The 113,745-nt window shown below is 62.9% G+C and carries 106 protein-coding genes, 1 other RNA gene and 1 pseudogene (2 of these 108 cut by a window edge); 66 read left to right on the forward strand and 42 right to left on the reverse strand.

Features of this window, described 5'->3' with window-relative positions:
- The 31 genes from fliF to ACIOAU_RS03220 all read left to right on the forward strand — a co-directional run.
- On the forward strand, positions 1–874 hold the final stretch of the coding sequence (gene fliF, locus ACIOAU_RS03070; protein ID WP_101317842.1) for a flagellar basal-body MS-ring/collar protein FliF. Its footprint begins 905 nt before the window's first position; the window shows 874 of its 1,779 coding nt (coding positions 906–1,779); its start codon lies off the left edge, out of view; it ends in the stop codon at positions 872–874.
- Positions 867–1,886 carry a flagellar motor switch protein FliG gene (gene fliG, locus ACIOAU_RS03075; RefSeq protein ID WP_101317844.1) on the forward strand — a complete coding sequence of 340 codons (1,020 nt, stop codon included), beginning with the start codon at positions 867–869 and terminating at the stop codon, positions 1,884–1,886. Before fliF ends, fliG begins: the two co-directional genes overlap by 8 nt.
- A 127-nt stretch (positions 1,887–2,013) precedes the next feature.
- The gene (gene fliH, locus ACIOAU_RS03080) at positions 2,014–2,775 is read left to right on the forward strand and encodes a flagellar assembly protein FliH (protein ID WP_101317846.1); all 762 of its coding nucleotides are present in this window, start codon (positions 2,014–2,016) and stop codon (positions 2,773–2,775) included.
- Positions 2,765–4,126 (forward strand): flagellar protein export ATPase FliI, encoded by a 1,362-nt coding sequence (fliI, locus tag ACIOAU_RS03085; protein ID WP_101317848.1) that lies wholly within the window; start codon positions 2,765–2,767, stop codon positions 4,124–4,126. Before fliH ends, fliI begins: the two co-directional genes overlap by 11 nt.
- A gap of 3 nt (positions 4,127–4,129) precedes the next feature.
- Positions 4,130–4,582 (forward strand): flagellar export protein FliJ, encoded by a 453-nt coding sequence (fliJ, locus tag ACIOAU_RS03090; RefSeq protein ID WP_401179869.1) that lies wholly within the window; start codon positions 4,130–4,132, stop codon positions 4,580–4,582.
- 99 nt (positions 4,583–4,681) lie between these two features.
- On the forward strand, positions 4,682–4,987 hold the full coding sequence (locus ACIOAU_RS03095; protein ID WP_101317852.1) for an STAS domain-containing protein: 306 nt from the start codon (positions 4,682–4,684) through the stop codon (positions 4,985–4,987).
- A gap of 8 nt (positions 4,988–4,995) precedes the next feature.
- Positions 4,996–6,687: a SpoIIE family protein phosphatase gene (locus ACIOAU_RS03100; RefSeq protein WP_401179872.1), complete on the forward strand. Its 1,692-nt coding sequence runs from the start codon at positions 4,996–4,998 to the stop codon at positions 6,685–6,687.
- Between the two features lie 41 nt (positions 6,688–6,728).
- Positions 6,729–7,076 carry an Hpt domain-containing protein gene (locus tag ACIOAU_RS03105; protein ID WP_101317857.1) on the forward strand — a complete coding sequence of 116 codons (348 nt, stop codon included), beginning with the start codon at positions 6,729–6,731 and terminating at the stop codon, positions 7,074–7,076.
- Between the two features lie 70 nt (positions 7,077–7,146).
- Positions 7,147–8,448: a flagellar hook-length control protein FliK gene (locus ACIOAU_RS03110; RefSeq protein WP_401179876.1), complete on the forward strand. Its 1,302-nt coding sequence runs from the start codon at positions 7,147–7,149 to the stop codon at positions 8,446–8,448.
- A gap of 161 nt (positions 8,449–8,609) precedes the next feature.
- Entirely contained in the window at positions 8,610–9,107 is a 498-nt protein-coding gene (gene fliL / locus ACIOAU_RS03115; protein ID WP_101317860.1) for a flagellar basal body-associated protein FliL, read from the forward strand.
- Between the two features lie 9 nt (positions 9,108–9,116).
- Positions 9,117–10,085: a flagellar motor switch protein FliM gene (gene fliM, locus ACIOAU_RS03120; protein ID WP_101317862.1), complete on the forward strand. Its 969-nt coding sequence runs from the start codon at positions 9,117–9,119 to the stop codon at positions 10,083–10,085.
- Between the two features lie 46 nt (positions 10,086–10,131).
- Positions 10,132–10,590, forward strand: a complete 459-nt coding sequence (fliN, locus tag ACIOAU_RS03125; RefSeq protein ID WP_101317864.1) for a flagellar motor switch protein FliN — start codon at positions 10,132–10,134, stop codon at positions 10,588–10,590.
- A complete protein-coding gene (fliO, locus tag ACIOAU_RS03130) occupies positions 10,591–11,046 on the forward strand; it encodes a flagellar biosynthetic protein FliO (protein WP_101317866.1) in 456 nt (151 codons plus the stop codon).
- Complete coding sequence (fliP, locus tag ACIOAU_RS03135; protein WP_178080752.1) at positions 11,046–11,801, forward strand: flagellar type III secretion system pore protein FliP; 756 nt, start codon at positions 11,046–11,048, stop codon at positions 11,799–11,801. The genes fliO and fliP overlap by 1 nt, the downstream gene beginning before the upstream one ends.
- 21 nt (positions 11,802–11,822) lie before the next feature.
- Positions 11,823–12,092: a flagellar biosynthesis protein FliQ gene (gene fliQ, locus ACIOAU_RS03140; protein WP_101317868.1), complete on the forward strand. Its 270-nt coding sequence runs from the start codon at positions 11,823–11,825 to the stop codon at positions 12,090–12,092.
- A gap of 6 nt (positions 12,093–12,098) precedes the next feature.
- Complete coding sequence (fliR, locus tag ACIOAU_RS03145) at positions 12,099–12,875, forward strand: flagellar biosynthetic protein FliR (RefSeq protein WP_101317871.1); 777 nt, start codon at positions 12,099–12,101, stop codon at positions 12,873–12,875.
- 2 nt (positions 12,876–12,877) lie between these two features.
- Positions 12,878–14,020 carry a flagellar biosynthesis protein FlhB gene (gene flhB / locus ACIOAU_RS03150; protein WP_401179883.1) on the forward strand — a complete coding sequence of 381 codons (1,143 nt, stop codon included), beginning with the start codon at positions 12,878–12,880 and terminating at the stop codon, positions 14,018–14,020.
- A 93-nt stretch (positions 14,021–14,113) separates the two neighbouring features.
- The gene (gene flhA, locus ACIOAU_RS03155; RefSeq protein WP_101317879.1) at positions 14,114–16,243 is read left to right on the forward strand and encodes a flagellar biosynthesis protein FlhA; all 2,130 of its coding nucleotides are present in this window, start codon (positions 14,114–14,116) and stop codon (positions 16,241–16,243) included.
- A gap of 11 nt (positions 16,244–16,254) precedes the next feature.
- Positions 16,255–17,565: a flagellar biosynthesis protein FlhF gene (flhF, locus tag ACIOAU_RS03160; protein WP_101317881.1), complete on the forward strand. Its 1,311-nt coding sequence runs from the start codon at positions 16,255–16,257 to the stop codon at positions 17,563–17,565.
- A gap of 92 nt (positions 17,566–17,657) precedes the next feature.
- Complete coding sequence (gene fleN / locus ACIOAU_RS03165; RefSeq protein WP_101317883.1) at positions 17,658–18,491, forward strand: flagellar synthesis regulator FleN; 834 nt, start codon at positions 17,658–17,660, stop codon at positions 18,489–18,491.
- Positions 18,488–19,228 (forward strand): RNA polymerase sigma factor FliA, encoded by a 741-nt coding sequence (fliA, locus tag ACIOAU_RS03170; protein ID WP_101317885.1) that lies wholly within the window; start codon positions 18,488–18,490, stop codon positions 19,226–19,228. Before fleN ends, fliA begins: the two co-directional genes overlap by 4 nt.
- Positions 19,229–19,332: 104 nt before the next feature.
- A complete protein-coding gene (locus tag ACIOAU_RS03175) occupies positions 19,333–19,707 on the forward strand; it encodes a chemotaxis response regulator CheY (protein WP_178080754.1) in 375 nt (124 codons plus the stop codon).
- 18 nt (positions 19,708–19,725) lie between these two features.
- On the forward strand, positions 19,726–20,514 hold the full coding sequence (locus tag ACIOAU_RS03180) for a protein phosphatase CheZ (protein ID WP_401179890.1): 789 nt from the start codon (positions 19,726–19,728) through the stop codon (positions 20,512–20,514).
- A gap of 12 nt (positions 20,515–20,526) precedes the next feature.
- Positions 20,527–22,731 carry a chemotaxis protein CheA gene (locus tag ACIOAU_RS03185; RefSeq protein ID WP_101317891.1) on the forward strand — a complete coding sequence of 735 codons (2,205 nt, stop codon included), beginning with the start codon at positions 20,527–20,529 and terminating at the stop codon, positions 22,729–22,731.
- A 46-nt stretch (positions 22,732–22,777) separates the two neighbouring features.
- Entirely contained in the window at positions 22,778–23,902 is a 1,125-nt protein-coding gene (locus ACIOAU_RS03190) for a chemotaxis response regulator protein-glutamate methylesterase (RefSeq protein ID WP_188035628.1), read from the forward strand.
- Positions 23,902–24,642 (forward strand): flagellar motor protein, encoded by a 741-nt coding sequence (locus ACIOAU_RS03195; protein WP_101317895.1) that lies wholly within the window; start codon positions 23,902–23,904, stop codon positions 24,640–24,642. The genes ACIOAU_RS03190 and ACIOAU_RS03195 overlap by 1 nt, the downstream gene beginning before the upstream one ends.
- Positions 24,643–24,645: 3 nt before the next feature.
- On the forward strand, positions 24,646–25,503 hold the full coding sequence (gene motD / locus ACIOAU_RS03200; protein ID WP_101317897.1) for a flagellar motor protein MotD: 858 nt from the start codon (positions 24,646–24,648) through the stop codon (positions 25,501–25,503).
- Positions 25,504–25,581: 78 nt separating this feature from the next.
- Positions 25,582–26,370, forward strand: a complete 789-nt coding sequence (locus tag ACIOAU_RS03205; RefSeq protein WP_101317899.1) for a ParA family protein — start codon at positions 25,582–25,584, stop codon at positions 26,368–26,370.
- Positions 26,370–27,275 carry a CheW domain-containing protein gene (locus ACIOAU_RS03210; RefSeq protein ID WP_181107604.1) on the forward strand — a complete coding sequence of 302 codons (906 nt, stop codon included), beginning with the start codon at positions 26,370–26,372 and terminating at the stop codon, positions 27,273–27,275. Before ACIOAU_RS03205 ends, ACIOAU_RS03210 begins: the two co-directional genes overlap by 1 nt.
- A gap of 57 nt (positions 27,276–27,332) precedes the next feature.
- Positions 27,333–27,812: a chemotaxis protein CheW gene (locus ACIOAU_RS03215; protein WP_101317903.1), complete on the forward strand. Its 480-nt coding sequence runs from the start codon at positions 27,333–27,335 to the stop codon at positions 27,810–27,812.
- A 1-nt stretch (position 27,813) separates the two neighbouring features.
- On the forward strand, positions 27,814–28,209 hold the full coding sequence (locus tag ACIOAU_RS03220; protein WP_150569762.1) for a DUF2802 domain-containing protein: 396 nt from the start codon (positions 27,814–27,816) through the stop codon (positions 28,207–28,209).
- 63 nt (positions 28,210–28,272) lie between these two features.
- On the opposite strand, the gene ACIOAU_RS03225 is transcribed toward ACIOAU_RS03220, so the two are convergent.
- The 3 genes from ACIOAU_RS03225 to ACIOAU_RS03235 form a co-directional block, all read right to left on the reverse strand.
- Entirely contained in the window at positions 28,273–31,020 is a 2,748-nt protein-coding gene (locus tag ACIOAU_RS03225) for a dermonecrotic toxin domain-containing protein (RefSeq protein WP_188035629.1), read from the reverse strand.
- Between the two features lie 94 nt (positions 31,021–31,114).
- Complete coding sequence (locus tag ACIOAU_RS03230; protein WP_150569760.1) at positions 31,115–31,459, reverse strand: EscU/YscU/HrcU family type III secretion system export apparatus switch protein; 345 nt, start codon at positions 31,457–31,459, stop codon at positions 31,115–31,117.
- Entirely contained in the window at positions 31,456–33,021 is a 1,566-nt protein-coding gene (locus ACIOAU_RS03235) for a flagellar hook-length control protein FliK (protein WP_188035630.1), read from the reverse strand. The genes ACIOAU_RS03230 and ACIOAU_RS03235 overlap by 4 nt, the downstream gene beginning before the upstream one ends.
- Before the next feature lie 145 nt (positions 33,022–33,166).
- Here ACIOAU_RS03235 and ccmA point away from each other — a divergent pair, with 145 nt between their 5' ends.
- The 14 genes from ccmA (at position 33,167) to ACIOAU_RS03305 (ending at position 43,599) form a co-directional block, all read left to right on the forward strand.
- Positions 33,167–33,799, forward strand: a complete 633-nt coding sequence (ccmA, locus tag ACIOAU_RS03240; RefSeq protein WP_259077414.1) for a cytochrome c biogenesis heme-transporting ATPase CcmA — start codon at positions 33,167–33,169, stop codon at positions 33,797–33,799.
- Positions 33,796–34,464 carry a heme exporter protein CcmB gene (gene ccmB, locus ACIOAU_RS03245; protein WP_188035631.1) on the forward strand — a complete coding sequence of 223 codons (669 nt, stop codon included), beginning with the start codon at positions 33,796–33,798 and terminating at the stop codon, positions 34,462–34,464. The genes ccmA and ccmB overlap by 4 nt, the downstream gene beginning before the upstream one ends.
- Positions 34,465–34,520: 56 nt before the next feature.
- Positions 34,521–35,288 (forward strand): heme ABC transporter permease, encoded by a 768-nt coding sequence (locus tag ACIOAU_RS03250; protein ID WP_101317917.1) that lies wholly within the window; start codon positions 34,521–34,523, stop codon positions 35,286–35,288.
- Entirely contained in the window at positions 35,285–35,461 is a 177-nt protein-coding gene (gene ccmD, locus ACIOAU_RS03255; RefSeq protein ID WP_101317919.1) for a heme exporter protein CcmD, read from the forward strand. Before ACIOAU_RS03250 ends, ccmD begins: the two co-directional genes overlap by 4 nt.
- Positions 35,458–35,913 carry a cytochrome c maturation protein CcmE gene (gene ccmE, locus ACIOAU_RS03260; RefSeq protein WP_103436670.1) on the forward strand — a complete coding sequence of 152 codons (456 nt, stop codon included), beginning with the start codon at positions 35,458–35,460 and terminating at the stop codon, positions 35,911–35,913. The genes ccmD and ccmE overlap by 4 nt, the downstream gene beginning before the upstream one ends.
- Positions 35,914–35,924: 11 nt before the next feature.
- Positions 35,925–37,898, forward strand: coding sequence for a heme lyase CcmF/NrfE family subunit (locus tag ACIOAU_RS03265; protein ID WP_178080824.1), 1,974 nt, complete (start codon positions 35,925–35,927; stop codon positions 37,896–37,898).
- Complete coding sequence (locus ACIOAU_RS03270; RefSeq protein WP_150569757.1) at positions 37,895–38,431, forward strand: DsbE family thiol:disulfide interchange protein; 537 nt, start codon at positions 37,895–37,897, stop codon at positions 38,429–38,431. Before ACIOAU_RS03265 ends, ACIOAU_RS03270 begins: the two co-directional genes overlap by 4 nt.
- Positions 38,428–38,904, forward strand: a complete 477-nt coding sequence (locus ACIOAU_RS03275; RefSeq protein ID WP_101317928.1) for a cytochrome c-type biogenesis protein — start codon at positions 38,428–38,430, stop codon at positions 38,902–38,904. The genes ACIOAU_RS03270 and ACIOAU_RS03275 overlap by 4 nt, the downstream gene beginning before the upstream one ends.
- A complete protein-coding gene (gene ccmI, locus ACIOAU_RS03280; protein WP_259077409.1) occupies positions 38,897–40,093 on the forward strand; it encodes a c-type cytochrome biogenesis protein CcmI in 1,197 nt (398 codons plus the stop codon). Before ACIOAU_RS03275 ends, ccmI begins: the two co-directional genes overlap by 8 nt.
- Before the next feature lie 11 nt (positions 40,094–40,104).
- A complete protein-coding gene (locus tag ACIOAU_RS03285) occupies positions 40,105–40,524 on the forward strand; it encodes a hypothetical protein (RefSeq protein ID WP_181088107.1) in 420 nt (139 codons plus the stop codon).
- A 117-nt stretch (positions 40,525–40,641) separates the two neighbouring features.
- The gene (locus ACIOAU_RS03290) at positions 40,642–41,580 is read left to right on the forward strand and encodes a 2-hydroxyacid dehydrogenase (RefSeq protein WP_101317934.1); all 939 of its coding nucleotides are present in this window, start codon (positions 40,642–40,644) and stop codon (positions 41,578–41,580) included.
- Between the two features lie 39 nt (positions 41,581–41,619).
- Positions 41,620–42,408, forward strand: coding sequence for a PhzF family phenazine biosynthesis protein (locus ACIOAU_RS03295; RefSeq protein ID WP_181088105.1), 789 nt, complete (start codon positions 41,620–41,622; stop codon positions 42,406–42,408).
- Positions 42,409–42,436: 28 nt separating this feature from the next.
- The gene (locus tag ACIOAU_RS03300) at positions 42,437–42,775 is read left to right on the forward strand and encodes an FKBP-type peptidyl-prolyl cis-trans isomerase (protein ID WP_101317938.1); all 339 of its coding nucleotides are present in this window, start codon (positions 42,437–42,439) and stop codon (positions 42,773–42,775) included.
- A 164-nt stretch (positions 42,776–42,939) separates the two neighbouring features.
- A complete protein-coding gene (locus ACIOAU_RS03305; RefSeq protein WP_150572706.1) occupies positions 42,940–43,599 on the forward strand; it encodes a histidine phosphatase family protein in 660 nt (219 codons plus the stop codon).
- A gap of 15 nt (positions 43,600–43,614) precedes the next feature.
- On the opposite strand, the gene ACIOAU_RS03310 is transcribed toward ACIOAU_RS03305, so the two are convergent.
- From ACIOAU_RS03310 to ACIOAU_RS03320, 3 genes are all read right to left on the reverse strand, one after another.
- Positions 43,615–44,343, reverse strand: coding sequence for an aspartate/glutamate racemase family protein (locus ACIOAU_RS03310; RefSeq protein ID WP_101317942.1), 729 nt, complete (start codon positions 44,341–44,343; stop codon positions 43,615–43,617).
- A gap of 16 nt (positions 44,344–44,359) precedes the next feature.
- On the reverse strand, positions 44,360–45,892 hold the full coding sequence (locus tag ACIOAU_RS03315; protein ID WP_101317944.1) for an NCS1 family nucleobase:cation symporter-1: 1,533 nt from the start codon (positions 45,890–45,892) through the stop codon (positions 44,360–44,362).
- Positions 45,893–46,362: 470 nt separating this feature from the next.
- Positions 46,363–46,803, reverse strand: a complete 441-nt coding sequence (locus ACIOAU_RS03320; protein WP_401179910.1) for an Lrp/AsnC family transcriptional regulator — start codon at positions 46,801–46,803, stop codon at positions 46,363–46,365.
- A 132-nt stretch (positions 46,804–46,935) separates the two neighbouring features.
- On the opposite strand from ACIOAU_RS03320, the gene ACIOAU_RS03325 reads away from it, so the two are divergent.
- Together ACIOAU_RS03325 and ACIOAU_RS03330 are read left to right on the forward strand one after the other, a co-directional pair.
- The gene (locus tag ACIOAU_RS03325) at positions 46,936–47,841 is read left to right on the forward strand and encodes a DMT family transporter (RefSeq protein WP_401179913.1); all 906 of its coding nucleotides are present in this window, start codon (positions 46,936–46,938) and stop codon (positions 47,839–47,841) included.
- 51 nt (positions 47,842–47,892) lie between these two features.
- Positions 47,893–48,819: a class I SAM-dependent methyltransferase gene (locus ACIOAU_RS03330; RefSeq protein WP_101322972.1), complete on the forward strand. Its 927-nt coding sequence runs from the start codon at positions 47,893–47,895 to the stop codon at positions 48,817–48,819.
- 42 nt (positions 48,820–48,861) lie between these two features.
- On the opposite strand, the gene ACIOAU_RS03335 is transcribed toward ACIOAU_RS03330, so the two are convergent.
- The 9 genes from ACIOAU_RS03335 to gcl form a co-directional block, all read right to left on the reverse strand.
- Positions 48,862–50,892 carry a mechanosensitive ion channel family protein gene (locus ACIOAU_RS03335; RefSeq protein ID WP_181088102.1) on the reverse strand — a complete coding sequence of 677 codons (2,031 nt, stop codon included), beginning with the start codon at positions 50,890–50,892 and terminating at the stop codon, positions 48,862–48,864.
- Positions 50,893–51,018: 126 nt separating this feature from the next.
- The gene (locus tag ACIOAU_RS03340) at positions 51,019–52,017 is read right to left on the reverse strand and encodes a sulfate ABC transporter substrate-binding protein (RefSeq protein ID WP_150569750.1); all 999 of its coding nucleotides are present in this window, start codon (positions 52,015–52,017) and stop codon (positions 51,019–51,021) included.
- A 93-nt stretch (positions 52,018–52,110) separates the two neighbouring features.
- Positions 52,111–52,935, reverse strand: coding sequence for an ion transporter (locus ACIOAU_RS03345; RefSeq protein WP_150569749.1), 825 nt, complete (start codon positions 52,933–52,935; stop codon positions 52,111–52,113).
- 45 nt (positions 52,936–52,980) lie between these two features.
- A complete protein-coding gene (locus tag ACIOAU_RS03350; protein ID WP_150572700.1) occupies positions 52,981–53,859 on the reverse strand; it encodes an urea transporter in 879 nt (292 codons plus the stop codon).
- A 162-nt stretch (positions 53,860–54,021) separates the two neighbouring features.
- Positions 54,022–55,437: a pyruvate kinase gene (gene pyk, locus ACIOAU_RS03355; RefSeq protein WP_101317960.1), complete on the reverse strand. Its 1,416-nt coding sequence runs from the start codon at positions 55,435–55,437 to the stop codon at positions 54,022–54,024.
- The gene (locus ACIOAU_RS03360; protein WP_401179919.1) at positions 55,434–56,708 is read right to left on the reverse strand and encodes a glycerate kinase; all 1,275 of its coding nucleotides are present in this window, start codon (positions 56,706–56,708) and stop codon (positions 55,434–55,436) included. Before ACIOAU_RS03360 ends, pyk begins: the two co-directional genes overlap by 4 nt.
- A 154-nt stretch (positions 56,709–56,862) precedes the next feature.
- Positions 56,863–57,756: a 2-hydroxy-3-oxopropionate reductase gene (locus ACIOAU_RS03365; protein WP_101317964.1), complete on the reverse strand. Its 894-nt coding sequence runs from the start codon at positions 57,754–57,756 to the stop codon at positions 56,863–56,865.
- 54 nt (positions 57,757–57,810) lie between these two features.
- Positions 57,811–58,593, reverse strand: a complete 783-nt coding sequence (gene hyi / locus ACIOAU_RS03370) for a hydroxypyruvate isomerase (protein ID WP_401179923.1) — start codon at positions 58,591–58,593, stop codon at positions 57,811–57,813.
- Between the two features lie 57 nt (positions 58,594–58,650).
- Positions 58,651–60,426 (reverse strand): glyoxylate carboligase, encoded by a 1,776-nt coding sequence (gene gcl, locus ACIOAU_RS03375; RefSeq protein WP_101317968.1) that lies wholly within the window; start codon positions 60,424–60,426, stop codon positions 58,651–58,653.
- A gap of 257 nt (positions 60,427–60,683) precedes the next feature.
- On the opposite strand from gcl, the gene ACIOAU_RS03380 reads away from it, so the two are divergent.
- Positions 60,684–61,124 carry a heme-binding protein gene (locus ACIOAU_RS03380; RefSeq protein WP_101317970.1) on the forward strand — a complete coding sequence of 147 codons (441 nt, stop codon included), beginning with the start codon at positions 60,684–60,686 and terminating at the stop codon, positions 61,122–61,124.
- 42 nt (positions 61,125–61,166) lie between these two features.
- Here the strand turns inward: ACIOAU_RS03380 and ACIOAU_RS03385 are convergent, their stop codons facing one another.
- From ACIOAU_RS03385 to ACIOAU_RS03400, 4 genes are all read right to left on the reverse strand, one after another.
- Entirely contained in the window at positions 61,167–61,778 is a 612-nt protein-coding gene (locus ACIOAU_RS03385; protein WP_101317973.1) for a TetR/AcrR family transcriptional regulator, read from the reverse strand.
- Positions 61,779–61,966: 188 nt separating this feature from the next.
- Positions 61,967–62,605, reverse strand: a complete 639-nt coding sequence (locus ACIOAU_RS03390) for an RraA family protein (protein WP_101317975.1) — start codon at positions 62,603–62,605, stop codon at positions 61,967–61,969.
- A 25-nt stretch (positions 62,606–62,630) separates the two neighbouring features.
- Positions 62,631–63,605, reverse strand: a complete 975-nt coding sequence (locus ACIOAU_RS03395) for a hydroxyacid dehydrogenase (RefSeq protein WP_259077392.1) — start codon at positions 63,603–63,605, stop codon at positions 62,631–62,633.
- Between the two features lie 9 nt (positions 63,606–63,614).
- Complete coding sequence (locus tag ACIOAU_RS03400) at positions 63,615–64,955, reverse strand: MFS transporter (RefSeq protein WP_401179929.1); 1,341 nt, start codon at positions 64,953–64,955, stop codon at positions 63,615–63,617.
- Positions 64,956–65,126: 171 nt separating this feature from the next.
- Here ACIOAU_RS03400 and ACIOAU_RS03405 point away from each other — a divergent pair, with 171 nt between their 5' ends.
- Positions 65,127–66,656 carry an IclR family transcriptional regulator C-terminal domain-containing protein gene (locus tag ACIOAU_RS03405; protein WP_259077390.1) on the forward strand — a complete coding sequence of 510 codons (1,530 nt, stop codon included), beginning with the start codon at positions 65,127–65,129 and terminating at the stop codon, positions 66,654–66,656.
- 19 nt (positions 66,657–66,675) lie between these two features.
- Here the strand turns inward: ACIOAU_RS03405 and ACIOAU_RS03410 are convergent, their stop codons facing one another.
- Positions 66,676–67,983, reverse strand: coding sequence for a putative bifunctional diguanylate cyclase/phosphodiesterase (locus ACIOAU_RS03410; RefSeq protein ID WP_401179933.1), 1,308 nt, complete (start codon positions 67,981–67,983; stop codon positions 66,676–66,678).
- A 410-nt stretch (positions 67,984–68,393) separates the two neighbouring features.
- Here ACIOAU_RS03410 and ACIOAU_RS03415 point away from each other — a divergent pair, with 410 nt between their 5' ends.
- Both ACIOAU_RS03415 and ACIOAU_RS03420 read left to right on the forward strand, forming a co-directional pair.
- Positions 68,394–69,320, forward strand: a complete 927-nt coding sequence (locus ACIOAU_RS03415) for an AEC family transporter (RefSeq protein WP_401179936.1) — start codon at positions 68,394–68,396, stop codon at positions 69,318–69,320.
- A 131-nt stretch (positions 69,321–69,451) separates the two neighbouring features.
- On the forward strand, positions 69,452–70,372 hold the full coding sequence (locus ACIOAU_RS03420; RefSeq protein WP_150572692.1) for a DUF808 domain-containing protein: 921 nt from the start codon (positions 69,452–69,454) through the stop codon (positions 70,370–70,372).
- Between the two features lie 68 nt (positions 70,373–70,440).
- Here ACIOAU_RS03420 and ACIOAU_RS03425 read toward each other — a convergent pair whose 3' ends face one another.
- From ACIOAU_RS03425 to puuE, 7 genes are all read right to left on the reverse strand, one after another.
- Positions 70,441–71,223 carry an outer membrane protein OmpK gene (locus tag ACIOAU_RS03425; protein WP_150569738.1) on the reverse strand — a complete coding sequence of 261 codons (783 nt, stop codon included), beginning with the start codon at positions 71,221–71,223 and terminating at the stop codon, positions 70,441–70,443.
- 356 nt (positions 71,224–71,579) lie between these two features.
- Positions 71,580–72,365: an outer membrane protein OmpK gene (locus ACIOAU_RS03430; RefSeq protein WP_101317991.1), complete on the reverse strand. Its 786-nt coding sequence runs from the start codon at positions 72,363–72,365 to the stop codon at positions 71,580–71,582.
- Positions 72,366–72,518: 153 nt separating this feature from the next.
- Complete coding sequence (locus tag ACIOAU_RS03435) at positions 72,519–73,874, reverse strand: nucleobase:cation symporter-2 family protein (protein ID WP_101317993.1); 1,356 nt, start codon at positions 73,872–73,874, stop codon at positions 72,519–72,521.
- Positions 73,875–74,066: 192 nt separating this feature from the next.
- The gene (locus tag ACIOAU_RS03440; protein WP_101317995.1) at positions 74,067–75,392 is read right to left on the reverse strand and encodes a urate hydroxylase PuuD; all 1,326 of its coding nucleotides are present in this window, start codon (positions 75,390–75,392) and stop codon (positions 74,067–74,069) included.
- 131 nt (positions 75,393–75,523) lie between these two features.
- Positions 75,524–76,027: an ureidoglycolate lyase gene (locus ACIOAU_RS03445; protein WP_101317997.1), complete on the reverse strand. Its 504-nt coding sequence runs from the start codon at positions 76,025–76,027 to the stop codon at positions 75,524–75,526.
- A gap of 104 nt (positions 76,028–76,131) precedes the next feature.
- On the reverse strand, positions 76,132–76,647 hold the full coding sequence (gene uraD / locus ACIOAU_RS03450; RefSeq protein ID WP_101317999.1) for a 2-oxo-4-hydroxy-4-carboxy-5-ureidoimidazoline decarboxylase: 516 nt from the start codon (positions 76,645–76,647) through the stop codon (positions 76,132–76,134).
- Complete coding sequence (puuE, locus tag ACIOAU_RS03455; RefSeq protein WP_101318001.1) at positions 76,647–77,573, reverse strand: allantoinase PuuE; 927 nt, start codon at positions 77,571–77,573, stop codon at positions 76,647–76,649. Before puuE ends, uraD begins: the two co-directional genes overlap by 1 nt.
- Before the next feature lie 388 nt (positions 77,574–77,961).
- On the opposite strand from puuE, the gene uraH reads away from it, so the two are divergent.
- Positions 77,962–78,315, forward strand: a complete 354-nt coding sequence (gene uraH / locus ACIOAU_RS03460; protein ID WP_101318003.1) for a hydroxyisourate hydrolase — start codon at positions 77,962–77,964, stop codon at positions 78,313–78,315.
- A gap of 111 nt (positions 78,316–78,426) precedes the next feature.
- Here the strand turns inward: uraH and ACIOAU_RS03465 are convergent, their stop codons facing one another.
- Entirely contained in the window at positions 78,427–79,374 is a 948-nt protein-coding gene (locus ACIOAU_RS03465) for an RHS repeat-associated core domain-containing protein (RefSeq protein WP_401179945.1), read from the reverse strand.
- A gap of 94 nt (positions 79,375–79,468) precedes the next feature.
- A complete protein-coding gene (locus tag ACIOAU_RS03470; protein ID WP_101318007.1) occupies positions 79,469–80,818 on the reverse strand; it encodes an NCS2 family permease in 1,350 nt (449 codons plus the stop codon).
- Positions 80,819–81,171: 353 nt separating this feature from the next.
- On the opposite strand from ACIOAU_RS03470, the gene ACIOAU_RS03475 reads away from it, so the two are divergent.
- Positions 81,172–81,936, forward strand: a complete 765-nt coding sequence (locus ACIOAU_RS03475; RefSeq protein ID WP_150569734.1) for a GntR family transcriptional regulator — start codon at positions 81,172–81,174, stop codon at positions 81,934–81,936.
- A gap of 366 nt (positions 81,937–82,302) precedes the next feature.
- Here the strand turns inward: ACIOAU_RS03475 and guaD are convergent, their stop codons facing one another.
- From guaD to xdhA, 4 genes are all read right to left on the reverse strand, one after another.
- Positions 82,303–83,607 carry a guanine deaminase gene (gene guaD, locus ACIOAU_RS03480; RefSeq protein WP_150569733.1) on the reverse strand — a complete coding sequence of 435 codons (1,305 nt, stop codon included), beginning with the start codon at positions 83,605–83,607 and terminating at the stop codon, positions 82,303–82,305.
- 10 nt (positions 83,608–83,617) lie between these two features.
- Positions 83,618–84,463: a xanthine dehydrogenase accessory protein XdhC gene (gene xdhC, locus ACIOAU_RS03485; protein ID WP_101318014.1), complete on the reverse strand. Its 846-nt coding sequence runs from the start codon at positions 84,461–84,463 to the stop codon at positions 83,618–83,620.
- Between the two features lie 67 nt (positions 84,464–84,530).
- On the reverse strand, positions 84,531–86,930 hold the full coding sequence (gene xdhB, locus ACIOAU_RS03490) for a xanthine dehydrogenase molybdopterin binding subunit (protein ID WP_401179951.1): 2,400 nt from the start codon (positions 86,928–86,930) through the stop codon (positions 84,531–84,533).
- Positions 86,923–88,368 carry a xanthine dehydrogenase small subunit gene (gene xdhA, locus ACIOAU_RS03495; RefSeq protein WP_101318018.1) on the reverse strand — a complete coding sequence of 482 codons (1,446 nt, stop codon included), beginning with the start codon at positions 88,366–88,368 and terminating at the stop codon, positions 86,923–86,925. The genes xdhB and xdhA overlap by 8 nt, the downstream gene beginning before the upstream one ends.
- Before the next feature lie 266 nt (positions 88,369–88,634).
- On the opposite strand from xdhA, the gene ACIOAU_RS03500 reads away from it, so the two are divergent.
- The 5 genes from ACIOAU_RS03500 to ffs all read left to right on the forward strand — a co-directional run bounded on the left by ACIOAU_RS03500 (position 88,635) and on the right by ffs (position 96,737).
- Positions 88,635–89,294: a GntR family transcriptional regulator gene (locus ACIOAU_RS03500; RefSeq protein ID WP_101318020.1), complete on the forward strand. Its 660-nt coding sequence runs from the start codon at positions 88,635–88,637 to the stop codon at positions 89,292–89,294.
- Between the two features lie 3 nt (positions 89,295–89,297).
- Complete coding sequence (gene smc / locus ACIOAU_RS03505) at positions 89,298–92,786, forward strand: chromosome segregation protein SMC (protein WP_401179956.1); 3,489 nt, start codon at positions 89,298–89,300, stop codon at positions 92,784–92,786.
- Between the two features lie 205 nt (positions 92,787–92,991).
- The gene (zipA, locus tag ACIOAU_RS03510) at positions 92,992–93,879 is read left to right on the forward strand and encodes a cell division protein ZipA (protein WP_188035651.1); all 888 of its coding nucleotides are present in this window, start codon (positions 92,992–92,994) and stop codon (positions 93,877–93,879) included.
- 309 nt (positions 93,880–94,188) lie between these two features.
- A complete protein-coding gene (gene ligA, locus ACIOAU_RS03515; protein ID WP_401179960.1) occupies positions 94,189–96,519 on the forward strand; it encodes an NAD-dependent DNA ligase LigA in 2,331 nt (776 codons plus the stop codon).
- A gap of 121 nt (positions 96,520–96,640) precedes the next feature.
- Positions 96,641–96,737, forward strand: an RNA gene (ffs, locus tag ACIOAU_RS03520) — signal recognition particle sRNA small type.
- A gap of 113 nt (positions 96,738–96,850) precedes the next feature.
- On the opposite strand, the pseudogene ACIOAU_RS03525 reads toward ffs, so the two are convergent.
- Positions 96,851–96,976: pseudogene (locus ACIOAU_RS03525) on the reverse strand (MerR family DNA-binding transcriptional regulator); the annotation flags it as partial.
- A gap of 155 nt (positions 96,977–97,131) precedes the next feature.
- Entirely contained in the window at positions 97,132–97,902 is a 771-nt protein-coding gene (locus ACIOAU_RS03530; protein WP_401179963.1) for a substrate-binding periplasmic protein, read from the reverse strand.
- A 128-nt stretch (positions 97,903–98,030) separates the two neighbouring features.
- Here ACIOAU_RS03530 and dnaX point away from each other — a divergent pair, with 128 nt between their 5' ends.
- The 3 genes from dnaX (at position 98,031) to recR (ending at position 101,279) form a co-directional block, all read left to right on the forward strand.
- Positions 98,031–100,064, forward strand: coding sequence for a DNA polymerase III subunit gamma/tau (dnaX, locus tag ACIOAU_RS03535; RefSeq protein ID WP_401179966.1), 2,034 nt, complete (start codon positions 98,031–98,033; stop codon positions 100,062–100,064).
- Between the two features lie 65 nt (positions 100,065–100,129).
- Positions 100,130–100,456: a YbaB/EbfC family nucleoid-associated protein gene (locus ACIOAU_RS03540; RefSeq protein WP_101318032.1), complete on the forward strand. Its 327-nt coding sequence runs from the start codon at positions 100,130–100,132 to the stop codon at positions 100,454–100,456.
- 220 nt (positions 100,457–100,676) lie between these two features.
- Positions 100,677–101,279, forward strand: a complete 603-nt coding sequence (gene recR / locus ACIOAU_RS03545) for a recombination mediator RecR (protein ID WP_401179971.1) — start codon at positions 100,677–100,679, stop codon at positions 101,277–101,279.
- Positions 101,280–101,297: 18 nt separating this feature from the next.
- Here the strand turns inward: recR and ACIOAU_RS03550 are convergent, their stop codons facing one another.
- Positions 101,298–103,151, reverse strand: coding sequence for a sigma-54-dependent Fis family transcriptional regulator (locus ACIOAU_RS03550; protein WP_259077346.1), 1,854 nt, complete (start codon positions 103,149–103,151; stop codon positions 101,298–101,300).
- 279 nt (positions 103,152–103,430) lie between these two features.
- On the opposite strand from ACIOAU_RS03550, the gene ACIOAU_RS03555 reads away from it, so the two are divergent.
- From ACIOAU_RS03555 to ACIOAU_RS03575, 5 genes are read left to right on the forward strand one after another with little or no spacing between them, the layout of a single operon-like run.
- Positions 103,431–104,486, forward strand: a complete 1,056-nt coding sequence (locus tag ACIOAU_RS03555; RefSeq protein ID WP_101318039.1) for an ATP-NAD kinase family protein — start codon at positions 103,431–103,433, stop codon at positions 104,484–104,486.
- A 22-nt stretch (positions 104,487–104,508) separates the two neighbouring features.
- On the forward strand, positions 104,509–105,486 hold the full coding sequence (locus ACIOAU_RS03560; RefSeq protein WP_101318041.1) for a thiamine pyrophosphate-dependent dehydrogenase E1 component subunit alpha: 978 nt from the start codon (positions 104,509–104,511) through the stop codon (positions 105,484–105,486).
- A 33-nt stretch (positions 105,487–105,519) separates the two neighbouring features.
- Positions 105,520–106,542, forward strand: a complete 1,023-nt coding sequence (locus ACIOAU_RS03565; RefSeq protein WP_150569719.1) for an alpha-ketoacid dehydrogenase subunit beta — start codon at positions 105,520–105,522, stop codon at positions 106,540–106,542.
- Positions 106,539–107,645, forward strand: coding sequence for an acetoin dehydrogenase dihydrolipoyllysine-residue acetyltransferase subunit (locus ACIOAU_RS03570; RefSeq protein ID WP_150569718.1), 1,107 nt, complete (start codon positions 106,539–106,541; stop codon positions 107,643–107,645). Before ACIOAU_RS03565 ends, ACIOAU_RS03570 begins: the two co-directional genes overlap by 4 nt.
- Positions 107,646–107,694: 49 nt before the next feature.
- On the forward strand, positions 107,695–108,759 hold the full coding sequence (locus ACIOAU_RS03575; RefSeq protein WP_401180168.1) for a 2,3-butanediol dehydrogenase: 1,065 nt from the start codon (positions 107,695–107,697) through the stop codon (positions 108,757–108,759).
- Positions 108,760–108,826: 67 nt separating this feature from the next.
- On the opposite strand, the gene ACIOAU_RS03580 is transcribed toward ACIOAU_RS03575, so the two are convergent.
- From ACIOAU_RS03580 to ACIOAU_RS03605, 6 genes are all read right to left on the reverse strand, one after another.
- Positions 108,827–109,375, reverse strand: coding sequence for an adenine phosphoribosyltransferase (locus ACIOAU_RS03580; RefSeq protein ID WP_101318049.1), 549 nt, complete (start codon positions 109,373–109,375; stop codon positions 108,827–108,829).
- Positions 109,376–109,423: 48 nt separating this feature from the next.
- On the reverse strand, positions 109,424–110,158 hold the full coding sequence (gene fnrA, locus ACIOAU_RS03585) for a Crp/Fnr family transcriptional regulator FnrA (protein ID WP_101318051.1): 735 nt from the start codon (positions 110,156–110,158) through the stop codon (positions 109,424–109,426).
- Between the two features lie 180 nt (positions 110,159–110,338).
- The gene (gene hemN / locus ACIOAU_RS03590; RefSeq protein ID WP_401179978.1) at positions 110,339–111,721 is read right to left on the reverse strand and encodes an oxygen-independent coproporphyrinogen III oxidase; all 1,383 of its coding nucleotides are present in this window, start codon (positions 111,719–111,721) and stop codon (positions 110,339–110,341) included.
- A 97-nt stretch (positions 111,722–111,818) separates the two neighbouring features.
- Positions 111,819–112,502 (reverse strand): sulfite exporter TauE/SafE family protein, encoded by a 684-nt coding sequence (locus ACIOAU_RS03595; protein ID WP_401179981.1) that lies wholly within the window; start codon positions 112,500–112,502, stop codon positions 111,819–111,821.
- A complete protein-coding gene (gene ccoS / locus ACIOAU_RS03600; RefSeq protein WP_401179984.1) occupies positions 112,495–112,704 on the reverse strand; it encodes a cbb3-type cytochrome oxidase assembly protein CcoS in 210 nt (69 codons plus the stop codon). The genes ACIOAU_RS03595 and ccoS overlap by 8 nt, the downstream gene beginning before the upstream one ends.
- Before the next feature lie 11 nt (positions 112,705–112,715).
- Positions 112,716–113,745, reverse strand: the 3' portion of a protein-coding gene (locus ACIOAU_RS03605) for a heavy metal translocating P-type ATPase (protein ID WP_401179987.1). 1,433 nt of this gene lie beyond the right edge of the window; the window shows 1,030 of its 2,463 coding nt (coding positions 1,434–2,463); the start codon falls outside the window, past its right edge; its stop codon occupies positions 112,716–112,718.

The raw sequence follows: 113,745 nt of genomic DNA on the forward strand, positions 1-113,745 counted from the left end.
TCAGCCAGCCCTGCGCAGCGAACAGTCGGTCGACGAGCAGCGCACCAGCAGCCAGGGGCCGCAAGGCGTGCCGGGTGCTCTGAGCAACCAGCCGCCAGCTGCCGCTGCCGCACCGCAAAACGCCACCGCCGCGGCAACCCCAGCGGGTGCCATTCAGCCTGGCCAGCCATTGCTGGATGCCAATGGCGCGCAGATCATGGACCCGGCCACCGGCCAGCCTATGCTCGCACCGTACCCGGCCGACAAGCGCAAGCAGTCGACCAAGAACTTCGAGCTGGACCGCTCGATCAGCCATACCCGTCAGCAACAGGGCCGCCTCAGCCGCCTGTCGGTGGCAGTGGTGGTGGATGATCAGGCCAAGCTCGATGCTGCGACTGGCGAAACCACCCGTGCACCGTGGGGCGCCGAAGATCTGGCGCGCTTCACCCGCCTGGTTCAGGACGCGGTGGGCTTCGATGCGAGCCGTGGCGACAGCGTGACCGTGATCAATGTACCGTTCGCCGCTGATCGCAGCCCGGAAATCGCCGATATCCCGTTCTACTCGCAGCCCTGGTTCTGGGACATCATGAAGCAGATGATGGGTGTGCTGTTCATTCTGGTGTTGGTATTCGGCGTATTGCGTCCGGTGCTCAACAACATCACCGGCGGTGGCAAGCAGTCTGCTGCCGACGGCGACATGGAGCTGGGTGGGATGATTGGTCTGGATGGCGATCTGGCCAACGACCGTGTCAGCCTGGGTGGCCCGCAAAGCATTCTGTTGCCAAGCCCGAGTGAGGGATATGAGGCGCAGTTGAACGCAATCAAAGGCCTGGTGGCCGAAGACCCGGGCCGTGTCGCCCAGGTCGTGAAAGAGTGGATCAACGCCGATGAGTGATAACCGAGCCGTTACCGCCAAACTGAGCCGCACCGACAAGGCCGCGATCCTGCTGCTGTCGCTGGGCGAAACCGATGCCGCGCAGGTCCTGCGCCATATGGGCCCCAAGGAAGTGCAGCGAGTCGGTGTGGCCATGGCGCAGGTGGGCAATATCCACCGCGACCAGGTCCAGCAGGTGATGAGCGAGTTCGTCGAAATCGTCGGCGAGCAGACCAGCCTTGGCGTCGGCTCCGACGGCTACATCCGCAAGATGCTCAACCAAGCCCTTGGCGAGGACAAGGCCAACGGCCTGATCGACCGCATTCTGCTCGGTGGCAACACCAGCGGCCTGGACAGCCTGAAGTGGATGGAGCCACGCGCCGTGGCTGACGTGATCCGCTTCGAGCACCCGCAGATCCAGGCCATCGTGGTGGCCTACCTGGACCCTGACCAGGCCGGTGAGGTGCTGGGTAACTTCGACCACAAGGTGCGCCTTGACATCATCCTGCGCGTATCGTCGTTGAATACGGTACAGCCAGCGGCGCTCAAGGAACTCAACCAGATCCTCGAGAAGCAGTTCTCCGGCAACTCCAATGCCGCGCGGACCACGCTGGGTGGTATCAAGCGGGCTGCCGATATCATGAACTTCCTCGACAGTTCGGTCGAAGGTCAGCTGATGGATTCGATCCGCGAGATCGATGGCGACCTGTCCGAACAGATCGAAGACTTGATGTTCGTCTTCAACAACCTCGCCGACGTCGACGACCGTGGCATTCAGGCGCTGTTGCGCGAAGTGGCCTCGGACGTGCTGGTGGTGTCGCTCAAGGGCGCCGACGAGCGGGTCAAGGACAAGATCTTCAAGAACATGTCCAAACGTGCTTCCGAGCTGCTGCGTGACGACCTCGAAGCCAAGGGCCCGGTGCGGGTCAGCGACGTCGAGACCGCGCAGAAGGAAATCCTCACCATCGCGCGGCGAATGGCCGATGCCGGCGAGATCGTGCTGGGCGGCAAGGGCGCCGAAGAAATGATCTAAGCCTTGTTCAGGCTGGCGCTGAAAGGTTCGACCTCAGGCGCCAGCGCTGGCACGCTGGATTTTTCCACCGACGCGCGCGCGAGCAGGGCGTACGTTGGCCGAACATGGTTTTTGAGAGCCCCACAGCATGTCCACCACCGAACACCCCAGCGACCTGATCCGTGCCCGCGACCTTGAAGGCGTCGATGTCTGGGCGCTGCCCAGCTTTGACCCGGCGCCTGCGCCAGCACCGGAGCCTGAGCCTGAAGTCATCGAGCCGGAAATCGAAGAGGTGCCCCTCGACGAGGTCCAGCCGCTGACCCTCGAAGAGCTCGAAGCGATTCGCCAGGAAGCCTACAACGAAGGCTTTGCCACCGGTGAGCGCGAGGGTTTTCACAGCACCCAGCTCAAGGTCCGCCAGGAAGCCGAGGAAGCCCTCGCCGCCAAGCTGGGTGAGCTTGAGCAGTTGCTGGCGCATCTGCTGGAGCCGATTGCCGAGCAGGACACCCAGATCGAGCGCTCGCTGGTGCACCTGGTGGCGCACATGACGCGGCAGGTCATCGGTCGTGAGCTACGCACTGATTCGAGCCAGATCACCCAGGTGCTGCGCAGCGCGCTGAAGCTGCTGCCGATGGGCGCCGACAATATCCGCATCCACCTCAATCCGCAGGACTTCGAACTGGCCAAGGCCCTGCGCGAACGCCACGAAGAGAGTTGGAAAATCCTTGAAGACGAAACGTTGTTGCCCGGCGGGTGCCGTATCGAAACCGCCCACAGCCGAATCGACGCCAGCATGGAAACCCGCATCGAGAAGGCCGTAGCGCAGCTGTTCGACCAGTTGCACGATCAGGCCCTGCATCCGGCGCCTGCCGATATCAGCCTGGACCTGGGCAGCACCGATGCGCCTTGACCGCACCAGCTTCGGCAAGCGCCTGGGCGGCTACGCCGAGGCGATCAGCCTGCCTGAGCAGCCGGTGGTCGAGGGTCGCCTGTTGCGCATGGTCGGCCTGACGCTTGAGGCCGAAGGCCTGCGCGGCGCAGTCGGCAGTCGCTGCCTGGTGATCAACGACGACAGCTACCACCCGGTGCAGGTCGAGGCCGAGGTGATGGGCTTTGCCGGGACCAAGGTGTTCCTCATGCCGGTTGGCAGCATTGCCGGGATCGCGCCGGGCGCGCGGGTGGTGCCGCTGGATGACAGCGGGCGCCTGCCGATGGGCATGAGCATGCTTGGCCGGGTGCTCGATGGTGCTGGCCGGGCGCTGGATGGCAAAGGAGGGATGAAGGCCGAAGATTGGGTGCCGATCGACGGGCCGATCATCAACCCGCTGAACCGTGACCCGATCAGCCAACCACTGGATGTCGGCATCCGCAGCATCAACGGTCTGCTTACCGTCGGCCGCGGCCAGCGCCTGGGTCTGTTCGCTGGTACCGGCGTCGGTAAGTCGGTGTTGCTGGGCATGATGACGCGCTTCACCGAAGCCGAAATCATCGTGGTCGGCCTGATCGGCGAGCGGGGGCGGGAGGTCAAGGAGTTCATCGAACATATCCTTGGTGAAGAAGGCCTGAAGCGTTCGGTCGTAGTCGCCTCGCCGGCCGACGATGCGCCGCTGATGCGCCTGCGCGCTGCGATGTACTGCACGCGCATCGCGGAATACTTTCGCGACAAGGGCAAGAATGTCCTGTTGCTGATGGACTCGCTGACCCGGTTTGCCCAGGCCCAGCGCGAAATCGCCCTGGCCATCGGTGAGCCGCCAGCGACCCGCGGTTACCCGCCGTCGGTATTCGCCAAGCTGCCCAAGCTGGTCGAGCGCGCCGGTAACGGCGAGGCCGGCGGGGGCTCGATCACAGCGTTCTATACCGTGCTGTCCGAAGGTGATGACCAGCAAGACCCGATCGCCGATGCGGCGCGGGGTGTGCTCGACGGTCACTTTGTGCTGTCGCGGCGGTTGGCCGAAGAAGGTCATTACCCTGCGATCGACATCGAAGCCTCGATTAGCCGGGTCATGCCGCAGGTAGTAGACGCCGATCACTTGCGCCAAGCGCAGAAATTCAAGCAGTTGTGGTCGCGCCTGTCGCAGAGCCGCGACTTGATCAGCGTGGGCGCTTACGTTGCGGGCGGCGATCCCGAGACCGACCTGGCGATTGCCTTGCAGGCACGCCTGGTCGGCTTCCTGCGTCAGGGCCTGGACGAAAACGTCAGCGGCACGCAGAGCCGTGAGCAGTTGGCCGGCGTGTTTGCCACGCCCACAGGCGGTGGCTAAGCCATGAGCACGCCCAGCCGTGCCGCGCGCCTGGCGCCGGTGGTGAACATTGCCGAAGAGGCTGAGCGCAAGGCGGTCCAGCGCCTTGGTCACTTCCAGCAGCAGGTAGCCCAGGCCCAGGCCAAGCTGGCCGAGCTCGAGCGCTTTCGCGAAGACTACCAGCTGCAGTGGATCAACCGCGGTGGGCAGGGCGTCAATGGCAGCTGGCTGCTCAACTATCAGCGCTTTCTGGCCCAGCTGGAAACGGCTATGACCCAGCAGCGGCAGAGCCTGGCCTGGCACCAGAGCAACCTCAACAATGCCCGTGCCACCTGGCAGCAGGCTTACGCCCGGGTTGAGGGCTTGCGCAAGCTGGTACAGCGCTACATGGATGAGGCGCGCCGGCTCGAAGACAAGCGCGAGCAAAAGCTGCTGGACGAGCTGTCCCAGCGCCTGCCGCGATCCGGCGCTTACTAGGGCATTGGTCGAGTTTGTTGGCGCTGTCGCTTGCAACTTGTCGGCGCGTCTTCTAAACCTTCTGAAGCTGCATCCGCCATCATCGAAGGAATCGCTAGCATGGCAGTGGAACCTACGCTTTCCCCCGACGGCAAGAAGCTGACGATTGCGATCAAGGGCCGTTTCGATTTCGCCAAGCATCAGGCGTTTCGCGATGCTTACGAGCGGCAGAACGGCCGGCCCGAGCAGGTTGTGGTCGACCTGAGTGAGGCAACCTACCTGGACAGTTCTGCGCTGGGCATGCTGTTGCTGTTGCGCGACCATGTTGGCGGTGACGACTCCGACGTGCGCGTGGTGCACGCCACAGCCGATGTGCGCAAGATCCTGGCGATCTCCAACTTCGAAAAACTGTTCGACATCAGTTGACCGCGCTCATGCCGGCTGAAGCCACTTTGCAGGTGCTGATTGCCGAGGATGGCGCTGCCGATCGTCTGTTGCTGGCGCAGATCGTACGCCGCCAGGGTCATCAGGTGTTGACCGCGGAAAACGGCGCCGAGGCGGTGGCGCTGTTTTGCCAGCACCGGCCGCAACTGGTGCTGCTCGACGCCTTGATGCCGATCATGGATGGCTTCGAGGCCGCGCGGCAGATCAAGGCGCTGGCCGGCGAGACCTTGGTGCCGATCATCTTTCTCACGTCATTGAGCGAGGAACAGGCGCTGGTGCGCTGCCTTGAAGCCGGTGGCGACGACTTCATCGCCAAACCCTACAGTGCGGTGATTCTGGCGGCGAAGATCGGCGCCATGGAGCGCCTGCACAGGTTGCAGGCCAAGGTCCTCGAGCAGCGCGATGAAATAGCCCTGCACCACCAGCATCTGCTCAACGAGCAGCGCGTGGCCAAGGCGGTATTCGACAAGGTCGCCCATACCGGCTGCCTGCAGGCGCCGAATATCCGCTATTTGCAGTCGCCTTTTGCACTGTTCAATGGCGACCTGCTGCTGGCGGCCTACACGCCCTCGGGTGACATGCATGTGCTGCTGGGTGACTTTACCGGGCATGGCCTGCCCGCAGCGGTCGGCGCCATGCCGCTGGCAGAGGCGTTTTATGGCATGACCGGCAAGGGCTATGGTCTGGCGCAGACGCTGCGCGAAATGAACGCCAAGCTCAAGCGCATCCTGCCGGTAGACATGTTTTGCTGTGCGTTGCTGCTGAACATCAGCTACCAGCGCGGCACCGTGGAGTTCTGGGGTGGCGGGATGCCCGATGGCTATCATCTGGCGGCCAGCGGCGAAGTGCTGGCGACCTTGCCGTCTACCCAGCTACCGCTGGGTGTACTGGCCCCGGAACGCTTCGATGAGCGTACCCAGGTGATGCCACTGGCGCCGGGTGAGCGGCTGTTGCTGCTGTCCGATGGTGTAATCGAGACCAGCAACGCCGGCGGGCAACTGTTTGGGGTCGAGCGCCTGCAGCAGGTAATCGCCCTGAACCGCACCCCCGCACTGTTGTTCGAGGAACTGCTGCAAGCCTTGCAGGCGTTTGGCGGACGCGCTCGGGATGATGTCAGCCTGTGTGATATCCGCATGCTCGAGCCAGCCGCGGATTTACCCGCCAATGCCGGCCATGCCGACAGGGGGCGCAGCAGCCCGCTCGATTGGTCGCTAGCCTTCGAGCTGCGCGGCGAGACGTTGCGGTGGGTCAATCCAGTTCCGCAACTGCTGCAGCTGCTGCAGGAAATCCATGGCCTGCGACCGCTTGCCGGACAGTTGCACAGCGTCTTTGCCGAGCTCTATACCAATGCCCTGGAACACGGCGTGCTCGGCCTTGATTCAGCGCTAAAGGGCGATGCGGCAGGGTTTGCGGAGTTTTACCGGTTGCGCGGTGAGCGACTTGCGCAGCAGGTAGATGGTTACATTCGGATAGATCTCAAGGTTGAACCCTGGGAGCGAGGAGGGCGTCTGATCATCGAAATCCGTGACAGCGGTGTCGGCTTCGATGTCGAGCAGGTGCTGGCACGGCTGCCACGCCAGGATGCCTTCAGTGGGCGCGGAATACATCTGGTGCGGCGCCTGAGTCAGGATGCACAATGGATCGAGGGCGGTCGATGCGCCAAGGTAGAGGTGCTCTGGTGAGCACGCTGCCAGGCCTAGCCGCCTCAACAGGGAGTGAACAGATGATGGACGTGCACATCGATGAGCGGGTCCTGCGTGACTTGCAGGACATCATGGAGGGTGGCTATCAGCAACTGCTGGAGATTTTTCTGGAAGACTCCGAGCGGCGCCTGAGCCAATTGCATGGCGCGAGAAATGCCAGTGAGTTGGGCATGGCCGCGCACAGCTTCAAGGGCAGCAGCAGCAACATGGGTGCGGTCGGTTTGGCCGCCCTTTGCCAGCAGCTCGAAGAGCGGGTCAAGCAGTCGCCGGCCTATGGCGTTGAAGACCTGGTCAACCGTATCGACTCCGAATACCGCCAGGTGAAGTGCTTCTACCTACTCGAATGTGAGCGTGTCTCCGGCAGTTGAGCAAAACTGGCGCGAGTTTTGCCTGTCTCTGTGCAGACGATTTTGCCGCAAGCCGGCGCGGAGACCCTCGATGCCTGTCGCACCCAACCCACTGATCCAAGCCAGCGCTCCCGCCAAGCAGACCCGGATGGGCGCCGACAAGCCGCCTGCGGCCGCTGTTGCGCAGGATAAAGGCTTTGATCAAGTGATGGCAAAGCAGGCCCGCGACAGTGTCGGCCAACGTGACGACAAAGTGGCCCCGGCCAAACCGAAGGACAAGCCCGACGCCGCCTCGGCCGGCAAGGCCCAGACCGCCGACAAGCCTGAGGTTGCCGCTGACGGCAATAATTTGCCAGGCAGCGACCCGGCGCAGCAGGCCGACGCCAGCACTGACGGCGATAACAAGGCTTCTGTGGATGCCAGCCTGGTTGCCGGCCAGGTCACTGACGCCCCAGCCGGTGCCCAACTGATCCAGGCTCAGGCGCAGGCGGTTGCTCCCGTCTTGCAGGCGGGTGTGCCGGCAACTGCAGCGCCGCAAACCGGCGAGCCGGCCGAGGCTGCGTTCGACCCCGAAGCTGACGCCTTGGCAGGCCTGCCAAGCCTGCGCTTTGCACTTGAGCACAGTGCTCAGGCCAAAGGCACGACCTCGGCGCATGCGGCCAATCAGTCAGAAACTGGCAAGGCACCCGCAGACGGCAACCAGGCTGCCGTCAATACCTTGGCGAACGTGGTCGAGAAAGGCGAGCACGAAGGTGACAAGTCCGAGTCAGGCCACAAAGCTTTCGGCAGCCTGATCGAGGACGGCCTGAAAGACATCAAGAGCGCCAGCAGTGATACCCGCGTCGACAACTTCGCTGACCGCCTGGCCACGCTGACCCAGGCCGCCACCGCCAAGACCGCCAACGCCGTGCCGGTCAACCCCAGCCCGCTGCAACAGCCGTTGGCAATGAACCAGGGCGCCTGGACCGAAGGCCTGGTCAACCGGGTCATGTACCTGTCGAGCCAGAACCTCAAGTCGGCGGATATCCAGCTTGAACCGGCCGAACTGGGTCGGTTGGACATCCGCGTCAATATTGCCACCGACCAGGCCGCGCAGATTACCTTCGTCAGTGGTCACGCCGGTGTGCGTGACAGCCTCGACAGCCAGCTGCACCGTTTGCGTGAGTTATTCGCGCAGCAGGGCCTGGCCCAGCCTGACGTCAACGTTGCCGATCAGTCCCGCGGTCAGCAACAGCAGGCGCAGCAAGAGGCATCGCAGTTGTCCGGTGTGGCGGCACGGCGCGGCGCCGCCGCTGCGGCTGAGCAAGGTGAACAAGGCGAGCTGAGCGAGGCTTCACGCGCGGCCGAGCAGCAAGTAGTGATCGGCGACAGCGCAGTCGATTACTACGCCTGAACCAGCATTTGCTGATCCAGGACGCCGGGCCAGTCTGCCGTCACTCTGTTGGGTGACGACGGGCGGGCCCGGCGTTTTGTCTACGTTGCAATATCTGGCATAACACTTGCTCAAGCCACGTCATCCACCTACGAACCCCTGATGGACGACGGATTATTGGCATGGCGAAGAGCGAAGCAGTGAAAGACCCCGCCGCAAAAGGCAAACTCAAGTTGATCCTGCTGATGGTAGTGGCACTGCTGCTGGCGGTTGGCCTGTCGGTGGGCGCTACCTGGTTCATCATGCACAAGGGCGAAGCGGCGCCAGCCACCGACCCGGCCCTGGCCAACGTCAAGCCGGCAGCGATCTACGAGCCGCTGGCGCCGGCCTTTGTGGTCAATTTCAACCAGAATGGCCGCCAGCGCTATATGCAGGTGAGCATCACCCTGCAAGGCCGTAACCAGGCTGACATCGACGCACTCAAGGTGCACATGCCGGTGATCCGCAACAACCTGGTGATGATGTTCTCGGGGCAAGGCTTCGACACCCTGGCCAGCAGTTCGGTGGGCCAGGAGATGCTGCGCCAGAAGGCCACTGCGGTGGTCCAGGAAGTGGCGCAGAAAGAAGTCGGCAAGCCGGTCATCGACCAGTTGCTGTTCACCAACTTCGTGTTGCAGTAGGAGTTCGTAATGGCCGTACAGGACCTGCTGTCCCAGGATGAGATCGACGCGCTGCTGCATGGCGTCGACGATGGCCTGGTACAGACCGAAAGTGCTGCCGACCCCGGCAGCATCAAGAGCTACGACCTGACCAGTCAGGATCGGATCGTGCGCGGGCGCATGCCGACCCTGGAAATGATCAACGAGCGTTTTGCCCGCTATACGCGGATCAGCATGTTCAACCTGCTGCGCCGCTCCGCCGATGTGGCGGTCGGTGGTGTGCAGGTGATGAAGTTCGGCGAGTACATCCATTCGCTGTACGTGCCCACCAGCCTCAACCTGGTCAAGATCAAGCCGTTGCGCGGCACCTCGTTGTTCATTCTCGACGCCAAGCTGGTGTTCAAGCTGGTCGACAACTTCTTTGGCGGTGACGGGCGTCACGCCAAGATCGAGGGGCGCGAGTTCACCCCGACCGAGCTGCGTGTGGTGCGCATGGTTCTGGATCAGTGCTTCGTTGACCTCAAGGAAGCCTGGCAGGCGATCATGCCGGTCAACTTCGAGTACATAAACTCCGAGGTCAACCCGGCCATGGCCAATATCGTTGGCCCCAGTGAAGCGGTAGTGGTGTCGACCTTCCACATCGAGCTCGATGGCGGCGGCGGCGACCTGCACGTGACCATGCCCTACTCGATGATCGAGCCGGTGCGCGAGATGCTCGACGCGGGCTTCCAGTCCGACCTCGACGATCAGGACGAGCGCTGGGTCAAGGCCCTGCGCGAGGACGTGCTCGATGTCAGTGTGCCGGTCACCGCCACGGTTGCCCGCCGCCAGCTGAAACTGCGCGACATCCTGCACATGCAGCCGGGCGATGTGATCCCGGTTGAGCTGCCCGAGCACCTTGTGCTGCGCGCCAATGGCGTGCCGTCGTTCAAGGCGCGGCTGGGCTCGCACAAGGGCAATCTGGCCCTGCAGATCATCGATCCGATCGAGCGCCGCTGACGGCGTGCCGGTCGCAACCCCGAATTGAATGCTTGTCGAGGACACTATGGCTAACGAAAACGAAATCACCTCTGCCGAGGACCAGGCCCTGGCCGATGAATGGGCTGCCGCGTTGGAAGAAACCGGTGATGCCGGCCAGTCCGACATCGATGCACTGCTGGCCGCCGACAGTGGCGGCGCCGGGCGCCTGCCGATGGAAGAGTTCGCCAGCTCGCCCAAGCCCAATGAAAACGTCAGCCTCGAAGGGCCGAACCTGGATGTGATCCTCGACATCCCGGTGAGCATTTCGATGGAAGTCGGCAGCACCGACATCAACATCCGCAACCTGCTGCAGCTCAACCAGGGTTCGGTGATCGAGCTCGACCGCCTCGCCGGTGAGCCGCTGGATGTGCTGGTCAACGGCACCCTGATCGCCCATGGCGAAGTGGTTGTGGTCAACGAGAAGTTCGGCATCCGCCTGACCGACGTGATCAGTCCTAGCGAACGCATCAAGAAGCTGCGCTGAGTGAAGCCGGTGATACGCGCTGTGGCCGCTGTCGCCACGCTGCTGGTCAGCGAAGTGGTGGTTGCCTCGCAAGCGCCTGCTGCTGCCCCGGTCACCGCCGCGACGCCGCCAGGTGGCCTGGGCGGGCAACTGGCGCAGATGGTCTTTGGCTTGTTGCTGGTGGTCGGCCTGATCTTCGCGCTGGCCTGGCTGCTGCGGCGCATGCAGGGCGCCGCGCCGCGCGGTGGCCAGGTGATCGAGATCATCGGCAGCCGCACCATCGGCCCGCGTGACCGGCTGTTGCTGGTGCAGGTCGGCAAGGAACAGATCCTGCTCGGGCACAGCCCGGGCAGCATCAAGGCCTTGCATGTGCTGGCCGAGCCGGTCGAGGTGCCTGCCAGTGCCCGCCCCGCGACTCCAGAGTTCGCCCAGCGGCTGTTGGAGCTGATGGGCAAGGATCAGAAGGACACCAAGTGATGATCGGCGCCGTGCGCATGCTGTTGACCCTGGCGCTGCTGCTGGCCGCGCCGCTGGCCCTGGCCGCCGACCCGCTGTCGATCCCCGCCATTACCTTGTCCAGTGGCGCCGACGGCCAGCAGGAGTATTCGGTCAGCCTGCAGATCCTGATGATCATGACTGCGCTGAGTTTCATTCCAGCGTTCGTCATCCTCATGACCAGCTTCACCCGCATCATCATCGTCTTTTCGATCCTGCGCCAGGCCCTTGGCCTGCAGCAGACGCCATCCAACCAGGTGCTCACCGGCATGGCCTTGTTCCTGACCCTGTTCATCATGGCGCCGGTGTTCGACAAGGTGAACAAGGATGCCCTGCAGCCGTACCTGAGCGAGCAGATGACGGCTCAGCAGGCCATCGACAAGGCCCAGGGGCCGCTCAAGGACTTCATGTTGGCGCAGACTCGGCAGAGCGACCTGGACATGTTCGTGCGCCTGTCCAAGCGCACCGACATTGCCAGCCCCGAGCAGGCACCGCTGACCATTCTGGTGCCGGCGTTCGTCACCTCGGAGCTGAAGACCGCATTCCAGATCGGTTTCATGATTTTTATCCCGTTTCTGATCATCGACATGGTGGTCGCCAGCGTGCTGATGGCGATGGGTATGATGATGCTGTCGCCGCTGATCATCTCGCTGCCGTTCAAGATCATGCTGTTTGTGCTGGTCGATGGCTGGGCACTGATCATGGGCACCCTGGCCGGTAGTTTCGGTGGCCTCTGACACCGTCAAGGAGAGCGTGGCATGACCCCTGAAGTTGCCGTTGACCTGTTCCGTGATGCGCTCTGGCTGACCGCCCTGATGGTCGCCGTGCTGGTAGTGCCGAGCCTGCTGGTCGGTCTGGTGGTAGCGATGTTCCAGGCTGCGACCCAGATCAACGAACAGACCCTGAGCTTTCTGCCGCGTCTGCTGGTGATGCTGGTGACGCTGATCGTGGTCGGGCCTTGGCTGGTGACCAAGTTCATGGAATACATGCTTGGTCTGTACACCAGCATCCCGCAGTTGATCGGTTAGCCGGCGATGCTGGAGCTTACCGACGCGCAGATCGGCACTTGGGTAGCGACTTTCATGCTGCCCTTGTTCCGCGTGACTGCGGTGCTGATGACCATGCCCATTTTCGGCACCAAGATGCTGCCGGCGCGGGTGCGCCTGTATGCCGCGCTGGCGATTACCGTGGCCATCGTGCCGGGGCTGCCGCCAATGCCGGAGTTCGACCCGCTGAGCCTGCGCGGGCTGATGCTGTGCGGTGAGCAGATCCTGGTGGGCGCGCTGTTCGGTTTCTCGTTGCAGATGCTGTTCCAGGCGTTTGTCATCGCCGGGCAAATTGTCGCGATCCAGATGGGTATGGCATTCGCCTCTATGGTCGACCCGGTCAACGGCGTCAACGTGGCGGTGGTCAGCCAGTTCATGACCATGCTGGTGAGCATCCTGTTTCTGCTGATGAACGGCCACTTGGTGGTGTTCGAGGTGCTCAGCGAAAGCTTTACCACCTTGCCGGTCGGCAATGCCCTGGTGGTCCAGCACTTCTGGGAAATAGCCGGGCGCCTGAGTTGGGTATTTGGCGCTGGGGTGCTGTTGATTCTGCCGGTGGTCACCGCACTGCTGGTGGTCAACGTATCGTTTGGTGTAATGACCCGTGCGGCGCCGCAGTTGAACATCTTTTCGATCGGTTTTCCGCTGACCCTGGTACTCGGCCTTGGCCTGTTCTGGGTCGGCCTGGCCGACATCCTCTCGCATTACCAGGCACTGGCCAGCGAAGCGCTGCAGTGGCTGCGTGATCTGGCACGGGCGCGCTGAGCATGGCAGAAAGCGAGAGCGGCCAGGACAAGACGGAAGACCCCACCGACAAGCGCAAGCGTGACTCGCGTAAGAAAGGTGAGATCGCCCGTTCCAAAGAGCTAAATACTGTGGCGGTGACCCTCGCCGGCGCCGGCGGCCTGCTGGTGTTCGGCGGCCATCTGGCTGACACCCTGATGGACCTGATGCGGATCAACTTCTCGGTGTCACGCGAGGTCCTGATCGACGAGCGCTCGATGGGTCTTTTTCTGCTGGCATCAGGCCAGAAGGCGCTGTGGGCGGCGCAGCCATTGTTGATCATGCTGTTCGTGATTGCCTTTGTAGCGCCGATCATTCTGGGTGGCTTCATCTTCTCCGGCAGCCTGCTGCAACCCAAATTCAGCCGGATGAATCCTCTGGCCGGGATCAAGCGGATGTTCTCGCTGAACGCGCTGACCGAGCTGCTCAAAGCGATGGCCAAGTTCGTATTGATCCTGTTTGTGGGCTGGCTGGTGCTGCTCAATGACCGTATAGCGCTGTTGTCCATTGCCAACGAGTCGCTGGAGCAAGCGATCATTCACAGCGCGGTAGTGGTCGGTTGGAGTGCGGTGTGGGTGTCGGCGGGGCTGCTGCTGATCGCTGCGGCTGACGTGCCGTTCCAGCTCTGGCAGACGCAGAAAAAACTCAAGATGACCAAGCAGGAAGTGCGCGACGAGCACAAGGACTCCGACGGTAAGCCCGAGGTCAAGCAGCGCATCCGGCAATTGCAGCGCGAGGTCTCGCAGCGGCGCATGATGGCGGCAATCCCTGATGCCGACGTGATCATCACCAACCCGACCCACTATGCCGTAGCCCTGCAATACGACCCGGAGAAGGGCGGGGCCGCGCCGTTGCTGCTGGCCAAAGGCAGCGACTTCATCGCCCTCAAGATCCGCGAGATCGGCGCCGCGCACAACGTGCAGATTCTCGAGTCGCCGGAGCTGGCGCGGGCGATCTACTACTCCACCGAGATCGAGCAGGAAATCCCTGCCGGCCTGTACCTGGCGGTAGCCCAGGTGCTGGCGTTCGTCTTCCAGGTCCGCCAGCACCGCGCCGGCAAGGGCAAGCGCCCTGATCCGCTGAACAAAGACCTGCCGATTCCGGACGATCTGCGCCGCGACAGCTGATCGCAGGCATCCGTTGGCAAAGTTGGACAGCTTCTTGCAGAGGCAGCGCAGGCGCTCTACAGGCGTCAAAGTTTTGCTTGAAGAGGAATCGCGGTGGATCGCAGTCAGTTAATCAGCAACGCGCGCAGCAACCTGAGCGGACTCGGTCGGGGCAACCTGGGTGTGCCGTTGTTGCTGTTGGTGATGTTGGCAATGATGATGTTGCCGATCCCGCCGTTCCTGCTCGACGTGTTCTTCACCTTCAACATCGCCCTGTCGCTGGTGGTGCTGCTGGTCTGCGTATATGCCCTGCGGCCACTGGACTTCGCCGCCTTCCCGACCATTCTGCTGGTAGCGACGCTGTTGCGCCTGGCGCTCAACGTCGCCTCGACGCGGGTGGTGCTGCTGCACGGCCACGAGGGCCATGGCTCGGCGGGCAAGGTCATCCAGGCCTTTGGTGAGGTGGTGATCGGCGGCAACTACGTGGTCGGTGCCGTGGTGTTCGCCATCCTCATGATCATCAACTTCGTGGTGGTGACCAAGGGCGCCGGGCGTATCTCTGAAGTCAGCGCGCGCTTCACCCTCGATGCCATGCCCGGCAAACAGATGGCGATCGACGCCGACCTCAACGCAGGCCTGATCGATCAGGCCCAGGCCAAGGCGCGCCGCGCCGAAGTCGCCCAGGAAGCCGAGTTCTACGGCTCTATGGACGGTGCCAGCAAGTTCGTTCGCGGCGACGCCATTGCCGGCCTGCTGATCCTGTTCATCAACCTCATCGGCGGCGTGCTGATCGGTATCCTCTCGCACGGCATGTCGGGTGGGGAGGCCGGTAAGGTCTATGCGTTGCTGACCATTGGTGACGGTTTGGTGGCGCAGTTGCCATCCTTGCTGTTGTCCACCGCCGCCGCAATCATGGTGACGCGCGCCTCGGGCTCCGAGGACATGGGCAAGCTGATCAACCGGCAGATGTTCGACTCGCCAAAAGCCTTGGGCGTGTCGGCCGGCATCATGATTGTCATGGGCCTGGTCCCGGGGATGCCGCATGTGGCCTTCCTCAGCCTCGGTGTAATGGCCGCCGGTGGTGCCTATCTGGTCTGGCGCAAACAGCAGGTCAAGGCGGTCAAGGCGCTGGAAGAAGTGCAGCGCCAGCAGGATCTGCTGCCATCCCCGCAGCGGGCAATGGACACCAAGGAGCTGGGCTGGGACGACGTCACGCCGATTGACATGATCGGCCTGGAAGTAGGCTACCGGCTGATCCCGCTGGTCGACCGCAACCAGGGCGGCCAGTTGCTGGCGCGGATCAAGGGCGTGCGCAAGAAGCTCTCGCAGGATCTGGGCTTCCTCATGCCGACCGTGCACATCCGCGACAACCTCGACCTGCAGCCAAGTGCCTATCGTCTGACCCTGATGGGGGTAATCCTCGCGGAAGCCGAGATCTACCCGGACCGCGAGCTTGCAATCAACCCAGGCCAGGTGTTCGGTACCCTCAACGGTATCGCCGCGCGTGACCCGGCGTTCGGCCTGGAGGCGGTTTGGATCGACATCGGCCAGCGCGCGCAGGCGCAGTCGCTGGGCTACACCGTGGTCGATGCCAGCACCGTAGTGGCGACCCACCTGAACCAGATTCTGCAAAAGCACTGCCACGAACTGATCGGTCACGAGGAAGTCCAACAACTGTTGCAAGTACTGGCCAAGGCCTCGCCGAAGCTTGCCGAAGAGCTGGTGCCGGGTGTCATTTCCTTGTCGGGGCTGCTCAAGGTCCTGCAAGCTCTGCTCTCCGAGCAAGTGCCGGTGCGCGATATCCGCAGCATTGCCGAAGCTATCGCCAACAACGCTGGCAAGAGTCAAGATAATGCCGCGCTGGTCGCCGCAGTGCGCGTCGGATTGTGTCGCGCCATCGTGCAAAGCATTGTCGGCGTTGAGTCCGAGCTGCCTGTTATCACCTTGGAGCCAAGGTTGGAACAGATTTTGCTCAATAGTCTGCAAAGGGCCGGGCAAGGTCAGGAAGATGGTGTTCTTCTTGAACCGAGCATGGCCGAAAAGCTACAGCGTTCGCTTATCGAAGCGGCCCAGCGTCAGGAGATGCAAGGTCAGCCAGCTATCCTTCTGGTAGCCGGGCCGATCCGGGCGATGCTGTCGCGCTTCGGCCGCCTGGCTGTACCGAATTTGCATGTTTTGGCGTATCAGGAAATACCTGACAACAAGCAAGTCACCATCGTTGCCACCGTGGGCCCGAACGGCTGAGGTAGTGGAGTATGCAAGTTAAGCGTTTTTTCGCCGCAGATATGCGTCAGGCCATGAAGCTGGTCCGCGATGAGCTTGGCTCCGATGCCGCTATCATCGGTAACCGGCGCATCGCCGGCGGCGTTGAGCTGACCGCTGCACTGGACTACAAGCTGTCGGCGCTGGCGCCGCGGGTGCCCAACCCTGAGCTTGAAGACGAGCTGCGCAAGACCCAGTCGCGCATCGCTACCGCCCAGGCCGAACTGAGCAGCCGCAGCGATGCCGATGACGGCAACCGTCAGTTGTTTGCCGGCCTCTCGCTGACCGCTTCCGAGCCCTTGGTCGAGCCGCACGTCGAGCAGCCCGCCGCCCCGGCTGCACCGGCAGTGGCGCCGGTTGATCCGCGCCTGTTCGATGCCATGCGCTCGGAGCTGTCCGGCCTGCGTGAACTGCTCGAAGTACAGCTGGGCTCGCTTGCCTGGAGCCAGTTGCAGGGCAGCAAACCGCTGCAGGCCAACCTCTGGCGGCGCCTGCAGCGTGTTGGCCTGACCGGTGCGCTGGCCCGTGAACTGCTCGACCTGACCGGCGAAATCGACGAGCCGCGGCAAGCCTGGCGGATGATCCTCGCACACCTGGCGCGAATGATCGATGTACCCGAGATCGAACCGATCGAGGAGGGCGGGGTAATTGCCATGGTTGGCCCGGCCGGCATGGGCAAGACCACCACCCTGGCCAAGCTGGCAGCGCGTTATGTGCTCAAGTACGGCGCGCAGAACCTGGCGCTGGTGAGCATGGACAGCTTCCGTATCGGCGCTCAGGAGCAACTCAAGACCCTGGGCCGCATCCTCAACGTGTCGGTGACCTACGTCGACCCGGGCGAGTCCCTCGCCCAGGCCCTGGAGCCGCTGCTGCGCAAGCGTGTGGTGCTGATCGATACCGCCGGCCTGCAGGCCAGTGATCCGGCCCTGCGCATGCAGCTGGAGACGCTCGCCGGGCGCGGTATCGCTTCGAAGAATTATCTGGTCCTGGCAACCACCAGCCAGAAACAGGTGCTGACTGCCGCCTATCACAGCTACAAGCGCTGCGGCCTGGCTGGCTGCATCCTGACCAAGCTTGATGAAACCGCTTGTCTCGGTGAAGTACTGAGCCTGGCGATCAGTCATGAACTGCCCGTGGCCTATCTTACCGACGGTCCGCGTATTCCTGACGACCTGCACCTGCCGCGCAAGCACCAACTGGTCAGCCGCGCCGTCAGCGTGCAAATGCAGGAAGACCCCAGCGAAGAGGCCATGGCCGATATGTTCGCTGATCTGTACCACAACTCCGGCAAACGCGTGGGTTGAAGATGAACACAATGCAAAGTACCTACAGCAAGGGCTTTAATCACAGCCCTCCATGTGGCCTCGGTTCAAGCGCGACAAGGTAAAGAACAAATATGGGTAGCATGCATCCCGTACAGGTTATCGCCGTGACCGGTGGCAAAGGTGGCGTCGGCAAGACCAACGTTTCAGTCAACCTGTCCCTGGCGTTGGCCGAACTCGGCCGCCGGGTCATGTTGCTGGACGCCGATCTGGGTCTGGCCAACGTCGACGTGCTGCTGGGGCTGACGCCCAAGCACACCCTGGCCGACGTCATCGAAGGCCGCTGCGAGTTGCGCGACGTGCTCTTGCAGGGGCCTGGCGGGGTACGCATCGTGCCGGCCGCCTCGGGCACCCAGAGCATGGTCCATCTGCAGCCGGCGCAACACGCCGGGCTGATCCAGGCCTTCAGCGAGATTGGCGACAACCTCGACGTGCTGGTCATCGACACCGCTGCCGGTATCGGCGATTCGGTGGTGAGCTTTGTCCGCGCCGCGCAGGAAGTGCTGCTGGTGGTGTGCGACGAGCCGACCTCGATCACCGACGCCTACGCGCTGATCAAACTGCTCAATCGCGACTATGGCATGAACCGTTTCCGCGTCCTTGCCAACATGGCCCAGAGCCCGCAGGAAGGGCGCAACCTGTTCGCCAAGTTGACCAAGGTCACGGACCGCTTCCTTGACGTCGCCCTACAATACGTCGGCGCCGTGCCGTACGACGAATGCGTGCGCAAGGCGGTGCAGAAGCAGCGTGCAGTTTACGAAGCCTTCCCTCGCTCCAAGTGTGCGCTGGCGTTCAAGGCCATCGCGCAGAAGGTCGATAGCTGGCCGCTGCCTGCCAACCCTCGTGGGCATCTGGAGTTCTTCGTCGAGCGCCTGGTGCAGCCCACCAGTGCGGGACCAGTGCTATGAGTGCAAGCGGTTTTCAGATGTACAGCAAGGCTTCCAAGGACGCCCAGTACGAGTTGGTCGAGCGTTACGCGCCGCTGGTCAAGCGCATCGCATACCACCTGCTGGCGCGCTTGCCGGCCAACGTGCAGGTCGAGGACCTGATCCAGGCCGGCATGATCGGCCTGCTCGAAGTGTCCAACAAATACGATGCCAGCAAGGGCGCCAGCTTTGAAACCTACGCCGGTATCCGCATCCGTGGCGCCATGCTCGACGAGGTCCGCAAGGGTGACTGGGCGCCACGTTCGGTGCACCGCAATACCCGTATGGTCAGCGACGCGATGCGCGCTGTTGAAGCAAGAACCGGTCGCGACGCTAAAGATCACGAGGTTGCTGCCGAACTCCAATTAGGTCTCGATGATTATTACGGGATTCTGAACGATACCCTGGGCAGCCGACTGTTCAGTTTTGACGACCTGTTGCAGGACGGCGAACATGAAGGTCTGCACGAGGATGGCGCCAGTGCGCAGGTCGAACCGTCGCGTGATCTGGAAGAAGAACGCTTCCAGACGGCGTTGACCGATGCGATCGCCAACCTGCCGGAACGCGAGCGGTTGGTGCTGGCGCTGTACTACGACGAAGAGCTCAACCTCAAAGAAATCGGTGAGGTGCTGGGGGTCAGCGAGTCGCGTGTCAGCCAGCTGCACAGCCAATGCGCGGCACGTCTGCGCAGCCGGCTGGGTGAATGGCGAGCGCGTTGAAACCGGGGTCGCTGCAGTCGTTTTGACGGTGTACCGAATTGATTGAATGCGCGCTCGGGGCCGAGCGCGTTTAAGACTGCTTGGAGGTCTAATTGAACAAAGACATGAAAATCCTCATCGTTGACGACTTTTCGACGATGCGGCGGATCATCAAGAACCTCTTGCGTGATCTGGGCTTCACCAATACCCAGGAAGCCGACGATGGCCTGACCGCCATGCCGATGCTCGAAAGCGGCCACTTTGACTTCCTCGTCACCGACTGGAACATGCCCGGCATGTCCGGCATCGACCTGCTGCGCAAAGTGCGTGCCGATGAGCGTCTCAAGCATCTGCCGGTGCTGATGGTAACTGCCGAAGCCAAGCGTGATCAGATCATCGAAGCGGCCCAGGCCGGCGTCAATGGTTACGTGGTCAAGCCGTTCACCGCCCAGGTGCTCAAAGAGAAGATCGAAAAGATCTTCGAACGCGTGAATAGCTAAATCACGCCAGGGGGCGCCATGGACTCTAACAACAACTCTTTGGGTGAGTTTGAAAACACCCTGAAGAAGCACGCTCAGGAACTGGTCGAGAGCCTTGAGCGCGGCCGGTTTGGCGATGCGGTGCAGCTGATTCATCAGCTCAACCAGACACGCGACCGTGGCCTGTACCAGGAAGTCGGCAAACTGACCCGCGAGCTGCACAGTGCGATCGTCAGTTTCCAGATCGACCCGGCAATGCCGCAGGCCGAGGAAGTCTCGCAGATCACCGATGCCACCGAGCGTTTGTCCTACGTGGTCAAGCTGACCGAGGGTGCCGCCAACCGCACCATGGACCTGGTCGAAGCGAGCACCCCGGTACTCAACGACCTGGCCGGTGAGGCCCAGGCGCTGAGCACTGACTGGCAGCGCTTCATGCGCCGTGAAGTGGCCGCGCCGGAGTTTCGCGATCTGGTCAAACGAGTCGACACTTTCCTGACGCACAGTGCCGAGGGCAACCGCAAGGTGTCCGGGCACCTCAATGACATCTTGCTGGCTCAGGACTATCAGGACCTGACCGGCCAGGTGATCAAACGCGTCACCGCGTTGGTCACCGAAGTAGAAAGCAATCTGCTCAAGCTGGTGCTGATGGCCAGTCAAGTCGACCGCTTTGCCGGTATCGAACATGACCACGATCAGTTGCGTGCTGAAAAAGATCAAGAAAAACATCCGACTCGGGGTGAAGGTCCGCAGATTCATGCCGATAAGCGTGAAGACGTTGTGTCCGGTCAGGACGATGTCGACGATCTGCTGTCCAGCCTTGGTTTTTAGGGAGCACGTTTAATGAGCTTCGGCGCCGATGAAGAAATCCTTCAGGATTTCCTGGTAGAAGCCGGGGAAATTCTTGAGTTGTTGTCCGAGCAATTGGTCGAGCTGGAAAGCCGACCGGATGATGCCGACCTGCTCAATGCGATTTTCCGCGGTTTTCACACTGTAAAAGGGGGCGCCGGCTTCCTCCAGCTCAATGAGCTGGTGGAGTGCTGCCACATTGCCGAGAACGTCTTCGACATCCTGCGCAAAGGTGAGCGCAGGGTCGACGCCGAGCTGATGGACGTGGTTCTGGAAGCGCTGGATTCGGTCAACAGCATGTTCGGCCAGGTGCGCGAACGCACCGAGGTGACCCCGGCTTCCCGCGAGTTGCTGGCAGCGCTGTCGCGTCTGGCCGAGCCGGGTGCGGCGCCCGCGCCTGCCGCGGTGGTCGAGCCTGAGCCAGCGGTGGTCGAGGAAGACATCACCGACACCGAGTTCGAACAACTGCTCGACTCGCTCGATGCGGTCAAGGCCGAGGCCGAGGCTGCTGAACAGCCGCAGCCAGGTGCAGCCAGCGCCGAGTCGGATGAAATCACCGACGCCGAATTCGAATCTCTGCTCGATCAACTGCACGGCAAGGGCCAGTTCTCGGTCGAGGCGGCCACGGTCGCTCCCGAGGCTGTCGTGCCAGCGCCGGCCGGTGACGAGATTACCGACGACGAATTCGAAGCATTGCTCGACCAGTTGCATGGCAAGGGCACCTTCGCTGCCGATGCGCTGCCGACTGCTGCGGTTGCCGAGGCTGCAGCCAGCCCCGCGCCGGCTGCCAGCGGCGACGAAATCAGCGAGCACGAGTTCGAAGCGCTGCTCGATGAGCTGCACGGCAAAGGCAAGTTCTCGACTGACGCTGCCGAAGCGGCTGCTGTGGCCGTTGCACCGGCAGCAGCCAAGGCTGAGGTGAAAGCTGCGCCCAAGCCTGCTGCACCCGCAGCTGCTGCCAAGCCTGCGCCAGCGGCCCCGGCACGTGCGCCAGCGCCAGCAGCGCCCGCAGAAAAGCACGCCAGCGAAGCCGAGACGACCGTACGCGTCGACACCGCGCGGCTGGATGAGATCATGAACATGGTAGGCGAGCTGGTGCTGGTGCGTAACCGGCTGGTGCGCCTGGGCCTGAACAGCGGCGACGAAGCCATGTCCAAGGCTGTGTCCAACCTCGATGTGGTCACGGCCGACCTGCAGACTGCGGTGATGAAGACCCGCATGCAGCCGATCAAGAAAGTCTTCGGGCGGTTCCCGCGACTGGTTCGCGACCTTGCCCGCCAGCTCAAGAAGGAAATCAACCTGGAGCTGGTCGGCGAAGAAACCGACCTCGACAAGAACCTCGTCGAGGCTCTGGCCGACCCGTTGGTCCACTTGGTGCGCAACGCGGTCGACCACGGCATCGAAATGCCCGACGAGCGCGACGCCTCAGGCAAGGCTCGCACCGGCAAGGTGGTGCTGTCGGCCGAACAGGAAGGCGACCATATCCTGCTGTCGATCTCGGACGACGGCAAAGGCATGGACCCCAACGTGCTGCGTGCCAAGGCCGTGGAAAAAGGCCTGATGGACAAGGACGCCGCCGAGCGCCTGAGCGAATCGGACTGCTACAACCTGATCTTTGCCCCGGGCTTCTCGACCAAGACCGAGATTTCCGACGTGTCCGGCCGCGGCGTCGGCATGGACGTGGTGAAAACCAAGATTTCCCAGCTCAACGGCTCGATCAACATCTACTCGGCCAAGGGCCAGGGTTCGAAGATCGTCATCAAGGTGCCGCTGACCCTGGCGATCATGCCGACCCTGATGGTGATGCTGGCCAACCAGGCGTTTGCCTTCCCGCTGGTCAACGTCAACGAGATCTTCCACCTCGACCTGTCGCGCACCAATGTCGTCGACGGCCAGGAAGTGGTCATCGTCCGCGACAAGGCGCTGCCGCTGTTCTACCTCAAGCGCTGGCTGGTCCAGGGCCAGGTGCATGAAGAGCAGCACGAGGGCCATGTGGTGATCCTCTCGGTCGGCACCCAGCGCATCGGCTTTGTGGTCGACCAACTGGTCGGCCAGGAAGAAGTGGTGATCAAGCCGCTGGGCAAGATGCTGCAGGGCACCCCGGGCATGTCTGGCGCGACGATCACTGGCGATGGCCGGATTGCGTTGATCCTCGACGTCCCGAGCATGCTCAAGCGTTACGCCGCCAAGCGTTATTGATTTTCGGTGGCGCAGCCTCGCGGTTGCGCCATCTAATGGAGTGTTTATGGCAGTCAAGGTCCTGGTGGTGGATGATTCCGGTTTCTTCCGCCGGCGCGTTTCGGAAATTCTCTCGTCCGACCCGACGATCCAGGTTGTGGGTACCGCGACCAATGGCAAGGAGGCAATCGACCAGGCGCTGTCGCTCAAGCCCGATGTCATCACCATGGACTATGAAATGCCCATGATGGACGGCATCACCGCGGTGCGGCACATCATGCAGCGCTGCCCGACGCCGGTGTTGATGTTCTCGTCGCTGACCCATGAAGGCGCCCGGGTAACCCTCGACGCGCTGGATGCCGGGGCGGTCGACTACCTGCCGAAAAACTTCGAAGACATTTCGCGTAACCCAGAAAAGGTCAAACAGATGCTCTGCGAGAAGGTACATACCATCTCGCGCAGCAACCGCCGCCTGAGCAGCTACGCCGCACCGGCGCCCGCGCCAGCCGCGAGCAGCCCTGCACCGGCCAGCAGCCTTGGCCACACACCTGCACCGCGCTCTCCGACGCCTGCTCCCGTGCGTAGCCCGGCAGCGCCTGCTGTGGCGCATTCGCCGGCGCCCAAGCGCAAGCCCTACAAGCTGGTTGCGATCGGCACCTCGACCGGTGGCCCGGTTGCGCTGCAGCGTGTCCTGACGCAACTGCCCGCCAGCTTCCCGGCACCGATCGTGTTGATCCAGCACATGCCCGCGGCGTTCACCAAGGCTTTTGCCGAACGCCTCGACAAGCTCTGCCGGATCAACGTCAAGGAAGCCGAAGACGGCGACATGCTGCGCCCAGGTCTGGCGCTGCTGGCGCCTGGCGGCAAGCAGATGATGGTCGATGGCCGCGGCATGGTGAAAATCCTGCCGGGCGACGAGCGCCTCAACTACAAACCATGTGTGGATATCACCTTCGGCTCGGCGGCCAAGTCCTACGGTGACAAGGTCCTGTCGGTAGTACTTACCGGCATGGGCGCGGATGGCCGTGAAGGTGCGCGCCTGCTCAAGCAGGGCGGTAGCACGGTGTGGGCGCAGGACGAAGCCAGCTGCGTGATCTATGGCATGCCCATGGCCATCGTCAAGGCCAACCTGGCCGACGCGGTGTACAGTCTCGACGATATCGGCAGGCACCTGGTCGAGGCCTGCGTCTGATGGACGTACTCAGCCTGATCGGCCTGATCCTCGCTTTCGTCGCCATTGTCGGCGGCAACTTCCTCGAGGGCGGGCATGTCGGTGCGCTGCTCAACGCGCCAGCTGCGTTGATCGTGCTCGGCGGCACCCTCGGCGCGGCCATGCTGCAGGCACCGCTGCCGTCGTTCAAGCGTGCGCTGCAGATCGCTCGCTGGATCATCTTCCCGCCGCGGGTCGACCTGGCCGGTGGTATCGATCGGGTAGTCAATTGGAGCCTGACCGCACGCAAGGAGGGCCTGCTCGGCCTGGAAGGCGTGGCTGACGGCGAGCCTGATCCGTATGCGCGCAAGGGCTTGCAACTGCTGGTCGACGGCGCCGAGCCGGAGGCTATCCGGAGCATCCTCGAGGTGGATTTCCTGACCCAGGAAAGCCGCGATATCCAGGCGGCAAAAGTGTTCGAAAGCATGGGCGGCTATGCGCCGACCATCGGCATCATCGGTGCTGTGATGGGCCTGATCCATGTCATGGGCAACCTGGCCGACCCGTCCCAACTGGGCAACGGCATCGCCGTGGCGTTTGTCGCCACCATCTATGGCGTGGCCAGTGCCAACCTGATCCTGCTGCCGGTCGCCAACAAGCTCAAAGCCATCGTCATGCGTCAGTCACGCTACCGCGAGATGCTCCTCGAAGGCCTGCTGTCGATCGCCGAAGGCGAAAACCCACGCTCGATCGAGCTGAAGCTGCAAGGCTTCATGGAGTAAGCCATGCGTCGCCGTCGCCATACCGAAGAACCCGAGAATCACGAGCGCTGGCTGGTGTCGTACGCCGACTTCATCACGCTGCTGTTTGCTTTTTTCGTGGTCATGTATTCGATCTCTTCGATCAACGAGGGCAAGTACAAGGTCGTCTCGCAGGCCTTGCTCGGCGTGTTCAATGACCCTGAGCGGGCCATGCGGGCCATCCCGATCGGCGAAGAACAGCCGCTCAGCATCAAGCCAGCCGAGCCGTTGATCAAAGACAGCGAGCAGACCGATGCGGGCCTCGGCCAGACCAGCGCCGACCCGCTGCAGACCATCAGCGATGATGTGCGCAGCGCTTTCGGCGATTTGATCAGCTCCAACCAGATGACCGTGCGCGGCAACGAACTGTGGGTCGAGGTTGAGCTCAATTCGGCGCTGTTGTTTGGCAGTGGCGATGCCATGCCCAGCGACGCTGCATTCGCGATCATCGAGAAGGTGGCGAATATCCTCAAGCCGTTCGCCAACCCGGTGCACGTCGAGGGCTTTACCGACAACCTGCCGATCCGCACTGCGCAGTACCCGACCAACTGGGAACTGTCGGCCTCGCGTGCGGCCAGTATCGTCCGCCTGTTGGCCATGAACGGCGTCAATCCCGGCCGCATGGCCTCGGTCGGCTATGGCGAGTATCAACCGGTCGCCAGCAACGATACGGCCGAAGGCCGTGCGCGCAATCGACGGGTCGTGCTGGTGATTTCGCGCAACCTGGAAGTACGCCGCAGCCTGACCGCAACCGGCAGCGCCAATGCGACCCCGGATGCGGCGATGCGCCGGGCTGGCACACAAAGTGCACCGCCAAGCGCAGTAGCGGCGGGAGGGGGCTAGCCCCGTCAAATCCCCGTCACAGAATTTCACACCGTTCCCGGGAGGGCAGGCGGCCATACCGGGAGGAAGCAGCGCACCATGAGAGTCTGGGCAGTAGCCAATCAAAAAGGTGGCGTCGGCAAGACCACCACAACCATCGCCCTGGCCGGCTTGCTGGCCGATGCGGGCAAGCGCGTGGTCGTTGTCGATCTCGACCCGCACGGCTCTATGACCAGCTATTTCGGGCATAACCCGGATGCGCTGGAGCACAGCTGCTACGACCTGTTCCTGCACAAGGGCACGGTGCCCGAGGGCTTGCCGGGGCAGTTGCTGCTGCCGACCAGCCACGAACGTATCTCCCTGCTGCCGTCGAGCACAGCGCTGGCGGTGCTCGAGCGGCAGTCGCCGGGCCAGAGTGGCCTGGGCCTGGTGATCGCCAAGAGTCTGGCGCAGCTGTGGCAGGATTTCGACTTTGCCCTGATCGACAGCCCGCCGTTGCTCGGCGTGCTGATGGTTAACGCGTTGGCGGCCAGCCAGCAGTTGGTGATCCCGGTGCAGACCGAGTTCCTCGCCGTCAAAGGCCTGGAGCGCATGGTCGGCACCTTGGCGATGATCAACCGCTCGCGCAAGCAGGCGCTGCCGTATCAGATCGTGCCGACCCTGTTCGACCGTCGCACCCAGGCATCACTGGGCACCCTCAAGGTGCTGCGTGATACCTATGCCGACAGCGTCTGGCAGGGCTATATCCCGGTCGACACGCGCCTGCGCGATGCCAGCCGGGCCGGGGTCACGCCATCGCAGTTCGATGGCAAGAGCCGCGGCGTTGTGGCCTATCGGGCCTTGCTCAAACATATGCTCACCTACAAACCCGCATTGCAGGTGGCCTGATGAAACACGCGCAACAGCTTGCCAGCAAACCGCAACTGGCCTTGCAGAGTTACCTCGATGGCCTGTTGCAGGAGGCTACCGAGCCGTTCGACCTTGACCTGCCAGCGGTAGTGGTCGAGGAGGCGCCAAGCAGCGACTTCGAAGCCGCCGTGCGCGAAGAGCAGGCACGTGATGCCCAGCGCAAGGCTGCTGTTGTCGACGTAGCTGGCGCCAGGCCGTTTGCCGAGCCGCAGGCCAAGCTGCTGCCGACCGTGCTGGCCCCCGCTGTGGCAGCGCCAGAACCGCTGCTCAGCGTTGTCGAGACTACGGTGGTGGCCGAGGCGAGCATTCCGTTGCTGACCGAGGTCGAAGCGCCTGAGCCGGCCGCGCCGCTGGTCGAAGTGCACTTGCCGGCAGCCAATGTGCCGACGCCGCCTACGACCAGCGATGGTCGTCCGGCCTGGGCCGCGGAGCCGTTCGAATGCCTGTTGTTCGATGTAGCCGGGCTGACCCTCGCGGTGCCGCTGGTGTGCCTGGGCTCGATCTACACCCTGGCCGGGCAGGAGCTGACCCCACTGTTCGGTCAGCCGGACTGGTTCCTGGGCATCCTCACCTGCCAGGCGGGCAACCTCAAGGTACTCGATACGGCGCGTTGGGTGATGCCCGATCGCTACCGCGACGACTTCCGCCAGGGCTTGCAGTACGTGATTTCGGTGCAGGGCTACGAATGGGGGCTGGCGGTGCACCAGGTCAGCCGCTCGTTGCGCCTGGACCCCAACGAGATCAAGTGGCGTAGTCAGCGCGGGCAGCGGCCCTGGCTGGCTGGCACGGTCATCGAACACATGTGTGCGTTGCTCGACGTCGCTGAACTGGCCGAGTTGATCGCCAGCGGCGCCGTCAAGCAGATGCACGCCAAACACCAATAATTCGCGGCCACGGCCGCACCGAGCACACCGCCGCTGGCGGCATTTGAGGGTAGGGGAATGAAAAAGTCGTCCGCACAGGGTTCTGAAGATCCGATTCTGCAGTGGGTTACCTTCCGTCTGGACAACGAGTCCTACGGCATCAACGTCATGCAGGTGCAGGAAGTTCTGCGTTACACCGAGATCGCGCCAGTGCCGGGTGCGCCGAGCTATGTGCTGGGCATCATCAACCTGCGCGGCAACGTCGTCACCGTGATCGACACCCGCCAGCGCTTTGGCCTGGTGCCGACCGAGGTCACCGACAATACTCGTGTGGTGATCATCGAAGCCGACAAGCAAGTGGTCGGCATTCTGGTCGACAGTGTTGCCGAAGTGGTTTACCTGCGTCAGTCGGAAATCGAAACCGCGCCGAACGTGGGTAACGAAGAGTCGGCCAAGTTCATCCAGGGCGTGTGCAACAAGAACGGCGAGCTGTTGATCCTGGTCGAGCTGGACAAGATGATGACCGAGGAAGAATGGTCAGAGCTGGAGAATATCTGAGTTGATTTTCGAAGCTGCTGTCATCTTCCTGGCGCTGCTTTGGGCGCTGAGCCTGTGGTTTTTTCTCAATTACAGCAAGCGCCAGCGTGAGCTGGCTGCGCAACAGGCTCAAGGTGACGCCGTGCGTGACCAGCGCATCAAGGAGCTGGCCAAGCGGGTGGACGATTACCAGAACGGCACGGTGCGCATGGGCGAGGCGATCCATGAATTGCGCGCTGTGGTCGCGCCGTTGCCGGACAAGCTGCAACAACTGGAGCAGCGCGATCCCAATGATGTGACCTTTTCCCAGGCGGCCAAGCTGGTTGGCATGGGCGCCAGTGTCAGCGAGCTGACTCAGACCTGTGGTTTGACCCAGGCCGAGGCCGAGCTGATGCGCAAGTTGCATGGCAGTGACTGAAAGATAGCGTCGGACCGGTCGGAAAGGGCTGCAAAGCAGCCCCAATCCAGCCGCCAAGTCCTGTCAGTGCGCCCAGGAATTGAACCCCCCAGTCTCGGCAATCCGGTTCAGCGGCAGATATCTCTGCACCGCGCTCTGGTACTGCTCAATGCTCAGCAGGCTCCAGAAGTTCTGCGGGCGCATGCTGTAAAGATTGTTCAAGTTGCGCAATGTGCGCATCGCCGGCAACTGCCGATCAACGACCGTGCTCAGCAGCGCCGGCCCGGTCAAGCGGGACAGGGTATTGGCGTATTGGTAAAACGCCCGGCGGTCCTCTTCCAGCCGTGGCTTGCTGTTGTAAAACTCCGGCTGTGCGAGAAACCGCTCATTCATTTCTGCACTGATCGCGTCCAAGGTCGGATTGCCTGCGCGGCTGCCGAGAAAGCTGTTGTTGTACAGGCAGTCCATGCCCATCTTCTCGTTGGACATCGGTGTCGACAGCAGCAGGCCATCGACAGTGGTCGCCAGCTCGAATTGATTCAGTGGTTCGATCGGCTCGGCGCCAGCCGGCTGGCGGTCTGCAGGATGTTCGCCGGGAGCAAACAAACGGTCGTCGATATCCATGTACAGCCCACCTTCCTCGTTGAGTAGCGGATAGCGCAGCACATCTGCCGCCGAAGCGTAGTTGCGGGCGACCCCGCCGTTGCCCTGCAGAGCGGCTTCGTACTGGCGGTAGGCGGGTGACCTGCGGAATGTGGCAAAGAATGGCTGTTCCTCCAGAGGCAACACGCGCAGGCTCGGTGCCTGCTCCGTCAATTGCCGCAGATTGCCGCTGAAGGCATCGCTGTCGGCGCTGGAGAGATACAGACGGAACGCCCAGCCGCTGCGTTCAACCCTGGTCGCGTTGTTGGCAATGTTGCTCAACAGCTGAGGCGGAATCGGGTCGTTGCCCACCCAGACACTCAAGACTTGTCTGGGGATCGGCTGCAGGCTGTCGGCAGTCGGCAGTGGCAACTGGACCGGCAACTCGAGATCCACCCCCAGCGCGCGCAAGGTGCGCATGCGCGTTGCATCGCTGACCGTTCGCGTGGCGCGGTCGACCGAGATCAGGTCGCGCCCCTGTGTGGGGGCGGTCATGTAGGTGGGATTGACCTCGTTGAGATCGCTTCCGGTAATGAACGCATCCTGCTCGACGTCATACAGCACCTCGATCGAGTAGCCATAGAGTGAGGCTTGCAGCGTATCTGGCTCGCCGGTGTAGTGGGAGGTCCTGATCACCGCACCTGCCACGTTGTCGTCACCACCTGGCAACGGCGCAATGGTGTTGTCGCTGCGGAAGAACTCACTGGCATCTGCCGGCGGCAGCCGTGGCGGGTCGAGCGGGCTGAGCGGATATCCCCACTGCTCGTTGATCCGGCTGGGCCTGACGAAGCGATCCTGCTTGAAGGCGAACAACAGCGGCTTGTCGCTGGCCAACTGCTCGACCAGCGGCAGGGCATTGAGCAGGCCGAACTCGGCGGCGCTGACGCCTTCGGCTTGCTCCTGTAGTGACTTGCCGTTGATCGCCTGATCAAGGCCCAGGCCGAACTGGGCAACGCCACCTATGGCAAACAACGGCCACAGTTCAGGCACTGCCAGCGCCAGTGGGGCCAGGTAAGTCAAGGTTGAATCCAGATACCCGCGCCATCTGGCCTTGCTCACATCGCTGTCGCTTTTGATCAGGAAGTCGGCATCCTGGAAGCTGCGTTGGCGATAACGCTTGGCCAGCGTTGCAAATAAAGGGCCTTCAAGGCGCGGGCTGTAGGTTTTACCTTTGTAATTGACGTAATCGCGCGGCGGCCAAGGGCCTGCTGTGGTGAAACCAGGGCGATTGGCGTCCAGAGGTAGTACTTGCGGGTAGGCTCCAAGGCCTTCCAGCGCCGTGCTCAGACCGCTGAAACTGAGGCCATCCGGCGTGTCTGCCTGATTGAAGTGGGCCTGCAGCGCCAGGCGTTTGGCTGGATCCTGGCATTGCTGTGCAAACCAGTCCTGTAACTCGCCGTGGGAGGCAAACTCGTGCAGCGGTGAGGTGTTGCCGGGGATGTACAGCAGGACTCGGTCGACATCCCTGCGTTTGAAGCAGACGAGGTCCGTGGCGGGGTAGCCGTAGACGTTGAGTATCCGCGCCTGCACGGTTGCCGGGGCGGTTTCTTCCAGTCTTGCCACTTGCCAGGCGAGCCTGACCGCGTCCTCGCTCAGGCTGCCCTCGGCCGCCTGTTTGTTGCAGGCGGCGATGAAGTTCAGCTTAAGACATTGGCCAAATTCTTCCAGATGCTGGCGCCAGTAGCTTTTCAGCGTTGCGGTGTAGTGTGTGTGAAAGTCCAGATCCCAGACAAAAGCCTGCAAGTCCTGCATCTGCACAGGAATGTGCGTGGCGTGTTCATAGGTTTGTGGCTGGGTCCGGCGAAAGATGCCGCTGAACACGTAGTAGTTGATCGCGCCCGGCTGATGCGGAGGACGCAGTTTGTCGACCAGGCGGATGATGCGATCCGAACCCGCCGGCTGATTGTCTTCGAGCATGTGCGGCAGCGCGTTGTTTTCAGGTGCTTGGTAGTTGCAGAGCAAGGCCTCGGTCAAGCTGAGTTTCTGCGCTACCACGCCGGTCCAGCCATAATCGGCGCCCAGCTGATAATGCAAGGTCACCACGTCGAGCTGTTCCGGCGGATGCTGGATGCCCTTGGCTTGCAGCCATTGACGCAGTTCGGCGGTGGCCGCGCGGTCTGCACGCGGTAGTTTGGCAAGATGGTCGCGGACGAACTGGATGCCGTCCTGGCCGAGGTTGGGGATGGGCATGATGCAGGCCTCAGAGAATTGAGGCACGACGGTGACTGAACTGTGCTGTCAGCCAGCGTTAATTATGTCTGCTGGCAGGTCCCCTAGCTGTATTTCAGCCACGTTTGGCCGGCGGCGCCAGCAGGGCAGTGGGCGGGGTGATGTCGCGCGGTGTCGCATCAGCCTCGGCAAACCCGACCGGGACCTTGCCGCGTAGCTGCCAGGCAAAGGCAATGATCTCGGCGATGGTCAGGTACAGCGCCTCGGGGATCTGCTCGCCCAGTTCCAGGCGTGCCAGCAGCCGCACCAGTTCGGCGTTCTCGTAGATGGGCACGTCGTGCTCGCGGGCAATCGCCAGGATCGCCTCAGCCAGCTCATCGTCACCTTTTGCGCTCAATGTCGGTGCCTGTTGACCGTCATAGCTCAGGGCAATGGCCTGACGTGATTGCTTGTCACTCATGCGGTCTCATCCACCCAGCGTTGTTCGACACGTGTTTTCGGACCCTGTGGCGGCGTGCCAGTGTGGCATTGCAGGTCACCGACTTCGAGACCGCGATCAAGCAGGCGTGTGCGCAAACTGCCCAGTTGGCTGTCGATCAATTGCGCGGTCTGCGCAAGCTCCGCCCACAATTGCCCGGACAAGCGGCCCTGACTGAGCTGCGCCTGCACCTGCAACGGGCCGAGCGGCGGCAGGTCGAAGGCCAGCTCGATGCGCCACAACGACTCGAGCGGATCGCGTTGCTCGCGCTGGCCGTCAGCCTGTTGCTGCGGGGTTTCTTCGCGCTGCAGCTTGGCTTGCAAAGGGATGAACTCCTGGCCGTGGCGGATCGGGATTTCGGCCTGCCAGGTGGTCTGCAGGTTACCGTTTTCGCTCACACCGGTCTGTTGCAGGCTGCTCAGGGCGTGGCTCTGCAAGCGCGACACGGCAGCCGCAGCCAGACGCAGCAGTTGCTCCAGATCGCCTTCCTGCTCCAGGCTCTGCAGCAACCGTGACGGTAGCGGGAAACTGCCTGGTTGCGGTCGGGGGCTGACCCGGTCAAGCATGCCCAGTGCACTGCGGGCGAAGCCGGGCATCACCTGCGCCAAAGTATTGGCAGCAACGGTGGGGTTGCTCATGGGGTTGGCGGCGTTCGGCAGCGCCTGCGCAACCAGCCTGATCAACTGCGCTTTGAGGTCTGGGGCGATACCCGCAGGCAAACCGGCCAACAGCTTCGCCTCAAGAAAACCACCACTGTTACTCAATGCCTGCGCCACGCCTTTGGGATCGCTGAGCTGGCGCGCATCCGGCAGGCTAGCCAGCAGGCGCTCGGCGCTGGCGCGCAGTAGGCTGCCCGTGTCGGGATCGCTGGCGAGCTGCTGCAATGCGCTGAGCACACCGGGCAGCGAAGCTTGCCGAGCCTGCTGGTTGGCCAGTTGCTGGCTGATCAGCAACTGATCCTGACGCCCGCTCAACGGCACGAAGCGCAGTGACTGGTCGCCCTGCACCAAAGCGCTGAGCAGGCTGCCCACCGGCAACGGGCGCGGGCTGTCGATACTCAGGGTGGCGCCGGCCTGGCTGCTGTTGAGCAGGCTGACCAACGCGCGAAAACTGGCAGTTTCACCGGGGTTGACTGGCAATGCCTGGTTGCTCAGGACCTTGCCCTGCAGCAGGGTACCGATCGGCACCTGGCTGGTGTCGAGGCGGGTGAGGGTGCTGACATTGTTGGCGTTGGCTTGCTGCACCATGACTGCCAGGCGATTGCTGTCGGCCTGGCTCAGCAGCAGCTGGCTGCCCGGAGCCAATGGTTGGCTGGCGGTGGTCTGGACCTGGGTCTGAGTACCGTTGGCGGCAGTCAGGCGCAGCAGCAACTGGAAGTCGACGCCAAGCTGGCGCAGCGACATGACCTCGGCCTTGGCAGTCTCGCCGGGCGCGATCAGCCCGGGCTGCGGTTGCAGCAGGCGCAGCAGTTCGCCGGTCATGGCAGCTTTGGCTGCCTGCGGGGCGATTGCGCTTTGTGCGCCGAGACTATTGATTTCAGTCATGATTGTATACAACCTGTCGAAGCAGCCCTCTTGGCAGCGCGGCGGCGCGTGTAATAATGCCGGCCACGCCGCCCACCACTGTCAGTATAACGGCAGGCCAGGGGGCGACTTGAGACTCAGGCTCCACACAGAATAAGGCGGTACCGTGACCCTTGACCTTCGAGCCACCGGCCTGGCGTGCGAGCGCGACTGGCGCCTGCTGTTTGAACACCTGGATTTTCAGCTGGGCCCAGGCGACATGCTGCAGATCAGCGGCCCCAACGGCAGCGGCAAAACCAGCCTGCTGCGGCTGTTGGCCGGGCTGATGCAGCCCACCGCCGGGCAGATCCAGCTCAATGGCCAGCCGTTGGCCGAGCAGCCGCAGGCACTGGCCAGCGTCCTGCTGTGGATCGGTCATGCGGCGGGCATCAAGGATTTGCTCACGGCCGAAGAGAACCTCGCCTGGCTCTGCGCGCTACATCAGCCGGCCAGTGTCGAGGCGATCTGGCAGGCCCTGGCCGCAGTCGGCCTGCGCGGTTTTGAAGATGTGCCCTGCCACACCCTGTCTGCCGGCCAGCAGCGGCGGGTGGCGCTGGCGCGGCTGTACCTGGCCGGGCCGCCACTGTGGATTCTCGATGAGCCGTTCACCGCCCTCGACAAACAGGGCGTTGCGCAGCTTGAAGCGCACCTGGCCGCGCATTGCGAGGCGGGCGGCACAGTGGTGTTGACCACGCACCACAGTCTCACGCTCAAGCCTGCCGGCTACCGTGAACTGAATGTGGGGCAGTGGGCCGCATGAGTGTATTCGTCCTGTTGTTGCGCCGCGAAGCGCGCCTGCTGTTCCGCCGCCCGGCCGAGCTGGCCAACCCGTTGGTGTTTTTCGCCATTGTGGTGGCGTTGTTCCCCCTTGCCGTCGGCCCCGAGACGCAATTGTTGCAAACCTTGTCGCCTGGCCTGGTCTGGGTAGCCGCGCTGCTTGCGGTACTGCTGTCGTTGGACGGCTTGTTTCGCAGCGATTTTGAAGACGGCTCGCTGGAGCAATGGGTGCTGTCGCCGCATCCACTGGCGTTGTTGGTGCTGGCCAAGGTGCTGGCGCATTGGATCTTTTCCGGGCTGGCGCTGGTATTGTTGGCGCCGCTGCTGGCGCTGATGCTGGGCCTGCCGTCGAGCTGCCTGCCGGTGCTGCTGGCCTCGCTGCTGCTGGGCACGCCGGTGCTGAGCCTGCTCGGTGCAGTAGGCGCGGCACTGACCGTGGGCCTCAAACGCGGTGGTTTGTTACTGGCGCTACTGATTTTGCCGTTGTATATCCCAGTATTGATCCTGGGCAGTGGCGCCTTGCAAGCGGCGTTGCAGAATATGCCCGCCACTGGCCACCTGTTGTGGCTGGCCAGCCTGACTGCCCTGGCTGTGACCCTGGCACCCTTTGCGATAGCGGCCGGCCTGAAGATCAGCGTCGGCGAATAACGAGATCTGGGCCTACGGCAGAATGCTCAAGGCCCAGCCAAGACCGGATGTACCTGATGAAAATAAGCTGGACGTGGTTCCACAAGCTCGGCTCGCCCAAATGGTTCTACGCCATCAGCGGGCGCATGCTGCCCTGGCTGACGGTGGCCGCTGTGCTGTTGCTGACAGTCGGCATGGTCTGGGGCCTGGCCTTTGCGCCGCAGGACTATCAGCAGGGCAACAGCTTCCGCATCATCTATATCCATGTGCCGGCGGCCATGCTGGCGCAGTCATGCTATGTGCTGCTGGCGGTGGCTGGTGTGGTCGGGCTGGTGTGGAAGATGAAGATCGCCGACGTTGCCCTGCAGTGCGCGGCGCCCATCGGCGCCTGGATGACCGCCGTGGCGCTGGTCACCGGGGCCATCTGGGGCAAGCCGACCTGGGGTAGCTGGTGGGTCTGGGATGCGCGCCTAACGTCGATGCTGATCCTGCTTTTTCTATACTTCGGCATCATTGCGCTGGGCCAGGCGATCAGTAATCGTGACAGCTCGGCCAAGGCTTGTGCGGTGCTGGCGATCGTGGGCGTGATCAACATCCCGATCATCAAGTATTCGGTGGAGTGGTGGAACACCCTGCACCAGGGCGCGACTTTCACCCTCACCGAAAAGCCGGCGATGCCCGCAGAAATGTGGCTGCCGCTGCTGCTCACCGGGCTTGGCTTCTACTGCTTCTTCGGCGCTGTGCTGCTGCTGCGCATGCGCCTTGAGGTGCTCAAGCGCGAGGCCCGCGCCAGCTGGGTACGTGAAGAAGTGCTGAACAGCCTGGGGCGGAGGGCAGCATCGTGAGTTTTGCCTCGTTCAGCGAGTTTCTCGCCATGGGCCACCACGGCTTGTACGTATGGTCGGCCTACGGCATTTGCCTGGCAGTGCTGGCGCTCAATGTCGCCGCACCACTGTTGGCCCGCCGTCGTTATCTGCAAGAAGAGGCGCGTCGTCTGCGCCGGGAGAACAATCAGTGAATCCGCAGCGCAAGAAACGCCTGTTGCTCATCGGCGCCCTGCTGGTCGGGGTCGGCGTCGCCGTTGGCTTTGCCCTGAGTGCCCTGCAGCAGAACATCAACCTGTTCTACACCCCGACCCAGATCGCCACCGGCGAAGCGCCGCTGGACACGCGCATTCGCGCCGGTGGCATGGTCGAGAAGGGCTCGGTGCAGCGCTCGGCTGACTCGCTCGACGTGCGCTTTGTGGTCACCGACTTCAACAAGTCGGTGCCGATCACCTATCGCGGCATCCTGCCGGACCTGTTCCGTGAAGGGCAGGGCATCGTTGCCTTGGGCAAGCTCAATGCCGATGGCGTGGTGGTGGCGGATGAAGTGCTGGCCAAGCACGATGAAAAGTACATGCCGCCTGAGGTGACCAAAGCACTCAAGGAAAGCGGCCAGGCGGCCAGCGGCGCGGAGCAGAAGCCATGAATGCTGCCCTGATAGTGCCCGAACTGGGTCAGTTGGCGATGATCCTGGCGATCTGTTTCGCCGTGGTTCAGGCCAGCGTGCCGCTGCTCGGCGCCTGGCGCGGCGACAGCCTGTGGATGAGCCTGGCGCGACCTGCCGCCTGGGGCCAGTTCGCTTTTCTGGTGTTTGCGTTCGGCTGCCTTACCCATGCGTTCATGACCGACAATTTCTCGGTAGCGTACGTTGCCAGCAACTCCAATACCGCTTTGCCGTGGTACTACAAATTCAGCGCAGTGTGGGGCGCGCATGAAGGCTCGTTGCTGCTGTGGGCATTGATTCTGGGCGGCTGGACCTTCGCCGTGTCGGTGTTCTCGCGCCAGTTGCCACAAGTCATGCTCGCCCGCGTACTGGCGGTGATGGGCATGATCAGCGTGGGCTTCTTGTCGTTCCTGATCGTCACCTCCAACCCGTTCCAGCGCCTGTTGCCGCAGGTGCCGGGCAACGGCCGTGACCTCAACCCGCTGCTGCAGGACTTTGGCCTGATCGTCCATCCGCCAATGCTGTACATGGGCTACGTCGGCTTCTCGGTGGCCTTCGCCTTCGCTATCGCCGCCTTGCTCGGTGGCCGCCTGGATGCCGCCTGGGCGCGCTGGTCGCGGCCATGGACCATCGTCGCCTGGGCGTTCCTCGGGGTCGGTATCACCTTGGGCTCGTGGTGGGCGTACTACGAACTTGGCTGGGGCGGCTGGTGGTTCTGGGACCCGGTCGAAAACGCCTCGTTCATGCCCTGGCTGGTGGGCACCGCGCTGATCCACTCGCTGGCCGTCACGGAAAAACGCGGCGTGTTCAAGAGCTGGACGGTATTGCTGGCGATCGCCGCATTCTCGTTGAGCCTGCTCGGCACCTTCCTGGTGCGCTCCGGCGTGCTGACCTCGGTGCACGCCTTTGCCGCCGACCCGGAGCGCGGTGTATTCATCCTGATCTTCCTGCTGTTTGTCGTGGGTGGCTCGCTGACCCTGTTCGCTCTGCGCGCGCCGGTGGTGAAAAGCCAGGTCGGCTTTGCCCTGTGGTCGCGAGAAACATTGCTGCTGGCCAACAACCTGGTGCTGGTGGTGGCTGCATCGATGATTCTGCTGGGTACGCTGTACCCACTGGTGCTCGATTCCCTGACCGGGGCCAAACTGTCGGTCGGCCCGCCGTATTTCGATGCGCTGTTCCTGCCGTTGATGGCATTGCTGATGGTGGTGCTCGGGATCGGCGTGCTGGTGCGCTGGAAGGACACGCCGGGCAAATGGCTGGCGGGCATGCTCACACCGGTATTGATTGGCAGCGCAATTCTGGCGCCGATTGCCGGGCTGATTGCCGATGACTTCGACTGGCCGGCGCTGGCGACCTTTGCCCTGGCGGCGTGGGTAGTGCTCGCCGGCCTGCGCGACATCTTCGACAAGACCCGCCACAAAGGCCTGGGCAAGGGCGTGCGCGGCCTGTCCCGCAGCTATTGGGGCATGCAGGTCGCGCATCTGGGCCTGGCTGTGTGCGCCCTGGGCGTGGTGCTGTCGAGCAACAACAGCGCCGAGCGCGACCTGCGCATGGCGCCGGGCGAGACGGTCGAGCTTGGCGGCTATCACTTCCTGTTCGAAGGCGCCAAGCACTTCGAAGGGCCAAACTTCATCTCCGACCGTGGCACCGTGCGGGTTTCCAAGGACGGTCGCGAGGTCAGCGTGCTGCACCCCGAGAAGCGTCTGTACACCGTGCAGCAGTCGATGATGACCGAGGCCGGGATCGATGCCGGTTTCACCCGCGACCTCTACGTGGCCCTCGGCGAGCCGCTGGAAAACGGCGCCTGGGCCGTGCGCGTGCACATCAAACCGTATGTTCGCTGGATCTGGCTGGGCGGTCTGCTGACCGGCCTGGGCGGGCTACTGGCAGCCTTCGACCGGCGTTACCGGGTCAAGGTCAAGAGCCGCGTGCGTGAAGCCCTCGGCGCGACTGGAGCAACTGCATGAAGCGTTGGATGATGGTCCTGCCGTTGGCGGTGTTTCTACTGCTGGCGGTGTTTCTCTACAAGGGCTTGTTCCTCAAGCCCGATGAGCTGCCGTCGGCGATGATCGGCAAGCCATTCCCGGCCTTCTCGCTGGCCTCCACCCAAGGCGAGCGCAGCCTGACCCAGGCCGACCTGCTCGGCCGGCCGGCGCTGGTCAACGTGTGGGCCACCTGGTGCCCGTCGTGCAAGGTTGAGCATCCTTACCTGAACACGCTGGCCGAGCAGGGCGTGGTCATCCATGGCGTCAACTACAAGGACGATAACGCTGCGGCGTTGAAGTGGCTCGCCGAGTTCCACAATCCGTATCAGCTGGATATCCGCGACGAACAGGGCACTCTGGGTCTGGACCTTGGTGTGTATGGTGCGCCGGAGACCTTTCTGATCGATGCCAAGGGTATCATCCGCTACAAGCACGTCGGCATCGTCGATGCCACGGTCTGGCGCGAGCAGCTGGCGCCGCTGTACCAGGGCCTGGTCGATGAGGCCAAGCCATGAAGCGCTGGTTGGCAGCAGCCGTGCTCGGCCTGAGCCTAGTGAGCGTGGCCAAGGCCGCGATCGACACCTATCAGTTTCGTGACGACGCCGAGCGCGAGCGCTATCAGCAACTGACCAAGGAGCTGCGCTGCCCCAAGTGTCAGAACCAGGACATCGCTGACTCCAATGCGCCGATTGCCGCCGACCTGCGTCGGGAGATCTTCCGCATGCTCGGCGAAGGCCAGAGCAATCAGCAGATCGTTGCCTTCATGGTTGATCGCTATGGCGACTTCGTCCGTTACAAACCGGCCTTGAGCGGGCGCACCTGGCTGCTCTGGTTCGGCCCGGCAATTCTGCTGGCGGGGGGCTTTGTCATGTTGGCGGTGATTGTCCGCCGGCGCCGGCAGCCGGTGGCAAGCGGCAGCGCGCAGCTGTCGGTGGAAGAACGCGAACGTCTCGCCAAACTGTTGGATAAAGAAGCTACCCATGACTGAATTCTGGCTTGGCGCGGGCCTGTTGTTGCTCGCCGCCCTCGGCTTTCTGCTGATCCCGATCCTGCGTGGCCGTGGCCGCCAGCAGGAACAAGACCGTACCGCCCTGAACGTGGCGCTGTATCAGGAGCGTGTCGCCGAACTGAGCGCGCAGCAGGCTGCCGGCGTACTCGATGCCGAGCAACTGGCCAGCGGCCGTGATGAAGCCGCGCGGGAACTGCTGGCCGATACCGAAGGCGCCGGCGAACCGCGCCAGGGTCATCTGGGGCGGGCGGTACCGCTGTTGGCAGCGTTGCTGGTGCCGGTGATGGCGGTGGGGCTGTATCTGCATTTTGGTGCGGCGGACAAGGTCGAGCTGACCCGTGAGTTTGCCCAGGCACCGAAAACCATGGACGAGATGACCAGCCGCCTCGAGCGCGCGGTGCAGGCCCAGCCGGATTCAGCTGAAGGCCTGTACTTCCTCGGTCGTGCGTACATGGCTGACCAGCGCCCGGCTGATGCGGCGAAGATCTTCGAGCGTGCCGTTGCCCTTGCTGGTCGCCAGCCAGAGCTGCTCGGGCAGTGGGCCCAGGCGCTGTACTTTGCTGCCGACAAACAATGGAGCGCACAGCTGCAGGAGCTTACCGACGAAGCGCTCAAGGCTGACCCCAAGGAAGTCACCAGCCTCGGCCTGCGCGGCATCGCCGCGTTCGAAGGCGAACGCTACCAGGAGGCCATCGACTACTGGCAGCGCCTGCTGGCGCAATTGCCTGAGGGTGATGCCTCGCGCGCCGCGTTGCAGGGCGGTATCGATCGCGCCGCCGACAAGCTCAGCGCCGCGCCAGGCAAAGCGGCCGCACCAGCTGTATCACCCGCGCGCTTGCAGGTACGGGTCGAGCTGGCCACAGCGCTGCAGGGCAAGGTTCAGCCGAGCGACACGGTGTTCATCTTCGCCCGCGCCAAAAGCGGCCCGCCGATGCCGTTGGCGGCCAAGCGGGTGACGGTGGGCCAGCTGCCGATCGAAGTTGAACTGTCAGACGCTGATGCCATGATGGCGCAGATGAAACTGTCCGATTTTGCCGAAGTCCAACTGGTTGCACGGGTGTCCCGCGCAGGCCAGCCGACTCATGGCGAATGGATCGGCCAGAGCGCGCCGATGAGCAATCGCACGCCGGGCATTCAGCACCTGACAATCGACAGCCCTGACCAATAAGAGAGCCCACCATGAAGCATGCCGTCCGCTTGACCCTGATCACCCTGGCCCTGGGTCTGTCTGCGTGTACGGTGCGCGAGCCAGTCCAGCAGCCGCTGCCACCGGTCGAAGGCGTGCCGCCGCGCCAAGGGCCGGCGGTCACGCCATTGCCGGGTAGCAAGCCGGGTACGCAGCCGAGCAAGCCAACCGCAGCGCCGAAGGCCATGCCGCGCACTTCGGCCAGCTTCGCGCCACCGCCAGGTGGTGCCAGCCACTGGGACCCGAAAATGGGCGTGTATGTGCTGGAGAAAAAACCCAACACCTTCTACCGTCAGCGCACCTATTACCGCTATGACGGCGGCTGGAGCTGGTCGCTGAGCCCGGAAGGTCCATGGCAGGAAACCGACAGCAGCGGTGTGCCGGGTGGCCTGGGTCGCGCCTTCGCGCAATAAGCATCTGCAGCACCTCTCTACCAGGGCCGGTACAGTACAGTTGAAGGGCAATTCTTCGATTGACTGTACTTGCCCCTGACCCCGCATAATCCCTCCTCGCATAGAGCCGGAGGGTGCATGAGCAAGACAGTCCTGGTACTGGTTGAAACCGTCGACGATTACCTGCCGCTGCTGGAGCAGGCGGGCTATCGACTGATTCGTGCGCCGAATGCGCAGCTGCGCGCTGCGGCCATCGCTCAGCAGGCCGATGAGATCGACGCGGTGCTCACCCGCGGCCCACTTGGTCTGACTGCCAGCGAGATTCAGGCGCTGCCACACTTGCAGATCATCTGTGTGATCGGTGCCGGCTATGAACAGGTCGATCTGACCGCCGCTGCAGCTCGTGGCATCACCGTCACCAACGGCGCCGGCGCCAACGCTGCAGCAGTCGCCGATCACAGCCTGGCCCTGCTGCTGGCCTTGTTGCGCAATATCCCCAACGCTGACGCAAGCACTCGCCGCGGTGAGTGGAACCGGGTGATCAGCCCGTCGGTGTCGGGCAAGCGCCTGGGCATCATCGGCCTCGGTGCTGTTGGCCAGGCGATTGCCAAACGCGCGTCGCTGGGCTTCGACATGCCGGTCAGCTACCACAGCCGTACACCTCGTAAAGAGCTTGCCTACACCTGGTACGACAGCCCGCTGCGTCTGGCCGAGGCGGTCGACATCCTCGTGATTGCTACACCCGGCGGCGCTGCGACGCAGCATCTGGTCGACGCCGATGTGCTCAAAGCACTCGGTGCAGAGGGCTACCTGGTCAATATCGCCCGCGCCAGTGTGGTCGACAGCGCCGCCTTGCTCGAGGCGCTGGAGCAGGGCTGGATCGCTGGCGCGGCACTCGATGTATTCGACGACGAACCCAATGTACCCGACGCCTTCAAGGCACTCGGCAACACCGTGCTGACCCCGCATGTGGCCGGGCAGTCGCCCGAGGCCGCACGCGATACGGTGACCCTGGTGCTGCGCAATCTGCAGGCGTTTTTTGCTGGCGAACCGGTGCTGACCCCCGTTCGCAGCTGAATTTTTACCCGGCCAGTCATGGACAGTGGAGCTTATTGCATGCAACTCGAGATCTTTCAGGTAGACGCTTTTTCCAGCAAACCTTTCGGCGGTAACGCGGCAGCAGTGATCCCGCTGGAGCAGTGGCTGGACGATGCCACCCTGCAGCGCATCGCCGAAGAGAACAACCTGTCCGAGACTGCCTACTTCGTCAAGCACGGCGACGGCTACCAGCTGCGTTGGTTTACCCCGGCGGTGGAAGTCGACCTGTGCGGGCACGCCACCCTGGCCTCGGCCTGGGTGTTGTTCGAGCAACTTGGCGAGCAGGCTGAGGTGCTGCGCTTCAGTACCCGCAGCGGCGAGCTGCGGGTCAGCCGTGGCGCTGACGGCATGCTGGAAATGGACTTTCCGGCCAAGCAACCGCAGCCGGTAGCGACCCCGCCAGGCTTGCTGGAGGCGCTCGGTCTGGACAGCGCACGTGAGGTGTACCGCAGCGATGACTACCTGGTGGCGATTGACGACGTGTCGTTGATCGAGACCCTGCGCCCGGACTTCGCCGCGTTGGCAGCCTTCGATGTGCGCGGTATTGCGGTGACTGCGCCGGGCCGCGGCTTTGACTTCGTCACCCGCTGGTTCGGCCCTCGGGTGGGCGTCAACGAAGATCCGGTGACCGGGTCGGCGCACACTTCGCTGGCACCGTACTGGGCGCAGCGTCTGGACCAAAGCAGCCTGCGCTGCGAGCAGGGCGGTGCGCGCAAAGGCCAGTTGCACTGTGAGGTGCTCGGCAACGGCCGGGTTATCATCAGCGGCCACGGCGCGCTGTACCTCAAGGGCAGCGTGTTCATCTGAGTGCAGCGCAGCTTTTCCAAGGAGCTTCATGAACAACGAATTACAGATCACCGACCTGCTCGAAGGCGACGGCAAGGCTGTGGTCAAGGGCGCATTGATCACCACCCAGTACACCGGCTGGCTGGCCGATGGCAGCGAGTTTGATTCCTCCTGGTCGCGCGGTAAGCCGTTCCAGTGCGTGATCGGCAGCGGCCGGGTGATCAAAGGCTGGGATCAGGGCCTGATGGGCATGCGTGTCGGCGGCAAGCGCAAGCTGCAGGTGCCGGCGCACCTGGCCTACGGCGAGCGCAGCGTCGGCGCGATTCCGGTCAATTCCGACCTGACCTTCGAGATCGAATTGCTCGAAGTGCTGACCCGCGACGACTGAAACTGTAACAACTTCACCCGGCAAGTTTGCCCCGGCGAATGAATTTCGTTCACATTTCTAGGTCAAGATGGTCCCGCTTGCACGGCTGGCTCGCCAGCCTGTGCAGATGATCACGAAATGCAGGCACGGACGCCTTCCTTCTTTTGTCGGATGAGTCCATCGCCATGAAGTTGCTGCAGTCCTTGCGACGCCGTCATCTCTACCTTGCCACTGCGTTTGCGGCAGTCCTGGTGCCCCTGACCTATGCCGTGGTGCACAACCATGAAGAGCCGGTCGATGGCACCCAGACTCTGGTGTTTCTGCGCCACGCAGAGAAGCCTGGCGAAGGTCTTGGCCAGCTGAATTGCCAGGGTCTGAATCGGGCCATCGAGTTGGCCAGTGTGCTGCCGGAGCGGTTCGGCGATGCCGATTATGTCTTCGCTGCCAACCCCTCGCGGCACGTCGAAGAGGGTAGCCAAGATCAGCGCTACAGCTACATTCGCCCGCTGATGACCATCAGCCCCAGCGCCATTCGCCTCGGTCTGCCGGTCAATATCGACTTCGGCGCCAATGACTACGACGAGCTGGCCGATGAGTTGCTGACCGATAAGTACCGCAACGCCACCGTCTACACCGCCTGGTCGCACGGTTACCTGCCTGATCTGATCAATGCCGTGGCCGGCAAGGCCCTGGGTGACGAGCGAGTCATCACCGAGGACTGGAGCAACGAGGATTTCGACAGTTTGTATGTGATTACCCTGACCTGGCACGACGGCAAGGCGAGCATGCTCAGCCGTAACGTGCGTCAGGGTCTGGATGGTGGCAACAAGGCCTGCCCGACCTGAGCCGGGCAGGGCTGATCAGCGGCCCAGGCGCATTGGCCAGCCGACGACTTTTTTCACCCGCGGGGTCGCGTAGGTGCGTACCTTGGAGGTGCTCAGGCCAAGCCGCACCAGCGACTCGGCAATGGTTACCGCAGCGCTGACACCATCCACCACCGGCACCCCGGTGCGCTGGCGAATCTGCTCGTCGAGGCCGGCCATGCCGCCGCAACCAAGGCAGATCACCTCGGCTTTGTCTTCGCGCACAGCGCGCTCGGCCTGTTCGACGATGGCGTCCACCGCCCGTTGCGGATTCTCTTCAAGCTCCAGCACCGCCAGGCCGCTGGCGCGCACCGAGGCGCAGCGGTCATACAGCCCGGAGAGTTTCAGGCGATCTTCGATCAGCGGTACGGTGCGGTCCAGGGTGGTTACCACCGAGTAGGCGTGGCCGAGGTACATGGCGGTGCTGGCGGCGGCGTCGGTGATGTCTACCACTGGCACATCGAGCAACTCCTGCAGCCCCTCGCGGCCATGCTCGCCGTAGCCTGCCTGGATCACCGCATCATAGGGCTGGTCGTAAGCCAACACGCGGTCCATCACGGCGATGGCCGCCAGATAACTTTCGAAATTGCCCTCCACCGACTCGGCGCCAAAGTACGGCGTCAGACCGACGATCTCGGTGCCTGGCGCGGCGACGCTGCGGGCTTGCTCGGCAATAGCCTCGGTGATGGCTGCGGTAGTGTTGACGTTGACGATAAGAATGCGCATGCAGATTCTTCCTTGATCAATGGCTGCTGTGGTCGACGGCGATGCACTCGCCGCTGACGTCGTGGTATTGGCGATTGCGCGGGGCAATCAGCAGGTACAGCGCAGCCGCGATGCCCGCACCGATCAACCAGGAGAACGGCGCCACGCCGTGGAAGTTGGGTACCAGCGCAAGGATGATGGCCAGCAGCGCCGCCGGTGCGAAGGCCGCCATCGCCCGCCAGTTGATGCCGCGGGTGTAGTGATAGGCGCCAGCCGGGTTCTCGCTGTACAGCTCAGGCACGTTGATCTGGCCTTTGCGCAGCAACCAGTAGTCGGCCATGATCACCCCGTACAGCGGGCCGAGCAGGGCGCCCAGGCCGGACAGGAAGTAGACGATCACCAGTGGGCTGTTGTAGAGGTTCCACGGCAGGATCAGTACCGCCAGCGTGGCGCTGATCAGGCCGGCGCGGCGGAAGTTCAGGTGGCGCGGGGCGAGGTTGCTCAGGACAAATGCAGGGGCGACGAAGTTGGCCATGATGTTCACCGCGACGGTGACGATCAGGAACGCCAGGCAACCCAGTACCAGAAACAGCGTATTAGGGATGGTCGCAACGATCTGGGTGGGGCTGTCGATGATGTGGCCGTTGATCTTGAACTGTGCACCGCTGAGCACCACGGTGATCACAGCGAACACCAGGATGTTCACTGGCAGGCCCCAGAAGTTGCCGACGCGGATGGTCTTGCGGCACGGCGATGAGCGGGCGAAGTCGCAGAAGTTCAGCACCAGGGTGCCGTAGATCGCCAGCCACAAGGCGCCACCGGCAAAGATATTGCGCCACATTTCGTATCCGGTCAGCGGCTCGGCCACCGACCAGGCGATGCGTGTGTCGGCCTGGAAGTACATCCAACCGGCCAGGCTCGCGACTGTCAGCAGAATCACTGGGCCGGCGAAGCCTTCATAGCGGCGCACCATTTCCATGCCGTAGGCAAGGATCACCAGCTGCACCAGCCAGATCGCGACGAAGCACACCCAGCCCAGGCTCGACAGGCCAAGGATGCTGTCTTGATCGTATGCGGCCACCTGCGGCCAGATGGCGGTGAGCAATACCCGCAGTACCACCGAGGCGAGATAGGTCTGGATACCGAACCAGGCGATGGCGATCACGGCGCGAATCAATGCCGGCAACTGTGCGCCGTGGATGCCGAAGGCGATGCGGCTGATGACCGGGAAGGGCACACCCGTCTTCTGCCCCATGTAGCCAGACAGGTTCATGAAGAAGTACACCAGCACTGCGCCGATCGCCAGCGACAGGAGAATCTGCCAGCCACCCAGGCCGAGCGCGAACAGGCCCATGGCGAACGAGTAGTTGGCGATGTTGTGCACATCGTTGGTCCACAGCGCGAAGATGCTGTAACCGCCCCAGCGTCGGCCCTCGAGACGGGTCGGCGCGAGGTCGCGGTTGTGCAGGCGCGGGCTGAGTTCGAGGGCCGGCGATGCGCCGGTCAAGGTTGACGGCTGGGCGGTGCTGGCGACGGATAGTTCAGGGGCAAGGTCGAGGCTGCTACTCATTCCGGCGGCTCCTGATGCGCAGTTTGCAGTGAGGGGCGAGAGTGCACGGTCTCGTCTGGTCACGGCTGAACCTTGGCATCACTGGGTTCTGGAGGCTGCGGCCTGCTTGGGGCAGGCGCTGCGCGTTGTTGTGTATTTAGGTTTTGTTCAAGTTGTATACAAAACACAAGCACAGCAAAGCCAGTTCCATGCCATCGGGTGTGCAAGTTCACAAATTGCAGTTCCGTGAACTCTTTATTTAAATCGCTAACTTACTGAATTGAATTGTTTATAAGTTGACCGTTTGAACAATTTAAATTTTTTACCAAGTTGGTTTGCTGATCAATCGGTCAAATTATCTCGCGCCGCGCGTGTAACGTCTTGGTGCTGTGCTTCCCAGAAGTGCACACAAAAATGGCACCTTAGGTGACAATTCTGTGTACAAGAAATAAGCAGCACAATCTGGCCGTGCCGGTCTGCAGGAAAGCCGCTCACCCGGCCATTGGCGGCAGGCGGCGTTTCACCGGGCTCTTCTTGATGATCGCGGTGTTGGTTTCGGCCAGGACATTGATGCGGTCGAGCAAGCTGTCCAGTTGCTCCATCGAGCGCACATGCAGGCGGGCGATAAAGCAGTCCTCGCCGGTCACCTTGTCGCACTCGGTGAACTCGGCAATCGCGATGATCTGGCGCTCGACTTCCTGCAGTTGGCCGGGCAGTGGGCGGATGCGCACAATCGCCTGCAACTGATAGCCGAAACAGCGCGGGTCGATTTCGACGGTGTAACCGCGGAGCACGCCGCGCTCTTCCAGCCGGCGCAGCCGCTCGCTGACGCTGGGCGCCGAAAGCCCGCTGATCTGCGCCAACGCCTTGAGCGAGCGGCGCGAATCCTCCATCAGGGCGGTGATCAGGAGTTGGTCGATGGCATCGGTCATAAGTACCTCGTTAGGCGAAGCTTCTGATTTGCCTTGATCGTAAAGGTGAATGGCGATTTTTGCCTTGGTTATCCGCTGGAAGGCGGCCGCCAGCCCTCGTCATACTGTTGCCATCATCAACGGAGGTGGCCGATGGACAGTTCAATACGCCGTGGTTCGCTGGAAATGATCGTTGCCATGCTTATTTCCGGGACGATTGGCTGGTTCGTGCTGGTGTCCGGGCAACCGGTGCTGGAGGTAGTGTTCTGGCGCTGTGTGTTCGGCGCGGGGGCGTTACTGGTGATCTGCGCGAGCCTGGGCCTGCTCAAGTCCGGCGTGATCAGCCGCGGCGCCGTGTTGCTGGCGATTGTCAGCGGGGTGGCCATCGTCGGTAACTGGGTGCTGCTGTTCGCCTCGTATTCGCGGGCGTCGATTGCCATCGGTACTGCGGTATACAACGTACAGCCGTTTCTGTTGGTCGGCCTGGCTGCGGTGTTTCTCGGCGAGAAGATCACCCTGGCCAAACTGAGCTGGCTGGGGGTGGCGTTCGTCGGCATGCTGGCCATCGTCAGTGCCCACGGCAACGGCCAGAGCAGTGGCAGCGACTATCTGCTGGGGATTGCCCTGGCCCTTGGGGCGGCGTTGCTGTATGCGGTTGCGGCGTTGATCATCAAGCGCCTGAGCGGTACGCCGCCGCACTTGATCGCGCTGATCCAGGTCAGCACCGGCATCGTCCTGTTGGCGCCGTGGGTCAAGCTTGGTGGGTTGCCCGCTGAACTGCCGGCGCTGGCCAGTTTGCTGACCCTGGGCATCGTCCATACCGGGCTGATGTATGTGCTGCTGTACAGCGCGATCCAACGTCTGCCGACTGCATTGACCGGCGCGCTGTCGTTCATCTACCCGATTGCGGCGATCCTGGTCGACTGGTTCGCCTTTGGCCATCGGCTGGCGCCGTTGCAGTGGCTGGGGGTGGCGTTGATTCTGCTGGCCGCTGCCGGCATGCAACAAGGCTGGTGGTTTCGCGCCCCGGGCAAAGCGGCGCCAAGCCCATGCGACTGAGCGCAGTTGAAGCGGGTAGAATGCCCTCTTTTGATCCTCAGCGACGCGCCCATGACCTCCGTGATTGATACCCTCGAGCAGCACCTGCTCACCGCTCTCGACCCTGCTCCGTTGGAAACCCGGCGCCTGTTCCATGGCCGTGGCCGCTGCTGGGCAGGGCTTGAGCAGATCACGGTCGACTGGCTGCAGGGGGTGTTGCTGGTGGCGTTGTTCCGCGAGCCACCCGAGGGCCAGCTGGCTGAGCTCGAGGCGATGCTGCGGGCACTGGCCGAGCGCCCACTGTGGACCGGCGAGGCGATTTTGATTCAGCACCGTTACCTGCCCGACAGCCCCGGCCAGTGGTTGCTCGGCGAGCCGGTGCAGCAGCGTGAGGTGGTCGAAGACGGCCTGACCTACCTGCTCGATCTGGGCGTGCGCCAGAACAACGGTCTGTTTCTGGACATGCGCTATGGCCGGCGCTGGGTGCGTGAGCACGCCGCTGGCAAGCGGGTACTCAATCTGTTCGCCTATACCTGCGGTTTCTCGGTGGCGGCAATCGCCAACGGCGCTGCTCAGGTGGTCAATCTGGACATGGCCAAGTCGGCACTGTCGCGTGGACGCGAGAACCATCGGCTCAATGGCCATGATGTGGGCCAGGTGGCGTTTCTGGGTCATGAACTGTTCAAGTCATGGGGCAAAGTGCGCAAGTACGGGCCGTATGACCTGATCATCATCGACCCGCCGACGTTCCAGCGCGGCAGCTTTGTGCTGACCCAGGACTACGCGAAAATCCTGCGCCGCTTGCCCGAGTTGCTCAGCGCAGGCGGCACGGTGCTGGCGTGTGTCAACGACCCGGCGATTGGCTCGGACTTCCTGATCCAGGGCATGGCCGAACAGGCGCCGGGCTTGCAGTTCATCGAGCGTCTGCAGAATCCGCCGGAGTTTGCCGATGCTGATCCTGAGGGTGGCTTGAAGGCGCTGGTGTTCCGCCAACTATGAGCTGCCGCCCTCGACAGCGAGGGCGACAGTGCTTGGCAGGGTTCAGGCAGGCAATGCGCGGGCCTGGGCGGGCATCGGGTAGACCTGGGCGAAAGCAACGTTGTCGGTTTGATCGACGCGCTTTTTCAGGCGTTCGTTGAAGGCCCGGCTGACCGCGTACTGGCCACCGGAAATGGTTCGGAACTGCGCGGTCAGGACGAACCCGTTGAGGTCCATACGGTCGACGCCGAACACCTGCAGCGGCCCTTGCAGGTTGATCCGCAGCAGTGGGTCTTCGCTGATCGACTTGCCCACTTCGTGAATCAACGCCAGCGACTGATCGACGTCACTGTCGTAGGTGAACTGCACCGAGAAGAACGCATAGGCAAACTGCCGCGACTGGTTGGTAACCGCCTTGATCTGGCCAAACGGCACCGAGTGGACGAAGCCCTTGCCGTCGCGCAAGCGCAGGGTGCGGATGGTCAGGCTCTCGACCGTGCCGGCGTGGCCGGAGTCGAGCACCACCCAGTCACCGATCGAAATGGTGTCTTCGATCAGGATGAACAGCCCGGTGATCACATCCTGCACCAACTGCTGCGAACCAAAACCGATGGCCAGGCCAATTACCCCGGCACCGGCCAGCAGCGGCGCAACGTTGATGCCCAGGTTGGCCATGGTGGTGATGGTGCAGATCACTACCAGGATAACTTTCACCGCATTACGCAGCATCGGCAGGATGGTGCGCACGCGAGTGCTGGGCTGGCGCGAGCTGCGCTTGCCGACGGGTGGCTTCAGCGCCTCTTGAATGGCGGTGTCGAGCACCACCCACAGCAGCCAGGTCACCAGCAGGATCAGGCCGATACTTGAAATCGAGTTACTGATGGCCTGGCCGAGGCGGTTGCTCAGGGCAAAGTCGATCACCGAGAAACCCCAAATGCGCCCGAGCAGCTCGATAAAGGTAATCGCCATGGCGATGCGCAGTAGCGCATGGGCGAGGCTGCGTAGCAGCTCCTTGTAGGGGCGGACCTTCTGCTGCGTATCAACCTTGCGTGACGCCAGCAGGTGTTGCAGCAGGGTGCTGAGGAACAGCGTGGCCACCAGCAGCACGGTGGTCAGCAGGGCATTCTGCAGGGCTTTCTGACTCTCTTCGCCGGCACCGATCAGGTTGATCGCCGAGACCAGAATCATCATCAGGATCGGCAGGTACCACAGCTTGGAGAAGATCCGCAGGGTCTCCTGCACTGCACGGTGGTGCAGGCGATCATGCAAGTCGCGGTTGCGGATCAGGTGACCCACCGGCCGGCGCAGGCGCAGGACCAGGCTGGCAAAGATGAAGGTGGCGATCAGGCCGGTGATCACGGCGATGCTGGCGGTGATATTGCCGCCGACCTGGCGAGCGATCTGCGGGCTGGTCAGCGCGTCGCTCCAGGCCGCGAGAAAGCCGATCATGAACAACGCGCGCGGGGCCATCTGCCTGATCACGGCGACGGCAGGGCGTTTGTGGCCTGCATCGAACAGGGTGATCAGGCAGAGGATGATCGACGTCGAGAACAGGCCGCTGCTGGTCGCGTAGGCCAGGCTCAGGCCGAGTGCACGGGCAATCGACGGGTCGAGAAAGCGGCTGGCATACAGCGTCAGCGGCAAGCTCGCCAGGGCCGGCAAGGTATAGGGCAGCAAGTACCTCAGCAAGCCACGCAGGCGCTTGCGCCGTTGCAGCAGGGCGGTGCGCGCGCAGCGGGCGGCGAGCCAGCGGCCGAGCAGGCTGAGCAGCGAGAAACTGGCGGCCCAGGCTACCGTCAGCAGGACAAAATCGCCGATCAGTTGCAGGCCGTCGTGCCCCGAGTGGCGGTCGACCAGGCGCTCCACCTCTTTGCTGGCGCGGTCGGTGCGCAGGCGCCAGGTGTCCAGCACATGGGCATCTAGGTCGAGGTCTTTGGCTGCACTGTCGAGGCCATCGGCCAGGGCACCCAGCAAGCCACCCTGCAACACCGGAGCAGGTTCTTCGGCGGGAGCTTCGGCAGGCGCGGGGTCAGCGGCGTAGAGTGAGGTGCTCAGCAACAGGCTGAGAAGTAGCGGGGTTAGCAAGCGCAGCACTGGAGTACTCCTTGGGCCGTGGCGGGCGTGGGGGGTTACTCAAGGAACTGATTGCCGAAGGCGAGGGAAGTTCGATGCAATCCGGGCCATGGCCTGGCCCGGATTGCTCTGGCAAGCGTCAGTCGATCACTGGCCGGTGTAGATCTGGTCGAACACGCCACCGTCGTTGAAGTGGGTTTTCTGCACCGTGCGCCAGTCACCGAAGGTCTTCTCTACCGAAAGGAAGTCGACTTTCGGGAAGCGGTCGGTGTACTTGGCCAGTACCGCTGGATCACGCGGGCGCAGGTAGTTGTTGGCAGCGATTTCCTGGCCTTGTGGCGACCACAGGTACTTCAGGTATTCTTCGGCGGCGGCGCGGGTGCCTTTCTTGTCGACCACTTTGTCGACCACGGTGACCGGCGGCTCGGCTTCGGCCGATACGCTTGGGTAGACCACTTCGAACTGATCGCGACCGAATTCGCGGGCGATCATTTCGGCTTCGTTTTCAAAGGTGACCAGCACGTCGCCGATCTGGTTGGTCATGAACGTGGTGGTAGCCGCCCGGCCGCCGGTATCGAGCACTGGCGCCTGCTTGAACAGTTTGCCGACAAAGTCCTTGGCCTTGTTTTCGTCGCCGCCGTTTTTCAGCACGTAGCCCCAGGCCGAGAGGTAGGTGTAACGGCCGTTACCGGAGGTCTTGGGGTTGGGCACGATCACCTGGACGCCGTCCTTGAGCAGGTCAGGCCAGTCTTTCAGCGCTTTGGGGTTGCCTTTGCGCACGATGAACACGGTGGCCGAGGTGAACGGCGCGCTGTTGTTTGGCAGGCGCGTGACCCAGTTGTCCGGGACCAGCTTGCCGTTGTCGACCAGGGCATTGATGTCGGTGGCCATGTTCATGGTGATGACGTCAGCCGGCAGGCCATCGATCACCGAGCGCGCTTGCTTGCTCGAACCGCCGAAGGACATCTGCAGGTTGATCTTCTCTTTGTGCTCGGCTTCCCAGTGCTTCTGGAAAGCGGCGTTGTAGTCCTTGTAGAAATCGCGCATCACGTCATAGGAAACGTTGAGCAGCGTCGGCGCGGCCTGGGCCAGGTTGCCCAGGGTCAAGCCTGCGGCGAGCAGCGAGGCGGTAAACAGTTTTTTCACGACGCGATCCTTGTTCTTGAAACAGTTAATGGCAGAGTGCCTGCGACTATAGCGGGTGTTTCCCAAGCGTTTAAAGAACGAAATACGCTTTGGTTATTCCTTCCTGGGGAACAGCGCATTGCCGCAGCGCGAGCAGAATGCAGCGCCGTGCTCATGGCTGTTTTTACGGCAGGTCGGGCAGTCGTGCTGGAGTTGTTCGCCACGCATGGCGTTGGCCAGCTCGGCGGTGAAGATGCCGGTCGGCACGGCGATGATCGAGTAACCGGTGATCATCACCAGTGACGACAGCACCTGGCCCAGCGGCGTCTTCGGCACGATATCGCCAAAGCCCACGGTGGTCAGGGTGACGATCGCCCAGTAGATGCCTTTGGGGATGCTGGTGAAGCCATGCTCGGGCCCTTCGACCACGTACATCAAGGTGCCGAACACGGTCACCAGAGTCGATACGCTGACCAGAAACACGATGATCTTCTGCTTGCTGCCGCGCAGCGCGCTCATCAGGTAGTTGGCCTGCTTGAGGTACGGGCTCAGCTTGAGCACGCGGAAGATCCGCAGCATGCGGATCACGCGGATGATCAGCAGGTACTGGGCGTCGCTGTAATACAAGGCGATGATGCCCGGCACGATGGCCAGCAGATCGACCAGGCCGTAGAAGCTGAAGGCATAGCGCAGCGGCTTGGGCGAGCAGTACAGGCGGGTCAGGTATTCAGCAAGAAAGATCGCCGTAAAGCCCCACTCGATGGCGGCGAGCAGGCCTGAATAGTTCTGGTGAACCTCATCGATACTGTCGAGGATCACCACCACCAGGCTGGCCAGAATGATCAGCAGCAGGGTCTTGTCGAAGCGTCTGCCAGCGGTGGTGTCGGATTGAAAAACCAGAATGTAGAGCCGCTCGCGCAGGCTCGCCGGGGAGTTCATGGGGCGCGTTCCATTATGCAATGGGCAGAGCCTAGGGCTTGCCCCTCAGCTGTGCAAGCGGCGTGGTTTACCGCCCGCCAGCCCGCGCGGCAGGCGGCTGCTCAGGTGCAGCAACCAGCAGGCGGCCACAAACGGCGCGGTCAAGGCGGCCACCGGCAGCAGGTTGAACAGCGGTTGCAAGGCGATGGCCAGGATGATCGCCAGCAGCGGCAGCCACGGCCGTTCGCGCTGGCCGCAAAAGGCCAGTGCCGCCAGCGCGGCATTGAAACCGAGCAAGCCCATCCCGGCGCTGTGGACATCGCCCATGAGCAGCGCAACGCAGGCGCCCAGGCCTGAGCCGAACAAAGCCCAGAGTGCAGCGCTGCGATTGGACAGGAACAAACCGATGGCGATCAGCAGCCCCGCCAGCGGCTGCTCCAGCAGAAACACCTGGCCCAGGCCACGCGCCAGTGCCTGCAGAGGCTCGGCACTGACCGCTGTGCCGGCGGCAGACGGCTGCGCAGCCAGCAGCGCGGCCCAGCCGAGCAGCACGAACGGTGCGGTATAGGCCGGCAGCAGGCAGGCGCCGCGTTTGCGCCATTGATGGACGAGGATGCTCGACAGGCCACTGGCGGCGATAATCAGCGGCGGCAGAATCACTGACCATGGCAACACTGCGCTGAACAGGATGCCGATCAGGACGCCGTTGTAGCTGTACAGGCCGGCCTGGCGATCAGCCCGGTCGTAGCCGCGCCGCTGCGCCGTGAGCAACCCTGCCAGCGCGCCCAGCAGGGCACCACCGACCAACTGCGGGGCGGTCAGGAGGATGGCGAGCAGACAACACAGGCCGCACAGCGGGCTACGCTGCAGCAATACCTGGCTGAAGCCGTTGAGAAGCGCCGTGGCCCAGTCGGGGCACGGGGTGACGAAATTTTGTGTGTACATGGGCAGTCAGTAGGTTGAAGTTGGCGGTGGGCCTCTTTGGGCCTCGGTTCCGCGGTTGGTCTTTTGGGCCGCTCTGCGGCCTTCGCGGGTGAACCCGCTCCCACAGGGTTTTGTGTGGGAGCGGGCTTGCCCGCGAAGGCTGCAAAGCAGCCCAATACGGTCCTAGATCAAAGTCTCGATGCGCAGCGTGTTGGTCGTGCCCGGCTTGCCAAACGGCACCCCGGCGGTGATCAGCAGCGTATCGCCGATGCTGGCCATGCCTTGCGCCTGGGCGATTTCCAGTGCGGTCGAGCAGATTTCGTCGACCTGGCGCAGGCGGTCGTTGACCACCGAGTGCACGCCCCAGGTCACGCTCAGGCGGCGCGCCGTCACCAGATTTGGCGTCAGGTTGAGGATCGGTGCCCGTGGCCGTTCGCGGGCGGCGCGCAGGGTCGAGGCCCCGGACTCGCTGTAGTTGACCAGCACCGCCACCGGCAGAATGCCGCTGATACGGCGGATTGCACAGCTGATCGCATCCGAGGTGGTGGCCTCGGCTTTTGGCCGGCCGACGTCGAGCTGTGCCTGGTAATCCGGGCCGTTTTCAACCTGGCGGATGATCTTGCTCATCATCTGTACGGCTTCCAGCGGATAGTCACCGGAGGCGGTTTCCGCCGACAGCATCACCGCATCGGCGCCTTCGGCGACAGCGTTGGCGACGTCGGTGACTTCGGCGCGGGTTGGCGCAGGCGAGAAGCGCATCGATTCGAGCATCTGCGTTGCCACCACCACCGGGCGGCCGAGCTGGCGGCAGGTGTTGATGATGTGCTTCTGGATCTGCGGCACGCTCTCGGCGGGGACTTCCACGCCCAGATCGCCACGGGCAACCATGATTGCGTCGGACAGCTCGGCGATGGCCTGCAGCTGGTCGACCGCCGATGGCTTCTCGATCTTTGCCATGAGGTAAGCGCGGTCGCCGATCAGCTCGCGCGCTTCGATGATGTCCTCAGGGCGCTGCACGAACGACAGCGCCACCCAGTCCACCCCAAGCTCCAGGCCGAAGGCCAGGTCACGGCGGTCTTTCTCGGTCAGCGGGCTCAACTCGAGCACCGCCTGCGGCACGTTGACACCCTTGCGGTCGGACAGCTCGCCGCCGGCCAGCACTTCGGTATCGATGGCGTCGTCATGCTTGGCGGTCACGCGCAGGCGCAACTTGCCATCGTCGAGCAGCAAGTCCATGCCTGGCTGCAATGCAGCGATGATTTCCGGGTGCGGCAGGTTGACCCGGTGGCTGTCGCCCGGGGTGCTGTCCAGGTCCAGGCGCAGTGCCTGGCCACGCTGCAGCTGGACCTTGCCTTCGGCAAAGCGACCGACGCGCAGCTTGGGCCCTTGCAGGTCCATGAGGATGCCCAGCGGGTAGTTCAGCTGTTGCTCGACTTCGCGGATCCACTGATAGCGCAGGGCGTGGTCGGCGTGCTCGCCGTGGCTGAAGTTGAGGCGAAAGATATTCACCCCGGCTGCGACCAGTTGGCGTACATCGTCGATGCCGTTGATGGCAGGGCCGAGGGTGGCGAGGATTTTGACTTTTTTATCAGGCGTCATGATTGGGCAGTCTCGAGAATCAGAATGGCGCGGAAGTCGTTGACGTTGGTACGGGTCGGCTCGGTGACGATCAGGGCGTCGAGCGCGGCGAAGTAGCCGTAGCCATTGTTGTTGTCCAGCTCATCGCTGGCCGAAAGCCCCAGGGCAGCGGCGCGGGCATAGCTGGCCGGGGTCATGCTGGCGCCGGCATTGTCTTCCGAGCCATCGATGCCGTCGGTGTCGCCGGCCAGGGCATACACGCCCGGCAGGCCTTTGAGGTTTTCGGTGAGGCTGAGCAAAAACTCCGCGTTGCGCCCGCCACGGCCATTGCCGCGCACGGTCACGGTGGTTTCACCGCCGGAGAGAATCACGCAGGGCGCCTTCAGCGGCTGGCCGTGCTGGACGATTTGCCGAGCGATGCCGGCATGCACCTTGGCCACCTCGCGCGACTCGCCTTCAAGGTCACCGAGGATCAGCGGGCTGAAGCCGGCCTGGCGGGCTTTCACGGCTGCCGCCTCCAGCGACTGCTGGGGCCTGGCGATCAATTGGAAGTGGCTGCGGGCCAGGGCCGGGTCGTCGGCTTTGACGGTTTCCGAAGCCGGGTTGTTGAGCCAGTCGATGACCGCTTGCGGCGCTTCGATGTTGTAGCGTTTGAGGATCGCCAGCGCTTGCGCCGAGGTGCTCGGATCGGCCACCGTCGGGCCTGAGGCGATCACGGTGGCGAGGTCGCCGGGCACATCGGAAATGGCATAGGTGTACAGCGTGGCCGGCCAGCAGGCCTTGGCCAGGCGGCCGCCCTTGATCGCCGAGAGGTGCTTGCGCACGCAGTTCATCTCGCCGATGGTCGCGCCCGACTTGAGCAGGGCCTTGTTGATCTGTTGCTTGTCGGCCAGGGACAGGCCTGCGGCTGGCAGGGCGAGCAGGGCAGAGCCGCCTCCAGACAGCAGGCAGATCACCCGGTCGCTTTCAGTGAGGTTGCTGACCAGCTCCAGCACGCGCTTGGCCACGGCCAGGCCGGCGGCATCGGGAACAGGATGGGCAGCTTCGACCACTTCGATTTTCTGGCAGCTGGCGCCGTGCCCATAGCGGGTCACGACCAGCCCGGAGACTTCACCTTGCCAGGTTTTTTCGACCACTTCGGCCATGGCTGCGGCGGCCTTGCCGGCGCCGATAACGATGACCCGGCCACTACGGTCGGCGGGCAGGTGGGCTTCAAGGACCTGGCTTGGGTGGGCGGCGGCGATGGCTGTGTCGAACAGCTCGCGCAGAAATTGTTGCGGATCGACCGACATGGCAGGCTCCCAAAATTCTTGTTGTTATGCGTAATAAAAAAACGCCCCCGGAACGACCTCCGTGCAGGCTGAACCAGGGGCGGGTGTTGCTCGATTGCGGGTCAGAGACCCCTGGGGGCTGCGTCGCAAACCCCCGGATTCAAATCAATTCAGATCACTTCTCGTCGCGGATCGAGAAATTGGCCATGTGCTCCAGGCCCTTGATCAATGCCGAGTGGTCCCAGTTGCCGCCACCCAGTGCTACGCAAGTGCTGAACACTTGCTGCGCGTTGGAGGTGTTCGGCAGGTTGATGCCCAGCTCCTTGGCGCCTTGCAGGGCCAGGTTCAGGTCCTTCTGGTGCAGGTTGATGCGGAAGCCTGGATCGAAGGTGCCTTTGATCATGCGCTCGGCATGCACTTCAAGAATCTTCGACGAAGCGAAACCGCCCATCAGTGCTTCACGCACCTTGGCTGGGTCCGCGCCGTTCTTGGCGGCGAACAGCAGCGCCTCGCCAACTGCCTGGATGTTCAGCGCGACGATGATCTGGTTGGCGACCTTGGCGGTCTGGCCGTCACCGTTACCGCCGACGCGGGTGATGTTCTTGCCCATCAGCTCGAACAGCGGCAGGGTGCGCTCGAAGGCTTTCGGGCAACCACCTACCATGATGCTCAGGGTGGCCGCCTTGGCGCCGACTTCGCCGCCGGACACCGGGGCGTCCAGATAGGCCGCGCCAGTGGCTTTGATCTTCTCGGCAAAGGCTTTGGTCGCGGTGGGCGAGATCGAGCTCATGTCGATGACGATCTTGTTCGGGCCAACACCTTCGGCAACGCCGTTTTCACCGAACAGGACAGCTTCGACCTGCGGGGTATCCGGGACCATGACGATGATGAATTCAGCTTCCTGAGCCACTTCCTTTGGATTGGCCAGGGCCACCGCGCCAGCGGCGATCAGGTCAGCCGGTGCTGCGTCGTGATGGGTCGAAACGAACAGGCTGTGACCTGCTTTTTGCAGGTTTTGGGCCATGGGCTTGCCCATGATGCCAGTGCCGATAAAACCGATTTTAGCCATGAGAGATACCCTCTTTTGTAATTGTCGAATCTCGATGAACCAGGCGCAGCCCGATCAGATCGCGTTGTGCGTCTTCAGCCAGCCCAGGCCCGCTTCAGTGGTGGTCAGCGGCTTGTACTCGGCGCCGACCCAGCCCTTGTAGCCGATGCGGTCCAGGTGCTCGAACAGGAAGCGGTAGTTGATCTCACCGGTGCCGGGCTCGTTGCGGCCAGGGTTGTCGGCCAGCTGGATGTGGTTGATGCGCGGCAGGTTGGCTTCGATGGTGCGCGCCAGGTCACCTTCCATGATCTGCATGTGGTAGATGTCGTACTGCAGGAACAGGTTGGCGCTGGCGACCTCGGTCTGAATGTCCAGCGCTTGCTGCGTGGTGTTCAGGTAGAAGCCAGGGATGTCGCGGGTGTTGATCATTTCCATGACCAGGCGGATCCCGGCGGCCTGCAACTTGTCGGCGGCAAACTTGAGGTTGTCGACAAAGGTCTTGCGCACGGTGGCGCATTCCAGACCCTGTGGGCGAATGCCCGCCAGGCAGTTGATCTGGGTATTGCCCAGCTCCTTGGCATAGGCGATGGCCTTGTCGACACCGGCGCGGAATTCTTCGACGCGGTCGGGGTGGCAGGCAATCCCGCGCTCACCTGTCGACCAATCGCCCGCAGGAAGGTTGAACAACACCTGGGTCAGGCCATTGGCGTCCAGTTGCGCCTTGATTTCAGCGGCGCTGAAATCGTACGGGAAGAGGTATTCGACACCGCTGAAGTCAGCGTCGGCGGCGGCCTTGAAGCGGGCCAGAAAGTCCTGCTCGGTAAACAGCATGGACAGGTTGGCAGCGAAGCGAGGCATGGTGATCTCCTTGCAAATGAAAGCCCCCGGCACAACCGGCGCGGGGGCGTCAGGCAATCAGTCGAGCAGCGAAATAGCGGTAGGGGCGTCGTTGCCCACCAGGGCGAGGTCTTCGAACTCGTTGACCGCGTTGATTTCGGTGCCCATGGAAATGTTGGTGACGCGCTCGAGAATGATTTCAACCACGACCGGTACGCGGAACTCTTCGGCCATCTTCTGCGCCTTGAGCAGGGCAGGGGCGATTTCGCCTGGCTCGAATACGCGCAGGGCCTTGCAACCCAAACCTTCGACGACTGCAACGTGATCGACACCGTAGCTGCCGGCTTCGGTCGAGTTGATGTTCTCGAACGCCAGTTGTACACAGTAGTCCATCTCGAAGCCACGCTGAGACTGACGGATCAGGCCGAGGTAGGCGTTGTTCACCAGCACGTGGACGTAGGGCAGATTGAACTGCGCGCCAACGGCCAGCTCTTCGATCATGAACTGGAAGTCGTAGTCACCAGACAGCGCGACGACCTTGCGTTGCGGGTCGGCCTTGACCACACCGAGGGCCGCCGGGATGGTCCAGCCGAGCGGGCCGGCCTGGCCGCAGTTGATCCAGTGACGCGGCTTGTACACGTGCAGGAGCTGCGCGCCAGCGATCTGCGACAGACCGATGGTGCTGATGTAGCAGGTGTCCTTGCCAAATACCTTGTTCATCTCTTCATAGACGCGCTGCGGCTTGACCGGCACGTTGTCGAAGTGGGTCTTGCGCTGCAGGCTGGCCTTGCGCTGCTGGCAGTCTTCCAACCAGGCACTGCGGTCCTTGAGCTTGCCGGCGGCTTTCCACTCGCGGGCCACTTCCAGGAACATATCCAGCGCCTTGCCAGCATCGGAAACGATGCCCAGGTCCGGGGTGAACACGCGGCCGATCTGGGTCGGTTCGATGTCGACGTGAACGAAGCTGCGGCCTTCGGTGTAGACATCGACAGAACCGGTGTGGCGGTTGGCCCAGCGGTTACCGATACCGAACACCATGTCCGATTTGAGCAGGGTCGCGTTGCCGTAGCGGTGCGAGGTCTGCAGGCCGACCATGCCCACCATCAGCGGGTGATCGTCCGGGATGGTGCCCCAGCCCATCAGGGTCGGGATGACCGGCACGCCGGTCAGTTCGGCGAACTCGACCAGCTTGTCGCTGGCGTCGGCATTGATGATGCCGCCACCGGCCACCAGCAATGGGCGCTCGGCGTCATTGAGCATGGCCAGGGCTTTTTCCGCTTGCACGCGGGTAGCGCCTGGCTTGTTGATCTGCAGTGGCTCGTAGGCGTCGATGTCGAATTCGATCTCGGCCATCTGCACGTCGAACGGCAGGTCGATCAGGACCGGGCCTGGACGGCCGCTGCGCATTTCAAAGAAAGCCTTCTGGAATGCGTAAGGGACCTGGCCTGGCTCGAGCACGGTGGTTGCCCACTTGGTCACCGGCTTGACGATGCTGGTGATGTCGACGGCCTGGAAGTCTTCTTTGTGCAGACGTGCACGCGGCGCCTGGCCGGTAATGCACAGGATCGGGATGGAGTCGGCGGCGGCGCTGTACAGACCAGTGACCATGTCGGTACCGGCTGGGCCGGAAGTGCCGATGCACACGCCGATGTTGCCCGGGTTGGCGCGGGTGTAACCCTCGGCCATGTGTGAGGCACCTTCGACGTGGCGAGCGAGGACGTGATCGATGCCACCGACTTTCTTCAGGGCCGAGTACAGCGGGTTGATAGCGGCCCCTGGGATGCCGAATGCGGTATCTACACCTTCCCGGCGCATGACCAGAACGGCTGCATCGATTGCTCTCATTTTGCTCATGGGTTGTGCCTCATCGATTTTGTAATTGTATACAACTTGTTCTTGGCCAGAGTGTATTCACGCTCGGTGGCCTAGGTCAATCCATTTTCGTCGGCAGCAAACGCTTCAGTCGGAATGCCCGTGAAAACGGCGTTTCGTCTGATCGTGCACGATCGCCTAAAAATATTGTATACAAAGATAATCGTAGTTGTGTTCTATTTATGCCATTGGATTTCAACTGCCCTCAGGGCTTCTCACAACAAGAAGAGGACCTTTCCATGACCACTTTGACCCTCAAAGTCGCTGTCAGCCTGGTGAACGCCGCGCTGGCCGCAGGCCGCAAGATCAACGCTGCGCCGCTGACCGTGGCGGTGCTGGATGCCGGCGGGCATCTGCTGACCTTGCAGCGTGAAGACGGCGCCAGCCTGCTGCGCCCGCAGGTAGCGACCGGCAAGGCCTGGGGTGCAATTGCCCTGGGCAAGGGCTCGCGTCTGCTGGCGTTGGATGCGCAGCAGCGACCGGCGTTTTTTGCCGCATTGAATGGTTTGGGCGAGCGGCCGGTGGTGCCGGCGCCAGGGGGCGTGCTGATTCGCGATCAGCAGGGCAGGGTGCTGGGTGCGGTGGGGATCAGCGGCGATACTTCGGATATCGATGAACAGTGCGCAATCAGCGCCATCGAAGCGGCGGGCCTGACCGCAGATGCCGGTGTCGCGGCCTGATCACTGCACCCAGGGCCGCGCTGCGGCCCTTTCTGATTCAGCTCAAGCCAGCTCTGGCTCACAGCCCTTGAGCACGAGCCGAATGATCGTTTGCGCAGCGGCCTCGTAATCACTGTCGGCGAGCTTGGCCTTGCCGGTGACGGCGGCGATCTGCCAATCGAAGTCGGCGTAGGTCTGGGTCGCCGCCCAGATGCTGAACATCAGGTGATGGGCATCGACCGGGGCGATCTGTTTGCGCTCAATCCAGCGCTGGATGCACTCGATATTGTGCCGGGCCTGCTCGTTGAGCTGCTCGACCTGGCTCGGCGAAAGGTGCGGCGCGCCGTGCATGATCTCGCTGGCGAACACCTTCGAGGCATGGGGTAGATCACGCGAGATGCGGATCTTCGAGCGGATGTAGGCACTCAGCACTTCTTTCGGATCACCGTCGGCATTGAACGGCGTCGATGCCTGCATGATCGGCGCGATGATGCTCTCGAGCACCTCGCGGTAGAGGTTGTCCTTGGATTTGAAGTAGTAGTAGACGTTCGGCTTGGGCAAACCCGCCTTGGCCGCAATGTCGCTGGTTTTGGTGGCGGCGAAGCCCTTGTCGGCGAATTCCTCGCTGGCCGCGCGCAGGATCAGTTCCTTGTTGCGCTCGCGAATGGTGCTCATTGCAGGGATCTTCCTCGGAAAGGGCGCCTCTAGGAGGGATCGGGCATGGTAGCACCGGCCCGGAGCGAGGCTCAAGGCAGGCTGTTTGCGCAAGGGACGAGGGAGCTGGTCTGGGGGCAGCCGGGGTGATGAGCATCGCAGAGGGGAAATGTCGGGCAGCAGTGCCTAGGCTGCTACCCGACCGGCGCTCAGCGCACGCTTGCCCGCACCTTGTCGCGAAAGCTGTTCTCGTAACCGTCCTGCAGCTTCACCTGCTCGGCCAGCGAGGCGAGACGGCTGCGCGGGATGACGATGATGCCGTCGCGGTCGCCAATTATCGCATCGCCCGGATGGCACACGACATTGCCGCACGCCACGGCGATGCCGACCTGGCCCGGGCCCCATTTCGACGGCCCTGCGGGGTTGACCGCGCGGGCATAGACCGGCAAACCCATGCTGTCGAGTTCTGCCACATCGCGCACGGCGCCGTCGATGACCACCGCCGCCACTTGCCGGGCCAGGCAGATCTCGCCAAGCAGATCGCCGAACACCGAGCGGTTGACCTCGCTGTTGCCATTGATCACCAGCACATCGCCGGGCTGCGCTTCATCGAGGGCTCGGTGGATCGCCAGGTTGTCACCCTCACGGGTATTGAGCGGCAGGATGGTGCCGAAAAAACTCGGCTTGCCAGCGGTATGGCGGATGGCCGAAGCCATCATGCCCATGCGCTGCAGAACGTCACCGATCAGGGCGACCGGGTAACGGGCGATCTCGCCAATCAGCGCCAAGTCTGCCCGTTGCCACTGGCTGTTGACGCTGATCGAGTCGTCGGACACGTTGATGAACATATGAAACCTCCAGATTCGCCGGCGCTCAGTCGAACGACTTCGCCACAGGTTGGTTGACCGGGTGCGCCGGGGCTTGCCCCTGGAGCACGGCGGCAATCGCCTGCAGGGCGCTCATGCCAACCCGCATCAACGATTCGTCGGTCTGCCCGGCCACATGCGCGGTGACGATCAGGTTCGGCGTTTCGGCGATGGCCGGAGTGGGGTGGTTGAAAGGGTTGATCATGTCGAGATTCTCCGCGTCGAGTACATCCACCCCCGCGCCGGCCAGCTTGCCGCTGTTCAGCGCTGCGACCATGGCCTGCTCATCGACCACGCCGCCCCGGCTGGTGTTGATCAGCAGCGCGCCGTCTTTCATCTGGGCGAACTGCTTGGCACCGATCAGGTTGCGGGTGGTGGGTAGCAGCGGTACATGCAGGCTGATCACATCGGCAGTGGCCAGCAGGGTGTCGAGGTCGACCCAGCGCGGATCGGTGCCTGGTGCGATTGCCGGGTCGGTGAAGATCACCTTCAGGCCAAAGGCCTCGGCCACGGGCGCAACGCTTGCGCCGATGTTGCCAAAGCCGACCAGGCCCAGGGTGCGCCCTTCGAGCTCGATGCCGGTCAGTGCCAGGCGGTCCTGCGCCCAGTTGCGTTTACGCGTCTGCTCGCTGGCCATGGGCAGTTTGCGGCACAGCGACAGCAGCAAGGCGAAGACATGTTCGATGACACTGCGCTGATTGGCCCCGGGAGTGTTGGTGACCCACACGCCATGTTGCGCGGCGGCCTGGTAATCAACGTTGTCGTAGCCTGCGCCATGGCGGGCGACGATGCGCAGTTTCGGCGAGGCAGCGATCATCTCGGCGCTGACATGACCACCACGCAGAAACACCGCGTCGACCTGGTTGTGGATTTCGTCATAGCTGACGGCGTTGGCGCCATAGCCCAGACGCACCTCGCCAAGGTCAGCAAGGCCGGCGAGCACGCGCGGGTGAATGGGGCTGGTGACGTAGATCAGAGGCATGGTCTGTACTCAGGAAAATTGATGGCGATTGGCGTCGGCGGCAGCGTTGTTGCGCACGGTGCTGAGCACGATCAGGCCCAGCACGCCAGCGCCGCAGAGGATGAAAGCGGGTGCCGACTGGTTGCCGCTGGCGCCGATCAGCCAGGTCGCCATGAACGGCCCGATGCCGCCACCGATCACCGCGCCGACGCTGTGGCCGAAGGCGACACCGGTGTGGCGAACGTGGGTCGGGAAGAACTCCGGCATCACCGAGTAGGTGCCGGCCAGGCACAGCGCGTACGGCACCATGCCCAGGGCCAGGCCGACCATGGCCAGGCTCACCTGGCCTTGCTGCATGAGCATGAAGGAGGGGATCGAAAGGGTGGCGTAGCCGAGATAGGCCAGGCGCAGAACGGCCTTGCTGCCGATGATCGAGCCGAGGTGACCGGCCAGGGGAATCATCAGCGCGGCAAAACTCACCGCCACCAGGACGATGGTCGAGGCCTGACCTTTTGAGTAGCCGAGGATCGAGCTGAAGTAGGCGGCGATGAATACCGTGCCGATGTAAGTGCCGATGTTCTGCACCAGCGAGATCATCATGACCTTGGTCAGCGGGCGCATGTAATCGCGCACCAGCTCGGCGAAGGGCGCGCTTTTCGGCTCGGCGTCAATGGTCTTGTTCGACTCGAACTCAGGGCTGTCTTCAATGCCCAGGCGCATCCACAGGCCGATGATGCCCAGCGGCAAAGCCAGCAGGAACGGCACGCGCCAGCCCCAGTCGGCCATCTGCGGGTCGGTCAGCCAGGCTGCGGCCAGGCCAGCGATGGCCGCTGCCAGGCCCTTGCCGAACTGGGCGATCGAGGGCAGGAAGGAGATGTACAGCGAACGCCGATTGGCCGGTGCCCACTCGCGAATGTAGCTCGCTGCGCCACCGATTTCGCCGCCGGCGGAAAAGCCCTGAAGCATGCGCAGCGCCACCAGCAGAATCGGCGCCCACACGCCAATCTGCGCATAACCCGGTAGCAGGCCGATCAAGGTCGCGGCGATGCCCATCAAGGTGATGCTGGCAATCAGGCTGGTGCGGCGGCCCACCTTGTCACCCAGCCAGCCGAACGCGACGGCGCCGAGCGGGCGCACGAGGAACGCCGAGCCGAATACCAGAAATGTGTTGAGCAGGCCGGTGGTGGGGTCATCGGACGGGAAGAACACCAGCGCCAGGGTGGCCGCCAGATAACCGTAGATGCTGAAGTCGTAGTACTCGACGAAGGTGCCGAACACGGCGGCGGCGGTGGCTTTCTTCGCCTTGGTCTTGCGCTCGGCGACAGGCTCGGACATGGCGACGGGCTCGGTCAACGTATTGTTGTTATTCATAGGTCACTCCAGCGTTTTGGTCACGGCCATTTTAAAAAATGGGACAGTGTCCTGTTTTGTTTTTTCCAAGCATCCTCGTGCCCAGCCTGGTTGTCAACAGGCGGGCTAATTGCTTTGGTTGTGGCCTTGAGCACAGAATGGGCTCCCGTAGCAGCATGCCAAGCCTCTGAAATGCCTAACCCACGCCCTGAACCCGCGGCCAGCCACGCGGTTGCCGCCACCTCCAGCCACGGTCGTTTGATCGAGGTACTGGACGCACTGGTCAGACGAGCGGAGGGTGAGCCGTGGGGTGTCAGGGAGCTGGCCAGCGAGCTCGCCGAGAGCCGCAGCACTATCAATCGGATCCTGGCGGCACTGGTCGAACGTGACCTTGCAGCGGAAGATGGTGCGGGCAAGTATCGGGTCGGGCCACGCTTGCGGGTGCTGATGCAGGCGGTGAGTGCGCACAGCGCCGTGTGGAATGCGGCTGGGAAGCTGCTCGATGAGCTGGCCGGCGATGCCAAGCAGTCAGCCTTGCTCTCGGTGTATGCCCCGCACTGTGACGGCTACTTCGTGCTGTGTTGCGGCGAGGCAGCGGCCACCTTGGCCTTCAGGCCGCAGCTTGGCGCGATCTATCCGCTGGGTTTTGGCGATATCGGCCGAGCGTTCGCTGATCATCTGAACAGCGGCGCGCAGCCTGACCAGCAACAGCTGCCGGTGCCAGCCGACAACGGGCAGGCGATGGCCGAATCCGAGTTCCCCGCAGCGGTGGCCCTGGCCACCCGGTGCTTGCCGCAAGGGCTGCTGGTGACGGTGTCGCTGCACGACCTGGGCGCTGGCGGTGGCAGCAGCGCCAGTGCGGCGTTGCGCAAAGTCGAACAGGTCTTGAACCACCTCGAGGGATTGCCCGTCACCGCGCGAGCCTGTCCGCAGGTGCGGGGTTGCGACGAGGACAGCGCCACTGCGGCTCGGCTGGAGGTATTGCTGCAAATCCTCTGTGCGGTACCCGACGGCTACCCCTGCAAGGCGGGGATTGCCGCCGAGCTGCAGTGCAACAGCGCCACGGCGCGCAAGATCGTCGAGTCTGCTGCACAGGCCAGCCTGGTGTTTGCCAGCAGCCAGGCGCTATACCCTGCGGCGCGCCTGTACCAGTGGGCGGCGGTGCTCGGCGACAACCGCTTCCCTGTGGCAAAACTGTGCCGAGCGATCGTTGAGGCGTTGGTCAAGCAGACCGGCGAAACGGTGGCCTTTCTCAGCTTCGATGCGTGCTCCAGCACGGCGCAATTCATCGAAGTGGCTCAGGGTTGGAAGCCCATCCAGTACAAACTCGAAACCGGTGTTGAAGTGCCGCTGTATGCCGGTGCTGCGGGCAAGGCTGTATTGGCGCACCTGGCCCCCGAGTTCGCTGACGGCCTGACCCTGAACAGATTCACCGAGGCCACCATCGTCTCGCATTCGGCGCTGCAGGCGGATTTGCTCGCCATTCGCGAACGCGGCTGGTCGCAGGGGGACGGCGAGCGAGTCCTCGGCGCCTTTGGTATCGGCGTGCCGTTCTTTGTCGACGGCCAGGTGGCAGGGTCGCTCTCGGCCACCATTCCGCAGTACCGCAAGCAGGATTGCGATGTAGCGGCATTGGTTGATCACATGAAGCTTGCAACCAGCCGCATCAGCCGGCTGCTTTCACTGGGCACTGCGCCTGCCCAAGGTGAACCGGGCCAGTAAGCCATGCCGCGGTTTGCGCTTAGCTGGCCGCGTATTTGCCGATGAACTGCGCCGCGATCATCGGCCGGCCGAAGTAAAAACCCTGGAAGGCAGTGCAGCCCATCGCTTGCAGGCAATCGAACTGGGCCTCGGTCTCAACGCCTTCGGCAACCGTCGATATGTTCAGTATCTCGGCAATTTCAATGATCTTTCTGATCAGTTCATATTTGCCCACGTCACTCTCAATACCGGCGATAAATGAGCGATCGATTTTCAACTCATCCAGTGGCAGTTCGCGCAGCAGGGCCAATGAAGAAAACCCCGTGCCGAAGTCATCCAGTGACCACGATATGCCGTCGCTGCGCAGATCTTCCATTTTCATCACAGTTGCCACCAGATCACTGGCAAATACCGACTCGGTTATTTCCAGGCGAAGTCGATTGGCAGGAATATTAAATTTGTGAACTATCTCTCGAACTTCTTCAACAAAGGTTGACGAAGTCAGTTGAAGCGGACTGACGTTTACCGACAACTTCCAGTGCTGTGCATCGCGGTGCTCGGACCACTCACTTAGCTGGCGACAGGCTTGTTCCAGCACCATCAGGCCGATGTCGTGGATCAGGCCGCTTTGCTCTGCAACGGGAATGAATTCGGCGGGCGACTGAATGCCGTGTCCGGGGCGGTCCCAGCGCAGCAGGGCCTCGGCGCCGATCACCCGCCCTTGTGCGCAGACTTGTGGCTGCAGGTAAGTGCACAGCTCGCGGCGGGCCAGTGCCCGTGCCAGCGCACTGTGCAGTTCGACCTTGAATTTCTGCTCATCGCGGAATATCGCCAGCACGCCCAGGGTCAGGGCCATGGCGGTGATGCTGTTCAGGGCATGCCCGAACTGGCTGATGTCTGATGGCAGCAATTCCAGGCGGCTAAAGGTCAATGGGCTGTTGGCGAAGAACACCAGGGCTGCGAAACATAGGCACGGAAACACCCAGCGCAGGTAGATGCCACTGTTGCGAAACAGCAGAAAGGCGGCCACGCCGATAGGGATCAGAAACAGGTTGGCCGAGCGTGATGTGTCGGCCGTCGCCGAGTCGGCCAGGCTGGCAATCACGGTAGCGATCAGCAGGCAATGGGCCAAAGCCGGCAGCGCGCGCCGTGTCGGCTGAGTCGCCAGGTACAGGCAGGCCAGGCCAGACAGCACCACCGTGAACAGCAACACTGCCAGCAGCAACATGGCATGGGTCGCGTAATAAACGCCCCATAACGTGCCGTGCAAAATGCAGGCGACGCCGCTGAAGCGAAGGAGCAATTGGATGCGTGGCCACTGCGACGTGTCAGGGAACTTGCGAGCCATCCAACGCCTGCTCGCTTGAATTGATGTGTTGTTCACGTTGGCCAGTTCCACTGATGGAGTTGCGGTGTTGCGCGCACTAATAATCATAGACCACGCCACTCGCGGTTTACTGCGCATCATGGCCGGTGCAGATGACAAGCACGCCGCTCAAGTGCGGGGTCGCGCGCATGGTAGCAAACGTTTGCCAGGGATTGATGAATCGCGTGCTATGCGCCACCGTTATTAACTTGACCAGTTGATCAGTTCTGCCGTGGCCCGAGTAATGGAGGCAAGGGCATCTATTGTTTTGTATCCTCGGAATAATAAATCGCCGCGCGTTGTTGGTTATTCAGTTTATAGTCCCGGGCTGTTGTTATGGAGGAGGTTTCTGTGTTGCGGCGAACGTTGTCAATTTTGCCGGCGGCTGGCCAATGACCAGCGCGCTCATTCTCGCCTTGGTGCCGATTGCCTTGCTGATCATGCTTGGGCTCTGGCTGCGCCACGCGAACTTCGTCGGCGAAGCGTTCTGGCCGTATGCCGAAAAGCTCGGTTATTACGTGCTGCTGCCGGCACTGTTCTTCCATAGCCTGGCAACCGCACAGCTGGGCGACCTGCCGGTGCAGGCGATGGTCAGCGTGCTGGTGGTGTCGACGGTGGTCGTGGCTGCGGTGATGGTCTTGGCGCGGCGGTTGTTCCCGGCCGATGACCCGGCATTTACCTCGCTGTTCCAGGGTGGTGTGCGCTTCAACAATTATGTCGGGGTGACCGCTGCGGCGGGGATTTTCGGCGCCCATGGCATCGCCTTGGCTGCCATCGCCAATGCTGCGATCGTGCCCACGGTGAATATCCTCTGCGTGCTGGTGTTTGCCCGATATGGCGCGGGCAGTCGCCCGACCTTGGCCAGCGTGCTCAAGCAGCTGGCGCTCAACCCGCTGCTGCTGGCCTGTGCGCTGGGCATGCTGGTAAGGGGCAGCGGGCTTGCCATCCCGCCGGGCCTGGCTCCGGCACTGCAGGCGCTGGGGCAGGCGTCGCTGCCGTTGGGCCTGCTGTGCATCGGGGCGGCGCTGCACCTGCGCAGTATGCGCGGCTGGCTCAAGCCGATCGGCACTTCGTCAGTGATCAAGTTCGTAGCAATGCCCTTGGTGACGGTGTTGATCTGCCGCTTGTTCGGCCTTGAAGGCGAGGCGGCGCTGGCGGCGGTGCTGTTCCAGACTTTACCCACCGCGTCGTCCGCCTACATCATGGCCAGGCAGTTGGGCGGTGATGCGCCACTGATGGCGGCGATCATCGCCGGGCAGACGCTGCTGGCGGCGCTGGCGATGCCGCTGGTGGTGTTGGCGACGACACCGCTGCTGTAGCGCTGGGGCGCCCAGCCAGAACTGTTCAGCGTGGCTAGGGTCTCTATGCCAACTTGTCGGCAATCACGTCTTTATCGCAGCCGCGCGGGCTCAGGCCTGGGTGGCTGCGGACACCTTTAGGAATCAATGGAATGGCTGGCAGCAGTTTTTTTGCTTTGTTGGATGATATCGCGGCGTTGCTCGATGACATTGCGCTGATGAGCAAGGTCGCGGCGAAGAAGTCGGCGAGCGTGCTCAGCGATGACCTGGCGGTGAACGCCGAGCAGGTCACCGGCATGAAGGCCGATCGTGAACTGCCGGTGGTATGGGCGGTGTTCAAGGGCTCGTTGAAGAACAAGGCGATCCTGGTGCCGTGCGCCTTGATCCTCAGCGCGTTGTTGCCGGCCGCGATCAAGTGGCTGTTGATGCTGGGCGGGATCTACCTGTGCTATGAGGGCTATGAGGCAATCAAGGACAAGCTTTCGCGTGGCGGCGATGAAGCAGCGGACGCTGAACACAAGCCTGTGCCGAAAACCCCACAAGCGCTGGCCGAGTACGAGCAGCGCAAGATCAAGGGCGCGATCAAGACCGACTTCATCCTCAGTGCCGAAATCATCGTCATCACCCTCAACGTGGTTGCCGATGCGCCTCTGTATCAGCAGATCATCACTTTGGTGGTGATCGCGCTGGCGATGACGGTCGGCGTATATGGCCTGGTCGCCGGCATCGTACGCATGGATGACGCAGGCTTTGCTCTCGCGAAGTCGAAAGCTCAGGGCGCCTGGGGCACATTCGTCAAGAAATTCGGGCGCGGCCTGGTGGCTGCGGCGCCGTTCCTGATGAAGGCGTTGTCGTGGATCGGCACGCTGGCGATGTTTCTGGTCGGCGGCACCTTCGTTGCCGAGGGTATCCAGCCGCTTGAACACCTGATCGAGGCGCTGGTTAGCGCGAGCGCGGGCTGGGGCGCGGTGGCGAAGTTCGGCCTGTACGGTGTGGTTGGCGCGATCACCGGCTTTGTCGCTGCGGTGGTCGTCGGCGGGGTATCGCGGGTGCGCAAACTGGCGAGCAACTGATCGAACTGGTACCGCTCCAGCAGGGATCATCCTGACTGGAGCGGACTCATACGCCGCGCCTGATCAGATCAGAAGTGCACCTTGACCAGCAGGCTGGCGGTGTTCTGGTCGGTGGTGAAACCGTCGGAATCCTTGATCCCGTATTTGTTCTTCCAGTAGTCGTACTCGATACCCACGTACAACTGCTTCTCGCCCAGATGCATTGCCTTGCCCAGGTCGTATTTGATCTGTGGGTTGAAGTGCAGGTTGGCGTGGTAGGTGCCACGACGGTTCTGGTCGTTGTCGACTACCCAGTCCATGAAGCCGTCGATCAACACGTCCGAAGAGCCGACCGGGATGGTGTACGCCCACACCGGGGTGATCTGCCAGACGTTGTCGCCGGCGCGGCTGCCGTCGGTGGTGCGCTGGTAGAAGTTCAGCTGGAAGTAATCGAAGCCTGGGATATCCAGATCGAAGCCAGGGCCGATCAGGTACGACTCGCTGTCGCCTTCACCAAACTCGTAGGTCATCGCCAGCAGCACGTCCTTGACCGGGCCGAAGGCGATCTTCTGGTCGAGGATCTTGCCCACCGACAGGCGCGGGCTGATCTCACCGTAGTAGGTGTTGGGGCCGTTGCCGGCGTCCTTTTTACCCTGGTAGAAGATCTTGTCGACAAACACGAAGTTGTCGCCGTACTTCCAGCCATCAGCGTGCTCGAAAGTGAAGGTCTGCTGGATTTCCGGGTTGACCTTGAAGTTCTTGCCCCACAGGTAGGTCAGGCTGTTGCTTTGCCACTGCAGCAGGTCACCGGCGAAGGTGGTCCCGGAGGCCAGCAGGCTGCCGGCGAGGATCAGGCTGTTGATGGTACGCATCGCGTGTGTCGCTCCCTTGATTCGGATCTGTTGTCAGCGCTCGGTGGTGGCGCTGTTTTTGTCTTTTGAGTCAACTTTTTTCGATTGACCACAGCTGTTTGGCAAGAGCTGCGCCAACTTTTGTCGTTGGTCGCAATCTTCCTGCTCGACGTCTTGCTGAACGGCTGAAAACGGTCCTGTACGGCTGGCAACACGCAGACCAACCACCCGAATTCATTGACTGAGCGGTCAGTAAACGCGGGCAGAAATCATTCTGCCCTGAGCGAGGGGGCGCGCAGATTACTCAGTTGCGCGCTGCGCCTCAAGTGCTCCGTCCTGAAGCACGTGGAACCAAAGTTGGGCGTTCGGTCAGCTTCTCAGAAATGCACCTTGACCAGCGCACTGGCTACGCTCTGGTTGCTGTCCAGATTGCCGCGGCTGTCGATGCCGTACTTGTCCTTCCAGTAGCTGTACTCAAAGCCGACATACAGCTGCTTGGCACCGTAGTTGAGGGCTTTGCCGAGGTCGTATTTGACCTGTGGGTTGACGTGCAGATTGGCGTGGTAGGTGCCGCGGCGGGTCTGGTCGTTGTCGACCACCCAGTCGATGTAGCCATCGATGAGTACGTCCGAGCGGCCGACCGGGATGGTGTAGGACCAGGCCGGGGTGATCTGCCAGACATTGTCACCGGGGCGGCTGCCCTCGGTGTTGCGCAAGTAGAAGTTGAGGGTGAAGTAGTTGAAGCCGGGCACCGCCAGGTCAAAGCCAGGGCCGATCAGATAGGCTTCGTTGTCGCCCTCGCCACGCTCGTAGGTCATGGCCAGCAACACGTCCTTGACCGGGCCGAAGGCAAAGCTCTGGCCGGTGATCTTGCCCAGCGACAGGCGTGGGCTGAACTCGCCGTAGTAGGTGTTGGCGCCTTTGCTGGCATCGGCCTTGCCGTTGTAGAAGATCTTGTCGACGAACAGGAAGGTGTCGCCATACTTCCATTTGTTGGCGTGCTCGAAGGTCACCGTCTGCTGGATATTCGGGTTGACCTTGAAATCCTTGCCGTACAGGTAGGTCAGGCTTTCGCCGTGCCACTGCAGCCATTCGCCGGCGTGGGCGGGGACGGTCGCCAGCAGGCTGCTGCCGAGCAAGAGGGACGAGGTGATGCGCTTCATGTCGTGATTCCCGGACTTATTGTTTTTTTTGGGGTTTTTTCGGCGCAAGGGCGCCCCGAACGGCCCATTCCGGCGGGCCGACGGTGTAGCGGTACTGCGTGAGCGTGAGAGCGTTGCAATCAACGGGGTAGCCAGCCTGGCCACCCCGTCGACTCAGTGTTGGTGACAGGCGTCGTTGTGCGCCGCCCGGTCAGCACCACCGAGGATGTTGAACAGCACGTTGAGCACCAGGGCACAGACCGTGGCCATGGCAATCCCGCTATGGGTGATCGGTTCCATCCACTGCGGCATCTGCGCGAAGAACTCCGGCTTGACCACGGGGATCAGGCCAAAGCCGACACTCACCGCAACCAGCAACTGGTTGCGTCGGTCGGAGATGTCCGCCTCCTGGAGGATCTTGATCCCGGTGGCGGTAACCATGCCGAACATGGCAATCGACGCACCGCCAAGCACGGCCGGTGGAATCGAGGCGATCAGGTACGCCGCCTTGGGCAGCAGGCTGAGGCCGATCAGCATGGCCCCGGCCATGACCGTGACGTAGCGGCAACGCACGCCGGTCATCTGCACCAGGCCGATGTTCTGGGCGAACGAGGAGTGGGTGAAGGTATTGAAGAAACCGGCGATGAACGACGCACCGGCATCGCACAACAGACCCCGGCGCAACATGCCCGGGGTTACTTCGCGATCAGTCACCTTGCCCAGGGCGAGGAACATGCCGGTGGACTCGACGAAGATGATCACTACCACCAGGCACATCGACAGGATCGGCGCCAGGCTGAAGGTCGGCATGCCGAAGTGCAGCGGCGTGACCACTTGCAGCCATGGCGCAGCGCCCAGCCCGGACAGGTCGACCATGCCGATCGAACCGGCGACGATGTAGCCCAGGCCCATCCCAACCAGCACCGACACGTTGACCCAGAAGCCACGCATGAAGCGGTTGATCAGCAGGATCACGGCCAGCACCAGACCGGCCACCATCAGGTAGATCGGCGCGCCGAAGGTCTCCGCTTGCTGGCCGCCACCGGCCCAGTTGACCGCCACCGGGAACAACGACAAGCCGATCGACGTGATCACCGTGCCGGTGACCAGCGGCGGGAAGAAGCGCACCACCTTGGACATGAACGGTGCGATCAGCATGCCGAAGAAGCCGGCGGCGATGGTCGCACCAAAGATGCCCTGCAGGCCCACGCCGGGCATGCCGGCCATGGCCACCATGCTGCCGACTGCGGCAAAGCTTGCGCCCATCATCACCGGCATGCGAATGCCGACCGGGCCGATACCGAACGATTGGATAATTGTGGCAACGCCTGCGACCAGCAGGTCAGCGTTGATCAGGAAGGCGACTTCTTCACGCGACAGGCCAGCGGCCTGGCCAATGATCAGCGGCACGGCGATCGCGCCGCCGTACATCAGCAGCACGTGTTGCAGACCCACCAGGATCAGCTGAAACAGGGGCAGGGGCTGTCGTGGCGGCGCAACAGGGATGTACGCCTTGGATGACTCTGACATGCAGCACCTCGAGTTTTGTTTTTATTCTCGGATCCAAGCGGTCAACCTGCAGCGCCAGGCTTTGGGTAAAAGCCAGGGGTTCACGCTGCGGGTTTGCGCTCGATGCTTGCTTGTTGCGTAGTGCGCGTAGCGCAGGCGTGCCCTGCACGGGAAGTGGTCCCGGTGCAGGAGCAAGCCTGGCGATGCGTGGGGTCAGTTGACGGGGGCGCCTTTGGCGATCCAGTCACCGACCAGTTTGCGTTCTTCAACGGTCATCTGGGTGATGTTGCCCAGCGGCATGATCTGGCTGGCAACCGCTTGCGCCTGAATGCGCGCGGCCTGGGCCTGGATCTGCTGCGGGGTATCGAACATCACGCCACCTGGCGCCGTGCTGAACAGTGGGCTGGTCGGCTTGGACGAGTGGCACACAGTGCAGCGTTCCTGGATCACGTTGTGAATCGTGTCGAAGGTGTCACCCGACTGGGCTGTGGCCTGGGCCGGAGCCTGTGCAGCAGCGGCCGGTGCTTCAGCCGCCTTGGCCGCATCGGCAGCACGCTGTTCGGCAGCGGTCTTGCCGCCTACGGCCGTGGCTGGCAGCGGTTGATACTCGATCTTCGCCGCAGCCTGCTCAGGAGTAGTTGGCAAAGGTTTAGGGCCGGTGACATAGGCCAGGCAGATCATCGCCAGAGCGCCGACGGGCAGGGTCCAGGCGTATTTGTTGCTGTCGTGACGGGTGTTGAAGTAGTGACGGATCAATACCGCAGCCACTGCAATCCCGGCCAGGATCAACCAGTTGTACTGGCTGCCGTAGGTGCTCGGGAAGTGGTTGCTGATCATGATGAACAGCACCGGCAGGGTGAAGTAGTTGTTGTGCCGCGAGCGCAGCAGGCCTTTGGCCGGCAACAGCGGGTCGGGCGTCTGGTTGGCTTCGATCGCCGCGACCAGCTGGCGCTGGGCCGGCATGATGATGCGGAACACGTTACCGACCATGATGGTGCCGATGATCGCACCGGTGTGCAGGTACGCACCACGACCGCTGAACACCAGGCTGAAGCCCCAGCATGCGGCGATGATCAGTACGAACAGCACGCCGCCGAGCAGGGCAGGGCGCTTGCCCAATGGTGAGTCACAGAGGATGTCGTAGATGAACCAGCCGGCTACCAGCGAACCGATACCGATGGCCACGCCTTCGGCGCCGCTCAGCGAGCTGCCCGGGGCGAGCAGGTACAGGGTCGGGTTCCAGTAGAACACCACGCACAGCAGGGCGATCCCGGACATCCAGGTGAAGTAGGCTTCCCATTTGAACCAGTGCAGGTTCTCGGGCATTTTCGGCGGCGCCAGCTTGTACTTCTCCAGGTGGTAGATACCACCACCGTGGATGGCCCAGAGATCACCCGACAACCCATCGCGCGGGTTGCTGCGGTTGAGGTGGTTCTCCAGCCAGACGAAGTAGAACGATGCACCGATCCAGGCGACGCCTGTGATCATGTGAACCCAGCGAATGCTCAGGTTCAGCCATTCGTGAAGGTGTGCTTCCACAGTATGTACCTCTTGCCGATCACCAGCTTGAACGCTGCACGCGACCTTGCGCGCGATAAGCAGGCTGCGAGCGCAGCAGGTTTATCGCGACACCGAGTATTTCATGCAGGCCGTGGATGACCGACCTTTTCTTATTGGTGGGGATTGAGGATCAACATCTGTTCCTCGGTGAAGTAATGCTCATCGCAGTTGTTGCCTGAACCACTGCGATCAACCACCAGGAAATCATCCCGCTTTTCGATCGTCAGCACCGGGTGGTGCCAAACGCCGCGATGGTAATTGACGCCCTGCCTGCCGTTGCTGCGGAAGGCACGGACCAAACCTGATACAGGTGCATCGCCAACTGGCGCGACCACGATCAGAAACTGATTGCCGAGCAGCGGAATGAAAGCCTGGCTGCCCAGCGGATGGCGTTCGAGCATACGCACGGTCAACGGCATTTCCAGCGCGTCGGCGCGGAAGATACTGATGATGGCGTTGTCCTCAGGCTCGGCGGTTTCAACCGTGGCGAGCTTGTGGAAGCGCATGGTCGAGCCGTTGTTGATCATGAAGTGGTCGCTGCCGTCGGTTTCGATCACGTCACCAAAGGGGGCGAAGGCTTCTTTGCTCAGGGGCTCGATCACTAGTGTGCGCATGCTTGTTATCTCTTCTTCTATGACTGGCTAATGTGGTGGTGCGCTTGCCGGAAGGCCCTGGGTACGCTCGCGTGGCGGACTCGGGCCAGACCTTGTGGCAAGCCTTACAGCTGCAGCAGGCGGAACAGCGCGATCAGGTTGATCTGCGCCAGCGCCTCTTTGAATTCGGCATCGGCATCGTTGTGAATCCGGGTTTCGAACGCCGCCAGAATCTGGTGTCGGTTACTGCCCTTGACCGCCATGATGAACGGGAACTGGAACTTGGCCTTGTAGGCATCGTTGAGTTCGGTGAAGCGGGCGAACTCTTCGGCAGTGCACTGGTGGATACCGGCGCCAGCCTGTTCATTGGTACTCGATTCGGTCAGTTCGCCCTGGACGGCGGCTTTGCCGGCCAGGTCCGGGTGAGCGTTGATCAAGGCCAACTGGTCGGCGTGGCTGGCGCTGAGCAGGATGTCGCTCATGCGCTGATGCAGGGCTTCGATCTGGTCCAGCTCGGCCAGTTGACCGAGGTCATAGGCCTTCTCGGCCACCCACGGCGAGTGCTCGTAGATGTCGGCAAAGGCGCTGACGAACGCGTCACGGCTCAGGGTCGAAGGAGTCAGGGTCTTGAAGGCGGTCATCAGGCGTTCTCGTTCTGGTACGGGTGGGTGGTGTGCCAGTGGCGGGCGATGTCCACGCGACGGGCAAACCAGACCTGGTCATGGCTCTTGGCGTATTCGACGAAGCGCTTCAGCGCTGCCAGCCGCGCCGGGCGACCGACCAAGCGGCAGTGCAGGCCGATCGAGAGCATCTTCGGCGCTTCGGCGCCTTCTTCGTAGAGCACATCAAAGGCGTCCTTGAGGTACTGGAAGAACTGCTCGCCACAGTTGAAGCCCTGCACCTGGGTGAAGCGCATGTCGTTGGTGTCGAGGGTGTACGGGATCACCAGATGCGGCTTGCCGGTCGGGTTGTTCGGCTCCCAGTAGGGCAGGTCGTCGTCGTAGGTGTCGCTGTCGTAGAGGAAACCGCCTTCTTCCATCACCAGCCTACGCGTGTTGGCGCCGGTACGACCGGTGTACCAGCCCAGTGGGCGCTCGCCGGTCAGCTCGGTGAGGATGCGGATGGCTTCGAGCATGTGCTCGCGCTCCTGCGCCTCGTCCATGTTCTGGTAGTCGATCCAGCGGTAGCCGTGGCTGCAGATCTCATGGCCAGCTTCGGCCATGGCGCGGATCACATCCGGATGGCGCTGCGCGGCCATGGCCACGGCGAAGATGGTCAGCGGTACGCCGGTGTCCTTGAACAGCTTGAGCAGGCGCCAGACGCCGGCGCGGCTGCCGTACTCGTACAGCGACTCCATGCTCATGTTGCGTTGGCCCTGCAGGGGCTGGGCGGCAACCATTTCAGACAGGAAGGCTTCGGACTCTTTGTCGCCGTGGAGGATGTTGCGCTCGCCACCTTCCTCATAGTTGAGTACGAACGACAAGGCGATGCGGGCGTTGCCCGGCCAGTGCGGGTGAGGTGGGTTGTTGCCGTAACCGATCAGGTCGCGAGGGTAGTCAGCGCTCACTGCAGTCTTCCTTCTTGTACGTTGTGCGAGGGGTGGTGGACCCGCGTCGGGTTGTCGCACTCACCGGATGGGCTGATTGTATACAACTTCTGAAATCTTTTGTAAGCCTGTTTTTCCGCATTTCTGCCCTTTTGTCGCGTGAGACTGCTTTGCAAGAAACTTGCCTGATTGGTCAGCTAATGACCTGGGCCTGCTTATACAGCCTATATCTGGCGATACATAGCAGGTTTTCGCGAGCGTGTGGCGGAGTGGCGCTGAAGGGTCTAAAAAATTGTGTACAATTTATTGAGAAAGTGTCTTAATGAGCTCATTCCCGCACACGGCAGGCCCTCTTACGGTGCTTGCTGGGTATTTTCTGCCCACGAACTGAACAAGAGGCGACACGCACATGGGACGTCTGACCACTCACGTACTGGACGCTGCGCATGGCTGCCCGGGCAGCTCGATCAAGGTCGAGCTGTACCGTGTCGACGGCCAGCAGCTGGAATTGGTTAATACCGCGCTGACCAACAGCGATGGCCGCGTCGATGCGCCGTTGCTGCAGGGTGACGATTACCGCACCGGCGTGTACCAGTTGCAGTTCAGTGCCGGGGATTACTATCGAGCTCGGGGCGTGGCTTTGCCAGAAGCGGCGTTCCTGGATGTTGTGGTACTGCGCTTTGGGGTCGACGAGAAGCAGGAGCACTACCACGTGCCGCTGCTAATCTCGCCTTACAGCTACTCGACCTATCGTGGAAGCTAGTTGGTCGCTAGAAGAATCTTCGTAGGTCTTTGGCCCGCTCTCACACTGGCGGGCTTTTTTTCGTCTAGAGATTGGTGTTTCTGAGGTCTTGTGACCATCGCCGGTCTTTGTTCAGGTGTGTTTTCGCACGGCCTGGTTGTTCTGCTTCAGTACTCGGCCAGTCGCATAGCCGGCCTTGTCCTCGGCGCCAGCAGCAATGGCGCCCATGAAATTGAATGTGGCCCCGACGATGCGTTCAGCGCCTTTCTCAGTGGTCACCCATACGCGTGCGGCCTCGAGGTGAGCCGACGTGTTCGAGATCTGACCGCTGAGATTTTGCGTGGCTATATCGCGGTATATACCCGCGTGCTCAGTGGTCAGCGTGGCGTCGTTGTGACTCGTCAGGTTGTCGTTGACCTTGAACAGCTTTTGCGTAAAGGGTGTGCTGTCCACTTGGTCACTGGCAAATTTACGGATTACTGCCCTTCCCAACCTTGGTGATTCCTGCGAGGTTGGATCCGGGAAGAGTGCTTTGCTCGCCAGGTCTACTGACTTTTTTGCAACCTGAATTTTCGGTTGGACGTGTTTTCTCATGAACGTAAGCGCCCAAGGGGTTTTCCCAGTGGGGTCGGTAAGGTTTATCGGGTCATTCAGGCAGTAGGCATAGGCATTCAACCCACCGCTGCCGAACGGACTCAGGCTGTCCGGGCTGAGGAATTTCATGAGCGACGGGCTGTAGGCGCGATGACCGTTGCCGAGCAGGTAGTAGCCGGTTACCGGTTCGCGCTTTTGTCCGGTGAACGACAGCAGGCTGGCGCCCGCCTCCAGGGGGTGGTGGCCATAGGCGGCGTAGGCGATGCTCGCGCTGCTGGCGGCGCCCTGCAGCCGCACAATCGATCCTTGCTGATCGACGCCGAGCGGACGGGTGGCCGTGGTGTTGTCCAGCTGCGCCAAGGCTGACTCGCCATGGCGCAGCAGCGTGACGCATCGCTCACCTTGAAGCTCGGTCGCCAGGGATGACCCTTGGTAGAAGCGCAGCGCCGGGGGCAAAACGGAGGGTGGGGTGGTGTTGGGGAGCATGTTCGGGTCTCGGCATGGAGAAGATGAGACCCGAGTCTAACGTGGGGTTTTTCTGCAGTGACCTGTCAAAAATGACAGGCCACTGCAAGAGGCCCTAGAGGAATACGAACTTGGCGATGAAGATCACGCAGAGTACCCAAAGGCTGGGCGAAATCTCCTTGTACTTGCCCGTCCCGGCCTTGAGCACCACGTAGCTGATGAAGCCCAGGGCAATGCCGTCCGCCACCGAGAAGGTCAACGGCATCATGATCACCGTGACGATCGCCGGAATGCTGTCGGTGGCTTCGTCCCAGTTGATATGGGCCATGCTGCCCATCATCAGCATCGCCACGTAGATCAGCGCGCCAGCGGTGGCGTAGGCGGGGATCATCCCTGCCAGCGGGGCGAAGAACATCGCCGCGACGAACAGTGCCCCGACCACCACGGCGGTCAGCCCGGTACGGCCACCTGCGGCCACTCCCGCAGCGCTCTCGACATAGCTGGTGACCGGCGGCACGCCAACGGCGGCGCCGAACACGCTCGAGGCACTGTCGGCCTTCAGCGCCCGTGACAGGTTTTCGATCTTGCCGTCCGGCGCCACCAGGTTGGCGCGCTGGGCAACCCCCATCAAGGTCCCGGCGGTGTCGAACATGTGCACGAAGAGAAACGCCAGCACCACGCTGATCATGCTCACGTTGAACACGCCGGCGACGTCCATGGCCATCCAGGTCGGCGCCAGACTCGGCGGCAGCGAGAACACCCCGCCGTACTGCACCAGGCCCAAGCCCCAGCCGGCCAGGGTAACGCTGATGATGGCGATCAGGATCGCACCGAACACTCGGTGATAGCTGAGCACCGCGATCATCAGGAAGCACACCGCCGCCAACAGCGGGCCGGCCTCGTGCAGCGAGCCGAGCTTGATCAGGGTCGCCGGGCTGTCGACGACGATGCCCGCAGTCTTCAGGCCGATCAGCCCGAGAAACAATCCGACGCCGGCCCCCATGGCATGGCGCAGGCTCAGCGGAATGCTGTTGAGCAGCCATTCGCGAATCCGCGACAAGGTCAGGAACATGAACAGCACCCCGGAGACGAACACGGCGCCCAGCGCCGCCTCCCAGGTGTAGCCCATGGTGCCGACCACGGTGTAGGTGAAGAAGGCGTTGAGCCCCATGCCCGGCGCCAGGCCAACCGGCCAGTTGGCGTAAAGCCCCATCAGCAGGCAGCCGAGCGCGGCCGAGATGCAGGTGGCGACGAACGCCGCACCATGATCGATGCCGGCGTCAGCCATGATGTTGGGGTTGACGAAGATGATGTAGGCCATGGTGATGAAGGTGGTCACCCCGGCGATCATTTCGGTCTTGACGGTGGTGCCATGTCGCTTGAGTTTGAAAATCCGTTCCAGCCAGCTCGTTTCGAGCGGCGGGGTGAGATCCAGCGTAGGGGCGTCGGATTTGCGGGTGTCCACAGCGAGTACTCCTCAAGTCTTTCTTGTTGTTCGGAACCAGTGTCCTGCGCTATGCACTTGGTGATTCCGCGAGGGTGAGGCAGACGTCTGACCGTTTTTGTTGACTCATGGGTCAAGAAGTTGCTCGCTGGATTATGCGTTTGTGTACAAATAATGCAAATAATGTTTTATCTTTCCTGGGTACAATCTTGTAAATAGTGGCTATATGCCGAAATGGCCACCTGCAGAAACGGGTCAGCCTGTGTACAATGGGCCAGTACCTTTCTTCTTATTTCCAACCAGGGCTTGCCAGCCACCCTCTGACAGGCAGTACAGTCAAGGTCCGATTGGCGGATTCCCATGCTCGAGTGCCCATGAACGAACAGCTGCAGCCTCTCAAGAAACCTGTACGCACCGGCAAGGCCGGGCGCAGTGGTACCCAGGACGACATCGTCTACGCGCATATTTTCGAGGCGATCCTCGAGCAGCGGCTGGCGCCGGGCACCAAGTTGAGCGAGGAAGCGCTGGGCGAGATCTTTGGCGTCAGCCGCACCATCATTCGTCGCGCGTTGTCGCGTCTGGCCCATGAGAGCGTGGTGTTGCTGCGGCCCAATCGCGGTGCCGTGGTTGCCAGTCCGACGGTTGAAGAGGCGCGGCAGGTGTTCTTTTCGCGACGGATGGTTGAGCGGGCGATTACCGAGTTGGCGGTGCAGCATGCTACGGCTGAGCAGCTGAACGAGCTGCGGCAGATGGTGCGTGACGAGCGCGACAGCTTTTCGCGGGGTGATCGTGGGGCCGGGATTCGGCTTTCCGGGGAGTTTCACCTGAAGCTGGCCGAGGCTGCTGGGAATGCACCTTTGGTGAGTTTCCAGCGTAGTCTGGTGTCGCAGACATCGCTGATCATTGCTCAGTATGAGAGCGGGAACCGGTCGCACTGTTCATATGATGAGCATATGCAGCTGATCGATGCGATCGAGGCGAGGGATGCGGGGCAGGCGGTTAGCTTGATGATGCATCATATGGATCATATCGACAGCAAGCTGAACCTCGATGAGGAGAGTGCTTCGGACGATCTGCATGCGGTGTTTTCGCACTTGTTGCAGAAGAAGCCTGCTCGGGCTACTTCGGCTAAAGGTTGATTGGTTGGTTGTCGGCTTGGGACTTATCCGATTGATGTGTGGTTTGATCGGGCCCCTTTCGCCCTTACGGCGAGTCACTTTTTTGGCAAACGCCCCAAACAAGGTCTTGGCTCCACATCCGGCCCCTTCGCTGCGCTGGCGCAGAGCGGGTCAAAGTGGGTTTCGCGATGGTGGTTGGCCGTCAGATTGCCGGGGCCGCTACGCGACCCTTCGCAGGTGAACCCGCTCCCACAGACCGCGCATGTCGATGGTACGCGGCCCCTGTAGGAGCGGCCTTGTGTCGCGAAAGGGCTGCGTAGCAGCCCCGGCAATCTCAAACCAATCAAAGCTCGGGCAGCCACAACAATCCCGCCCTGCGCCAGCGCGCTACCGCTGATGCACACACCGCCCAGCCGCATACGTCTCCAGCACGGTCCGATCATCCCCCAGCGTCGTCAACACAAACAACGTTTCCTCGATCCCCCCCGATTGCTGCAGGCGATACTCAAGCAACGGCGTAGCCTTATAATCGAGGACCACGAAGTCCGCATCATTACCCGGACGCAAACTTCCCACCCGATCCTCCAGCCGCAAAGCCCGAGCCCCACCCAGCGTCGCCAGGTACAACGACTTGAACGGGTGCAAGCGCGCGCCCTGCAACTGCATCACCTTGTAAGCCTCATTCAAGGTATGCAGCAGCGAAAAACTGGTCCCCGCGCCAACATCCGTGCCCAGCCCGACATTGACCTTGAACTTCTCAGCTTGCGGCAAGTTAAACAAGCCACTGCCCAGGAACAGGTTCGAGGTCGGGCAGAACGCCACCGCCGAGCCCGTCTCCGAAAGCCGCTGACACTCTTCATCACACAGATGCACGCCATGGGCAAACACCGACCGCTCCCCCAGCAGCTCGAAGTGATCGTAGACGTCCAGGTAACCCTTCTGCTCCGGGAACAAGCCCTTGACCCAGTCGATCTCCTGCAGGTTCTCGGACAGGTGCGTATGCATGTACACCCCCGGATGCTCCTTCAGTAACTGGCCGGCCATCGCCAATTGCTCGGGCGTGCTGGTCGGGGCAAAGCGCGGCGTCACCGCATAGTGCAGCCGGCCCTTGCCATGCCAGCGCTGAATCAGCGCCTTGCTCTCGGTGTAGGACGACTCCGCCGTGTCGGTCAGATAATCCGGCGCGTTGCGGTCCATCATCACCTTGCCGGCGATCAGGCGCAGGTCCAGCCGCTCGGCCTCTTCGAACAGCGCGTTGACCGACTCCGGATGCACACTGCCGAACACCAGTGCGGTGGTGGTGCCGTTGCGCAGCAGCTCCTGCAGGAAGATCTTCGCGACCTTGTCGGCATGCGCCTTATCGGCAAACTGCTTTTCGCAGGGGAAGGTGTAGGTGTTCAGCCAGTCCAGCAACTGCTCGCCATAGGAGCCGATCATGCCGGTCTGCGGGAAGTGGATATGGGTGTCGATAAAGCCCGGGGTGATCAGGGCATCCTGGTAATGCACCACGTCGATGTCGGCATCCAGCGTCGGCAGCAGGTCGCTGGCGTGACCGAGGGCGCTGATGCGGCCTTCGTCGACCACCAGCAGGCCGTCCGGGTAGTACTCGCAGGATGCCTCCAGGCCGACTTCGGCGGGGTCGCCAACGCTGTGCAGAATGGCGGATCGGTAAGCTTTGCGGGTTGCGCTCATAACACTCTCGTCAATTGGCGTGGCTGCGGCGCGACGGCGGCAGCAACTGAGCAATGGGGCCGGCATTGACCGCAGCATCGTGCTGGCCAAAACAGGCGTTGTAGGTGGCGATGATTTCGCCGGCAATCGACACGGCGATCTCGATCGGCAATTTGCCTTTGACCTCGGCCAGGCCCATCGGGCAACGCATGCGTGCTAGCACCGCATCGTCATAGCCGCGATCACGCAGGCGATGCTCGAACTTGGCCCGTTTGGTCTTCGAGCCGATGAGGCCGAACCAGGTGAAGTCGTTGCGCTTGAGGATCGCCGCGGTCAGCTCGAGGTCGAGCTGGTGGTTGTGGGTCATGACGATGCAGTAACTGCCTGGCGGCAGCGCAGCCACTTCGTCGACCGGCTCCTCGCTGATGATGCGGCTCACGCCGGTGGGGATCAGCTCCGGAAATTCTTGCTCGCGCGAGTCGATCCAGCGCACCCGGCAGGGCAGGGCAGCGAGCAAGGGTACCAGAGCCCGGCCGACGTGGCCCGCACCGAACACGGCGATCTCGGCCTGCACCGCCGCCATTGGCTCGAACAGCAGCACGGTAACGCCGCCGCAGCATTGGCCAAGGCTCGCGCCGAGGCTGAAGCGCTCCAGATGCGGGGTGCTGCGCTGCTCGTCGAGCATCTGCCGGGCGATGTGCAGGGCCTTGTACTCAAGGTGGCCACCGCCGATGGTGTCGAACAGCTGGCGGGCGCTGACGACCATCTTCGAGCCGGCATTGCGCGGGGTCGAGCCGCGCTCTTCGATGATGGTCACCAGCACGCAGGGTTCACCGCGAGCTTGCAGGTCGGCGAGGGCGTTGATCCATTGGTGCATGATACAAAACCTCAGTTGGCTTCAACTCAGCCCCGCGCAGCACAGGGCTGCGCGGGGCTGCCTGCGGTCACGATGTGACAGGTTCCACGTGCTGTTCAGCAGGCTGCTGCACGGCCAGGGTCTGGCGCATCTGCTCGCAGCCCCACAGGACCCGCTCAGGCGTGGCTGGCGCGTCGATGTTGGGTTGCGCGCGGTAGTCGGCGATGCTGGCGACGGCGTCCTTGATCGCGCACCAGGCAGCGATACCGAGCATGAACGGCGGCTCGCCGACGGCCTTGGAATGGAACACGGTGTCTTCCGGGTTCTTGCGGTTCTCGACCAGCTTGACCCGCAGGTCCAGCGGCATGTCGGCCACGGCCGGGATCTTGTAGCTGGCCGGGCCGTTGGTAACCAGCTTGCCCTTGGCGTTCCACACCAACTCTTCGGTGGTCAGCCAGCCCATGCCCTGAATGAAGCCGCCTTCGACCTGACCGATGTCGATGGCCGGGTTCAGCGAGTCGCCGACGTCATGCAGGATATCGGCACGCAGCAATTTGTACTCGCCGGTCAGGGTGTCGACGATGACCTCGACGCAGGCTGCGCCGAAGGCGAAGTAGTAGAATGGCCGGCCGCGCGCCTGAGAGCGGTCGTAGAAGATCTTCGGCGTGCGGTAGAAGCCGGTAGTCGACAGCGACACCTGGGCAAAATAGGCCTGCTGCACCAGCGTCTCGAAGCTGATCAGTTCCTCACGCACGCGCACATGGCCGTTGCGGAATTCAACGTCTTCCTCGGTGACATTCCAGTGTCGGGCGGCAAACTCGACCAGGCGCTTCTTGAGGATCTCGGCCGCGTTCTGTGCCGCCTTGCCGTTCAGGTCGGCGCCACTGGATGCAGCGGTCGGTGAGGTATTGGGGACCTTGTCGGTATTGGTCGCCGTGATCTGAATGCGGTCGATCTCGACCTGGAACACCTGCGCAACCACCTGTGCAACCTTGGTGTTCAAACCCTGGCCCATCTCGGTGCCGCCATGGTTGAGGTGGATGCTGCCGTCGGTGTAGATGTGGATCAGTGCACCGGCCTGGTTGAGGAAGGTGGCGGTGAATGAGATGCCGAACTTGACCGGGGTCAGTGCCAGGCCTTTTTTCAGTACCGGGCTGTGCTCGTTGAAGTGGCGGATCGACTTGCGCCGCTCGGCGTAGTCGCTGCTGGCCTCCAGTTCGGCGGTCATTTCCTCGATCAGGTTGTGTTCGACGGTCTGGTAGTAATGGGTGACGTTGCGCTCGATCTTGCCGTAGTAGTTGGCCTTGCGCACATCCAGCGGGTCACGGCCGAGCTGACGGGCAATGTGGTCCATCACCTGCTCGATGGCGACCATGCCTTGCGGCCCGCCGAAACCGCGGTAGGCGGTGTTGGAGGCGGTGTTGGTCTTGCAACGGTGGCCGTTGACGGTGGCGTCGCCAAGGTAATAGGCGTTGTCCGAGTGGAACATGGCGCGGTCGACGATCGAGCCGGACAGGTCAGGCGAGTAGCCGCAGTTGCCGGCGAGGTCGAACTGGATGCCGTGCAGGCGGCCGTCGTCATCGAAGCCGACGTCGTACTCGACGTAGAACGGGTGGCGCTTGCCGGTCATGGTCATGTCTTCGACCCGTGGCAGGCGCATCTTGGTCGGCTGGCCGGTCAGGCGCGCTATCACCGCGCACAGGCATGCCGGGCTGGCGGCCTGGGTTTCCTTGCCGCCGAAGCCGCCACCCATGCGGCGCATGTCGAGGACGATCTTGTTCATCGGCACATCGAGCACTTCGGCGACCAATTTTTGCACTTCGGTCGGGTTCTGCGTCGAGCAGTACACGATCATGCCGCCGTCTTCGGTCGGCATCACCGAGGAGATTTGCGTTTCCAGGTAGAAGTGCTCTTGGCCACCGATATGCAAGGTCCCCTGCAAGCGGTGCGGGGCGCTGGCCAGGGCGGCAACCGAATCACCGCGCTGATGGGTATGGCTGTCGAGCACGAAGTGCTTGTCGCGCAGCGCCTGGACCACATCCAGCACCGGTTCGAGGTCTTCGTATTCGATGATCGCCGCCATCGCCGCACGGCGAGCGGTTTCCAGGTCGCGGGCAGCTACCGCCAGCACCGGTTGGCCGAAGAACTCGACCTTGTCGATCGCCAGCAATGGGTCGCCGGCGACCACCGGGCCGATATCCTTGAGGCCGGGGATGTCTTCATGGGTGATGGCGATGCGTACGCCTTCGAAGGCGTAGCACGGCGCGGTATCGATACTCAGGATGCGCGCGTGGGCGCGGTCAGCGGTGCGCGCATACACATGCAACTGATTGGGGAATTCGAGGCGGTCATCGATATACACCGCTTCGCCGCTGACGTGTTTGTCGGCGCTGTCGTGCTTGACGCTGCGGCCGACACCGGTGGTCAGGTCCTGGCGGAACAGTTCGGCCATCTCGGCCTGGCTCTTGACGGCATGATGATTAGACATAGTCGGTCACCCGGGTTTCGATGTGCGGCGATTGCAGTTCGATGAAGTACTTGCGCAGCAGGTTCTGTGCGGTCAGCAGGCGGTATTCCTTGCTCGCGCGGAAGTCCGAGAGCGGGCTGAAGTCTTCGCCCAGCGCCTGGCAGGCACGTTCAAGGGTGGCCTGGTTCCACGGCTTGCCGCGCAGCGCGGCTTCACAGGCACGGGCGCGTTTGGGAATCGCTGCCATCCCGCCAAAGGCAATGCGCACGCCGCTGACCACACCGTTTTCGATGCTCAGGTTGAACGCTGCACAAACTGCCGAGATGTCGTCGTCCAGTCGCTTGGAGACCTTGTAGGCGCGGAACGTCCAGTCGTTGCTGGCCCGCGGCACGATGATCTTCTCGATGAACTCGCTGTCCTGGCGGGCCGTGATGCGGTAGTCGATGAAGTAGTCTTCCAGTGGCAGCACGCGCTGGCGCTGGCCCTGGCGCAGTACCACCTGGGCATCCAGGGCAATCAGCAGCGGCGGCGAATCACCGATGGGCGAGGCATTGCCGATGTTGCCGCCGAGGGTGCCCTGGTTGCGAATCTGCAATGACGCAAAGCGGTGCAGCAGGGCGCCAAAATCGGCGTACTCATCGCTGAGCGCGCCGTAGCAGTCGGTCAGCGGCGTCGCTGCGCCGATCTCCAGATGAGTGGCGGTCTTGTCGATGCGCTTGAGTTCGGCGACGTTGCCGACATAGATCATCACCGGCAAGGTCTTGTGGAACTGGGTTACTTCCAGCGCCAGGTCGGTGCCGCCGGCAAGCAGGCGCGCTTCTGGGTGCGAGCTGTACAGGTCGGCCAGGTCGGCAACAGTCAGCGGCACCAGACAGCGCTTGTCGCCGCTGTTCAGTTCGCCGGTTTCGGACGGGGCGATGGCCTTGAGGCGGGCGATGGTCTGCGCTTGTTGCGCATCGAACTGATCGCGGCACGGTGTGGCGCAGCTCTGTTCGGCAGCGGCGAGGATCGGCCGGTAGCCGGTGCAACGGCACAGGTTGCCGGCGAGGGCTTCCTGGGCCTGCTGGGTGTCGGCGCCGTTGCTGTTCTTCTGCAAGGCAAACAGCGACATGACAAAGCCGGGAGTGCAGAAGCCGCATTGCGAGCCGTGGCAGTCGGCCATGGCTTTTTGCACACTGTGCAGTTCGCCCTGATGCTTGAGGCCTTCGACGCTGATCAATTGTTTGCCGTGCAACGACGAAACGAAGGTCAGGCACGAGTTGAGGCTGCGGTAGCGCAGGCTCTGGCCGTCTTCTTCGAGCTCGCCGACCACCACTGTACAGGCGCCGCAGTCGCCACTGGCGCAGCCTTCCTTGGTGCCGGATTTGCCAAGGTGTTCGCGCAGGTACTGCAGCACGGTCATGTTCGGGTCCAGGGCGTGCTCATTACGCAGCTCCTGGTTTACGAGAAACTGGATCACGGGGAAGGCCTCGCAATGGTTTTATTGTTGTTCCGGCGGACTCTAAGCAGGCTTGATCGCCGGGTCAATGATTTTCTGACTCAAAGGTCAAGAAATCGCGCGCAGTGAGTCCGCACCGAACAGTGTGTCTTTTGTTAAGCATAGATCGCGCCTGATTCCCACGGCCGCCTGCAACGAATAAAGCGCAGCGCACCTCTGCGCGACTACCTGGCAAGTGCGCTACAATCCGCCGCTTGTGCCCAGTTCAATGATTTTGAAGGAAAACCATGACGTTCAAGGCGCCGGACAGTCTCTCCGAGCAGATTGCCCACCATCTGGCCGAGCGGATCATCCGCGGCGAGCTTGCCCCGGGTGAGCGGATCCAGGAGCAAAAGGTCACTCAGGCCCTGAACGTTAGCCGCGGCTCGGTACGCGAGGCGCTGTTGATCCTTGAGCGTCGCCATCTGGTGGCGATCCTGCCGCGGCGGGGCGCCCACGTGACCCGTCTTGACGAGCGCAGTGTGCGTAGCCTGTGTGCGCTGATGGGCGAGTTCTACATTCTGCTCGGCAACGCCGTTGCCCAGAAATGGCGCACCGATGCCGACCTGATGCCGTTTCTGGGCATTCAGCAGCGCTTGCAACAGGCCTACGCCGCCACCGACATCAAGACCTTCGTCGCCGAGAGTTTTGCAGTGATGCGCGCTGCGTATCCGTTCGCCGACAACCCGTACCTGCAGGAAACCGTCGAGAACCTGCAGCCCGCCATGAGCCGCGCCTATTACCTCGCGCTGGATCAGCGCCAGGCGAATATGCTCGACTACCTCGACCTGTTCGATCGCCTGCTCCAAGCCGTGGTTGCGCGCGACATTGCACGTATTCGCGAAGTGCTGGTTGCCTACTGCCAGCGCAGCTGCGAGCTGGTGTTGGCTGCGTTGGCACGGGTCTGATCGATGCGCTTGAAGTGCATTCGCCTGGCCGGGTTCAAGTCGTTCGTCGACCCGACCACGGTCAACTTTCCCAGCAACATGGCCGCCGTGGTCGGGCCCAATGGCTGTGGCAAGTCCAACATCATCGACGCGGTGCGCTGGGTGATGGGCGAAAGCTCGGCTAAAAACCTGCGCGGCGAGTCGATGACCGACGTCATCTTCAATGGCTCAACCAGCCGCAAGCCGGTTAGCCAGGCCAGTATCGAACTGGTGTTCGACAACAGCGACAACACCCTGGTCGGCGAGTACGCCGCCTACGCCGAGATCTCGATCCGGCGCAAAGTGACCCGCGACGCGCAGAATACCTACTACCTCAACGGCACCAAATGCCGTCGCCGCGACATTACCGATATCTTCCTCGGAACCGGGCTGGGCCCGCGCAGCTACTCGATCATCGAGCAGGGCATGATCTCCAAGCTGATCGAGGCCAAGCCAGAGGAGCTACGCAACTTCATCGAAGAAGCCGCCGGCATCTCCAAGTACAAGGAGCGCCGCCGCGAGACCGAAACCCGAATTCGCCGCACCCAGGAAAACCTCGCCCGCCTGACCGACCTGCGCGATGAGCTCGGGCGCCAGCTCGAGCGTTTGCACCGCCAGGCCCAGGCCGCAGAAAAGTATCGCGAGTACAAAGCTGAAGAGCGTCTGCTCAAGGCGCGCTTGTCGGCCCTGCGCTGGCGTGAGCTGGACCAGAAGGTGCAGCAACGCGGCGCCGTCATCGGCGATCAGGAAGTAGCCTTCGAGGCGCTGGTGGCCGAGCAGCGCAATGCCGATGCCAGCATCGAGCGCCTGCGCGACGGCCACCATGAATTGTCCGAACGCTTCAATCAGGTCCAGGGCCGCTTCTATTCGGTGGCCGGTGACATTGCCCGGGTCGAGCAGAGCATTCAGCACGGCCAGCAGCGCCTGCGCCAGTTGCAGGATGATCTCAAGGAAGCCGAGCGCACACGGCTGGAGACCGAGTCGCACCTGGGCCATGACCGCACCCTGCTGGCGACCCTCGGCGAAGAACTGGAGCAGCTTGAGCCTGAGCAGGAGATGACCCTCGCCGCAGCCGAAGAAGCGGCTGCCGTGCTCGAAGAAGCCGAGTTGGGCATGCACGGCTGGCAGGAGCAGTGGGACAGTTTCAATACCCGCTCAGCCGAGCCGCGGCGCCAGGCCGAAGTCCAGCAGTCGCGCTTGCAGCAGCTGGAAACCAGCCTCGAGCGCTTGGCTGAACGCCAGCGCAAGCTGGCTGACGAGCGTGATCAGCTCAGCGCCGACCCGCAGGACGCAGCCATGCTCGAGTTGACCGAGCAGGTCGCCAGCAGTGAGCTGCTGCTGGAAGAACTGCAGCTCAGCGAGCAGGACGTGCTCGAACGCCTCGAAGCTGTGCGTGAGCAACTGCAGCAGCTCAACCAGAGCCATCAGCAGTTGCAGGGCGAGCAACAGCGTCTGGGCGGCCGGCTGGCGTCGCTGGAGGCGTTGCAGCAAGCCGCCCTGGAGCCGTCTGCCGGTGCTGGCGAGTGGCTGCGCGAGCAACGTTTGCAACAGCGTCCGCGCCTGGCCGAGGGTTTGCGCGTCGAGGCAGGTTGGGAGCTGGCCGTCGAGACGGTGCTGGGTGCTGACTTGCAGGCAGTGCTGGTCGACGACTTCAGCCAGCTGGACTTTGCCACGCTGGAACAAGGTGATTTGCGCCTGTTGCTGGCGGCCGGCGAGGGCGCTCGGGTGCCCGGCAGCTTGCTCGACAAGGTCGAAGGGCGCACCGACCTCAGCCCTTGGCTGGGCCAGGTGCGTCCGGTCGAGACCCTTGAGCAGGCGCTGAGCCAGCGCGCAAGTCTGCTGGCTGGCGAAAGCCTGGTCAGCCGCGATGGCTACTGGGTGGGCCGGCATTTCCTGCGCGTCAGCCGCGGCAGCGAAGCGCAAGGCGGCGTGCTCGCCCGCGCGCAGGAGATCGAACAGCTGGCCGAGCAGCAACTGCAGCAACAGGAGCAGTTGGACCAGTTCGAGCAGCGCCTGCACAGCCAGCGCGAGCAACAGCGTGACCTTGAAGAGCAGCGCGAACAACTGCGCCGCCGTAGCCAGGACGAAAACCGTCAGCACGGTGAGCTCAAGGCGCGTTTGTCTGCCGGTCGCGCCCGCGCCGAGCAGCTTGAGCTGCGTCGCCGCCGTCTTGAAGAAGAATTAAGCGAGCTCGGTGAGCAGCGCGCCTTCGAGCACGAACAGCTCGGTGAGGCGCGGCTGATCCTGCAAGAGGCCCTTGACCTGATGGCCGAGGACACCGAGCAGCGCGAACAATTGCTGGCCCGCCGCGACACCCTGCGCGAAGGCCTCGACCGCATCCGCCAGGAAGCCCGCCAGCACAAGGACCACGCCCACCAGTTGGCCGTGCGCCTGGGCTCGCTGCGCGCCCAGCATGATTCCACCCGGCAGGCGCTGGAGCGGCTGGAGCAGCAAGCCGAGCGCCTGAGCGAGCGCCAGGAGCAGTTGAGCCTGAATCTGGAAGAGGGCGAAGCGCCGCAGGAAGAGCTGCGCCTGAAACTTGAAGAGCTGCTCGAACGGCGCATGAGCGTCGATGAAGAAATGCGCCTGGCCCGGCTGCATATGGACGACGCCGACCGCGAACTGCGCGACGCCGAAAAACGCCGCACCCAGGCCGAGCAGCAGTCGCTTTTGCTGCGCGGTCAGCTGGAGCAGTCACGGCTTGAATCGCAAGGCCTGAACCTGCGTCGCAGCACCTTGCAGGAACAACTGCTGGCCGACGGTTTTGACCTGCAAGGCGTGCTTGCCACGCTCGATCCCGAGGCCAGCGAAGCGACCACCGAACAGCAGCTCGAACAAATCGAAGGGCGTATTCAGCGCCTGGGTGCGATCAACCTGGCAGCCATCGAAGAGTACGAGCAGCAGTCCGAGCGCAAACGCTATCTGGATGCGCAGGACGCCGACCTGGTGGAAGCGCTCGAGACCCTGGAAAACGTCATCCGCAAGATCGACAAGGAAACCCGCACCCGCTTCAAGGATACCTTTGATCAGATAAATGCCGGTTTGCAGGCACTTTTTCCAAAAGTTTTCGGCGGTGGCAGCGCTTACTTGGAACTGACGGGCGAAGATTTACTCGATACTGGGGTGACAATCATGGCGCGCCCGCCTGGCAAGAAAAACAGCACCATCCATTTGTTGTCGGGTGGCGAGAAAGCCCTGACTGCGCTGGCGCTGGTGTTCGCTATCTTCAAACTCAACCCGGCACCGTTCTGCATGCTCGACGAAGTCGATGCGCCGCTGGACGATGCCAACGTCGGGCGGTACGCCCGGTTGGTCAAGGAAATGAGCGAGACCGTGCAGTTCATCTACATCACCCACAACAAGATCGCCATGGAGATGGCCGATCAACTGATGGGGGTGACGATGCACGAGCCAGGCTGTTCACGTCTTGTTGCAGTTGATGTAGAGGCGGCGATGGCCATGGTAGACGCCTGATAAGCGACGCTGAGGCGTTTTCAGCAGCTAAAACGCCTGTCATGTGTGACAGACGGTGTAAAGTTGCCTTTGGTCGTGCTAGCTTTACCGTCACGTGTATTCTGCGTGGGTAAAACGCCTGTCAGAACATAGAGTTGGCGCCACGTGTTAAAGGGCTTTGAACCCTTTGTTTTCAAGCATATTTTTTATAGAGGCACGGGATTAAATGGAAATCGGTCTGCGCGAGTGGCTGATCGTCATCGGCATCATTGTCATCGCCGGTATTCTTTTCGACGGCTGGCGTCGCATGCGTGGTGGCAAAGGCAAGTTGAAATTCCGTCTCGATCGCAGCTACTCCAATGTTGCGGACGAAGAAGGCGGCGCGGAAGTGCTCGGCCCGGCACGCGTGCTGGAAGGCCAGCACAAAGAGCCCGAGCTGGATGAAACCGACCTGCCGTCGATGAGCGCAGGGCGTGAGCGCGAGCGCGAAGCCAAACCCGTCAAGGCCGCCAAGCGCGGCAAGCGCAACAGCGAGCCGCATCAAGGCGATCTGAGCCTGGCGGCCGAGCCGCGTGAGCCCGACCTGTTCGCCGAGCCTGACAACGCCTACGAGACTGACAACAACCGCACTAGCGGTTTCTCCTCGAGCTCGTCCAGCAGCAGCGTCAAGGAGCTGCCACCGGCTGAAGAAGTGCTGGTGATCAGCGTGATCTCCCGTGACGAAACCGGCTTCCGCGGCCCGGCACTGTTGCAGAACATTCTCGAGAGCGGTCTACGCTTTGGCGAAATGGACATCTTCCACCGTCACGAGAGCATGGCCGGTCACGGCGAAGTGCTGTTCTCGATGGCCAACGCGGTCAAGCCAGGGGTGTTTGACCTGGATGACATCGACCATTTCAGCACCCGTGCGGTGAGCTTCTTCCTCGGCTTGCCAGGCCCGCGCCACCCCAAGCAGGCGTTCGACGTAATGGTCGCTGCTGCGCGCAAGCTGGCCCATGAGCTCGATGGCGAACTCAAGGATGACCAGCGTAGCGTGTTGACGGCGCAGACCATCGAGCATTATCGCCAGCGTATCGTTGAGTTCGAGCGTCGCGCGCTGACTCAGAAACGTTGATTTAACTGTGCGGGCAGGGTCGATAGTGATCCTGCCCGCAGTGATTTTTGCGCTAGAGCAGCTTTGGGGTTGAGTGGGGCAGGCGAGTGCGGCGGTGCCTGGATTGGGGCTGCGGCGCAGCCCTTTCGCGACACAAGGCCGCTCCTACATGGATCCCGTTGCCGTTGAGGTCAGTGCGGTCCCCGCCGCTCTTTAGGCATGCGCGGTCCCCTGTAGGAGCGGCCTTGTGTCGCGAAAGGGCCGCATAGCGGCCCCCCATCCGCCAAACCCACCCAAAGCCGCTCTTGTGCCCAGCAAGAGACCCCCCCCATGACCGCCGAAACCCGCATCCATCAGCTGCGCGCCGAACTCGACCAGCACAACTACCGCTACTACGTCCTCGACGAGCCAAGCATCCCCGACGCCGAATACGACCGCCTGTTCAACGAGCTCAAAGCCCTCGAAGCCGAACACCCGCACCTGGTCACCCCCGACTCGCCAACCCAGCGCGTCGGCGGCAGTGCCCTCGCGGCTTTCAGCCAGATCCGCCACGAAGTGCCCATGCTCAGCCTGGGTAACGCCTTCGAAGAAGCTGACCTGCGCGAATTCGATCGCCGCGTGGTCGACGGCCTCGATCAGCCCGGCGCCGTCGACTACAGCTGCGAGCCCAAGCTCGACGGCCTTGCGGTCAGCCTGCTGTACCGCGATGGCCAGTTGGTGCAAGGTGCCACCCGTGGCGACGGCACCACCGGCGAAGACATCAGCAGCAACGTGCGCACCGTACGCAACATCCCGCTCAAGCTGCAGGGCAGCGGCTGGCCAGCCGTGCTTGAAGTGCGCGGCGAAGTGTTCATGAGCAAGGCCGGCTTCGACCGCCTCAACGCCAGCCAGGCTGCCATTGGCGGCAAGACCTTCGCCAACCCGCGCAACGCCGCCGCCGGCAGCCTGCGCCAGCTGGACTCGAAGATCACCGCCAGCCGCCCGCTGGAATTCTGCTGCTATGGCGTTGGGCAAACCTCCGAAAGCATCGCCGACAGCCACATCGACACCCTCGAGAAGCTCAAGACCTGGGGCATGCCGATCAGTCGCGAGCTCAAGCACGCCGCTGGTATTGAAGAATGCCTGGCCTACTACCAAGACATCGGCGCTCGCCGCAACGAGCTGGCCTACGAGATCGATGGCGTGGTGTTCAAGGTCAACAGCCTGGCCGCACAGCGCGAGCTGGGCTTCCGTGCACGCGAGCCGCGCTGGGCGATCGCCCATAAATTCCCGGCCATGGAAGAGCTGACCGAAGTGCTCGACGTCGAGTTTCAGGTCGGTCGTACCGGCGCAGTCACGCCTGTCGCGCGCCTGAAGCCGGTCAAGGTCGCCGGCGTCACCGTATCCAATGCCACCCTGCATAACATGGACGAAGTCGCCCGGCTCGGCGTGCATATCGGCGACACGGTGATCATCCGTCGCGCTGGCGACGTCATCCCGCAAGTCATGCAGGTGGTGCTCGAGCGCCGCCCGGCTGACGCCCGTCCGGTGCCGGTGCCGAGTGAATGCCCGGTGTGCGGCTCGCAGGTCGAGCGTACCCAGTTGATCAAGCGCAGCAAAGGCAAAGAGACCACCAGCGAAGGTGCGGTCTACCGCTGCGTTGGCCGCCTGGCCTGCGCCGCGCAGCTGAAGCAGGCGATCATCCACTACGTCTCGCGCCGCGCCATGGACATCGATGGTCTAGGTGAAAAAAGCGTCGAGCAGTTGGTCGATGAGGGGCTGATCCGCTCGCCGGCTGACCTGTACAAGCTGACTTTCGAGCAGATCGTCGACCTCGAAGGCTTTGCCGAGGTTTCCAGTAACAAACTGCTCGAGGCCATCAACAACAGCAAGCGACCAAACCTGGCGCGCTTCATCTACGCCCTCGGCATCCCCGATGTCGGCGAAGAGACCGCCAAGGTCCTGGCGCGCTCGCTGGGCAGCCTGGCGCGGGTGCAGGAGGCGCTGCCGCAGGTGCTCACCTACCTGCCCGATATCGGCCTGGAAGTCGCCCACGAGATCCACAACTTCTTTGAAGACCAGCACAACCGCGACGTCATCCAGCAGTTGCTCGACAGCGGCATGCAGTTGCAGGAGGAGGGTGAGCTGGCCCCCGAGTTCGCCGCCAGCACTACCCTCGCCGGGCTGATCGCCAAGCTCGATATCGCTTCGGTCGGCCCGACTGGCGCCGAGAAGCTGGTGGCCAAGCTCGGCAGCCTCGAGCAGATCATCCAGGCCGACGGCATCGACCTGCGTCAGGCCCTGGCGGCCAAGCAAGCCGAAGCCGTGTGCGAGTTCTTCAAGGTCGAGGCCAACCAACAGCTGGCACGCGCTATCGAAGCGCAGCTGCTGAAGTTCGGCATGCACTGGGCCAGCGACAAGCGCGTGGTCGAAGGCCTGCCCCTGGCCGGGCAGACCTGGGTGCTTACCGGCAGCCTCGAGCGCATGAGCCGCGACATCGCCAAGGACAAGCTCGAACAGCTCGGCGCCAAGGTCGCCGGTTCGGTCTCTGGCAAGACCCACTGCGTCGTCGCCGGCCCCGGCGCCGGCTCGAAGCTGGCCAAAGCCAGCGAACTCGGGGTCAAGGTGCTCGATGAGGACGCCTTTGTCGGCTTCCTGGCCGGCCACGGCATCGACATCTGACTGCCTCGCGGGTCAAGTCATTGAGAAATGATGATTTTTTCTTGATGTAGAGGTTGTAACTTCGTCGCAGAGCGGTACAATGGCGCGGCTTGTCACGTGGCAAGTCGCGTTATGGTGGCCCTATCGGTCCCTCCGCATTGATTACCCGTTGACCTGGTCAGATCCGGAAGGAAGCAGCCAAGGCGGGGACATTGAGTGCCGGGGTGTGGCTGGTGGGGCCGCCTCCATTTCAGGGGTCGGAAAATCTTTCGGCGCGCCTGCTCCAACATCGCCCTTCACTGTTCAACCCAACTCCCCTCAGTTATTCGAGCGCCGCTCGCGTACACCTACCCACGTCTGCGGAAAACTGGCGACGTTGGCCGGCGCTGCTAAGTGACTCGAGCAAGCCAGTCTTGGCGTAGTAGCGCAGGGTCGAGGCGGGTACTCCGGTGCGCTTGGCGACATCGACGATGTCCATGACTGCTCCCTTGACTTGAAGTTGACTTCAACTTCCATGCTGCGCGGCATTGGGGTTTTTCGGCAATCTGCGAGGGTGTATTCATGGGCGTTACGGTTTTATTGATTTCCACGCTGGTGTTCGGCAGCGGCTTGTATGCCACGGCGTTGCTGCTTTCACTGGTGTGAGCCGATCACCATCGGCGCTGGCGAAGTGGGCGCGGCGTAGTGCTGAACAATGCGGTCCATCTCGCCGGACTGCTTGATCCGCACCAGCGCCCTGAGCAGCGCCTGGGTCGGGCGCGACGAGTCGCTGCGGACCACGCAACCGAGGTTTTGCTCATCCAGCAGCGCGCGGCTCTGCAATTGCGCTTCGGCTGGCAGTTGGCGGTTGAACCACTGCAGCGATAACTCATTGCTCACTGCGTACTGGTAGCGCCCGGCCTGTAGTTTCTGCAGGGCCAGTTGTTGGCTACGGCTGTCTTCGCGGTGCAATTGTCCTCGGCTGAACAGGGGTTGCAGGGTTGGATAGCTATAGCCGAGGACCGTACCAATGGCTTGAGCCGGCAGGCGCGAGGCATCCACGGGGTCGAGCAGGCCGGCGCGGCTTACCAGCAGATCGCGCTGGACCATCAGCGGCACGCTCCAGATGTACTCGCCTGGGCGCTCGATCAACCAGTTGGTTGCGAGGTGGCAGCGCACGTCGACATCGCCGTCCTCCATGGCTTGCTGCATGCGCAGGCGGGCCAACACGTGGTACTCAGGCCGCACCCCGGCTTCGCGCGCGGCAGACTGCATCAAGTCATAAAGAATGCCTTCGACCGGCTGACCCTGCTCGATGCGGATCAGCGGCATGCTCCAGCTCTCGGCAATGGCGAAGCGCAGCACCGGTTGCTCGGCCCAGCTGGGCGTGGCGCATAACAGCAGGCTGGCCAGTAGTCGGCGCACGTCTGTTCCTCCTTGATCTGCGTCGAACCGTGCATGGCTTAGCGTAGACGAGATTGGCCGGGTGCAATTTCGGCCCCGCTCCGCTAGCATTAGCGATCTTCCGCTGGTTCAGTTTGCGATGGTTTTTGATGAGTTATCAGGTTCTTGCACGTAAGTGGCGTCCGCGCTCGTTCCGCGAAATGGTCGGCCAGACCCATGTGCTCAAGGCATTGATCAATGCGCTGGACAACCAGCGGCTGCATCACGCCTACCTGTTTACCGGTACCCGCGGGGTCGGCAAGACCACCATCGCGCGGATCATCGCCAAGTGCCTGAACTGCGAAACCGGCATCACCTCGACGCCCTGTGGCACCTGCTCGGTGTGCCGAGAGATCGACGAGGGGCGCTTTGTCGACCTGATCGAGATCGACGCCGCCAGCCGAACCAAGGTCGAAGACACCCGCGAGCTGCTCGACAATGTGCAGTACGCACCGAGCCGTGGCCGCTTCAAGGTCTACCTGATCGACGAAGTGCACATGCTCTCGACGCACTCGTTCAACGCCTTGCTGAAGACGCTGGAAGAGCCGCCGCCCTACGTCAAGTTCATCCTCGCCACCACCGACCCGCAAAAGCTGCCGGCCACCATCCTCTCGCGCTGCTTGCAGTTCTCGCTGAAGAACATGAGCCCGGAGCGGGTGGTCGAGCACCTGAATCACGTGCTGACTGCCGAGAACGTGCCGTTCGAGAATGACGCACTGTGGCTGCTCGGGCGCGCTGCCGATGGCTCGATGCGCGACGCCATGAGCCTGACCGATCAGGCCATCGCCTTTGGCGAAGGCAAGGTACTGGCCGCCGATGTGCGGGCGATGCTCGGCACCCTTGATCACGGCCAGGTGTACGGCGTGTTGCAGGCGTTGCTCGAAGGCGATGCGCGAGCGCTGCTGGAGGCGGTGCGCGATCTGGCCGAGCAGGGCCCGGACTGGTCCGGCGTGCTCGCCGAGATGCTCAACGTGCTGCACCGCGTGGCCATCGCCCAGGCGCTGCCCGAGGCGGTCGACAATGGTCAGGGCGACCGTGATCGAGTCCTGGCGCTGGCGTCGGCGCTGCCTGCCGAGGACGTGCAGTTCTACTATCAGATGGGTTTGATCGGCCGGCGCGACTTGCCGCTGGCACCAGACCCGCGCGGCGGTTTCGAAATGGTCCTGCTGCGCATGTTGGCATTCCGCCCGGCGGACAACGATGACGCGCCGAGACCGCAGCTAAAGCCAGTGGGGATCAGCCAGGCCACAGCTGATTCAGCAACAGCGGTGGCAGCGGCAGCGCCCGTCAGCGCGGTTGCAGAGGTGCCGGCCCCGGCTGCGCCGGTGGCCCCAGCGGTTGCCGAACCAGTAGTCGCGGAGCCTGTTGCGGAACCAGAGCCAGAACCAGAACCTGCTGCGCCAGCGCCAGTTGCCGAGCAAGCCATCGACCTGCCATGGGAAGAGCAGGCAGCGCCTGTCGCTGCGCCGAAGCCACCTGCGCCTGAGCCGCCAGCCAAGCCCGAGCCGCAACCCGAAGCACAGCACGCGCCGTCACGTGACGACGCGCCGCCGTTCGACCCGGCTGCCTACGATGGCGTCGGTATGGAACGTGACGACGAGCCGCCGCTGGACGAGGACTATTATGCCGGTGAGGCCGACCCGGTTGGTTTCAGCTACCTCGACGAACTCGCCGAGCACGTTCAGGAAGACCAGCAGGCGCCGCCGCCCGAGCCGCTGCCAGCCTCCAAGCCGGCAACCGGGCTGGCCCTGCAATGGTTGGAATTATGCCCACAGTTGCCTGTATCGGGGATGACAGGCAACATCGCCGCAAACTGTACGTTGATTGCCGTCGACGGCGACAACTGGCTGCTGCACCTTGACCCGGCGCAGGGCGCGCTGTTCAACTCGACCCAGCAGCGGCGCTTGAACGACGCGCTCAACCAGCACCTCGGGCGCACCCTGCAGCTGAGCATCGAGCTGATTCGCCCGGAGCAGGAAACCCCGGCCCAGGCCGCAGCGCGCAAGCGTTCCGAGCGTCAGCACGATGCCGAAGTGTCGATCGAGCAGGATCCGCTCATCCAGCAGATGATCCGCCAGTTTGGCGCGACCGTGCGGCAGGATACTATTGAGCCCGTAGAGCCTCTGGTCAGCCAGGGGCAATAGACCGATATCCATGCGGCCGGCACTGCGCCAGGCCGCATCATATGAACCAATCGAGGTATACCCCCATGATGAAAGGTGGCATGGCAGGCCTGATGAAGCAGGCTCAGCAAATGCAGGAAAAAATGGCCAAGATGCAGGAAGAGCTGGCCAGCGCCGAAGTCACTGGTCAGTCCGGCGCCGGCCTGGTCAGCGTGGTCATGACCGGCCGTCATGACGTCAAGCGCATCAGCCTCGACGACAGCCTGATGCAGGAAGACAAGGAAGTCCTCGAAGACCTGATCGCTGCCGCCGTCAACGACGCCGTGCGCAAGGTCGAGCAGAACAGCCAGGACAAGATGGGCGGCATGACCGCTGGCATGCAACTGCCGCCGGGCTTCAAGATGCCTTTCTAAGGCATTGGCTTTCCTGCAGGACAAAACGCCCGTTGATCGGGCGTTTTTTTTTGCGCTGGTTAAACCCTGGCCAGTAACCGCAGCCGACCGAACCCGCAGGCGCGGTCGAGGGTCAACCACAACACAGGTAGGCCTTGTCGGTTTCGGCTGTAGCTGATTTGACGCTGCCTGCCGTGGCCGGTATAAACCGCCTCTTAATTTGTATTGTCAGGCCTCTCCGATGAGCTTCAGCCCACTGATCCGCCAACTGATCGACTCGCTGCGCATCCTGCCCGGTGTCGGCCAGAAAACCGCCCAGCGCATGGCCCTGCAGTTGCTCGAGCGTGACCGCAGCGGCGGCCTGCGCATGGCGCAGAGCCTGACCCAGGCGATGGAAGGGGTCGGCCACTGCCGCCAGTGCCGCACCTTGACCGAACAGGAGCTGTGCCCGCAGTGCGCCGATGTGCGCCGCGACGACACCCAGCTGTGCGTGGTCGAGGGGCCGATGGATGTGTATGCCGTGGAGCAGACTGGTTTCCGCGGTCGCTACTTCGTACTCAAGGGGCACCTGTCGCCGCTCGATGGCCTCGGGCCTGAGGCTATCGGCATCCCGCAGCTGATGGCGCGCATCGCCGAGCAGGGCAGCTTCACCGAAGTGATCCTCGCCACTAACCCGACCGTAGAAGGTGAGGCGACCGCGCACTACATCGCCCAGTTGCTGCACGAGCAGGGCCTGGTTGCCTCGCGCATCGCTCACGGCGTGCCGCTCGGTGGCGAGCTGGAGCTGGTCGACGGCGGCACCCTGGCCCATGCCTTTGCCGGGCGCCGACCGATTGCGCTGTAACTGGCTGCCCCCAGCCGGTTACTTCATCCGCGGCATTTCAATCCGGTGCTCGTGCACGCGCCGGTACAAGGTTGCCCGGGAAATGCCCAGCGCCTGAGCTGCATCCGCCGGTTTCCAGCGATGACGAATCAGCGCATCGAGAATCATCTGCCGGGCCGGGCTGGAGACGCTGGTCAGCGCCGGCGCGTCCTGAGCGGCGCCGCGCAACTCTTGCGGTAGATCATCCAGGCGCAACTGGCCACCATCACACACCGCGCAGGCATAGCGCAGCACCTGGCGCAGCTGCCTGAGGTTGCCCGGCCAGCGGTAGCTCAACAGCGCTTCCAGCGCCGCATCGGTGAGCAGCACCTCAACCCTGCAGGCCTGCGCCTCCTCGGCCAGCAGGCGGTGGATCAGGCTCAGGCGGTCGTCGCGCTCGCGCAGCGGCGGCAGTTCGAAGCGGGCGTTGGCCAGGCGGAAGTACAGGTCCTCGCGAAAGCGCCCGTCGCTGACCATCGTTGCCAGGTCACGGTGAGTGGCGCAGATCACCTGGATATCGACGCGCTCGCGCCGTGCCGCACCCAGCGGCGCCACCTCGCCCTCGGCCAGCACCCGCAGCAGCCGGGTTTGCAGGCTTAGCGGCATGTCGCCGATCTCGTCGAGAAACAGCGTGCCGCCATCGGCTTGCTGGAGCAGGCCCTGCATGCCTTTGCTGGAGGCGCCGGTAAACGCTCCGGCAACATAGCCGAACAGCTCGCTTTCGATCAGCGACTCCGGGATCGCCGCGCAATTGAGCGTGACAAACGGCCCTGCTGCGCGCTGGCTGAGCTGGTGCAGCTGGCGGGCGAAGACTTCCTTGCCGACCCCGGTTTCACCTTGCACCAGCACCGCCAGGTTGCAGTCCTTGACCCGCGTGGCCAGGCGCAGGTGCTGGCTGATGCGCGCGTCTTGGGCTGGCGCCGTGGGCACTGATGGCGGGCTGCGCCGCTGTGGCGCGCTGACTCGCCCATACAAGGCAAAACCTGGCAGGCGCTGGGCGCTGGCCTCGCTGGCGCGGCGCAGTTGCTCAAGGTCGAACAGCTCGCCGATGTGTTGCGGCAGGCGCCCGTTGCGTGCCAGCAGATGCTCGCGGGCGAGGCTGTTGAGCGCTTGCAGGCGGCCTTCGGCATCCCAGGCGAGCAGGTAATCGGGCTGGCTTTCGACATAACCGGGGGTGCCGTGGGCGCGCATCACCCAGTGGCCCTGGCTGCTGTGCATGAAGAAGGCGTTTTCGATCTCGCGAGCGGTCTGCTCGACCAGCTGGCGAATCAGGTGCTGGCTGCGCCGATCATCCGGCGACTTCAGCGCGGACACGTCGACCACCCCCAGCAGTTCGCCCAGCGGGTCGAACACCGGCGCTGCGGTACAGGTCAGGCCGATGAATGCAGCGCGATAGTGATCGCGCTTGTGCACGGTCACCGGCGCCTTGCTGGTCAGCACCGCCGCCACGCCGCAGGTGCCTTCTTCCACTTCCGACCAGCAGGTGCCCAGATACAGGCCGGCCTTGCGGCAGTCAGTGCGGATGCTGCTGTCGACCCGGTAGTCGATGGTGCGGCCCTGGCCGTCGGTCAGCAGCACGCAGTAGTCGGCGCCGCGCACTTGGGCGTGCAGGCGCGCCACGGCGTCGCTGGCGATGCGCAGAAACAGCTCGGCGCGCTCGCGGCATTCGTTGAGCAGGTTTGGCGAAAGGATGCGTGGACCTTGCTGCGAACCAGGGTCGAGGTGATGCAGCTCCATCGAGCGCCGCCACGAATCGAGGATCAGCGCGGGTACCGGCACCTGTGGCTGGCGTTCGGCGTTTTTCAGCACGCGGCTGACACAGTCGACATGGGCTCTGGAGTTCGCGGCGAGCATTCGGGCCTCCGGGTCTCTCGTTCTTGTCTTTATCGAGCCATTAAGCACCCGTGCGAAAGCCGCGACAAGCGCTGCTTGATTGGCGGCGCGGCTGAGACGCGGCGTCTCAGCGTCTCGCGGTCGGCGCTGCTGGCGCGGCACCCGGCGTCTCGCCGGCAAGCCGCCAATGTGCGCTGGACAATAGCTGAAACCGCTCTGCCACAGGGTTTGCAGCGTTCAGATCAAAAGCTGGCACCGGCCTTGCTCTGGCTCTCCTCAAACAATAAAACGAGGTGCGCCATGCGCCAGCCCGGCCCGATCATCGGGATCATTGCCAACCCTGCCTCCGGTCGCGACCTGCGCCGCCTGACGGCCAATGCCGGTTTGTATTCCAGCACCGACAAAGCCTCGGCGATCCAGCGCCTGCTCGCCGCATTTGGCGCCACTGGCATTGCCCAGGTGCTGCTGCCAACCGATATGACCGGCATCGCCGCCGCGGTGCTCAAGGCCAGCACTGGCCCGATGGCCCGTGAGCAGCGCTGGCCGGCGTTGCAGATGCTCGATCTGCCTCTGACGCAAACCGCCGCCGACACCCGCCTCGCGGCTCGCCAGATGGTCGAGCAGGGCGTGGCGATGATCGCTGTGCTGGGCGGCGACGGCACGCACAAGGCGGTCGCCGCCGAAGCCGGCGATACGCCGTTGCTGACCTTGTCGACCGGCACCAACAACGCCTTCCCTGAACTGCGCGAAGCGACCAGCGCGGGCCTCGCCGGTGGCCTGCTGGCCAGCGGGCAGATCCCAGCAGCCATAGGCCTGCGCCGCAACAAGCGGCTGCTGGTGCGGGTGCCGCAACAGCAGCTGTGCGAATGGGCGTTGGTCGAGGTCGCGGTTTCACCTCAACGCTTTGTCGGCGCCCGCGCCTTGAGCCGCAGCGAAGACCTGGCAGAAGTGTTCGCCTGCTTTGCCGAGCCACACGCCATCGGCCTGTCGGCCATCTGCGGGCTGTGGTGCCCGGTTTCACGTCAGGCCGAGCAGGGCGCCTGGGTGCGCCTCGATACCAGCGCCACACAGGTCTTGCTGGCGCCGCTCGCGCCCGGCCTGTTGCAAGGCTGTGGGGTGACCGCCAGTGGCCCGCTGCAGCCGGGCGTGGCGTATCCGCTGAGCCTGCGCAGCGGCACCCTGGCGCTGGATGGCGAGCGTGAAATCGAGTTTGCCGAGCAAGACACCCCAACCATCACCCTCGACCTGCACGGCCCACTTTCGGTCGATGTCGAGGCAGTGCTGGCGCATGCCGCCCGCCACCATCTGCTGGTCGTCCCCCGCGACCAGCGGCACACCCCTGCAACCCTGCGTTGAGACAACCCTGGAGAACAACAAGATGTCCACCCAACTCAGCTCCGAGCAGTTGCTGCATGCCTATGAAGTCATGCGCACCATTCGCGCCTTCGAAGAGCGCCTGCATGTCGAGTTTGCCACCGGCGAGATCCCCGGTTTCGTCCACCTGTATGCCGGCGAAGAGGCCTCGGCGGCCGGGGTCATGGCGCACCTGCGCGATTCCGATTGCATCGCTTCCAACCACCGCGGCCATGGCCACTGCATCGCTAAGGGCGTCGATGTGTACGGGATGATGGCCGAGATCTACGGCAAGAAGACCGGCGTCTGCGGCGGCAAGGGCGGTTCCATGCACATCGCCGACCTGTCCAAGGGCATGCTCGGCGCCAACGGCATCGTCGGTGCCGGCGCGCCGCTGGTGGCCGGCTCGGCGCTGGCAGCCAAGCTCAAGGGCCGCGATGACGTCTCGGTGGTGTTCTTCGGCGACGGCGCCTCCAACGAAGGCGCGGTGTTCGAAGCCATGAACATGGCCTCGGTGATGAACCTGGCGTGCATCTTCGTCGCCGAGAACAACGGCTACGCCGAAGCCACCGCGTCGAAATGGTCGGTGGCCTGCGACCATATTGCCGACCGCGCCGCCGGCTTCGGCATGCCCGGGGTGACGATCGACGGCTACGACTTCTTTGCCGTGCACGAAGCCGCAGGCGCCGCCGTCGAGCGTGCGCGCAGCGGCCAGGGGCCGTCGCTGATCGAGGTCAAGCTGACCCGCTACTACGGCCACTTCGAGGGCGACGCACAAACCTACCGCGCCCCCGACGAGGTCAAGAACCTGCGCGAAACCCGCGACTGCCTACTGCAGTTTCGCAACAAGACCACCCGTGCCGGCCTGCTCAGCGCCGCGCAACTGGACGCCATCGATGGCCGCGTCGACGACCTGATCGAGGACGCCGTACGCCGCGCCAAGGCCGACCCCAAACCACAGCCCGCCGATCTGCTCAGCGACGTTTACGTCAGCTACCCGTGAGCCCCCGACAATAACAACGACAGGACAATCACCATGGCAAGAAAGATCAGTTACCAGCAGGCCATCAACGAGGCCCTGGCCCAGGAAATGCGCCGCGACAGCACTGTGTTCATCATTGGCGAAGACGTCGCCGGCGGCGCCGGTGCGCCGGGTGAGCAGGACGCCTGGGGTGGCGTGCTTGGCGTGACCAAGGGCCTTTATCATCAGTTTCCGGGGCGGGTGCTGGATGCGCCGCTGTCTGAAATCGGCTACGTCGGTGCCGCCGTCGGTGCTGCCACCCAAGGCCTGCGCCCAGTCTGCGAACTGATGTTCGTCGACTTTGCCGGCTGCTGCCTGGACCAGATCCTCAACCAGGCGGCGAAGTTTCGCTACATGTTCGGCGGCAAGGCGGTGACACCGCTGGTGATGCGCACCATGGTCGGTGCCGGCCTGCGCGCAGCGGCCCAGCACTCGCAGATGCTCACCTCGCTATGGACCCATATCCCGGGCCTGAAGGTGGTCTGCCCGTCGTCACCGTATGACGCCAAGGGCCTGCTGATCCAGGCCATCCGTGACAACGACCCGGTGATCTTCTGCGAGCACAAGCTGCTCTACAGCATGCAGGGCGACGTACCCGAAGAGCTCTACACCGTACCGTTCGGCGAGGCCAATTACCTGCGCGACGGCGACGACATCACCCTGGTGACCTACGGGCGCATGGTCCATCTGGCCATGGAAGCTGCCAACAACCTGGCCCGCCAGGGCATCGACTGCGAGGTGCTCGACCTGCGCACCACCAGCCCGCTGGACGAGGACAGCATCCTTGAAAGCGTGGAGAAAACCGGCCGGCTGGTGGTGATCGACGAAGCCAACCCGCGTTGCTCGCTGGCCACCGACATCAGCGCGTTGGTCGCGCAAAAGGCCTTTGCCGCGCTCAAGGGGCCGATCGAGATGGTTACCGCGCCGCACACGCCAGTGCCGTTCTCCGATGCCCTCGAAGACCTGTACATCCCCGATGCGGCGAAGATCGAAGCCGCCGTGCGCAAAGTCATGGACGCCTCAAGGAGTGCTGCATGAGCCAGATCCATACCCTGACCATGCCCAAGTGGGGCCTGTCGATGACCGAGGGCCGAGTCGACGCCTGGCTCAAGCAGGAAGGCGAGCAGATCAACAAGGGCGACGAGGTGCTGGATGTCGAGACCGACAAGATCAGCAGCAGCGTCGAGGCGCCGTTCAGCGGCGTGTTGCGCCGCCAGGTCGCCCAGCCGGACGAAACCCTGGCAGTCGGCGCATTGCTCGCCGTGCTGGTCGACGGCGAGGCCGATGAGGCCGAGATCGACGCGGTGGTCGAGCGCTTCCAGGCCGAGTTCGTCGCCAGCGCTGCCAGTGAGCAGGCGCAAGGCCCGGCACCGCAGAAAGCCGAGGTCGGCGGGCGCCTGCTGCGCTGGTTCGAACTGGGCGAGGGCGGTACACCGCTGGTACTGGTGCACGGCTTTGGCGGCGACCTCAACAACTGGCTGTTCAACCACCCGGCCCTGGCCGCCGAGCGGCGGGTGATTGCGCTGGACCTGCCCGGTCACGGCGAGTCGGCAAAGACCCTTGAGCATGGTGACCTGGACGAGCTCAGCGGCGCCGTGTTGGCCTTGCTCGACCACCTCGATATCACCCGCGCGCACCTGGCCGGGCATTCCATGGGCGGCGCGGTGTGCTTGAATCTGGCCCGCCTGGCGCCGCAGCGGGTGGCCAGCCTGAGCTTGATCGCCAGCGCTGGTCTGGGCCGGGAGATCAATGGCGACTACCTGCGCGGTTTTGTCGAAGCGGCCAATCGCAATGGCTTGAAACCAGCCATGAGCCAACTGTTTGCCGACCAGGGCATGGTCACCCGGCAGATGCTCGAGGACATGCTCAAGTTCAAGCGCCTCGAAGGCGTCGACGCTGCCCTGCGTTTGTTGGCCGCAGCGATTGCCGATGGCGACCAGCAACGCCATGACCTGCGCGGCGTGATCGCCCAGCAGCCGACCCTGGTGCTGTGGGGCAGCGAAGACGCGATCATCCCGGCCAGCCATGCCCAAGGCGTAGAGGCCGAAGCGGTGGTGCTGCCAGGGGTTGGCCATATGGTGCAGATGGAAGCTGCCGAGCAGATCAACCAGCTGCTGCAGGACTTTGTCCGCAAGCACTGATCCCGTGAGCCTGGAGAAAACAACAATGAACGACCTCAGCCACTCCCATATGCGCGCCGCCGTCTGGCATGGGCGCAATGACATTCGCGTCGAACAGGTACCGCTGCCGGCAGACCCACCGCCGGGCTGGGTGCAGATCAAGGTCGACTGGTGCGGCATCTGCGGCTCGGACCTGCACGAGTACGTGGCCGGGCCGGTATTTATCCCGGTCGAAGCACCGCACCCGCTGACCGGTATTCAGGGCCAGTGCATTCTAGGCCACGAATTCTGCGGCGAGATCGCCAAGCTCGGCGAGGGCGTCAGCGGCTACGCCGTTGGCGATCCGGTTGCTGCCGATGCCTGCCAGCACTGCGGCACCTGCTATTACTGCACCCATGGCTTGTACAACATCTGTGAAAAACTGGCCTTTACCGGGCTGATGAACAACGGTGCGTTCGCCGAGCGAGTGAACGTCCCGGCCAATCTGCTCTACCGCCTGCCCGAAGGCTTCCCGCGCGAAGCCGGCGCGCTGATCGAGCCGCTGGCGGTGGGCATGCATGCGGTGAAAAAGGCCGGCAGCCTGCTTGGGCAGAACGTGGTGGTAGTCGGGGCTGGCACCATCGGCCTATGCACCATCATGTGCGCCAAGGCCGCAGGTGCGGCTCAGGTGATCGCCCTGGAGATGTCCTCGGCGCGCAAGGCCAAGGCCCTTGAGGTCGGCGCCAGTGCCGTGCTCGACCCGAGCCAGTGCGACGCGCTGGCTGAAATCCGCGCGCTCAGCGGCGGGCTGGGTGCTGATGTCAGCTTCGAATGCATCGGCAACAAGAACACCGCCAAGCTGGCCGTCGATGCGATTCGCAAAGCCGGCAAGTGCGTACTGGTAGGGATTTTCGAGGAGCCGAGCCTGTTCAACTTCTTCGATCTGGTCTCGACCGAGAAACAGGTACTGGGTGCCTTGGCCTACAACGGCGAGTTTGCCGATGTGATCGCCTTCATCAACGATGGCCGCCTGAACATTCAGCCACTGGTGACCGGGCGCATTGGCCTGGAGCAGATCGTCGAGTTGGGCTTTGAGGAGTTGGTCAACAACAAGGAGCAGAATGTGAAGATCATCGTCTCGCCAGGCGGGCGTTGATCTACACAGGCTGACCTACACGGGGAGATGCGCTGGCCGCCAGCGGCCAGCGCAGATCAGGCAGCCCCTAGTATTCGCTCAGGGAAAACTCGGTCAGGCAGAAGGTCGGCACGCCTGCGTCCTGCAGCCGTTGCGAGCCTTCCAGCTCCGGCAGGTCGATGATCGCCGCCGCTTCGAACACTTGCGCGCCGGTGCGCCGGACCAGGTTGGCTGCTGCCAGCAAGGTGCCGCCAGTAGCAATCAGGTCATCGAAGATCAGCACCGAGTCGCCTTCACACAGGCTGTCCGCGTGCACTTCAAGAAACGCCTCGCCGTACTCGGTCTGATAGCCCTCGGACAGCACATGCGCCGGCAGCTTGCCCTGTTTGCGGAACAGGATCAGCGGCTTGTTCAACTGGTGGGCAATGATCGACCCGATCAGAAAACCGCGCGCATCCATGGCACCGATATGGCTGAATTCGGCCTCGACATAGCGCTCGATGAACCGGTCGGCCACATAGCGCAGGCCGCGCGGCGACTGGAACAACGGGGTGATGTCACGGAAGATCACACCCGGCTTGGGGAAGTCCACTACCGGGCGGATCAGGGCTTTGAGGTCGAAAGTGTCGCTGTACATGAGGGGTATCCTGAGAAATCTGGCCGCAAGTATACCCCGTCAACTGGCTCAGGCGTCGATAGCGCCGCCGGCCAGTGCGCACAGCTGGATCGGGTCGAGGATATGCACTTCCTTGCCCTCGGCCGTGATCAGGCCGTTTTGCTGGAAGCGCGTGAACACCCGCGACACGGTTTCCACAGCCAGGCCCAGGTAGTTGCCGATCTCGTTGCGCGACATGCTCAGACGGAACTGGTTGGCCGAATAACCGCGTGCGCGGAAGCGCGCCGACAGGTTGACCAGGAAGGTGGCGATGCGCTCGTCAGCGGTTTTTTTCGACAGCAGCAGCATCATTTGCTGGTCGTCGCGAATCTCCCGACTCATCACTCGCATCAGCTGGCGGCGCAGTTGCGGCAGTTGCACCGACAGTTCGTCGAGGCGCTCGAAGGGGATCTCGCATACCGAGGTGGTTTCCTGGGCCTGGGCCGATACCGGGTAGGCCTCGGTGTCCATGCCCGACAGGCCGACCAGCTCGCTCGGCAGGTGGAAGCCGGTGATCTGCTCCTCGCCGCTGTCGCTCAGGCTGAAGGTCTTCAGGGCACCGGAGCGAACCGCATAGACCGAGCCAAAATCGTCGCCCTGGCGGAACAGGAATTCCCCCTTTTTCAGCGGGCGGCCGCGTTTGACGATTTCATCCAGCGCATCCATGTCCTCAAGGTTAAGGGACAATGGCAGGCACAACGGGGCCAGGCTGCAATCCTTGCAGTGGGCCTGGTTGTGTGTGCGCAGTTTTACTGGCTCGGACATTTCAATCGATCCTTGTGGGAAATCACACATAAGCCGTAAGGATAACCGACGGCATGGCTTGAGGGCCAGCCTGCACTTTTTTTGTGCAGGCTGGCGGGTCTGCCGCGTGGTGTCGCGCAGCCCGTCCTCAGCCAATGATGTGCCTGCCCCACAGGGAAGTCCATGCGCTGCTTGGTCGCGTCAGATCACCCGCGAGAAACGCTGGCGATTGTGTTGCGCCAGGTAGGCATCGAACACCATGCATACCGAGCGGACCAACAGGCGCCCGGCCGGCAGGACCTTGATGCCCTTGCTGTCGAGACGGATCAGACCGTCGCGGTGCATCGCCTGCAGTTGCGGCCACAGCTCATTGAAGTAACCACGAAAATCGATCATGAAGGTGCGTTCGATCTGCTCGAAGTCCAGCTCGAAGTGGCAGATCAATTGCTGAATCACCGCCCGGCGCAGGCGATCATCCTGGTTGCACAGCAGCCCGCGCTGGGTCGCCAGTTGTGCGTTGGAGAGGAGCTCCTTGTAGGTGTTCAGGTCGCTGCTGTTCTGGCAGTACAGGTCGCCGATCTGGCTGATGGCCGACACGCCGAGGCCGATCAGGTCGCAATGACCGTGGGTGGTGTAGCCCTGGAAGTTGCGCTGCAGGGTGCCTTCTTCCTGGGCGATGGCCAGCTCGTCGTCGGGCAGGGCAAAGTGGTCCATGCCGATGTAGCGGTAACCCGCTGCGGTCAGTTGCTCGATGGTGGCGTGGAGCATTTCCAGCTTGGCTGCCGGGGCCGGCAGGTCGTTGCTGTCGATACGCCGCTGGGGCATGAAGCGCTCTGGCAGGTGCGCGTAGTTGAACACCGAAAGGCGGTCGGGCTGCAGTCGGATTACTTCGTCGACGGTGCGGGCGAAGCCCTCCGGGGTCTGCTTGGGCAGGCCGTAGATCAAGTCCAGGTTGACCGAGCGGAACTGCAAGGTACGCGCCGCCTCGATCAGGGTGCGGGTCTGCTCCAGGCTCTGCAGGCGGTTGACCGCACGCTGCACCATTGGGTCGAGGTCTTGCACACCGAGGCTGACCCGGTTGAAGCCCAGTTCGCGCAGCAGGCCCATGGTCGACCAGTCGGCTTCACGCGGGTCAAGCTCGATGCCGTAGTCGCCGGAGTCGTCGTCGAGTAGGTTGAAGTGCTCGCGCAGGCTCGCCATCAGCTGACGCAATTCGACATGGCTGAGGAAGGTCGGCGTGCCGCCACCAAAGTGCAGCTGTTCAACACGTTGTTTAGGTTCCAGATGACAGGCGATCAGCTGGATTTCCTGTTGCAGGCGCTGCAGGTAGGGCAGGGCGCGGGCGCGGTCCTTGGTGATGACCTTGTTGCACGCGCAGTAGTAGCAGATGTTGGCGCAGAACGGCACGTGCACATACAGCGACAGCGGCCGTACCGCGCGGCGGCTCTCGCGCAGGGCATGCAGCAGGTCGAACGAACCCACTTCGCTGTGCAGTTGCAGAGCGGTTGGGTAGGAGGTGTAGCGAGGGCCGGCCAGGTCGTAACGACGGATAAGGTCGGCGTCCCAACGAAGTTCGTCGAGCATGTGAAATAGTCCCCGGATAGGAGCAGCAGTGTCCGAAGTCTATGAGCGTCTGTAGGAATCTGTTTTGATTTGTATCAACGCGCCTCGCGAGGCGCCCTCAGTGGCCCATCAGCCAGTGCTGGTGCGGGCCGGGCAGGGTCCACAGGCCAAACACCATCACCAGCAGGCCACCGGCCACGCGCACACTGCGTTTGCGCAGCAGCCGATTGACCCGCTCGGCGGCCAGCCCGGTGGCGAGCAATACCGGCCAGGTGCCGAGGCCGAATGCCAGCATCAGCGCCGCGCTGTAGCCGGCATTGCCCTGGCTCGCTGCCCACAGCAGGGTGCTGTAGACCAGCCCGCACGGCAGCCAGCCCCACAGTGCACCGAGCAGCAGCGCCCGTGGCAAACTCGACACCGGCAACAAGCGAGTTGCCAGCGGTTGAATATGCCGCCACAGGCCACGGCCGAGTGCTTCGATGCGGGTCAGCCCGCTCCACCAACCGGCCAGGTACAGGCCCATGGCGATCAACAGCAACGCCGCGATTACCCGCAACACCTGCGCTGCCGGGCTGCTGGCCACGGCCCAGCCGGCCATGCCCAGCAGCAGGCCGGCGCTGGCATAGCTGAGCACGCGGCCGAGGTTGTAGGCCAGCAACAAGCGCAGCCGGCGGCCGCGTTGTTCTGCCGGGATGGCCAGGGTCAGCGCGCCCATCAGGCCGCCGCACATGCCCAGGCAGTGGCCGCCGCCAAGCAGGCCGAGCACCAGCGCGGAGCCCAGCAGGGGCAGCAGATCAGCCACGGGGCGGGGTGTCCTCATCCGCGGGCTTGGTGTCGTGCTTGACCGCCGCTTGATGGCCTGGGTCCTGGTCATCGAAGAGGATGCTGTGCGCCGGGCTGTCGAGGTCGTCGTACTGGCCGCTGTCGACGGCCCAGAAGAAGATGTAGATGGCCACGCCAACGATCAGCAGGGCTGCGGGAATCATGATGTACAGCGCAGGCATGGCGGTATCGCTCAGTGAAGGATGGTCGCGCCGGCACCCGCCTCGACGCGGGCCGTGCTGGCGGGCGCGGGGTCGGGCAGGCGGGTCAGGCGCAGGGCATTGAGCACCACCACCAGCGAGCTGACCGACATGCCGATGGCGGCCCACACGGGGGTGATCCAGCCCAGCGCCGCGAACGGCAACATCAGGCCATTGTACAAGGTTGCCCAGGCCAGGTTCTCGACGATTATCCGCCGCGTGCGGCGTGCCAGCAGCAGCGCCTGGGCCAGCGCTTGCAGGCGGTTGGACAACAGCACCGCATCGGCGCTGGTTTTTGCCAGGTCAGTAGCCGAGCCCATGGCAATGCTGATGTCCGCTGCAGCCAGCACGGGCACGTCATTGACCCCATCACCGAGCATCAACACCTTGCGCCCTGCGGCCTGCAAGGCGCGCAGGCGGGCCAGCTTGTCGTCGGGGCGCAGGCCGCCAACCGCCTCATCGATGCCCAGTTGCGCGGCCACCTCAGCGACCATCGGCGAGCTGTCGCCTGACAGCAGCAAGGTCTGCCACCCGCGCGCCTTGCAGGCGTCGAGCAAACCCTGGGCGTCATCGCGCAGGCGGTCGTCCAGGCCAAACCAGGCCAGCGGGCCGTGTGCATCGCCGAGCAGCAGCCACTGGCCACGCGGCTCGGGCAGCAGCGGTGGCTCGCTGCCGCTCAGGGCACAGACGAAACTGGCTTGGCCGATGCGCAGGTGCTGGCCGTCGAGTTGGCCTTCCAGGCCCAGCCCGGGCACGTTCTGCACTTCTTCGGCGGGCCGCGTGCTGCGGCCGAAGGCACGCGCGATCGGGTGCTCCGAGCGGTTTTCCAGGGCGGCGGCGAGGGCCAGGCACTGGTCGCTGCCCAGCGTGCCCAAAGGGCGAATGCTGCGCAGGGTCAGGCGGCCTTCGGTGAGCGTGCCGGTCTTGTCGAAGATCACCGTGTCGATCTGGTTGAGGCCTTCCAGCACATGCCCGCGGGTCACCAGCAGGCCAAGCTTGTGCAGGGTGCCGGTGGCGGTGGTC

The organism is Pseudomonas sp. NPDC088322, from assembly GCF_044740745.1.
Taxonomy (GTDB): domain Bacteria; phylum Pseudomonadota; class Gammaproteobacteria; order Pseudomonadales; family Pseudomonadaceae; genus Aquipseudomonas; species Aquipseudomonas shirazensis.

Coding starts and splice junctions, on each gene's coding strand:
- fliG (WP_101317844.1), top strand. CDS start 867: ATGAGTGATAACCGAGCCGTTACCGCCAAACTGAGCCGCACCGACAAG.
- fliH (WP_101317846.1), top strand. CDS start 2,014: ATGTCCACCACCGAACACCCCAGCGACCTGATCCGTGCCCGCGACCTT.
- fliI (WP_101317848.1), top strand. CDS start 2,765: ATGCGCCTTGACCGCACCAGCTTCGGCAAGCGCCTGGGCGGCTACGCC.
- fliJ (WP_401179869.1), top strand. CDS start 4,130: ATGAGCACGCCCAGCCGTGCCGCGCGCCTGGCGCCGGTGGTGAACATT.
- ACIOAU_RS03095 (WP_101317852.1), top strand. CDS start 4,682: ATGGCAGTGGAACCTACGCTTTCCCCCGACGGCAAGAAGCTGACGATT.
- ACIOAU_RS03100 (WP_401179872.1), top strand. CDS start 4,996: ATGCCGGCTGAAGCCACTTTGCAGGTGCTGATTGCCGAGGATGGCGCT.
- ACIOAU_RS03105 (WP_101317857.1), top strand. CDS start 6,729: ATGATGGACGTGCACATCGATGAGCGGGTCCTGCGTGACTTGCAGGAC.
- ACIOAU_RS03110 (WP_401179876.1), top strand. CDS start 7,147: ATGCCTGTCGCACCCAACCCACTGATCCAAGCCAGCGCTCCCGCCAAG.
- fliL (WP_101317860.1), top strand. CDS start 8,610: ATGGCGAAGAGCGAAGCAGTGAAAGACCCCGCCGCAAAAGGCAAACTC.
- fliM (WP_101317862.1), top strand. CDS start 9,117: ATGGCCGTACAGGACCTGCTGTCCCAGGATGAGATCGACGCGCTGCTG.
- fliN (WP_101317864.1), top strand. CDS start 10,132: ATGGCTAACGAAAACGAAATCACCTCTGCCGAGGACCAGGCCCTGGCC.
- fliP (WP_178080752.1), top strand. CDS start 11,046: ATGATCGGCGCCGTGCGCATGCTGTTGACCCTGGCGCTGCTGCTGGCC.
- fliQ (WP_101317868.1), top strand. CDS start 11,823: ATGACCCCTGAAGTTGCCGTTGACCTGTTCCGTGATGCGCTCTGGCTG.
- fliR (WP_101317871.1), top strand. CDS start 12,099: ATGCTGGAGCTTACCGACGCGCAGATCGGCACTTGGGTAGCGACTTTC.
- flhB (WP_401179883.1), top strand. CDS start 12,878: ATGGCAGAAAGCGAGAGCGGCCAGGACAAGACGGAAGACCCCACCGAC.
- flhF (WP_101317881.1), top strand. CDS start 16,255: ATGCAAGTTAAGCGTTTTTTCGCCGCAGATATGCGTCAGGCCATGAAG.
- fleN (WP_101317883.1), top strand. CDS start 17,658: ATGGGTAGCATGCATCCCGTACAGGTTATCGCCGTGACCGGTGGCAAA.
- fliA (WP_101317885.1), top strand. CDS start 18,488: ATGAGTGCAAGCGGTTTTCAGATGTACAGCAAGGCTTCCAAGGACGCC.
- ACIOAU_RS03175 (WP_178080754.1), top strand. CDS start 19,333: ATGAAAATCCTCATCGTTGACGACTTTTCGACGATGCGGCGGATCATC.
- ACIOAU_RS03180 (WP_401179890.1), top strand. CDS start 19,726: ATGGACTCTAACAACAACTCTTTGGGTGAGTTTGAAAACACCCTGAAG.
- ACIOAU_RS03185 (WP_101317891.1), top strand. CDS start 20,527: ATGAGCTTCGGCGCCGATGAAGAAATCCTTCAGGATTTCCTGGTAGAA.
- ACIOAU_RS03190 (WP_188035628.1), top strand. CDS start 22,778: ATGGCAGTCAAGGTCCTGGTGGTGGATGATTCCGGTTTCTTCCGCCGG.
- ACIOAU_RS03195 (WP_101317895.1), top strand. CDS start 23,902: ATGGACGTACTCAGCCTGATCGGCCTGATCCTCGCTTTCGTCGCCATT.
- motD (WP_101317897.1), top strand. CDS start 24,646: ATGCGTCGCCGTCGCCATACCGAAGAACCCGAGAATCACGAGCGCTGG.
- ACIOAU_RS03205 (WP_101317899.1), top strand. CDS start 25,582: ATGAGAGTCTGGGCAGTAGCCAATCAAAAAGGTGGCGTCGGCAAGACC.
- ACIOAU_RS03210 (WP_181107604.1), top strand. CDS start 26,370: ATGAAACACGCGCAACAGCTTGCCAGCAAACCGCAACTGGCCTTGCAG.
- ACIOAU_RS03215 (WP_101317903.1), top strand. CDS start 27,333: ATGAAAAAGTCGTCCGCACAGGGTTCTGAAGATCCGATTCTGCAGTGG.
- ACIOAU_RS03225 (WP_188035629.1), bottom strand. CDS start 31,020: ATGCCCATCCCCAACCTCGGCCAGGACGGCATCCAGTTCGTCCGCGAC.
- ACIOAU_RS03230 (WP_150569760.1), bottom strand. CDS start 31,459: ATGAGTGACAAGCAATCACGTCAGGCCATTGCCCTGAGCTATGACGGT.
- ACIOAU_RS03235 (WP_188035630.1), bottom strand. CDS start 33,021: ATGACTGAAATCAATAGTCTCGGCGCACAAAGCGCAATCGCCCCGCAG.
- ccmB (WP_188035631.1), top strand. CDS start 33,796: ATGAGTGTATTCGTCCTGTTGTTGCGCCGCGAAGCGCGCCTGCTGTTC.
- ACIOAU_RS03250 (WP_101317917.1), top strand. CDS start 34,521: ATGAAAATAAGCTGGACGTGGTTCCACAAGCTCGGCTCGCCCAAATGG.
- ACIOAU_RS03270 (WP_150569757.1), top strand. CDS start 37,895: ATGAAGCGTTGGATGATGGTCCTGCCGTTGGCGGTGTTTCTACTGCTG.
- ACIOAU_RS03275 (WP_101317928.1), top strand. CDS start 38,428: ATGAAGCGCTGGTTGGCAGCAGCCGTGCTCGGCCTGAGCCTAGTGAGC.
- ccmI (WP_259077409.1), top strand. CDS start 38,897: ATGACTGAATTCTGGCTTGGCGCGGGCCTGTTGTTGCTCGCCGCCCTC.
- ACIOAU_RS03285 (WP_181088107.1), top strand. CDS start 40,105: ATGAAGCATGCCGTCCGCTTGACCCTGATCACCCTGGCCCTGGGTCTG.
- ACIOAU_RS03290 (WP_101317934.1), top strand. CDS start 40,642: ATGAGCAAGACAGTCCTGGTACTGGTTGAAACCGTCGACGATTACCTG.
- ACIOAU_RS03295 (WP_181088105.1), top strand. CDS start 41,620: ATGCAACTCGAGATCTTTCAGGTAGACGCTTTTTCCAGCAAACCTTTC.
- ACIOAU_RS03300 (WP_101317938.1), top strand. CDS start 42,437: ATGAACAACGAATTACAGATCACCGACCTGCTCGAAGGCGACGGCAAG.
- ACIOAU_RS03305 (WP_150572706.1), top strand. CDS start 42,940: ATGAAGTTGCTGCAGTCCTTGCGACGCCGTCATCTCTACCTTGCCACT.
- ACIOAU_RS03310 (WP_101317942.1), bottom strand. CDS start 44,343: ATGCGCATTCTTATCGTCAACGTCAACACTACCGCAGCCATCACCGAG.
- ACIOAU_RS03315 (WP_101317944.1), bottom strand. CDS start 45,892: ATGAGTAGCAGCCTCGACCTTGCCCCTGAACTATCCGTCGCCAGCACC.
- ACIOAU_RS03320 (WP_401179910.1), bottom strand. CDS start 46,803: ATGACCGATGCCATCGACCAACTCCTGATCACCGCCCTGATGGAGGAT.
- ACIOAU_RS03325 (WP_401179913.1), top strand. CDS start 46,936: ATGGACAGTTCAATACGCCGTGGTTCGCTGGAAATGATCGTTGCCATG.
- ACIOAU_RS03330 (WP_101322972.1), top strand. CDS start 47,893: ATGACCTCCGTGATTGATACCCTCGAGCAGCACCTGCTCACCGCTCTC.
- ACIOAU_RS03345 (WP_150569749.1), bottom strand. CDS start 52,935: ATGAACTCCCCGGCGAGCCTGCGCGAGCGGCTCTACATTCTGGTTTTT.
- ACIOAU_RS03350 (WP_150572700.1), bottom strand. CDS start 53,859: ATGTACACACAAAATTTCGTCACCCCGTGCCCCGACTGGGCCACGGCG.
- pyk (WP_101317960.1), bottom strand. CDS start 55,437: ATGACGCCTGATAAAAAAGTCAAAATCCTCGCCACCCTCGGCCCTGCC.
- ACIOAU_RS03360 (WP_401179919.1), bottom strand. CDS start 56,708: ATGTCGGTCGATCCGCAACAATTTCTGCGCGAGCTGTTCGACACAGCC.
- ACIOAU_RS03365 (WP_101317964.1), bottom strand. CDS start 57,756: ATGGCTAAAATCGGTTTTATCGGCACTGGCATCATGGGCAAGCCCATG.
- hyi (WP_401179923.1), bottom strand. CDS start 58,593: ATGCCTCGCTTCGCTGCCAACCTGTCCATGCTGTTTACCGAGCAGGAC.
- gcl (WP_101317968.1), bottom strand. CDS start 60,426: ATGAGCAAAATGAGAGCAATCGATGCAGCCGTTCTGGTCATGCGCCGG.
- ACIOAU_RS03380 (WP_101317970.1), top strand. CDS start 60,684: ATGACCACTTTGACCCTCAAAGTCGCTGTCAGCCTGGTGAACGCCGCG.
- ACIOAU_RS03385 (WP_101317973.1), bottom strand. CDS start 61,778: ATGAGCACCATTCGCGAGCGCAACAAGGAACTGATCCTGCGCGCGGCC.
- ACIOAU_RS03390 (WP_101317975.1), bottom strand. CDS start 62,605: ATGTTCATCAACGTGTCCGACGACTCGATCAGCGTCAACAGCCAGTGG.
- ACIOAU_RS03395 (WP_259077392.1), bottom strand. CDS start 63,605: ATGCCTCTGATCTACGTCACCAGCCCCATTCACCCGCGCGTGCTCGCC.
- ACIOAU_RS03400 (WP_401179929.1), bottom strand. CDS start 64,955: ATGAATAACAACAATACGTTGACCGAGCCCGTCGCCATGTCCGAGCCT.
- ACIOAU_RS03405 (WP_259077390.1), top strand. CDS start 65,127: ATGCCTAACCCACGCCCTGAACCCGCGGCCAGCCACGCGGTTGCCGCC.
- ACIOAU_RS03410 (WP_401179933.1), bottom strand. CDS start 67,983: ATGGCTCGCAAGTTCCCTGACACGTCGCAGTGGCCACGCATCCAATTG.
- ACIOAU_RS03415 (WP_401179936.1), top strand. CDS start 68,394: ATGACCAGCGCGCTCATTCTCGCCTTGGTGCCGATTGCCTTGCTGATC.
- ACIOAU_RS03420 (WP_150572692.1), top strand. CDS start 69,452: ATGGCTGGCAGCAGTTTTTTTGCTTTGTTGGATGATATCGCGGCGTTG.
- ACIOAU_RS03425 (WP_150569738.1), bottom strand. CDS start 71,223: ATGCGTACCATCAACAGCCTGATCCTCGCCGGCAGCCTGCTGGCCTCC.
- ACIOAU_RS03430 (WP_101317991.1), bottom strand. CDS start 72,365: ATGAAGCGCATCACCTCGTCCCTCTTGCTCGGCAGCAGCCTGCTGGCG.
- ACIOAU_RS03435 (WP_101317993.1), bottom strand. CDS start 73,874: ATGTCAGAGTCATCCAAGGCGTACATCCCTGTTGCGCCGCCACGACAG.
- ACIOAU_RS03445 (WP_101317997.1), bottom strand. CDS start 76,027: ATGCGCACACTAGTGATCGAGCCCCTGAGCAAAGAAGCCTTCGCCCCC.
- uraD (WP_101317999.1), bottom strand. CDS start 76,647: ATGACCGCCTTCAAGACCCTGACTCCTTCGACCCTGAGCCGTGACGCG.
- uraH (WP_101318003.1), top strand. CDS start 77,962: ATGGGACGTCTGACCACTCACGTACTGGACGCTGCGCATGGCTGCCCG.
- ACIOAU_RS03465 (WP_401179945.1), bottom strand. CDS start 79,374: ATGCTCCCCAACACCACCCCACCCTCCGTTTTGCCCCCGGCGCTGCGC.
- ACIOAU_RS03475 (WP_150569734.1), top strand. CDS start 81,172: ATGAACGAACAGCTGCAGCCTCTCAAGAAACCTGTACGCACCGGCAAG.
- guaD (WP_150569733.1), bottom strand. CDS start 83,607: ATGAGCGCAACCCGCAAAGCTTACCGATCCGCCATTCTGCACAGCGTT.
- xdhC (WP_101318014.1), bottom strand. CDS start 84,463: ATGCACCAATGGATCAACGCCCTCGCCGACCTGCAAGCTCGCGGTGAA.
- xdhB (WP_401179951.1), bottom strand. CDS start 86,930: ATGTCTAATCATCATGCCGTCAAGAGCCAGGCCGAGATGGCCGAACTG.
- ACIOAU_RS03500 (WP_101318020.1), top strand. CDS start 88,635: ATGACGTTCAAGGCGCCGGACAGTCTCTCCGAGCAGATTGCCCACCAT.
- smc (WP_401179956.1), top strand. CDS start 89,298: ATGCGCTTGAAGTGCATTCGCCTGGCCGGGTTCAAGTCGTTCGTCGAC.
- zipA (WP_188035651.1), top strand. CDS start 92,992: ATGGAAATCGGTCTGCGCGAGTGGCTGATCGTCATCGGCATCATTGTC.
- ligA (WP_401179960.1), top strand. CDS start 94,189: ATGACCGCCGAAACCCGCATCCATCAGCTGCGCGCCGAACTCGACCAG.
- dnaX (WP_401179966.1), top strand. CDS start 98,031: ATGAGTTATCAGGTTCTTGCACGTAAGTGGCGTCCGCGCTCGTTCCGC.
- ACIOAU_RS03540 (WP_101318032.1), top strand. CDS start 100,130: ATGATGAAAGGTGGCATGGCAGGCCTGATGAAGCAGGCTCAGCAAATG.
- recR (WP_401179971.1), top strand. CDS start 100,677: ATGAGCTTCAGCCCACTGATCCGCCAACTGATCGACTCGCTGCGCATC.
- ACIOAU_RS03550 (WP_259077346.1), bottom strand. CDS start 103,151: ATGCTCGCCGCGAACTCCAGAGCCCATGTCGACTGTGTCAGCCGCGTG.
- ACIOAU_RS03555 (WP_101318039.1), top strand. CDS start 103,431: ATGCGCCAGCCCGGCCCGATCATCGGGATCATTGCCAACCCTGCCTCC.
- ACIOAU_RS03560 (WP_101318041.1), top strand. CDS start 104,509: ATGTCCACCCAACTCAGCTCCGAGCAGTTGCTGCATGCCTATGAAGTC.
- ACIOAU_RS03565 (WP_150569719.1), top strand. CDS start 105,520: ATGGCAAGAAAGATCAGTTACCAGCAGGCCATCAACGAGGCCCTGGCC.
- ACIOAU_RS03570 (WP_150569718.1), top strand. CDS start 106,539: ATGAGCCAGATCCATACCCTGACCATGCCCAAGTGGGGCCTGTCGATG.
- ACIOAU_RS03575 (WP_401180168.1), top strand. CDS start 107,695: ATGCGCGCCGCCGTCTGGCATGGGCGCAATGACATTCGCGTCGAACAG.
- ACIOAU_RS03580 (WP_101318049.1), bottom strand. CDS start 109,375: ATGTACAGCGACACTTTCGACCTCAAAGCCCTGATCCGCCCGGTAGTG.
- fnrA (WP_101318051.1), bottom strand. CDS start 110,158: ATGTCCGAGCCAGTAAAACTGCGCACACACAACCAGGCCCACTGCAAG.
- hemN (WP_401179978.1), bottom strand. CDS start 111,721: ATGCTCGACGAACTTCGTTGGGACGCCGACCTTATCCGTCGTTACGAC.
- ccoS (WP_401179984.1), bottom strand. CDS start 112,704: ATGCCTGCGCTGTACATCATGATTCCCGCAGCCCTGCTGATCGTTGGC.